This is a genomic window from Arthrobacter psychrolactophilus (assembly GCF_003219795.1).
Lineage (GTDB): Bacteria > Actinomycetota > Actinomycetes > Actinomycetales > Micrococcaceae > Specibacter > Specibacter psychrolactophilus.
This window is the reverse complement of the sequence record NZ_QJVC01000003.1, coordinates 287,643-402,985: the sequence shown is the minus strand read 5'-3', so window position 1 is coordinate 402,985 and position 115,343 is coordinate 287,643. Positions and strand designations below refer to the sequence as shown.

The window sequence follows — 115,343 nt, the reverse complement described above, 5'->3', positions numbered from 1 at the left end:
GGCGCCATGGCCGCTTACGCCTTCTCCCGCATGCGCTTCAAGGGCCGCCGCATGGGCCTGCTCTCGCTGCTCCTGCTGCAGATGTTCCCGCAACTGCTGGGCGTCGTCGCCATCTTCTTGCTGCTCAGCGGCATCTCCGATGTCATCCCGTCGCTGGGACTCGGCAGTCAGCTGGGCCTGATCATGGTCTACCTCGGCGGGGCGCTGGGCGTGAACACCTACCTCATGTACGGCTTCTTCAACACGATTCCGCAGTCTCTGGATGAGGCGGCCAAGATCGACGGCGCCTCCCACGTGCAGATCTTCTTCGGCATCATCTTGCGCCTCGTGACCCCCATCCTGGCCGTGGTGGCGTTGCTGTCCTTCATCAGTATCACGAGCGAGTTCGTGATCGCCTCCGTGGTGTTGACCGATCCTGACTCTCAGACGCTCGCCGTCGGCCTGTATTCCTTCGTGTCCGACACCCGCTCTAAGAACTGGGGGATCTTCTCTGCCGGAGCAGTCTTGGCCGCCGTGCCTGTCATGGCCCTGTTCCTGTTCCTGCAGCGGTACATTGTGAGTGGATTGGTTCAAGGCGGAGTAAAGGGATAACTATGGTTGCGCAACACCCCCATCACGACGGTTCGGCTCTTTATGTGGGAAGTTCGACGCCGGCACTTGGCGAACGCTGTTCCCTGCGGTTGCGAATCCCGCAAGCGTGGGGCACCGCCTCGCGTGTCTGGGTGCGTAGCGTGCAGGACGCCGAGCCGCGGTACGACGAGGCTGTGCTGATCGGGACGGGCAGTGGCTCGGCCTGGTGGGAAGCCTCCATGCTGCACGTCAATCCCGTGGCGTTGTACCGGTTTGTGATTGAGGTTTCGGGAGATCAGGGTGCCACATATTGGCACCTGAACAACGCCGGGCTGCACAACCGCGACACCTCCGACTACAACGACTTCCGGATCACCACCGCCATTGATGCGCCGGCCTGGTCACGCGAGGCCGTCATGTACCAGGTGTTCCCCGACCGCTTTGCGCGTTCGGCCGCCGCTGATGCGCACCCCACTCCGGAATGGGCCGTGGCGTGCGACTGGGATACCCCCGTGCAGGGACGTGGCCCGGATGTGGCCCGCCAGTTCTACGGCGGGGATCTCGACGGCGTGACGGAAAAGCTCGATGAGTTGGAAGCGCTCGGCGTCGACATCGTGTACCTGACACCGTTCTTCCCCGGCCGGTCCAACCACCGCTATGACGCATCGACGTTTATGTCCGTTGACCCGCTGCTGGGTGGCGACGAGGCGTTGATTCGCCTGGTCGAGGCGGCGCATGCTCGCGGGATGAAGGTCATGGGCGATCTGACCGCCAACCACACCGGCGATGCGCACGAGTGGTTCACTCGCGCGCAGGCCGATCCCGCCAGCGTTGAGGCCGGATTCTTTTATTTCAACGAGGATCACAGCGATTACGAGAGCTGGTGGGGCGTGAAGTCGCTCCCCAAGCTCAACTGGGCCTCTGCTGCCTTGCGCGAAGCGTTTGTCACGGGCGAGGATTCCGTCGTCGCCCACTGGCTCAAGGCGCCGTTCAACCTCGACGGTTGGCGGATCGACGTGGGCAATATGACCGGGCGTCTGGGTGCGCAGGACATCAATAAGGAAGTTGCGGCGCTGATCCAGGCCCGCATCCTGGAGATCAACCCCAACGCCTTGCTCCTCGGGGAGGAAACCTCCGACGCCGGGGCCGATGTGGATGGCTACGGATGGCAAGGCGCCATGACGTACTCCAACTTCACCCGCCCGCTGTGGCAGTGGCTGGTCAGCCCCGAGGCACGCGTTGACTTTTTCGGCACCCCGCTGGCGGCTCCGAATAGGGTGAGTGCCGACGTCGTGCTTGAGACGCATCGCGATCTGTCCAGCGCCTTCAGCTGGCCCGTACGCAATGCCAATATGAACGCGCTGAACACGCACGACACGGCGCGGGCGGCGAGCCTGATGATTCCCGGCGGGCAGGTGGTGGCCGCGGCGATGTCGATGCTGCTGCCCGGCATTCCGGTGATTTTTGCCGGCGACGAGTTTGGGCTCGAGGGTGATGTGGGGGAGGCCTCGCGCACGCCGATTCCGTGGGATGAGCCGGGGCGCGTGGTCACGGATCTGCGGACTGCTTATGCCTCGTTGACGGCGCTGCGGCACGAGAGCCTCGCGGTCTCCGAGGGCGGCATGCGCTGGTTGCTGGCCGACGGCGATGTGCTCGCCTTTGTGCGGGAGTCGGCGGAGGAGTCGATTCTGCTGATCGCAACGCGCGCCGCGGCGACGGTTGCGCTGGAGCGTTTGGGCCTGGATGCTGGCGGTGCCGACGCGCTGCGTGCGGCGCCGGCGTTCAGCGTGGGCGAGCTTGCGGCAACCGACGCGGAGTTGGAGCTGTCCGGCCCAGGTGTCTTTGTGTGGCGTCTGCCCGGTGTGGCAGTCCCCGCCTAGCCTCCTCCTCTCCTCTCGAAACGCGGCATCACTTTCCGGCCATTAACGACAAACCCTCCAGCACTCACATTGAGTGCTGGAGGGTTTCGTTCTGTCGCCGTAAAGTGGGGCGGCGATCGCCAAAATACGCCGTAAAGTGGTGCGGCGTCCGTGAAAAACGGCCGGAAAGTGATGCCGCGTTTATTCGTCGAAGGGGGCGTCGGCTAGGACGCCTCCCTCTAGCATCTTGATGGTGTCCGTATCCGTGCTGAGCATGATGGCGTCCTCGTCGCGACGGAAGCGCAGGATGTCGTCCACATAGGACTGCACGGCCTCGGCCAGGGGAACGTTGCGCTCCTCGTCCTTGGACTTGTACCAGCGGTGCTCGAGCACCTCGTGCACCACCTCGGCCGGTTCCAGCTTGCCGCCAAGCTCGCGCGGGATGGAACGGACGATGGGCTCGAAGATGGAGCTGACCCACTCGTGGGCGCTGATCTCCTCATCCTTCAGGGGAGCCACGTCATTGCGGAAGGAGTCCATGTCGTTGAGCAGGCGGCGGGCCTGGTTCTCCTGGGCGTCGATACCCGTCAGGCGCAGCAGACGGCGCTGGTGGTGGCCAGCGTCGACCACCTTGGGCTGGAGCTGGATCGTGGAGCCATCCGGGGTGGTCTTGATGGCGTACTCTTCCACATCGAAGCCCAGCTCGTTCAGGCGGCGGATGCGGGCGCCCACACGCCAGCGGTCCTCAAGCTCGAAGGATTCCTTCTCGGTCAGCTCTGCCCAGAGGCGGCGGTAGCTTTCCATGATGAGTTCGCTCGTGGCAACCGGGTCCACCTTCTCCTCGATGAGCCCGCCCTCGAGCAGGTCCATGAGTTCACCGGCAATGTTCACGCGCGCAATCTCGAGATCGTACTCGCGCTGGCCCGTGGACAGATCCGGGTAGAGCTCACCCGTTTCGGCATCCACAAGGTACGCGGCAAAGGCGCCGGCGTCGCGGCGGAACAAGGTGTTGGACAGCGAGACATCGCCCCAGTAGAAGCCCACGAGGTGCAGACGCACCAGCAGCAGCGCCTGGGCGTCGATGAGACGCGTCAGGGTGTCGCGGCGTAGCTTCTGGGAGAACAAGGCACGGTACGGCAGGGAGAACTTCAGGTGTCGGGTGACCAGCACGGGATCGAGCGGGCGGCCGTCGGGCGTGGTGCGGCCCGTGATGACGGCGACCGGCTCCACGCAGGGAACGTCGAGCCGGGCCAGCTTCCGGAGCATGTGATATTCGTGCCGTGCAACGTGCTCGGAGGTTTCCTTGATGGCGATGACGGAGCCGTCGAGGTGGGCGAAGCGGACCACGTGGCGGGAGATACCGCGGGGGAGGGCTGCGAGATTGTCGGCCGGCCATTCCTCGAGGCGGATGTGCCACGGGAGGTCCAACAGTCCGGGATCTGCGGCTGCGGCCGTGATGTTGAGCGAGCCCATCACGGAGGCTGGCGGCGCGCTCTGGCGTGGGAGCTTACCGATCTGGTCAAAGTCGGTGGGCTCGTGGTTCCACTTGGCGCCTGGTTGCTCAGTCATAATACAAATTCTCTCTTAAAAAGTGAGGCGCGGCTGTCTGCTGGAAAGCTCCAACAGGCAGCCGCGCCCTACATGATGCTGGTGATATCGACGAGCTCAATCACGCACATTTCGTGCGAGATCGGGCAGCGGGGACCAGCGTTAGTTCGTGACGATCGACTTGTCACCCAGGCGCAAGCCGGAGGTGGCATCGAAGAGGTGCACGTGGCCAACCTGCGGGCGAACGTGGATGGTGTCGCCCTTCATCGGTGGGCGGCGACCGTCGACACGGACAACCATGTCGCGCTCGTTGCCGTCGATCACTGCGTGGCCGTATACGTAAGCATCGGCACCGAGTTCTTCAACGACGTCGGCCTCGACTGCCAGGCCCTCGCCGGCGCCAACAATTTCGAGGTCTTCGGGACGAACACCAACGGTGACCGTGTTGCCTGCGGCTTCACCGAGAACGGCGGAAGGTACGGGGTAAATTGATCCACCGAACTTCACACCGCCATCGACGACGGGCAGTTCCAACAGGTTCATGGCGGGGGAGCCAATGAAGCCTGCAACGAAGACGTTCTGAGGAGCGTCGTAGAGGTTACGCGGGGTATCAACCTGCATCAGCAGGCCGTCCTTGAGCACTGCAACGCGGTCACCCATGGTCATAGCCTCGACCTGGTCGTGGGTCACGTAAACAGTGGTGACGCCGAGGCGACGGGTCAAGGACGCAATCTGCGTACGAGTCTGCACGCGGAGCTTGGCATCCAAGTTGGACAGCGGCTCATCCATGAGGAACACCTGCGGGTTACGCACGATGGCGCGACCCATGGCAACACGCTGACGCTGACCACCGGAGAGTGCCTTCGGCTTGCGGTCCAGGTACGCCTCGAGGTCCAGGAGCTTTGCGGCTTCCTTGACGCGGGTGGCGCGCTCTTCCTTGGAAACGCCGGCGATCTTCAGGGCGAAGCCCATGTTGTCGGCAACGCTCATGTGCGGGTAGAGAGCGTAGTTCTGGAAGACCATGGCGATGTCACGGTCCTTCGGCGGAACGTCAGTGACGTCGCGGTCGCCGATCAGGATGCGGCCGGCGTTAACATCTTCCAGGCCTGCGAGCATGCGCAAAGAGGTGGACTTACCGCAACCGGAGGGTCCAACAAGAACCAAGAATTCGCCATCGGCGATGTCGATGTTGAGCTTGTCAACAGCCGGCTTGGTGGTTCCCGGGTAGATTCGGGTTGCATTATCAAAAGTTACTGTAGCCACAGCAATAAATCCCTTCATCGGCAGGTACGTGCCGAACGATCCGTTGTGAATGGTTGAACATGCATCGGCCCGCGAACTGCTGACGCAGTCGCAAAGGCTGACGTATGAAGTATGGCACATTTTTACTATGAGCAATGTCACGTTACGTGCAAAAACTCCCGGCGTGCCGATACGAGAAGCTCCAGCAGCTGCGGCAGTGCGGCGGGGGCGGCGATACGAAAACCAGCTGCCGTCTCGCCCTGGCCCACCTTGACGCCCAGATCGCCGGGCAGCAGCGCCGCGAAGGCATGCTCATCGGTCACATCGTCCCCCGCGAAAAACGTCGCCGTGGCCTGCGTGCGTTCGCGCAGCGTGGTCAGGCTCTGCCCTTTGTTGGCGTTCAGCACGGACAGTTCCAGCACCATCTTCCCTGTCCCGAGATAGATGGCCGGATCCTGGGCCACCATTTTCCTGACATGGTCGACGGCGGCCCTCCCGTCAGCCTCGCTGGCTTGCCTGTAGTGAAGTGCGACGCCGGACGGCTTGTCCTCCTGCACCGTCCCCTCATACAGGGTGGTCGCCTGGGTGACGAGGGCGCGGGCACGTTCCAGCGCGGCGGCCTGGTCCGCGGTGAGTTCTAGCGCGGGTGAGTCTGGTCCCCACCAGCTTTCAGCCCCATGGCTGCCGACCAGAAGTGTCGGTGCGGGAGGGGTGGCGACCGCCCGCAAACTGGCCAGGGCCCGGCCCGAGACGAGGGCCGTCGTCGTACTTTGTAAAGAGGAGAGGGTCGCTAAGGCTGCGGCGGAGCGGGGGAGGGGGCGGGCATCCTCGGCGCGGGCCACAAGGGGCGCCATGGTCCCGTCGAAATCCAACGCCACCAAGAGATGGGGCGTGGCGGCGATGTGGCGGACGGCGGACACGAGCGCGGCTGGCAACGGTGCCAGGGGGCGGGTCATTGCAGTTCGGCCTCCTGTTGGAGTGTGTCAAGGAATTCTTCGCTCCAGCGCTGGACATCGTGGCTGAGGACCTGACGGCGCATGGCGCGCATGCGGCGGCTGGATTCGCCGGGGGAGAGGCGGACGGCGCGCATGATGGCGGATTTGAGGCCGTCGATGTCGTGCGGGTTGACCAGGAGCGCGGACTTGAGCTGATCGGCGGCGCCGGTAAATTCACTCAGGACCAGGGCGCCGGTGTTATTGCCGCGGGCGGCAACGTATTCCTTGGCGACGAGGTTCATGCCGTCGCGCAGGGAGGTCACGAGCATGACGTCGGAGGCGAGGTAGAGGGCCACCATCTCCTCGACGGGGTAGCTGTGGTGGAGGTAGCGGATGGCGGTGTTGGAGGTGGTGTCGAACTGGCCGTTGATGCGGCCCACCATGCCGTCCACCTCTTCGCGCAGGAGGCGGTAGGACTCGACGCGCTCGCGGCTGGGGCTCGCGACCTGGATGAGGGCGGCGTCCTCCACCGTGAGATCGCCGTCGCTGAGGAGTTCGCCATAGGCCTTGAGGCGGTGGGTGATGCCCTTGGTGTAATCGAGGCGGTCCACGCCGAGCAGGATGGTTTTCGGGTTGCCGAGGTCGGCGCGGATTTGCTTGGACCGGGCGATGACGTCGGGGCGGACGGCGAGTTCGGCAATCTTCGCGACGTCGATCGAGATGGGGAAGGGCGCGGCGCGGGAGATGTGGACGGTCTTGCCGTCGAGGTCCTTGATCTGCACCTGGGAGGCCTTGACACCGGCGCCCACGAAGCGGCGGGCCGAACGCAGGAAGTTCGCGGAGTCGCTGGGGCGCTGGAAGCCGATGAGATCGGCGTCGAGCAGTCCGGAGATGATGTCGCGGCGCCAGGGCAGCTGGGCAAAGATCTCCGGGGGCGGGAAGGGGATGTGATTGAAGAAGCCGATGCGCAGATCCGGGCGCAGCTGGCGCAGGTAGCGGGGTACGAGTTGGAGTTGGTAGTCCTGCACCCACACGGTCGCATTGGGAGCGGCGGAGCTGGCGGCCGCCTGGGCGAAGCGCCGGTTGACCTTCCTATAGCAATCCCACCAGGTGCGGTGGAACTCGGGAGGGGCAATGACGTCGTGATAGAGCGGCCAGAGGGTGGCGTTGGAGAAGCCTTCGTAATAAAGCTCAACCTCGTCGGCAGAGAGCGCCACGGGGATCAGATCCATATCGTCGTGCCGGAAGGGTTCGAGCTCCTCGTCCGGGGCGCCGTGCCAGCCTACCCAGGCACCTTCTCGCGCGGCCATAACTGGGGCCAAGGCGGTGACGAGGCCGCCCGGGGAACGCCGCCATCCGGCGTCGTCAATGTCTGCGGAGACCCTGTCAACGGGCAACCTGTTGGAGACAACGATGAAATCGGAACTGCCGGGATGGAGGGCCGGCTTGCCGGTCATTTCTTCTGGCACGTGCAACTCCCATGGTAGAACTCGGGTTTGTGCCAGCTTAGCGTGTGGTGTGACTTACCCGAGGAGTCGGTGTGAGCCCCGCGCGTTGCCTGAATGGTTGTAGCTTTGGGCGTTTTCCAAGGTTCCGCCCCTATGATGAGGAAGAACTAGCCGTTATGAACGGCCCTTTTCATGCCCAAAGACTTGAGGAACTATGAGCCCCAATAATGAACCACGGTTGTCCAAAGCCGAGCGGACGGCACAAGCCCGCGAAAAGGCACGGATTATTCGCGATGCCCAGCTGAAGAAGCAAAAGCGTAATGGCTGGCTAATACGCGGTGGCGTGCTGGTTGCGGCCGTGGCCATTGTTGTCATCATCGCCCTGATTGTTATCAACACCCAGAAGGCCAACGAGCCCGTTGCCGAGTCCGGCGCCGTGCCCACGAGCATGAACGCTTATGGTGGCATCACCTTGGGTAAGGACGGCGCGGTTATTCCGCCCACCACCACCGAGAAGACCGTAGACATCAACGCTGTCAGCGCGAACCCGTCACCGGGTGCCACGACTGCGTTTGCCCTGGACGAGATCGGCATCAAGGCCTCGGCCGCTGGCGAGCCCATCCAGCTCGTTGTGTACTTCGACTTCATGTGCCCGTTCTGCAACCAGTTCGAGACGAACTACGGTGCCAAGATGAAGCAGCTCGCCAACGAGGAGAAGATCACGGTTGAATACCGTGCGCTGGGCTTCCTTGACCGCTTCTCCGGTGGCACCAACTACTCCTCACGCGCTGGCGCAGCTGCCGCCTGTGTTGCCGAGACCTCACCGGATAAGTACCAGGCCTTCTTGGACAAGCTGTTTGAAAAGCAGCCTGCCGAAAACAGCAAGGGCCTGAACAACGCCACGCTGGCTAAGTACGCTACGGAGGTCGGCGCTGCTGACGTCACCTCGTGCATCGACAACAAGACGTTCCGCCCGTTCGTAGCCAACAGCACCGCACTGGCCTCGAACCACGGCGTCTCCGCAACACCCACCGTCTTCATGGATGGTCAGCAGTGGGGCTCCACGGAATCGTTCGACGACTTCTCCGCACGCATCCTGGCTGCCAAGAAGTAGCTAGCATTCTTACGCATCGGGCTCGCGCTCGCAGTCGCCGTTACTAGTACGACGGCGTGAAACCGGCTTCTCCGGGTAGCTCAGGCTACCGGGGAGGCCGGTTTTTTGTTTTCTGTGCTCCTGCGGTAACCTTGTGAAGCGCTTGATTGCGTTTGCCTCCTTAGCTCAGCTGGCCAGAGCACCGCTCTTGTAAAGCGGGGGTCGTCGGTTCGAATCCGACAGGGGGCCCAGAAAGCCCGGATTTACAGGGATTTTGGTTGTGGGAATGGCCCCGAAAGGGGCCATTTTCAACTTAACTCATACTTAACTCATACTTTTGGGTCATCCTTTTCGTTATTTTCCGTCGGGTTCTTCTCGGCTGGTTGAGCTTGTTCGTCCCCCGGTTGAGCGTGTTCCTCGGCCGGTCGAGACCCATCCTTTGGCTTGAATGCATCCACGACCGATCTCGTGTCGAGTGCCTCGCGAAGCTCCTCAATGTAGTGCTCCTGGGTCATCGACACCTTGGAGTGGCCGGCTTGGTATGCGGCGGCCTCGGGGCCCAAGGCTCTTGCGATGAGTGTGGCATTGGCCTTCCTGAAGGTTTTCAGTGTGACCCAGGTGTATCCCAGCGAGTCTGCAACCTTGCGCCACAGCTTGCCAACGTTGTTGGCGTCGCACACGGTCCCCGTTGACGACGGGAAAATGAGGTTCAGGGGATTTGGGACGCCGAGTTCCTCTTGGCGTTTCCTGCGCTCCTGAAGCTGCTCCACCAGGAAGTCTGGCAGGGTGAGGTGGCGGATGCCGTGCTGGGACTTGGGGTGGTCCTGGATTCGGACGCCGCCGGTGGTGGTACGGATAACCGTGGCGTTGATGAAGACTGTGGGTGGGTCAGCATCCAAGGCCACGTCATCCCACGTGAGCGCGAAGAGCTCGCCTGGCCGTGCCCCGGTCGCGATAAGGCAATCGGCAATTTCATGTAGTTCTTGGCTGCGTGGCCGTCCAAGGGCTGGCGCTGTTTCCCAACCGATGAGCTTTTCCCTCAGATCTTGGTATTGCGCCGCATCCAGGGCCTGTGGTTTGGCCGTCCTGTTCCTCGGAATTGAGACGCCGATGACTGGGTTCACGATGATCGCGTCATGACGAAGCGCAAGCTTGAACATCCATGACATGACGGCTCCGCAACTTCTGGCCGTTGAGGGCCCTGCGTCTTCCACAAGCTTGCGGATGAAATTGTCAATGACGCCTGAGGTGGCCTCAACGATGCGGACTTCCCCGATGGCCGGTGAAATGTACTTCTTGATGCAGTACGCGTATTTGTCTTTGGTACGGTCCGCCTTGTCCGATGCCTGCAGCTCCACGAGAAATACTTCGATGAGTTCGTTGATCTTGCTTCTCGGGTTCACCAATCCGTATCGCGGGGTCTTTCGATCGGCAAACTTTTGTAGCAGGTTCCGGCGTGCCGATGCGGTCGAGCCGCCGCGGGCTTCGACAATCCGTACTTTGCCGTCCATGTCGCGGTACTTGGAGCGCGCGGACCAAGTGCCAGCTGCGAGGCGGCTGACCTTGATGCTGCCCCACGTACCGAGCGGCAGTGGTTCCCGGGCCATGTCGAGTCCTTACCGTGGTGGTTAGGGATCGGACCGGAGCTCAAGCCAAGACTCAAAGTCAGCCCGACTGACCCGCAGGTGCTTGCCAATCCGGTAGGCATGCGGACCAACCCCGCGTGACCGCCACTGGTAAAAAGTCTGCAGCGGAATCTGAAGTTCGTGGCAGATCTCGGAGGGGGTGAGCCACTCGAGCACGGTTTCAGGTGAAGTAATTTTCGGCAGTTCCTGCTTGTACATGATGCCCTCCGTAGGTTCTGGATGCTTGTACCTACTTCATGGTGGTTGGACCGATTTACTACATGACCGAACAATTCCTGACGGGTTCGCCGAGACGTTTTGGATTGGTCTCCCGCCCAGTATTGGTGGGTATCGCCGTGTCTTTCGTCTTTGGTGGTGGTGGGCGGGGGGACTCTTGCTCGCTGAGGAACGAGAGATCATACTCGCCTCCGTCCGGTGGTGTTGGGTCAGTTTGCCGCTCTCCATGAATATAGATAAGCCCACTGCTTTGCGACGGTAGGTATCAAACCGCCCAATATGACGCATCCGTCATCTGCAGTCCACGAAGCACCTTGAGCCACGGGCTCCTTTGGCAAGTGGCGTCTGAGGCTGACATAAGGAGGCTGGGCATGCCGGATCGACTTCCATACGACCCGGTGGAGTACATATCCCGCAACAAGCGTGACTACAATGAGCCCTACGAAGTAAGAGCATATTATTCGCTTGGGCTGGCCGCTGGCGCCATCCAATATGGGTCGTTGGTGAGTGACATCATCGTCCACAACAAGACGTTTCAGACAAGCGGAAGTAAAGGGGCAGATACACGCGATGAGCCTCGGCCCCACCCACCACGGCTACTTCTACCAAGACTTGATCACCGCGATCGCCCTAGTCGACCTTCTCCTCGGCACCGCGGAGACCATCACGGTTGACACCAAAGGGTTCGATGGCGATCGGTTTGACGACGTCAACATCTCATACGTGAACAACACCCGGGTTCGTCTGCAAATTAAGCACACAACTACAGACCGTCCGCTCTCGAAAGAGACGTTCTCCCAAGATGGCAGAAACCTGAAGCTCAACAAGGTCTTCGACTCCCTTCTTAAAGACCTAACCGCGTCTCCATTGACTACGTACCGAATCGTCGTCCGAGATCAAGAACCCGACGACCTTCTCTCCGTCGTCTTGAAGCCTGTTGCCCCGTCCGATCGACTAGCCGACCCGCTCCCGGGGATCACAACGGCAATGCACCGCTTCGACCCGGCGGCGCTGCGCTCTAACCAGCCTTGGGCCGAGCTGGTTAGGCACCTCAGCGACGTCGACCTTGGTAGCGCTTGCAGCAGTCTCATCGTTGACACAGGTGCACCGTCCTCAACCATCAGCTTCGCTGATCCGGGACCTGCCGAACGTGCCCTCCTCCGACGTGTCCGAGAAGAGCTTGGAGCAGGTCGCACCCCAAACACTGACGTAACTCCCGAATTCGCGGCCTACGCCCTCATTCAAGCATCCACCTCTGCACGCGTAGTTGATACCGGAGTCGTCCGACGCGATCTTATCGAACCACGCCTCGGGCTGCGCATCGACTTCGGAGCCGTCGCTGCAGGACACCCAATCGAGACTGAAATAGCTGTTGATCGTTCTGGCGCAGCGGCGGAGGTCAGTAAGAATATCGACAGCACAGCAGTGGCTGGTGGTCGCGTCGTCGTCGTGGGCGAGCCCGGCGCAGGGAAGTCATGGCTATGCGAAGAGCTTTCGAATCGCTACCGAGACAATGCCTGGGTGGTCGCACGCCACCATTGTTGGCTCGGTTCGAGCGATGACCGCTTGCAGGAACGAGTTCTGACGGAAGTCGTCATCGGCAGCCTCCTCGACCAGCTCGGACAGGCGGTGCCTGAATCAATTAAAGACCTGCGCCCGAAGTTCGCGACGAGCACCGAAGCCCTCGAATTGGCACTCGAGAACTGTCGAGAAGCGCACCTCGATAAACCGGTCCTCCTCATCGTCGACGGCCTCGACCACGTAGACCGAGTCGCCGGACGCAGCACTAACCAGCAGAAAGACCCGTCACGCCTCTTGGTCGAGGAACTTGCCGCCCTCAATCTCCCGCCTGGAGTCTGTCTACTCATCGCAAGCCAGCCCGGAACCCACCTCGAACCAGCGGCCCCGGCATCCGAGCTTATCCAGATGCCACCGATGTCTCGAGACGAAATCAAGGCGCTCACCGCCAAACACGGTCTGCTCGAATCGCCTAACGGCAGCGGACCCGTAAACTCGTCTGATGAGAGCACCATCGTCAAGTTGGTCCACGAACGGTCCAGCGGAAACGCGCTCTACGCGACCTACCTGTGCCGGCTCGCACTTGGCTCGTCACCTCTCGACGACACTCCGGGGCCGCTCACAGTCAGTGAGCTCATCCATCGCCTGGAACTGGTTCCGGACACGGCCACGACCATCGATGAATACTATGACTATCTGCGCGACGCGATGACCCTTGACCAGCGATTCGCCACAGACACGCTCGCGCTGTGCGACTTCTCACTCACCCCCGGTGAACTAGCAGAACTTCTCGGGTCCCCTATCAAAGCCATCGTCATTCCCGCACTCCAGACGCTTGCCCCAGTTCTCAACACTCAGAAGGGCCTCGGTGGGCTGCGCCTTCACCATGAGAGCTTCTCGCGGCATATCGTCCGCAACATCGATCACGAGACCGCAACTTCCATTCGACGGAGTATCGTGAAGTGGCTCGACGGCCGCGGATTCCTTACTGACTCCCGTGCGTTCCGCCATCTGCCCGACCTTCTCGCAAACCTCGACGAGTACGGTCAGCTCACGGCACTGGTCGGCCCACACTTCGTGGCAGACGGAATTAGGCAGTTTCACTCCCCAGAAGCTCTTCAACGAGCCCTCTGCGTCGTCTCACGTGAAGCTGAAGCGCGCCTTGACTGGTCGACCCTCGTCAGGTGCATCGAAGTTCGCAAAGCCATCGACACGTATGAGAACGACGCACTCGCAGACGCCCTAACCGACTATGCCGATGTAATCGTGAACATCCTCGGTGCAGAGGCCGTCGCAGAACGCCTAGTTTACAACGGGCGCGCCACGTTCCCACCGAGATGGGGTCTCCGCATCAGCGACGCTGTTGATCGGGCTGGCGCTGCCGCCCCTTGGAAGGTTTACATCGAAGCCTGGGAGACACAGCGCAAGATCGAACGGAGCAGCTACTCCTCTGACAGCGACGGAACGCTCCTCGTAGCCGCCCAACGCGGCGCGCTTCGGCTCCGCACCCAACGACAAGACGTCGACGAATCTCTTATTCCAGCAATCGCCGAGCACCTAGAAAGCAAGCTCGACGCTTCCTTGGTCGACCTCGTAGAAACGTTCACGGCAGGACTGCCTGCGGATTACATGCCCCGAGTCGCAGCAGCGATGTCCGACCCGGCCAACGCAGCTAGGGCCTACCTGACTCTCGCCGACCTTTCCACCAACGGTGCCATCGGCCTCCCGGACCCACAAGACTTGGCTCGCCGAGCATGGGAACTGGACCCGACGCTCGACACCATAGGGTACCTCTCCCATGGCATGGCCGCACAAGACGTGCTTGCGGGACTCGGAGTCACGAATCTCGAATCTGAACTGATCGCCGCCACAGTAATCATCGTCGAAGAAAGGAGCGCCAACGAACCGGCAGTCAGTAAGTGGCACGCTCTCCTCACACTTGCACATGCCATCGACCCTTCCCTTGTGCTCAAGGTGGGCGCCAAGGTGTCTGGCATCGGTTTCTACAGGGCATGGCTCCGCTACACTGTTGCAACTATCGGAATCGCGGACGACGTTCGAGTCGGCAATTCAACACTTGAATCCGCGTCAACCGCAGTGGTCGTCGCACTCGCTGACCTCGTCGCCGAAGCCAAACCCTTCTCCGGAAAGCCGCGAGCGTGCGACCTATACTTTATTCATCCACTCATCCACCAGGTGATCGAGAACTCCCTAACAGTCGTTCAGGAAACAGATCTCGACACCGTCCTCGACCACCTCATCGCTATAGGAGATGGCACCACAACGACCACCAATTTGGGCCTCGGAGAGAACGGGCCGCTGACCACTAACGACCTACTCTCAGTCCTGACACGGGTGTCCCATCACGTCGGCGTCGGCGCCATCCATGCTCTGCTCGCCATAATCCGGGAACGTCGCAACGACGACCACACCGGATACAGCCAACAAGCTGCATTCGAACTTGAGACGGCACGCATCTGCATCGCAGCAGGAGCCATCGACGAGGCACGCGAGTGCTGGAACCGGGCAGCGGACCTACTCTCTAGCTACGGCGGACACAAGGACCCCACGCTCTCCGAGATCGTCGCTAGCATCGAAGACATCGAGGACGTGTCGGAAGCACGTATCCGCCTAGCCAAACTCGTCGATCTGGTCTACCTCGTACGGCAGCATACTGACGGCCGAGACACATCGCACTATGTCACCGAGTGGTGGGAGATTGCGGCATCCGTCGACCCAGCCGCTGCAGCTCGCGATGCCGCTGACCTTTATCTCGACACCATCGGATTCGAAGACGCCCGCGCAGACGCAGCGCAGACAAACCTGCTGCAGAATCACCGGGCGACAGCGGACCCCGCCGTCCTCGCCGCATTGCGGATCACTACAAGCATTACTTGGCGATCACCAACGGTCGACCTAGAAATCCTCAGCCGCCTCGCAACCGAGTATGGAACTAGCCAATCCGGTGACACGATGCTCACTGTCCTCGCCAACAACATCGCCGCGTCGTACGACAACCAACCGATGCAATACTCGAGCAACCAGTCCAAAGAAGCAGTAGACCAAGCGCTCGTCCAAGCAACGATGAACCTAGGCGGCCCCGAATTCGACCCCCGTGCCGCTCGCCCAGACGAAGAAAACCACAGCTCGTTCCTGCAGACGGAACAGACTGAACAGGCTCCAGACCCTCACGCACTCCTCAATCGCCTAACTGCAGCTCAACGTCCCGAGGCCCTCGAAGGACGCGCCGGCGCCATCAGCATCGCCCACGCAATCGACAATGGTCGCTATCAAGACGAGCCCGCCGCATGGGACATTGACGCGGCCACCAATTCAATTGGCTACCGCATTCTCGAAACGGCACTCGTCGAAGGGCGTGACGCTGGAATCGCAATCATCGACGATGTTGCCCGCGAGATCTCCACGTTCTCACGAGACGACATCTTCGCTGGCGTCGGACAGATTCTTGCCGCCTATGCAGACGGTGACTCAGCTGTCACCGAGGTCGCCAGCTACTGCCTCGTCACGGCATACCAGCGCATTCGTGGCGGCGGAGGCTGGCGACAGTTCGCCGGGCGGGAACGTCGAGCGCTATGGGAGCAAGCCCACAAGCTTGACCCGGTCACCGCCGAGCGCGCTCTCGCCGCAGCGGTCACCTACCGTGTCGCCGCCGCGTCCTACGGCTCATACGGAAGCAGCCAAGGCCTCATTGCAGCATTCGCCGCACAACCCACAACCAGTCCAGGGGGTACTGCCGGTGACTGCTGGGACGCAGCATTCGACATCATCAGCCACCGACTCCCCGGGGCTGCCATAACCGGAACACACACCTATACTCCGACGCAGATCCCCGAACAGGATGATGACCTCACCATCGCCATAGCGACATTGGCACTTTCAACAGTCTGTCAGGCCACACGAGAACAAATACGGCTCGCGCTTGTAGCTGCCGGGTTCCTCCTCACCGTCCGCCCGAGGATCGCACAAAGCGCACTCGCATACATACTTCGCAAAGACCTTGACGGAGGTCGCGCTGCCTGGTTACTCGAAACCGTGCGGCTGAACGTACCTGCGGGCGAGCTCGAAGACGACCTTGCCGCGGAACTCACCCGACTTGCGGCCAGCAACAGATTGTCTGTCCGAGCCCTAGCAGGCCAGATTCTCGACATCCACGGACACCCTGTGCCGGAGCCGTTGGCCACCACTCCGGCGACGTCCGTCAGTGCCGCATTTCACGCCCTCATTCACAATCACGAAGAAGAGTCAGAATGACCCGGAACAGCCCACGAGAGCAGGCCGAGGGACTTGTACGCCTGTTCCTACAGGAACGCCTCACCAACGCCAATGAGCCGCCCGGCGTGCGCGAAGCAGTAGTACAAAGCCTGGTAGGCCAAGTTGAGACCATCGAAAAACGGATCAGCGAACAGATCGGCCAGCTCCGGTCGCCATCATCGCAAAGCATTCCAGACGCCTACTTCATTGACGAAGAAGAAGCGGAGAATGCCCTCCAGTACGTAGCCGCCGGCATCAGGGCGGCGCGTGCTCGCGAAGGCTTTCTGACTGCAGACCCCCGAAGGTTCGAAGCCGGGTTCGCGTTCGCACTTGCCTCGTCAGCCCGTTGGGCTCTCCTCGAAGAATCATCTCGCGTTCCGCGACCGAAAACCCGCCACCACCTCCTCGCCCGCTCCCTGATGCCTATTCCGTGGCAAGACCACGACGACGAGTGGCCGCCACCGACCGCCGTCGATCTCCAGGACACACGCAACTTCACTGGAAACGATGCAGAGCCTGTCCGCGTCACGGAGAAGCCGTACAACGGCTGGGTCCAACTCGGCATGTTGGAACGCCAGGCTACCTTCGCCAGCACCTACCCCGAACAGCCAAGCCGCCAACTGCTCATCTCATCGGGCCTCGAGGTAACCGACGAGTCCATTCAGGTCGACTCGATGCCAGTCGGAACGAACCCGCCAAACATCTGGCTGACTACGTACGATCACCTACTCCCGGGCATCGACCAGTCCTCAGCCGCGGAGATATTGGCGGACTTGCAAGGACCATTGAGTGAGATGGCCAACTACCAAGGTCAGCGGAGCGCACCACACCCCCACCGTGGCGTCGGACTTCGCCCGTTTACTCTCCTGCCTCGACTCGAAATCGTGGCGTTTCTCGACCTGCGCCCGGAATCTCCGACAGTTCGCCACTGCCTCGTTGACGACCAAGGGCCAGCTCTGGTGGGACGCAACTGGCGCGGATTCCTTATCCACAATGGTAGCTACACCCCTCTCGCACCAGCGGTCCACGGCGCGGACCTCATAGTTCGTCCAGACTTATACCAGCGCCTCGAAGGTGCACTCGACAAGAACCGCATCCGGTCCGGCATCAATGTGCGTCACTTCGAAGGAGAAGACAACGATATGGAAGGCGACTGAGGCTCAACCAGCGGCAACGCGGTCGTACCTGGACACGTCAGTCGCAATCAACGGTGTCGCCTGAAACAGCGGAAAGCCGTCCAATTCGTCACATCTGAATGGGTACGAAGCACGAATTCGACCGCATGGCGTCTTTGTGGCTAGTGAAGCCACCACGAATGTCACCGTCTTCGCTGCATGTGGGAGTAATAGCGCCAAGGCAGCGACGCAGGGGCTAGCATTGGCTCGTGCGGTGCCGACTGACAAACTGGGCGAGAATGCCCCGTCATTCAATCGGGAATGCCTGACGCAGGTATCAATACCTTCGTGTGACCATCGAGCTATGCAGCTCGCGCGTCATCCCAGTAGGCAACGTCGGCGTCGGCGGGCGGTCAGCACTAAGATCAGAAGTCATGCCGAGCAGCCCCATTGCAAGGAAAAATCGCTCGGTCACGCCGTTGCCGAGCCATGCGCTTGTTTAAGGCAGCGGAGAGCATTAGCGGCCCGAAAAATGCTCTGCATGGTTCGATAACCACTCGTCAAATTCCGTGCGGTCGATTCTGAGTAGCTTGCCGAATCGGTAGGCGGGCGGTGCTACGTGCCGGGCTCGCCACTGGTAGAAGGTTTGCTTCGGGATCCGCAATTCATCGCAGACCTCTTGCGGTGACAGCCAACGGTGGGCTTCACGTGAAGGCGTGTATTCGGGAGTGCGGTCGATGGTCATGGCGGGTTCTCCTTTGTGGCAGCTGGCCCTGTGACGCGGGGGCGCGCCTTGAGGCCGTCTTTGCTGTTCATGGGAAATCGCCTGACCTACGACGTAGTTGTCACCCTCTACTCGTCCGCAGTTCCCATTTCCTGCGCTGCGACGGCCAGTGCGTCTTGCAACTGCCGAATGTCCACAGTGAAACGGTTGGGCCCAGGCAGCGTTGCGGGAAGAGAGCGGCAAACAAGGCGAAGTCGCTGCAACTCCCACAACTGGCGACGAACGAGACGGGGCTGCACCGCCAAGGTCCGGCTGATGCTCGGCACATCGAGCGGGCAGCCGCTATTCAAAAGGCGCAACAACCTGGTGTTCGCGGGTGTGAATAGCAGTCTTGACATGGCAGGAACCATCCTCAGCCACCTCCCTCGGCAAACGGGAACTGTTGTACATGTCCAAATGGTAATTTTACGCCCCGATGCATTCACGTCGGAAGAGGGCTGGCCAACCATTAACAAGGAAATGGATTCACGCACCACCACGGCGCGTGGCCATTGTCGAGCCAAGGGGTGCACAACATGTCCGAACATCCACAAATAGCAGCCATTCGCCAGGCAGCAGGCCTGCTCAGGGACCAACGGTATTGGGTGCGCAGCGAGAACGAAGAATTGGAGCTTCTGAGGACATTCATGACGTTACTGAGGGAGGTTTCATACCATCTGGATGCTATGCAGGCACTCGATCCGGAGGGTCTGGCGGCCTACGAACGTGCCACGGGGACGGATGCATGTTTTGGTCGCGGCAGCGCTGAATTGCTGCTGATGACGGCACTCGACAGCACGATTGAACGATTCCTTGCGACTGGCACTACCGCGCGAAATACTGGTGTCAGGCGTATTGTGCCTGACGGAAGGACAATTCCGCCCGAGAGCTGACGAGTAGGAGCAAGACTTGACTGATGATCGTGGTGATTCGGACGTCGAGCCATCGGCCCAGTTCATTCTTGCTCGCCGGCTGAACCTCTTGCTGGACGTTGTCGTTGCCGAGCGGGGAACACCCCTGACTTTTCTGGAGCTGCAACAGAAATTGGCTGATCGAGGTGTGAAACTCTCTAGGGCCCGCTGGTCGTATATGAAGGATGGAACTGACCGTCTGGTTTCGGACCCAATCCTTCTGACCGCCATCAGCGAAGTCTTTGGAGTCGACCCTGCCTACCTGCTCGGCGATGAAGAATCTGGCCTACCCGAGCAGATTGACTCGCGGCTTGAATTCCTAAAAGCGTTGAGAGCTGCCAAAGTGAAGTCGTTCGCCGCGCGAGCACTGGGGGAGGTTTCTCCTGAAACCCTGCGCGCCATCACCGAATTCCTGAACAACGACATCCGTCTGCACCAAGGCAAATCAGTCGCTACTGGTCAAGAAGATAGCGGCGATGGGCCGCCATCAGCTCCCTGATTCGGGCCTTGTTCGTTGAATATCGAGGGGCGCGTCCATGCCTTTGGCCAGGTTCACGGTCGGCAGTAATGACGCCGGTTTCCTCCAAGATGATGAGGTGCTTGGCAACGCTTGGAGCCTCCGAGCTGACTGCCGCAACTATGTCTCCACGGGTGGCCGGTGAATGGTGGGCTAAATAGCGCAAGATCTCATTGCGAGCCCTGTTACCGAATGTGGCGACGGCAGCCTCGATCTCGGGGGACCAATCGGCGTCGTCCGGTTGCGTAATATGCGGCATGACACCATTCTGCCCCAAAGTTGCCCACAGCTGAATACAGAGGGCATTGACAATAACTAAGTTAGCTCTAACACTGGAAAGATAACAATACGCCGAAGCAGCTATCTGGAATCTATTGTGCTGCTTCTGATCTGGGAGACCAGGTCGCTTTCGCAACCGCCTCAGTGTGAGCTGCTGAAGGTACCACCAACGGCGCCAGTCTCGACGCCGCTCGTCGACAATCATCACCCGCTCAAGAATGGTGAAGATGATGGACATCAAGTCCAGAGAATCACAGTCACAAATTCGAAATATCAGCATTGATGTCGCACTGGAACGGCCGTCGGTTCCAGATATCCCCATTGACCAACTCATGCTGGCGGTTGAAAACGTCCGGCCCTTTGTTCGCGCTCGTCTGCTGCGCATCGGACACGTCGACGACGTCGATGACGTCATGCAGGATGTCCGCGTCGCCGCCTGGGAAGGGCTGGTCAAGCAGCGATACCGCCAGCTTCCAGGCATCACCTTCGGCGCGTGGGTCCAGGGGATCGCCGTGCATCTGTGCGCCGACCACATTCGTCGCACTCTCGCCCATCCGTGGATGTCCCTGAATGCAGATCCCGAGGTTTCGCCCGTAGCTCCAGTTGATTTTGCGGCGACGGAGAGCGGCGAACGCGTTGCCGAACATGAGTGGGCGATCGAGGTGCTGGCCACAGTACGTGAACACGTGACGGCTGAGACGTGGGAATTGGCGGTGCAGTGCCTGACTGCGCCCCGCGAACGCCATCCCGGGCACAAGCCTGGATGGGATGAACGGAAGGGCTGGCAGGCTGTCACCGCCCTCCGCCAGACAGCGACTACCGTCCGCGCAGCCATGGACGTGGAGCCAGCGACGCTCTGCGATACGGCCACAGTGATCGCCACAGCAGTGTGCTGCCTGCCAACAGTCCTCCTTCAGGTTGTTGCAGAACGGTTGGTACTGACCGGAGTTCGCGGCGCCGACAGGGCGGCCAAGATCGCCGAGCTGTCAGCGGAGACAGGACTCAGAGCAAATTACCTCGAGGGCCGGATCAGCTACGCACGCAAGCTGTATGCCGCCGCCCTGGAAGTGTTGGAACACGCTGCGGCCAAACAGCCAGCATCTCAACCAGCAACCTCCAGCAGTTTGACGTCGGCTGCCCTTCAGCACATGTCGTAGTTTCGCAGCTCAACCATGAACACCGTGAGAGGGGTGTCTCATGTCCCAAATTGCCAGAACTGTTCGACGGTTGGCCCGTCGCCGCAAGTTGGTTGTACTCGTCGCCGTCGTGTCTATGCTGGTCGCCGCTATTGCCATCGTCTTCGGAACCCGGCCGGCAGCGCCGGAGGCTTCGCCACTGCCGCGGCCGCCAGGCACAACAGTGGCGACGGCGTCAGCAGCCGTCAGTCCCGCCGTCGTCCGTCCAAAACGGGAGCCGGATCCAGCGCTGGCTCCGAATGAGCCCAAAACCGCGGACTACAAGGTGCTGGCCAAGGCTGCTGCAGAAATGATCTACACATGGGACGCCAGGAAATCCACGTTCTCGGCAGTCTATGAGCGGGTGCGGTCGTGGTGGGATGTGTTGCCAGACGGTTCCAACCCATTGACGGTCCTGGCCCAGGAATTTCAAGCCACAGGGGTGACAGCGGCGTCGTTCGCCTCCTTGTCGGGCATGCAGGCCTACCGCACGGCCGCCGTCGCCAGTTCGGCTTGCGATGACCAGCTGGCGCAGGTCAAGGCTCAACCTGCCCCGTGGGTGGGGCTGCACGTCTGCACGTTCACGCTGAAGGTGACCGAACACCAAGCTGGCGGCGATAATTCCTACAGTGCGCCCGTGAGCGTCATGGTCAATTGCCCGCCCGCCGCCAATGCGCCGGCCGACCGGTGCGTGATGGTGGGGTTCTATGCCTCGCCCGATCGAATCGTGTACTGATGGCTGTCCCGGCGGTGCTGCTAGCAGTGGCTAAGCGCCGCGCGCTGCTGCGGATCGTTTCATCCGTGGTTGGCGTATTGGTTCCGGTGCTGATCATGGCCATGTGCGGGGGACTGGCGCTGGTCGCCTCGGCCACTCAGGAAAGTACGACGGCGTGCCTCACCAATGCGTCGACCTTCGCGAACACTGGATCTCCGCCTGAAGCGGGTGCCGGATTGTCGATTCCTTCTGCCGCAGGGACTCCCATTGTGCTTACTGCTGCACAAGTGAAAGTTGCGCAGGCTTTCATTGGGGTGGGCAAGCAGCTTTCCGTTTCGGACGCCGGGTTGCAGATTGCGATCATGGTGGGGCTCCAGGAATCTGGCCTTCGTATGCTTGCCAGCGGCTCAGTTCCGGAGTCGATGGCGTTTGCTCACGATGGTGTCGGCTCGGATCACGATTCCCTGGGCTCCGCCCAGCAGCGGCCGTCTGTCGGCTGGGGAAGTGTGGCAGAGCTGATGAATCCTGTTTACGATGCGCAGGCATTCTTTGGTGGCACAAGCGGGCCAAATCACGGTTCGCCGCGTGGGCTGCTGGACGTTCCCGGTTGGCAATCGATGGCCAAGGGTGATGCGGCGCAGGCTGTCCAAATCTCGGCGTTCCCGGAGCTCTATGCCCAGTGGGAAGGCGAAGCTTCATCGATCGTGGCAGCGCTCAAGTCAGGTACAACCATGGCGGAATGCTCTTCAGATCCCGGAGCTATAGGCGCTCCGGACTTGCCAGCGAACCTGGACCAGTTGAGGCTCGACATCATCCACTACGCACAGGAAGGCGTTGGCGGCACCTATGTTTGGGGCGGGACCGCGTTCAAGGCGTGGGATTGTTCAGGCTACGTCCAGTGGATCTACGCCCAAGCCGGGATTCGCCTGCCGCGGACTGAACAGTGGCTTGCCGGCACACCGACGTCCAGGCCACAGCCTGGTGACCTGGTCGTGCAAAACCCCGACGGCCCCAATCATTGGGGACACGTCGGAATCTATGCAGGAAACGGCATGATGTATAGCGCGCTAAATCCAACGGTTGGGACGCTGCTGCATCCGGTGGTGTGGAATGAAGATGCAGAATACTTTTCCATGGCCGCGAATGGATAACGCAAGAATAGAGCTGACTGAATTCAAGCGAGTTACTCATATCAACCATACAGGCCGTCGTGAACTATGGCGACGAAGGCATTGGATGGCAATTTCCGCGCTGCTCGCCGAGTATAGATTTTTTAGAAGCCCAATTGACGAAGGTATTTCTTTTCGAGGCGATTGGCTACCCAGGATCGGACAAATTTAGCAGAGCCTTTGATGCTCCCGCCGAAATACAGGGTCGCTAGACCGCCGGCAGTTGAAACGGCGAGGCATAGCGGTCCACTCGCTATGAGCCAATTCGGGAAGAACGGATGAACTATTGGAAATAGTGTCAATACTGACGTCAGTATGAAAGCGCCAAATGTGACTAGTGCGCTGTAGTAAATTCTAGATGCCTGCCGATCCGCTCTTTTCTTGGCTAATGATTTTCGTTTCTTTTCCGAATTTTCCAAGTCATTGATACGTTGATTCAGCGTGACCGATTTGTCCTTCATCTCGGTCCGTGATATTAACTCTTGGGCAATTCTTCGTTCCTTGTCACGCAGTATCTCCCGAGTGCCTAGGAGTTCTTCCCGTGCCTCTAGTTCAGAAGCCATGGCATTATCGCGCGCCTCAAGCGAAGGTTTTGCAAGTTCCGCTTTCGCTTTTTCCAGAATTTCAGTCACAGACTCGGAATTCACATTCGCTGGATTGCCGAGAGTGCGTTCCATAAGCCCTCGTTCAGCTTCTGTCGAGTAGCGTAAAATCATCAAGTCTGATTCAGACGCTTTGCCCGCGATGCCCAATCGATCAATCTCAACCAGGTATCGCTCCCAGAGCCTCTTTCCCGGCTCAAGGGCGGCAAAACAATCTGCTAGTATCTGTCGGCGAGGGAGATCAGGGGCCGCGTGTGGTTTCTTGAGCCAGACTAAGGTGGTCAGGTGGTGATCTGTGATCGCAACTGGCCATTGATGGTCCCCTCCGCGGACGAAGAAAGCTTGTCCGATCCGAGCGAGCCGTCCATTACTTGTTACGAGTATGGCCCTGCAAGTCTCAAGGTGAGCATTGCTGCGTCCATTTCTTAGCCGATGGATGGCAGTAAGGCTGTCGAGGTCGTTTAGTAGTGCATCGCGACTGCTGTAGCCCATCTCTTCGTCCATTTGCCGTTCAAGTTCCAGCTCGTCAATGGTAAGTGACGATGAAACAACGGGTTTTTCTGCGATCCTTATGTCCAGCTTTGCTATATTATCTTCCAAAGATTGAGTTAATAGCAGAATGTCGCTGGAAGTAGTTCCAACACTTTCAAAATGAATATCCGTTTGTCGCCGTTGACTCCTAACTCCAGCTAGGCCGCCCAAGTTTCGAGATGCGCGGTTGAGAATGCCCTTTACTTCATCGACATTGTGTTCAAAACAAGAGATCTCAGCTCCAGTCGAACGGCAAAGGGTCAACAGGTCGTCAATTACAGATTTTGCCTGAGTTCCTTCGAATCCGAGTGCCCTAACAATCAGGGGGGTGTCTAGATAGAGGGTGGTTCGGTCGAAACCGCGACCGATTTCGCTGGCGTCAGGTAGATACAGTGATACTGCGAGCATGCTGCCCTTTACCACTGCTTCGAGGTGAGCGAAGGACTCGGGGAGGCTTTTCACAACATGAGAAATGAATGAATTTACAATATAGTCAATATCAGGATTCTCTGTGTGGTCACTCTTTGCCGGATACTGATCACCTCGAACAAATGACCCCAGAATGGATGTGGAGTATTCCTCTACGTGAGCGAGGAGTGCGTCTTCAGCCTCAGTCTCGGTGAAGATTGTTTTGAATTTATCGAGAGTGAAAGCCATAAGTTCATTTACGAGAGCAGATTGCTTTCTGAGGTAGTCAGATTTTTGAAGGTCAAGCGATGGCAGCGTGTCGATTTTCTTGGGATCTCTTATGAACAGGCCGTTTTCGCGACGGCCATAATTCTGTCGTGCTGCACGCTTACTTAGGGTGGTTAGGACCCCAAGGGGAATTTGCATTCCAAATCGATCATGGATCGAATCGTGCAGACTTTGCATTTCGATATCGTCAGACACTGAGGTTCGTACAGCATCGAGAAAGAAGGGTAGGAAGTTGTCAATGTATGTACCCTGAGATTCGTCCCAATTTGCCTTTATGATCGCGAGACTGGCCAAGAGCGCGTTGCTGGTAGTCACTGTGTTATTCACTTCTCCAATTCACCGCGTCGGGAAGTAGGTTCTGACACTGAAATTTCGAGCATATGACCTTCTAATGATTATGTTGGAATAGAGATAATTATGTCGACCACAGGCCAGATTTCCAGTCTATTTGTGCTTACTTACCCCATTTTGAGTCTCAGACTACAGTCAGTGTCGGTGAAGTGCATCGTCAGACTCAGCTTTAGGGATCCAGACGTACCGACTTGACCTTCGGCTACTCCCGCAGTAGGGCCGTCGGGTGATTCCTCGGGATATGGTCGATGGCCGTCATCCGAAGAGCAATTCGGTGCGTTGTGCCGGCTGGTGACCTTAAGATAATCCGTCCGTCCCTATCCGAAACGGTACGATCAGTCCGAGTGGACAGGGGTCTTACCCAGGAACTCATGAATGGATTTCATGAATGGGCTTTTAGGTCAGCCATATCGTAGCGTGCTGGTCGACGGACAAGGCCGACGCCCTGGCCGGATTTTTCAGGACTTCGTTAATCTCGCCCACGCTGTCCGGACGAGGTAATCGGACAATCTTTACGATGCTTGCCAATCGCGTCACGTCGTTTAGCTCTCCACCCACCATGAACTCGTGAACCCTTCCTTCAGACGATGGGAGGTATCGATAGGAGTTCACGATGTTCCTGGCAGCGCCGGTGGATCCCGGCATCACACCCAACACAGCCTTCCCGTTCCTTGAATCTCTGAAAGAGATCGGCGGCGGCATCCTGGTCGGGGCCTTCATCATCATTGCGATCGTTGCCATTCTTGGCGCAGCAATGTTGCTGGCCGGCAAGTTGAGCCAGTCGTCCCGGCTGGCCTCAGGCGGCGGCATGATCTTGCTCTGGACGGGCCCCGTCGCCGCCATCCTCGGCGGCATCAACGGCTATATCCTCTGGTCCCAGACCGCGTTTCATCTCGGCTTTTAGGTATGCGCCATGCTGCCCATGGTCGAGTGCCAAGCTAACGGTTGGTGGCCCCCGGGCTGCGGAATCATCTCGCAAACCCAGGACGCCGCGACTCAAACCATCACGAACATGTTCGCGGGCATTCTCGAGAGCATGGCGTCATGGATGTGGTCGTTCATTTCCGGGGCATTTGGCGTCTCAGACCTCGGACCTTCTGACTGGACAGCCGTCAGTGGCCTGACCAATTGGTGGATTGTCGTGATGATGACGCCGCTCGTTGTGGCTATGATCCTGCAGCTACTCGGTGGACTGATCAGCCAACAGCCGCGGCGCATTGGACGGGCAGTCATCGCGGGAGGGATCGCCATCCCCGTCGTCATTGGCGCCGTGGGTCTGATGCAGAAGCTCACTCAATTCACTGACTCGGCATCCACCGCAATTCTGCAGACACTCGGATCAGACCCGTATGTCGTGTTCATGCGACTCTTCGGTTTCACCCGGGCACCGACAGGCAGTGGACACGAATGGGACCTCATTTCCTTGGCCAGCCCCGGCACATCAGGCCCCGCCGGGCCACTAATCGTCACAGTTGTCGCTGTCGCCCTTGTCTGGGTGCTTGCGTTCATCCTCATGTGCTCAATGATCTTCCGGTCCTTTGCCCTCCTTGTCCTCGCGGCGACGGCGCCAGTTGCCATCATGCTCCTGCCGTGGGAACACACAAAAACATGGACGCGGCGGTGGTGCGAAACGGTCGTGGCGCTCCTGATCGCCAAACCACTTGCTGCCACCATCCTGGCTTTGGCAGTCAAGCTCTTTTCTGATTCAACGTCGTTCGCCGGTCTGGCCTCAGGCGCAGTAGGGATGTTGCTGGCTTGCGCCGCGCCCCTGATGGCGCTGAAACTTGTCAGTTTTGCCGGCGGGGAGTTGGCAGCAGCCGCGCAGGTCGCAGGCGGTGGACACGTCTTGTCTCGCGGCGGTGGTTTCGCAGCCCGGCAAGTCAGCCGGCAGATGGGCGGCAAGCTTTCCCTGGCGAGCATGGGGTCCCACAAGCCGGCGCTCGTTCAATCCAGTGCCGAACCCACCATTAAGGACCTCCAAAATGGCGGCAAATTGAGCGGCCAGCAGATTATGAAGAACGACGGCGGCCAGCCGGTTCCCAGCGGCGGTAGCCAACCGCCGGGGTCGGAAACCAAGACTTATGGGCAGCCGTACGTCAAGCGCGGCGGCACGCCCCATCGTGATCCCAGCGCCCCGACTTCAGGCAGACAGCCCACCTCAAATGCCGGGCCACAGAAAACGCCTGGCAGCTCCGGGTCGGCCCCCGCACCGCAGCAACAGCATGGCGCTGCAGCGCGCTCACAACGAGCCTCTGCCCCAGCCCCAAACCCTGCAGCACCGGCACCGACTCCCAAACCTCAAACCCCAGCGGCACCGCGGCCAGCTCCACAATCGCCGCAGCGACCCGTCCCGCGGCCACCAAGAATCATCCCGGAAAGGGAGAAAGATGTCTGAGAATACGCGCACATTGCAACCGGTGAAGTTCCCCCGGTACGAACGCCACGGCCTGTTCATGGGGCTCCAGTGGTACCAGCTGGGGCTCGTCGGTGTTGGCGTGTTGACAGGAACCATTGCCTCGGCAACGGGTGGACCTCCGGCACTGGTTTTCACGATGCCCGTGTGGCTGGGCGCCATCCTCTTCGGCGTGTTGCAGTACCAAAGGATTCCTTATCCCGTTTGGGCCTACGCAGCGACGGTCTTCCTCTGGCGCCAGCAGCTCGGCCAGACCAAGTTCCTTGCCAAGCCTGAGCAGCCGAGGCCTGCAGGCCAGTTGGCGCTACCCGGCGGGCTGGGCAGTCTTGAACTGCGGCAGACCAAGGAAGATGCCGCGTTCGTCGTCGACCGCCAGAGCCATGAAGCGATGGCTGTCCTACGCTGCACCACAACGTCTTTTGCCTTGCTGGACGATGACGACAAGGCCTATGCAGTGCAGGCATGGTCCCGGGTGCAGACGGCAATGGCGCAGCGGCCCGCCGTCGCGCGACAGGCGATCCAGGACTACACCGTTCCGTACCCGTCCACAGCGCTGCGTGAATTCTATGACCGGGCCAAGGCCCCGACACGGATCGAAGACGTGCGTTGGGGCGACAGATCCTATCTTGACCTGATCGCCGAGGCGGGGTCGGTCATGGTCCACGAGCTCCTCGTTTGCCTGGTCGTCGACACGGCCAAGGCCCGGCGGCGCATCCGAGACGCCGGCGGTGACATGGCCGGAATGGAACACGTGGTCACTTCTGAAGTTGAAGCACTGACCACGGGCCTCAAAACGCATGGCGTCAACGTGGATGAGTGGTTGCCCGGCAACAAGCTCACCGCCGTCATACGCGGCGCTTTTGATCCGGATGCCGTCACCAGGCTCGCCGCAACGAAGCAGGGGACCGACACTGCTCCACTGAGTGGAGGCCCGATGGCGGTGGAGGAACACTGGTCGTACCTGCGGACGGACTCCGGGTTCCACCAGACGTTCTGGATCGCCGAGTGGCCGCGCCAGCAGGTGTTCCCCGGATTCCTTCACCCCGTGGTCTATGTGGGCAACTTCCGGCACACGGTCACGGAGGTCATCCGGGCTATCCCCACTGAGCAGGCCCTGCGAGACATCCGTTCGGCACACGAGGCCCACGAGACCCGCCGGCGCGTTAACGCCCGCTTTGACCGGCCCCTCACGCGCGAACAACGAGCCGAGGAGGAAGAGGTTGCCCAGCGCGAGGACGAGATCGTTGCCGGTCATGGTGACGTCCGCCCCGCCGCCTACGTCACCATCACCGCGGACACTCTCGATGCCCTGGCCCGCCATCGGCAGGAACTCGAATCGGCGGCCGCCGGTGCCTTCGTCGAGTTACGGTTGCTGGCCGGACAGCAATGGCCAGCGTTCGTCGCTGGGGCGCTGCCACTGGGAAGGGGTTTGAAATGAGCAAGCACGCACAACATGTCAGCTTTGTTCCGGCAGGGGAGTCCCGCTTTGAAAGGGAAGCACGACGGCGGAACGAACGTTCGCTGGCCAGCCCTGCTCAGCCTTCCCTGTGGGAACGGATCGCCCATCCTGTGGGGGACGATTCACCGTCGCGCTCGCAGGGTGACTGGGGGAAGCGAGAGCCGTCGTCGTTGCGGGGGCCGCACCGGCTGCGCCCCGCACCGCACAGGGCATCAACCATGACCTTTGCCGCGGCCTACCCCTTCCTGACGGAATCAGGTCTCGGACATGAAGGAACTTACATCGGTACCGACGTGTTTGGTTCCGGCGCGTTCTCCTATGATCCTTGGATTCTTTACGAGAAGGGTGTGATCAGTGGGCCCTCCATCGTGGTGATAGGAACTGTTGGTACGGGGAAGTCCATGTGTGGAAAGTCCCTGGTCGCCCGGTCAGTGACGCTTGGCCGAAAGGCTGCCGTGGCTTCCGATCCCAAGGGGGAGTGGGTTCCCGTTGCCGAAGCCTTGGGCGGGAAAGTCATCTCAGTGGGACCAGGCAAACCGGCAAGGGTCAACCCGCTTGATGCCGGACCACGGTCCCTGCTTCTCTCGGACGAACAGTGGCTGGCGGTTGTCCGGCAGAGACGCCGCCACCTGCTGGTTGCCCTGGTCTCATTGATGCGGCAAGGTCAGCCCATGAGCCCGGTGGAACACACCGCGCTGGACATGGCACTGACCGACGCGGTCGCGGCCAACAGCACACCGACACTTCCCATGGTCCTGCAGTACCTACTCAACCCGACCCCAGCAACAGTGGCACTGGTCGGGCGTGACGGCGGGACCGGCGTCGGACATTCACTGCGACGTACCGTGGCGGGCGACCTCGAAGGCATGTTCGATGCACCCTCTACGGTCGCCTTCGACGCGGACGCACCCATCATGGTCATGGACACCTCCGCGCTGATCGGCGCCTCTGAACAGGCACTGTCCTTGGCAGCTGCGTGTGGAGCAACATGGCTGGAAGCAGCCGTGACGAACCCCGACGGCGCCAAGCGGATCGTTGTTTACGACGAGGGCTGGCGGATGCTCGCCGACCCGTACATGCTCGCCAAGATGAGTGAGCAATGGCGCCTGGCGCGCACCTATGGGATCGCCAACTTGCTGATCATGCACAAGGTCGCCGACCTCAATGAGATTGGGGACGGCAGCAGCGGACTGAGGCAAAAGGCGCTGGGCCTGCTGACCGAGGCGGACACCCGCATCATCTACCGGCAAAAACACGACGCCATGCGGCTGACCAAGGAAGCCCTAGGACTTACCGAAGCCGAGTGCGAGCACGTCGAAAACCTGCCCAAGGGCATGGGGCTGTGGAAGGTCGGCAACCGCTCGTTCATTGTCGCCAACCGCATCACCACCGATGAAATGGCCGTTTTCGGCACCGACGAGGGGATGCGATGATGCCGCGCAGATTCGACGACGGAAACCCCCTCCTGAACGCCGCCCTGATTGCTACAGCCGCCTACCTGGGATTCTGTTTCTTCGTCCAAAGCGCGGCAGCCGCCGTGATCGGCTGGAGCTGCCACGCTGCCGCGTCCTGGACATTCAGCCCCTCCGCTGGCATCGGGCTCTTCGCAGGACAGATGAAGTGGATAGTGGATCCGCCCGGCGAATGCTCTGTCAGCACCGGATCCGTATGGTTGCTCGTCGGTCCCGCGCTCGCAGTCCTGGTGATTCTTGTGGTGGCCGGGTATTTCCTGTGGCGCGTGTGGCGGCAGTCTGGGTCCTGGCTGCGGAGAGACATTCTTAGCCGTGACGGTGTTGCACGCCGGGCGGAGGTGGTGCGTGACTTTGGTGCGCGGGCCGTCGTGAAGAGAGGGAAGTTCACACGACCTGGGCTGGCAAAGCCTCGGATTGAGGAAGTCTCGTGGACCGTTGGCCGGTCCCGGGGCGTAACGGTCCATGTGTCCACGGAAGAATCAATGGTCATTCAGGGCGCGCCCCGATCCGGCAAGGGCTTGTACGTGATCATCAATGCCATTCTGGATGCGCCCGGGGCGGTCGTCACGACCTCTACCAGGGCAGACAACTTGGTGGTGACCATGAAGGCGCGAGCCTCTGGCGGCCGGCCCGTAACTGTGTTTGACCCGCAGGGCATGTCGGGGCTGCCAACATCGCTGAGATGGTCTCCGGTGCGAGGCTGCGAGGACCCCGACATTGCAACCCGCCGGGCCCTCGTCATCACGGCCGACACTGAATTCAAGGGTGAGAACGCCGCGTGGCAGAAACGCGCCGTCATCGTTCTCCAGTGCTTGCTGCACGCGGCGGCTCTGTCCGGCGATGGTGTGAGGGCCTTCCGCCGGTGGTCTTCCAGCCCAGTTCTGGCCAAGGAAGCACTTGAATATCTGGGGCGACCGGAGGCGGCGCTTGGCTGGCAGGCTGACCTCCTAGGGATCATCGATGATGATCCCCGCAACACCTCCAACTCGTGGATCGGCGTCAGCGCCGCCGTTGCGCCCCTGTCGTCACCGAAGGTCCTGGCGGCACTTGACCCGCACGGTGATGCGGAGCAGTTCGACCCGAAGGACTTCATCCGTCAACGGGGAACGCTGTACTTGATCGGCACCAAGTCAGGCGCTGCGGCTGCCGGCCCCTACCTTTCCGCGTTGATTGACGACATCGACTACGCAGCAAGGGAGATGGCCTTTGTCGCGGCTGGAGGCCGGCTGGATCCGCCGCTGTCCCTGATCCTGGATGAGATTGCGAACCTTTCGCCATGGCCGGGACTGCCGGTGGTGCTCTCTGACGGCGGCGGGATCGGCATTTCCACCATCGTGGTCCTCCAGTCCCTATCCCAAGCCCGTTCCGGATGGTCAATTGACGAGGCAGCGACCATTTGGGACGCGGCCATCATCAAGGTCATCTTCGGCGGAGGGTCCGACGAGCGTGACCTGCGCGCTCTGGAGGGGCTTATCGGTGAACGGAGCACTACGGTCAACACCCGGTCGTGGTCTTCCCAGGGACGGCAGGACGGCGAACAAATCAGGGAATCGCCGGTCATCCCGCTGCACGAGATCAGACGGCTTCCGGCGGGAACGGCGATCATGCTGGGCCGGCGCACCCGCCCCATCCTGTTGGATCTGACGGAATGGCACAAGCGCAAGGACGCCGCTCAGCTGGGCGTCTCCAAGGAAGAAACCGAGCGCGAGCTCGCAGCCGGTCACCGGCTGCGGCAGGCAGCCAGCCTGAAGACCGATGTGGAAAGTTGAGAGGAGACAACGATGGACGAGGAAGAGTCCTTTGAATACACGGTAGGCGGGGGAGCAGAGGATGAGTTTGCTGCCATGCTGTTCGGTTCCACCGAGGGGCGGCGGTCCAACAGGATTCCCGTGACTTACAGGTGGCGGGACATGGATCCCCGGACTGCTGCAGCGGTTTGGAAGCATCTTGGGCAGTGGGTCCAGTGGCTCGTGGACACCTACCATCTGCCCACCTCCGTGATTCCAGATTGCTGGTGGAAGCACAGTGACATGGTTGCCGAGCTCTATGGGCTGCAGCGTGCCGAGCAGGCTTCCTACACCGAGGACGACGGCGGCTTCGGTCCCATCACGTTCCACGAACGGCTGACGTCCAGCATTGAGCGCATGCGCGAACACACAAGAACGGCAGGATGTGTGGGGCTGCAGGCCCACAGGGTGCCCGGTCGCCGGACATTGCCGCCGGACGGGCCTGGGCATAGCAACTGGAGCCCGGATTCGAATGGCTGAGGTATCAGCACGTAGTTCAGGGTTCCGGGCACCATGAACTTGTATCCGCTGTGAAGGCACCAAGCGGATGTGATGTGGAGGTAGTGGCAATGAGCGCAGAATCGTTGGATTCCGATCTTGACCTTGGCAGTGGCGTTGTGGAGCCGCATATAGCGCCACCATCAAGTCATCCGGCACCGGCAGAACGAGTCGAAACACTGACCCAGGGGCTCGTCGACCTCCTGGACCAAGCGGTCAGTGAGCCATGGCGATGGCAAAAGCTCCTCGATAACTCAGCTACTCTATGGCGTTACTCTGGAGGAAACGCCGCCATGCTCATGGCCCAGATGCAGGAACGCGGCAAGGAACCACCCACCTTGGTTGCCGGCTACAAGGAGTGGCAGCGGCATGGACGCTATGTCCTCAAAGGCGAACACGCCCTCTGGGTCATTGCGCCGCTTACCGCCAGAGCCGATGCAGACGAAGATGCTCAGGCGGCGAAGCCACAAACCCCCAGCACGCCAGGAGACCTTGCGGACCGTAGCCGGACTCGCGTCATTGGCTGGCGGGGCCAGGCTGTCTTCGACGTGTCCCAGACTGAGGGGGAGCCACTGCTGGTTCCACGCGGCAACGCCGAACATGCGGTGGAGCCGAGCGTCGGTCACGAAGAATTATGGACATCGTTGGTCGGGATCGCAGGAAGCCGCGGATTCGCCGTGGAATTATCTGACAGCCAACATTCTCTGGCCAGCGGCTACACGAACTTCACTTCACACCAGATCAGCATCGGGGGATGGCTCGAAGTAGATGACAGCCTTGCCGTTCTCGCTCACGAACTAGGCCATGTCATGCTCCACGGACCTGACGATGTTCTCGGCCAGCTCTACGGGAGCAGCGCTGAACACCGAGGACTGGCAGAAGTCGAAGCTGAGTCAGTTGCCTACACCGTGATGAAGGCCCACAGCATCGACCGCGGGCCCCAATCGTCCAGCTACTTGGCAGGGTGGGCTGACGCCGTTATCGTCGCGGAGGCGGACTCAATCATTTCGACAACCGCAGGATGCAAGCTGCTGTCACGCACCGATATCGCTCGGTCCGTTCTCGCTCGGGTGACCTCGGCTTCAAGGAGTATCTTGGACTTGACCTCGCCTATGGAGACTGGCGGGCACCTTAGCGGTTCTCGAACCCAACGAAACCCGTGCATTGATTTATCAAAATCGTGTGGGCCCCTACTTTGCCAGAAAACACCGCGATCGAACATGGATTCTTGCGCGGAAATTAAGTAAAGTACTCCTTTTTTGAACATGCAGGTCGTCTTCAAAAAAGCCTGTTTTGGGGGGTGGCTTCGAGGTACGTGAGATGATGCGGAATTCACGTAGGTAAATTATCGCCGCATGAGCGGCGCCCGAATCGAACCTGACCGCGCCTCAGGAAGGGATTAGATAAAGGCTGCAGACTTCAGCCGCCAAATACTCGGATTGCGCTACTTCACCAACTGAATCGCCTGATCAGGGAAAGAATTCGGTAGATACAGGTCTAAATTACTCCCATTATGATGAACACTACTTTCTATAGCGATGCATTGGTCATTGTGAATGACGACGACGATGTCATTCTTCTTGATCCGTTGACGGCATCATCATGAGAACGAGAGCAGCAGTTCCGACCGGCGCGCTGTGATGTCCGATGCGGTGTCGTCGGGTTGACGTTGTTTGTACAGCCGGCCGCTGGCAGCTTGTCCGTTCCAGAACCGGACGGGTTCCACACGTAATGGCCTTTTCCGGCGGCGGTCACAGCAGAGTAAGAGACATTGGCATGAGAGTTAGGGTGAGGGGCAGGAGCCGGAGCAGGCACGATGACGGGTGTGAACAGCCTGCAACGGGACGAAGCGACCTTACGGTTAGGGGAAAAACCTGCTCGGGATATTCGGACCGACTACGCCCCACGGGCACACCCGTATCCGCACTGTGCGGCCGCGGCTCACTCGCTGTGCTGGCTGCGGCCGCAGCCAGCTCCTGCTGCCAGTACGTGCAGCCGTCATCGTTGAACAACACGACGGCAACCTCTTTGGAGAGCCCATGAACAACTTGGAGGCGCCGGGTCGTGGAGATGTTAAGCTGACCCAAGGGGCGAACCAGCAGACCGTATTGGTCACTCCCACAATGAGTTAAAAGCGTCAACAAATACTGGATTGATTAGATGCGAAAATCGAACGACAGGAATCTGCTGCAGTGACAATTGACTCAAAAGGTTCATCGCAACCTACGCCCAAAGACGATGACACGATACATGTTATCAACTCATATACGCACGTCGGCTTGAATGTACTGGCTGATAGCTTTAGTTTGAATGCACATGAAATGAGTGGCGTAATTCGAACAATGCATCGGCAGGTTATAGCTCAATTGTCTGGAGTGGGTGTACAGTATAGGGATTTAAGAGGCGCGTTGACCCCGCAGCCGAAAAAATCAGAAATTGCTTTTATTTTTAATTCATTGAAAACGGGCAGTAATTCATATGGCCATCATATATCTCATGCTTGGCTTCCTGCGCTTCGAGATCATGGGCCAGAGAAGACTGCCATTAGTGTGGGTGACATTCTGGGAATGCCATCAGAATTTGTTTGGGAGCAGTTTGAAAAGTATCTCTTTGGATCAAAGGACTTTGATAGAATTTCCGCAGAACTTTATTTTGCCGTCTATTTAAGTAACGTAAGTAAAAATCAACTCAAGGAGATGGACGTCGCAATTCGCTCGCACACGGCTTCCTATCTCGGCTACATCGACTGCACAACCTGGAAACCGATCAAATCGGGAATGCTGTTGCCGCAGGTTGGACTGAGGGTTGCCAAGAAGATGGTGACTTCCATGGACGACGCTGGGTACTCAAATCAGGTGGGATATCCACTGGAGCAATATGGGTTTGAACCGGTCGGCATTGAAGAAGATCTATATCATATTATGCTTGATCATAAATTGGATAATGGTGTTCCTGAGTGGGCTGACGCGGATAGCTCAATGGCGCTAAATGCACTGGGTGGCTCAGGTCGGTCAGCCTCAGACGTGGAAATAATTCTTTCGGACACCAGGTTCGATTACCTTATGTCTTCGCATAGCAAAGCTCTCGAAATCTTAGGGCTATTGGGGCTCGATAAATCGTATCTTATCGATGCGGTTAAGAGTAAAATGAATAATCAGCTAATATTCAATTTGAGGTTCAAGGAAGGAACGAAGAATGGTCTGCCGGCGCCAGAAAATGATGCCGTTTTATTCTCTACGCAACTTGAATTTACCGATTCTGATGGTGCGGTGAAATGCTTTCAAGTTGGCATAAAATTTAGTCCTGCACTTCATCAGGGTGAGATTGTGACCTTCTTCTGAGGGGTGATGAGCGTGAACGATGTTCCAAAGAAGATTTCGCGCCATTATTTAATTGCTGCGTCAGATTACATTTCTAACAATCATCATAAAGGGGCAGGTTATATACGTAGCAGTCTGGAGAGAACAGACTAAAGATCCGGCAATTACCAGCGCACTTAACATAATCTGACATGTGGCCAGCTAATGGCCTATCCTGGGTAGTGGTGAATACTGGTTTCGCGTCATTGATCAAGGGTGGTTCCTAGCCCGTATTCGCCTCCGCTATTGTCCAAGGGCCGGCGCTATGGCGCGACAGTCCGACTCGGCGATTCTGTATGTAGGTGGCCAGGGCTGACCGATGTGAACTTGGTCCGGGTCGGGGGCAATAAGGATTACCGACCCGGGCCAGTAGGTTCCTCCCTTGCCCTCAATCCAAGCTGGCTGCGTATAGCCGAATTGGTCCCAATTGATGGTCACCCAGGCACCTGTCGGTTGGACCTCCTGGACGCTGAGGACCGTGACTTCGGTTGTCGTTCCGCCATCGAGGCGAGCTTCCTCAAACTGCTGCCACATGCGTTGAGTATTTGCGTCCCAGATACGGGCATGGCGTACTTTCACTACCCATCGCAGGACCAGCGCTGCCAAGAGGGCGACGAGTAACCCGGTGATGGACACTAGCCAAACTTGCGCTGGCCAGTTCGCGAGGGTTGCCGGAACCAAATAGAGCGTGCACAGGCCAACAAAGATGCTCCACAACATGAGTGGCATCGAGGTAACTGATGGTCTGATCATTGGGTTCATGACCGCACGACTTCCTTTCGACTTCCAGCTTAGAGCGTGGGTCCGACATGGATAAGGGGTTGGCGCATAATTGGTGCAGGCAGGGCAGACGCACCCTGTTCCAACGAATTGGATGGGCCTTCCACCAACGACTGAATGAGCCGCTGCAGGGACGCTCGCTGCTGGGACTGCTCCCACTCATAGCTGGCAGGAACTGGACCAAGCAGATCTGTAGAAGTGGTGATTTCCCAGCGGTCACGGAAGATTGCGACTTCGCCGACAGCGGTGGCCCATTGCTCGGGCTTGACCGTAGACCCGAGAATTCTTTCCAACTCGTGGACCCACGTAGATCCAACGCTCAGTGATTCCCTGGTCACGCGGTCGCGGCGATTGATCGTGCGGGCGCGTACCTGGCTGATCATGTCCGCAAGGTCCGCACGCTCGGTGAAAAGTACCTCGTCGAGGACGTCTGGGGAAGCCTCCAAGAGGCCGTTGCTGACCGCCTGTCGAAGTCGTGCATGAACGACTGCCATGTGGTCCTGGGCGTCGCCAGGATGCTTCAGAGCGCCTTCCAGAACCCGCTGCGCAGCTGCTGGACTACTTGCCGTTGCTCGTCGCCAGACGGCTACACCCGCGCCCCAGGAGGGCGACTCTTGAAGGTGAGTCACGACGTCGGGCAAAACCTTTGAGATGGCCGTGGTCAGGCCGTCGGCGGCGGCCAGCTGGGCGAGATAGTCGTACTCGGCGGCAAGTCGTTGGAGGGTGTCGCCCTTGGCAACTTCTGCCGCTCGCACTTCGTGGGCGGTACGTTCGGCTCCTTCCGCGGCCAGGACTTCGCCGAGGATCTGTCGCCAGCTGGCGGTTGGTCCGCCTGCTTGCGGTTCGCCGAGGGCGGGGTTGGACTCGCAAACATAGGCAGTGTTGGAATTGCGGCCGCGGGTCATGCCGACGTAGAACAGCTCGCGGGTGAGGCAGCCTTGCGTCAGGACGATGTGGCTGGTGTCCACGGTGATGCCTTGGGAACGGTGGGCGGTGGTTGCGTAGCCGAGCTCGGCGGAGGTGCCGAGATATACCTGGCTGAGTCTGATGGCGGCTCCGGTGTCCACCCGACGGGCGGTGACGCTGCCGTCCCTATGTGGCCGCTTTGTGATGCGCAGGAGGGTGCCGTTGCGGAGGTATTCGCCGTTCGTGTCGATCAACCTGCGGTTGTTCTTGCGGGCGATGATGGTGTCGCCGCGGCCCACGGTCAGGCCGTCGGCGAGGGTGACGGTGTGCTCGGCATCGATAAGACCCGATTCAACCAGCTCGGCGTGGGCGCGCTCGTTCAGGGTGGTGACGGATTCGTTGTCAGGGGCGATCAGGATGGATAATTTGCCGGAACGGAGGTCGGCTGACCATCCGCGGTAGGCATTCTCAATCATGTCCGTGTAGTCACCGTGCTGTATGCGCCCTTGTACGGTGTAAAGGTCGACGCCGTCGATGTTGCCTTCTCGCAGTTGGAGCGAGGCCGGCCCTTCCCAACTGTTGGTGAAGCGGTGGATGCTGGTCAATTCGACAGCTTTGCCGTCACGGTGCAGCCACCCGAGCATGCCGCCAGCATCGATGGCGTCGAGCTGGGCGGGGTCGCCGACCAGCAGGATTTTGGCGGCTGCGTCTCGGGCTTGGTGGACCAGACCAGCGAGTTGAATGGTGGAGATCATGGACGCTTCGTCGATGATGACTAGCTGGTCCTTCCTGAACTGCCAGAGGGACTGCTGGACGGACAGTGCTGTCAGTTGTGCCGCAGCGGCTGTGTGGCTGGTTCGTGGCATTGATTCCAACGTGTGGAACCGGTCGGCACGGTTGCTTGCTCTTCGTCCTACGCTTTCATAGAGCCATTTGGCGACATTCTCCGCAGTGATGCCGAGTTCCTTTGCCAGGACTTCCGCGCTGGCCGCGGCCGGGGCAAGTCCGACGACGCTGCCCTCACCATGGGCGTATTCCCACACGGCCTTGATGGCAGCCATGGTTGTGGTCTTCCCGGATCCGGCGGGGCCAACAATGGCGTCTAGCCTGTTGCCGCTGGACAGCACGCTTTCCGCTGCGGCGAGCTGATCTGGGGCGAGCTGGTAGCCGGCGCGGTGGCGGTAGCTGACGAGTCGATCGCTTGCTGCTGCAACTTGGATGGCAGGTCCGTTGGCGTCGTTCCTTGCCTCCATGACGAATCGTTCGTTGGCCAGGGTATTGGTATCGGTGTAGAGGCGGGCGCCGGGGAAGTCAAAGACTGATTGGCCAGCGTATGCCAGATCGTGTGCAGCATTCGCGGGGAGTCTGTATCGAGTGTCGTTGAGCGACACAGATTGGGATTCAGCTGCTGCGGTGACCGAGTCGATGAGTCGGCGGCGATCCTCGGGGGATTGGCAGCGGATGCCGGCGCAGATGCGTTCGGCCTCGGCAAGGAGGTTCCAGCGGTTCCACGTTGCCCTGCGCTGTGCGACTCCATCCCTGACCATGGCGGCGACCGCATCATTCCATTCCAAGGAGACGTCGGAAGATCTGACAGGGCGTTGCCTGGATCGCCGGATCGTATTCTCAACGACCGTTGTTGGGTTTTGCCCCATGGCGAGGGCTCGCTGTCGCCAGCCTGCACGCAGTTCGGTCAGTGGCCTTGGCGATTCGTCCTTGGGCTGTCGGGTCGACAATGTGGCAATCTGGCGGAGCTTGATGATGGTGGTGGGACTGGGTCGTCTGCCGTTCTCACTGGTCGAGAGCTGGACAAGCCTGTCCGTTTCAGCGGTGATGAGCCTGCTCCGATTGGAAAATTCCTGGATAAGATCCTGGTCGATTCCGGTCAATTCGAGACCTGAATTGCGCCCCACGGCTATGGTGGGCCGGAAGTCTGCCTCCGTTCCGAGGACCCGTTGGAGTTCGTCCAGTAGCAGCCCGTTGAAATGTTCGCTTGCGGCAACGACAGCTTTGTAGATCGTTCGGGAGTCGATGGTCGTCCACGCATCGTCACTACGGCGTTGAACCCGGTTAGCGATGACCAGATGAGTGTGAAGTTGCGGGTCGCCAGCGCGGGATTCCCAATGGTCGAATGCTGCCGCAATGGCACCTTTTGCGCCAACATGGGCAACTCCGTTGCGCCCTGTCCGTGTATGGACGACCTGATCCTCGAGCCAGGCAAGCACGGATTCCACGGCACGATGGTGGGCGGCAAGGACTTGTTGCTGGATGTCTTTGTCAGAGAGAGCCCACAGGACAGAAACGGATTTGGGCACGCTGAGCGTTAGGTCAAATCCGGCCACAGCATGGCGCTGTTGTTCTTCACCGTTCCGGTGGGCAACGGTTGTTTGGCCGTGAGGTCGGCCAAGGACGGTCTGCGTGTCGGGGTGCTGGGCGAGTGAGAATACGGCTTTGGCGTCTGGTGCGGTGACTGGTTGAAGTAGCCTCCGGTCGATGCCGTTGAGGCCCCGGCCCAGCCACCGGCCTTGGGGTGTTCCAGCCTTGACGTAGTAACTGGTGGAATCCCCCAGTGGTTTGATGAGGTCATCCCGCATGGTGGTCTTGAGCAGGTATTTCAACCCGGCGGTGGCCGTCAGCCGGGACAATGAGACAGTCATTGTTCGGGTACCAGAGTGCTGGTTCGCCAGCCACGGCGCTGAAAGATCTCCTTCGTCGCCTTGTCAAGCGGGAGCCCAAGCCGCGAGCAAAGCTCAAACAGCCGACCAGCGATCTGCGTGAAATCCTGGAAGTCAGCACGCTGACTGTGGATGAGCCTGGCGTTCTCCAACTGCAACTCAGTAATTTGAGCCTTCAGTTCTGGGACTTCACAGGCGATGTCGACATTGATTGACGCAAGGTCGCGCAATCGGGTGCGTAGAACATCGGTCTCACGCTCATTCCGGTTGGCCTGAAATGTGAGTCGGTCCCGAGCCTTCCGTTCTGCTGCATCCAGCTGCATCTGAAACTTGGCCGTCGTTGCTTCTAGGATGACGCGGTTCTCGATGACTGCAGATTCAAGCTGCGCTCGCAGTGTCTGGGTAGTGTCGTCGTGGTGCCGGTTTCGCCACTCCCGATCTCGGTGCCGGCGTGAGCAAGTGGGTGAACAGTATTTCTGAGTTGTGCGTCGTGGTTCAAAGACGGTTCCGCACAGCCTGCAAGTTGTCGTTTCCATGCCAGTTCATGGGGCGAAAGGGGATCAACGACGTGCTTGGCCGTCGTGCCAAAAGCCGACGGTCACGTCCTTGGATGCCAGACGTGTGACGGTCTAGATTTATTTACGGTGATGGGTCCGGCTGACTTCGGGCATTGGGCTTTATGAGCTGTTCCAACACCTTTTAGGCTCGGCTTGTCTATGGACTAAGTTTGACAGTGGAGTGCCATATTCCGTTGGCTCGAATGACATGGGGAGTGTAAGTGGTTGCGGTTTCTGTTCTTACTGCTGGTGAACTGAATATTGCGTCGGAATCGGTTGTAGAGGAGCCGACCCGATGACTGCCCAGCTGACTGAGATGCCGCGTCTTCCGAAGCCGGGGGACATCGTCGAGGTCCGCGGTGCGAACTGGGCCGTCGCGGACGTCCGAGAGCAGGGCCTCCCGCGTAGCTCGGCCGACGACGGAGTCCCTCAGCTCAATCACGTAATCTCTCTTCAGTCTCTGGCCGAGGACCGAATGGGTGAGGAACTCAACGTCATCTGGGAGCTGGAGGTTGGTCACTCGGTTGCCCCAGACCAGGGTCTGCCAGAGATTATCACCGCGGAGGGGTTCGATGACCCGAACCGTCTGGCGGCGTTTGTTGATGCTGTCCGGTGGGGTGCGGTGACCTCTGCGAACGAGGGTGCATTCCAGGCTCCATTCCGCTCAGGAGCGAACGTCGAGGCGTACCAGCTCGAACCGTTGCGTCGAGCTCTGCAAGCCCCCCGAGCCAATCTGCTTCTGGCGGACGACGTTGGTTTGGGCAAGACGATCGAGGCCGGCCTGGTCATCCAGGAACTTTTGCTGCGGCATCGTGCCCGCTCGGTCGTGATCGTGTGCCCGCCGAGCCTGTCGCTGAAGTGGCAAGACGAGATGCGTGAGAAATTTGGTTTGGACTTCGTCATCGTCAACTCTGACGTAATGGGCGAGGTGCGTCGAACGCATGGCCTGAATGCAAATCCCCTCCGCCTCTTCCCGCGGGTGATCGTGTCGATGGCTTGGTTGCCGGGGCTCCGTGCTCAGCGGCTATTGCGGGATGTCTATTCCGAGGCCGGCAAGGTCAACAGCGCTCGACGTTATGCATTTGACCTCCTCGTGGTCGACGAAGCCCACCACGTTGCTCCATCGAGCCCGACATCTGTAGGTGGCGCTCGGGGATACGCCGTGGATTCTCAGCGCACGATCGCGGTGCGTGACCTAGCGAAGGTCTGTGAACACCGGCTGTTCCTCTCGGCGACACCTCACAACGGACACTCGGAATCCTTCACAGCGCTGCTGGAGATGATCGACAACCGCCGTTTCTCTCGGGGAGCGACGGTCGACCCCGCAGCACTTAAAGAAGTGACGGTGAGGCGGCTCAAGCGTGACATCAAGGAGAAAGGCTTCAAAGCGCGCCAGCTCGAGACAATTCACTTTGCACCGAGCAAGGACGAACAAGAATCGTTTGAGGCGCTCGATGGCATTTTGGAAGCGAGCGCCCGGGCCAATGGACAGAAGCGCTCGGGCGACATTGTTTCGATGCTTCTGAAGAAGCGCTTCCTATCTAGTCCGTACGCATTCGGGTCCACGCTGGCTGGCTACCGAGAAACTGCCACGGCGGCTCGGACGGAATGGGAGGACGAGGACGGGTATTACGCCGAGGTCCTAGGTTCCGACCAGTCAGACGAAGAGGAGGGCGGAGCCGAACATCCAGAGTTCGATGCGTTGCGCCGGTCCAAGACAACTGACCCACTTGTAACGGCCACTCCGGAGCAGATCACACGGCTTGTGGATTGGGGCCTTAGCTTCCAATCCAAGCCTGACTCCCGGTTGAAGACACTGATCGGCTGGCTAAATGCAATCTGCAGGCCCGACGGCAAGACGTGGTCCAATGAGCGCGTGGTCATCTTCACCGAGTACTCCGACACCTTGAACTGGATCGTGGAAAATCTGCGACAGCGCGGATACGACCAGACACGTTTGGCCACGATTGAGGGCTCGATCGGAACCGAAGACCGCGAACTGACCCGCGCCCGCTTCAACGCTGAACCGAGCCGCGAACCCATCCGTGTCTTGGTCGCCACCGACGCCGCAGGCGAGGGCATTGATCTACAGTCTTACTGCCACCGTCTGGTAAATTTCGACGTCCCGTTCAATCCGTCTCGGCTGGAACAACGCATCGGCCGCATCGACAGATACGGACAGACCGAGACTCCCAAGGTCTACCAGTTCCTGCCCGAAGAGACAGCCGGCACCTACGGGGCGGACATGGACTTTATGCGGCGCATCGCTGAGAAGATTGCAACGGTCGCCGATGACTTGGGCTCGGTGAACCCGGTAATCGACGCCGAAATCCAAAACCATTTCGGCAGGATCAAGGTCGTCAAGCGCACTCAGGAGCTCAACGATGAAGGTAACGCCATTATCAACAAGGCGCTGGCAGGCGACCAGGAGATCAACCGGGCGCTGACTGAGTTGGCTAATACGTACCATGTGCAAAAAGGGCGGATGCACCTCACACCGTTCAATTCCCGCCGTGTCATTGACACCGCGCTAACCCTGACCAACCAGCCCACGCTTCTCTCGGAAGGCTCGGAGGACTACGACTCCGAGGTGTTCCGGGTGCCGGTCCTCGGCAGGTCCTGGCAAGACGCGGTCAAGGGTCTGGACACCCGCCTTTACCCGGGTGTGTATCGGCCCATCACCTTTGATGATTCCGTACTTCAAGGCGGGTTCGAGGACGTTGTACATGTGCACTTGGGACACGGACTGATGCAGAAGGCCTCTCGGATCCTGCGCGCCTCGCTGTTCAGCGCCGAGTCCTCTATCAACCGAGTGACGGCGGTGGTCGTACCCGGCATAGAGCAGTCCTGTGTCGCGGCGATCTCCCGTCTTGTGCTCGTGGGACGGGGTGGATTGCGGTTGCATGAGGAAATCTTCGTGACCGGCATCCGTGTAAAGGGTCAGCGACTGGCCGAGTCAAAGGCCGAAGCCCTGCTCGAACAGACTCTCGACACCAAGGACATGACTCTGGCTGACGAACATGTCCGCGCAGGTCTGGCTCAAGAATGGAATGCAGACGATGGTCGACTGCGCTCACGCTTGGAGACAGAGATGCGCAAACGCGCCACCAAACAGCAGGAATCGGTGACCGCGGATCTAGAGAAGCGCAGAGGCGCAGATACAGAGCGTGCCCGACAGATCTTTGCCAACTTCCGCCGTAACCTGCAGGAGTCCCTGCGTGATCGGCGGGAGAATCAGCAGGAGCTCGAGGGAATGCTGTTCGATCTTGACCCGCGGCAGGCTGAACAGTACCGTCTGGACATCCGATCGATGGAGAATCGACTGGCCAATCTCGCCGAGGAAGAATCTCGCGAGATTGCGGCTATCGCCGAACGCTACACCGACATTCGTCCCTTCGTGTCAGCCGCGGCCGTAGTGTTCGCGCTGACTGAGAAGGACGCCAAGCAGGGAGAACTGTCATGAAGTCACACGGCACCCAGCGGCGGGCCCGGGAACACCGAGACTGGCTCGAATTGGTCGACCGTGATGGCCCATTTGTTGCGATCCCTGCGATCAAGCGGGTCTGGCCCCAGGGAATGCCTCAGCTAGGGGCGGACACGAAGGCTGCCCTCAGGGACGCCAAGCCCAACTTCGACCGCGCTTGGGACGAGTGGAGCAAGAATGCTTCTAACGACGAGGGTGCAACTGGGTCGTACCGCGGCGCCCGGAACAAGTGGGTCGATGTCGTTCTGCGTGACGTTGCCCGGTGGGACGCCCACCTAGTTTGGGACGACGAAGAGCTCGGCGGCGTGCGGCCTCAAAAGGCATCCGTAAACTATGCGGCGGGCACAAGGGCGTCCGGCAAATTCGTTCGCGAAGGTGCTGCAGTCGCTTTGGTCATGGTTTTTGACCCTGTCGACTCGCTCCGCGATCCACTTAGTGACGCCTGGACTGCAAGTCCCATCGACCGGATGGACGCGCTTCTGCGCAAGTCCGAGCAAAAGGTTGGCGTGGTCACGGACGGGCGATGGTGGGCAATCGTGTGCGCCCAGGACGGAGTCATGACCGCCTCTGGAATTGTCGATGCACAAACGTGGATCGAAGAGTCCGACGTCCGAGATGCCTTCCTTGAGCTCATTTCGCCCCAGCGTTTGGCTGGTGGCAGTGAAGGCGACAGGCTGGCCGAGTTGTTTCGCGAGTCGATCACCGCGGCGGAGGACATCACTGTCGCCTTGGGCACACAGGTGCGCCGTGCAGTCGAGCTTTTGGTCACGGCCTTCTCCGAAGAAGCATTCGACGCGCGGGACACCGGTTGGCCTGACCCTCTGCCAGTTGATCGTGAGCTCGTTTACGAGGGAGCGGTCACAGCGATGATGCGTGTGGTGTTCCTGCTCTTTGCCGAGGAACGCTCCATGATGCCACAGTCGCCTCTGTTCACGGAGGCTTACGGCGTGAGTGGCCTGCTGGATGACTTGGACAAACGCATTCGCGATGAGGGAGCTGAAGCCCTTGACGCCACTCACTACACATGGCATCGGCTGCTCGCGACGTCCAAGGCACTGTATGGGGGAGTGACATCTGAGGAAATCCGTCTCCCCGCCTACGGCGGTTCACTCTTTGACCCGGAACGCTTTCCGTTCCTCACTAGTGTCGACGACCGTGGTGCCTTGGCTGTTGCCGTCAGTGATCGTGTGATGCTCGAAGTACTGCGTGCCCTGCAGTACGCCGTTATCGGCACGGGTAAATCGGCTGAGCGTCGCAGGGTGTCCTTTCGCGAGGTCGATGTCGAACAGATCGGCTATATCTACGAGGGTTTGCTGGGGTATACCGCGGAAGACGTCGATGAGATCGTAGTGGGGCTGGTTGGCAAGGAAGGCGAAGAGCCAGAGATGCCGCTACGAGTCCTCGAAGGGCTCGCCGATGCGAACCCCACTTCCGCGAATTTTGGTGCCGCGGTCATCGCGTGGGTCAAGAAAAACCAGCCGGCAGCCACGACGAAATCAGCCGCCGCGCTGTCGAAGCTGCTGGGACAAAGCGCTGAGGACGGCGAGCGTGCTTTGTTGTCAGTGACACGCGAAGAAGAGCTGCTGGCAAGGCTGCGCCCTTTCTTGGGCATTATCCGCCGTGACTTGCGTGAACGACCTGTTGTCATCCAGCCTGGCGGGCTCGCCGTCGTCGAGACTCCGTCACGTGCAACTTCCGGCGCTCACTACACGCCCAAGTCGCTCGCCCAAGAAGTCGTGCGCTACGCACTGGAGCCGCTCGTTTTTCAACCAGGACCACACCAGACCGCCGACGAGTCGCAGTGGAAGCTGCTGGACTCCAACGAGATCCTCGATCTCAAGGTCGCAGACATCGCTTGCGGGTCAGGAGCGTTCCTCGTAGCCGCAGCCGAGTATCTGGCCGAAATGGTACTCAAAGCTTGGCACGCGGAAGGGGTAACCGGTTCTCCTCATGAGCTAGAGACCAAGGCCAGGCGGCAGGTAGTCGCCCAATGTCTCTATGGGGCCGATATTAACGGCATGGCCGTGGAAATGTGCAAAATCTCCCTCTGGCTTGTTTCGCTCGATCCTAAGCTCCCTTTCTCCTTCGTCGACGACAAGGTACTTCACGGTAACTCCCTGCTTGGCATCACCGATCTTCGTCAACTCGAGGCTGCACATATCGATCCGTCCCGGGTGAAGACCCTCAATGGGGGCGTTCAGTATTCTACGAGCACACTCTTTGGCGAGGGCTCAGAAGCTCATGGCCTTCACTTAATTGACGTCAAAACGGTGGTCCAAAAAGCAGTCAGGCTACGGCAAGGCTTAGCCAACGTCGTCGATGAGAATGACCCGGCACGATCAACCAAAACCAAAAGAAGGATTTGGCATGAGTATCAGGAATTGGTCTGGCAGCTGAGCGATGTGGCGGACGGCATCATCGCTGCTGGTCTTATCGAGGGTGGAAAGCCGGGGAAGAAGCTCGACGAACAGTACGAAAACCTGAGGATCGCCGTGGACCTGGCGTTCGCGTCGAACGGGGCTGGTGACCGTACGATGCTCGACGGCATTATCGACCGCGGGCTTACGCCGACCGTCGAGACCGACTACGAACGGTGGAAGCCGCTGCACTGGGCGCTGGCCGTGCCTGATGTCATGGAACGGGGCGGGTTCGATGCGATCATCGGAAATCCACCGTTCTTAGGTGGACAGAAACTCACAGGAGCTATGGGCACGAACGTGAGGGACTGGTTCGTGCACGTGCTAGCCGAAGGCGCCCGCGGGTCGGCAGATTTCGTTGCATACTTCTTTCTTCGCGCCCTTTCTCTCTTGGCAAGCAGAGGCACACTGGGCCTGATTGCTACTAATACGATTGCACAGGGGGACACCCGGCAAGTCGGACTGGACCGGATGATCGAGTCAGGGTTCACGATTACGAGGGCTATTCAGTCACGACCGTGGCCAGCGCAGTCAGCCAATCTGGAGTACGCCGCAGTATGGGGAAGCATCGCGCCGATTGATCCATCTGTGGGGCGAGTGTCGGAGGGTAAGATTGTGTCCCGGCTGACCACAATGTTGGAACCAGGCGGGCGCGCGGCAGGTAGCCCTGTGCGGCTAGCTGAGAATAAGGACAGCGCGTTCCAAGGGTGCATTTTGCTGGGGCCTGGGTTTGTACTCGACCCGGTCGAAGCTGCCACGTGGATTGGCGCTGATGCGAAAAACGCGGAGGTTCTGTTTCCATATCTCGGCGGAAAGGATCTCAATGGACGCGCAGACGGGAGCGGTTCGCGTTGGGTAATCGACTTCACCGGGCGTTCTGAGGACGAAGCGGCCACGTTCAGTATTCCATTCAAGAGGGTTGTGGAACGAGTGAAACCTGAACGAATGGTCAAGCCGAAGGCTGTTCGCGATTTGCCGTGGTGGCGGTTCCTTCGGGTGCGAGGTGAAATGCGCCGTGCCATCGCGGAACTTCCTGCGGTCTTGGTAATCGCGCAAACGAGTCGAACACGGACGCCGATGTTACTTCCGAGCGACCAAGTTTTTGATCAGAAGGTCATAGTCATCGCCTCCGACTCCTATGCCGATCTCGCGGTGCTCTCGTCAGATGTCCACCAACTTTGGGCTCTCGTATATGGATCAACGATCCGAACCGATCCCGTCTATACGCCGTCGGACGTATTTGAGACCTTCCCACGCCCTGCTCCCACCGCCGGTCTCACCGCGATCGGCAAGGTCCTCGACGTCGAGCGTCGCGAAATCATGATCCGACGTGAACTTGGACTTACCAAGTTATACAACCTGATCAACGACCCGGGGATAGTTGACACCGCTGACGCCGACATTGCGCGCCTGCGTGAGATCCATGATGAACTAGATAATTCCGTCATGGCGGCCTACGAATGGGACGACGTCGCTCTCGATCATGGGTTCCACACATTCCGTCAGATGGAGCGCTGGACCGTTTGCCCGGCAGCCCGTGTGGAGATTCTTGACCGCCTGCTCGAAGAGAATCACCGTCGTGCTGCCAGCCAAGGTGGGGAAGCTTCGTTGGACAATTCAGTGAGGGCTGACGCCAAATGACAGTTGAGACCGGGGCCACCGGCCCGCAGCGTATGCCTTTCCCTGATTACGAGCTGACAAGCGAACCGGATGGTACCTCGTGGACCGATCGTGAAAACCTCACCGACATCCTGGAACGAGAGCTCCTTGGCCCCGCCCACGGGGACGACGAACTCTTGGACGCCGTGCCGGATGCTTTGTACCTCGTGGGCCGCATCGCTCCCGCAAAATTGATGGGCAAGGGCGGAGTGACACTCGCTGAAGATGCTGAGGGCGCTGCTGATGAGGATGTCGTGGCTGCGAGTGATTCTGATCTTGGACGCGGTGTTCCAGCGGTGCAAGAGAACGAGATGGCCGGTTCGGATGACGAAGGCGCTGAAGACGTACCTCTTCGCCGGGGGATGATGATTCCGGCCTCAATGGGGCTGCGCTTTCAGGTGGGTCTTGACGTAGAAAATGTCGTGATCCGTTCTGAATGGGGAACTTACCGATCGGAAGAAACCGACGAGGTCACGGTTTCGGGCCGGCCAAAGCGCAAGTTTCGTCGAACCCAGCATACCCACCCGGTGGTCGTACCAGTCGGTTCCTTGCAAGCGGGGGAGACTGCGGACTTCACCTTGGAGGATTCAATCCTCATCCGGGTGGACGTCATGGACTACGAGGGCAAGCGGATCGTTGAAGCCGCGCTCTGTAATGATCGTGAGACTCCCCGTCAGATCCCTGTAGATGCCTGGCTCTATCAAACTAAGCTCTACGTCGAGGCCGTTGCAAACGCGCCGCAGAAAGACATCTTTCTCCCGGTGGCGGACGCACTGGAGGAGCCGCATTTGGACAGCGAGCCGGAGCTTGCCCGACTCCAACTGCAGTACAGAGACAGGCTGGAGTTCGGCATCGGTCGAACCTGTTCGGTTGACTGGACCGTAGCCGAAGGAGCTCGACGAGCTATCCAGGTACGCACCACTTGGTTGCCCGTGTCCGAGACGCCGCAGACCAATGCCCGCGACATCGAGGGCGTTCTTCTGGACATGACCAAACTCGCCACTGAGAGTGTCGAGAACTTGGGGACTGGGCTGCGCCCAATTGTGGACGGCTATCAGGAGTGGTTGGAGGGGCAGAAGTCGCGTGCCGCAATGTTGCCCGACCACCTCCAGGACGTCGCAGCAGAAGCTATCCAGGACGCCGCGGTGGTGGCCAAACAACTTGAACGCGGCCTGGACTTCCTGCTCGGCGACGACGAAGCGCTGCGCTGTTTCCGATTCATGAACCAGGTCATGGCCGATCAACGCGTACAGACGCAGGTTGCCGAACTACGTGCAGCAAACCGGAAACTCAGCCTGAATGCTGCCCGTTCCCAGATTCTCGCTCTCGGCCCGCGTGCGCATTCTTGGCGTACGTTCCAGCTCGCGTTCGTGTTGATGCAGCTCGAAGCGTTGGCACGCCCGGAGCTCAAGCGTCGTTCCTCTCCAATGGCCAAAGCCGAGCTGTTGTTCTTCCCTACTGGTGGTGGCAAGACCGAGGCTTACCTCGGCCTCGCCGCATTCACATTTGGGATCCGGCGTCGGCAGGGAGTCATCGACGGTGTAGACGGGCGAATCGACGGCAACACAGGCGTTGCGGTTCTGATGCGTTACACGTTGCGCCTGCTGACCGCCCAGCAGTTCCAGCGCGCGACTGCACTGGTGTGCGCAGCTGAGGTTGCCAGGCGTGAGGACGAGGCGACCTGGGGGACCGAGCCGTTCCGCATTGGCCTTTGGGTCGGTACCGCAGTCTCGCCCAAGCGGTACGATGAGGCGGCTGAACAGCTTGCTGAAGCCAACGAGGGACGCAAATACGGTCTGACCGTCCTGCAGCTGCAGCGCTGTCCATGGTGCGGAACACCGATTGAGCCGAAGAACGTCAAGGGCGATGACTTACAGCGGAGAATTCGTGTCTATTGTGGCGACGACTTCGGCGACTGCCCCTTCTCCGAAGGTGCGCAGGGTAGCAGCGAGGGTCTTCCGGTCTTGACGGTCGACGAGGAAATCTATCGGCTGGCTCCGGCGTTTGTCATTGCGACGGTAGATAAGTTCGCCCGGTTGGCACGTGAAGGTGAGGCCGCGTCACTTTTCGGGTACGTGCGCAAGCGGTGTGAGCGGCACGGGTATGTCCATGACGACCAACATAAGTTCTGCAAGATCGATATCGGGGGAAAGCATCCCGCGAAAAATGGCGTGCCATCCGCTTCGGTAGGAGCGGTGGACAGGTTGCGGCCACCGGATCTGATTATCCAGGATGAGCTGCACCTGATCACGGGTGCCCTTGGCACAGCCGTCGGGGCATTCGAACTGGCGGTCGACGTCCTAACTACGTGGAAGGACGATGCAGGGAACTCAATCCGCCCGCTGGTGGTGGCCTCGACGGCGACGGTGCGCAACGCGGCCGAACAGATCAAAGCGTTATACGGGCGTCGCGTGACGATCTTCCCACCCCAAGTTTTGGACGTATCTGACACCTACTTCTCCACAGAGGTTCCGGTAACACCAAAAACACCCGGACGCCGTTACATCGGCATCAGCACCACGGGTGTCAGGCTGACTTCCGCTGAGATCGTGGTCGCCAGCACATTGCTGTCGGCCGGCCAAGTGCTCATGGATCAGGCCAGAGCGCCGGAAGCGGACGAGCCGGTTTCGGCGGATCCATATATGACCTTGGTGGGTTACTTTAACGCCACTAGGGAGTTGGCAGGTATGGCCCGCTACATCGCGGATGACGTACAGACCACGATCAAGAAGCGGAGGCCGGGAAAGAATTTCCCGCCACGGTACGGTACCCAGCCGACGGGCCTAAACGTCGCGGAGCTGACCTCGCGAGTTTCATCATCGGACATCACCGGAACTCTGGATCAGATGGGCGCCGCCTTTGACCCGCGCTGGGACTCCAATGAGGGTAAAAAGGTACGAGCTGTCGAGTCTCGGACCGCGCGCGAGGCTGGCAAACGCTACGCCTACCGCAAGCCTGATCCGTACGACGTCGTCCTTGCGACCTCGATGCTCCAGGTGGGCGTGGACGTTACCAGACTGGGGCTGATGTTGATGATCGGTCAGCCAAAGAACACTGCCGAATACATTCAGGCATCTTCTCGGGTGGGTCGTGACGCCTCCCGGCCAGGATTGGTAGTCACGTTGGGCAACTGGGCGCGACCCAGAGACCTGGCCCATTTCGAACAATTCCGCCACTACCATGAGACCTTTTACTCCCAGGTGGAGCCGCTGTCGGTCACGCCGTACTCCTACACCTCAATTGACAGATCCCTAGACGGCGTACTGGTCAGTGCTGCACGGGTATCGGATGCGACACGGGCCGATGGCCTTTCAACAGAGCGAAGTGCTTGGCGGATCGACGACGCCATGGGCCGTCTCGACCAGTTGATCCAGCAGATCGTGGATCGGGCCAAGATTGCTGGCGGTGAGGAAGCCGCCCATGTGGTTGAGGAACGTCTTAAGAATCGGCGTGACCAGTGGTCCAAACGTCGGGCCTTCGTTCAGAAGAAACACCATCAATTGGTGTATGAGAAAATTCCGGACGGCAAGGACGGTGAGTTCAGCGCTCTGCTGCTTTCTCCGGAGAACCAGCGTGCCGACTTCGGAATGGTGGACATCCCGCCGTTCACGGTGGCCAACTCGATGCGCGAGGTGCAGCCGGAGATCAATCTGCTCGTCACCCCTAAAAAGGAGAACCTCATGTCGTGGGAACTTCAAGAAGAACCGGAGTGGGTACCTGCTCCTCCTCTGGACGGAGAATCTGATGACTGAAATTCTTGAAACTGGCGGGATCCTTGACCCAGTTGGAGACTTGGAAGCTGGGGACTCTCAAACGGCGACCAAGAATCGAGCAAAGGTCGGCTCCGCGCGGCCGTCGTCCTTGTTGTACACCTATGGCCCCGGTGCCACGATGGACCTTCCATCCTTTACGATTATGCCCGCCGGCCTTGACGATTGGGAACGGGTATGGGCTCGTAGAGGCTCGGTGCCAACGGTTCATGCGCCGCGGCTGTTGGACGCCGTCAAGGTTCATCTTGGACCGCAGGTATCCGAGCTCCGGCCGTTCCCGTGGGCGCCGAAGCCGTCGTCAAATAGCAGAGAAGGCGACGACCTTGGCGTGCCCGCGCGCGTGTTCCCGCAGTGGCTGCGCTGCACACACTGTGACATGCTCGCCCCGCTCACCCGGTTCGCCTACCGCAACACCAACCCCTATCGACCTGACCAAGCCCGGTTCGAGCATGAGAAGTGTCCCGGCCGCAAAGGCCGTATCTCCAAAAGGCCAATGCCGGCTGTCCCGGCCCGATATTTGCTCGCTTGCCCCGACGGCCACCTTGACGAATTCCCCTACAATTGGTGGGTCCATGAGGGTGCCAAATGCGCGGTTGCGGAAGTCCCCCGTCTTGCGATGCATGACCGCTCCGTGGGGAAGGGGGCCTCGGCCACGATCGAGTGCGGGGCCTGCGGCCTAAAACGCCCAATGAACCAGGCCCAGGGTGAAGCCGGAGCCTCGAAACTCCCGCGGTGCCGTGGTCGGCACCCGCACCTCGGTCTCTTCGACAAGAACGGCTGCCCTAACGCGACTAAGCTCATGCTGCTTGGTGCCTCAAACCTCTGGTTCCCTGCCAGCCTCTCGATCGTTGTCATGCCGGAGGCCACTACCGAGACACAAGAGACAGTTGCGTCAGCGATATTGAATGTAGCCGGACCCAAACGTGTTGAAAAGTATGGCAATGATGTCGATAAGTGGCGTGAATATCTGGATGATGAAGATTCTGCACTTGCCGACCTTTCGGACGACGACCTAGCTGCCGCGATCGCCCATCTGATGGAGCCGCCACCGTCAGAGGAGGAATTGGCCGAGCAACGACGCAATTTCGATCCAATTTCACTTCTCGTTCCGGAATGGAACTTCTTGTTGCGGGATCCGCTTGGCAAGCTGCACAAGGCAGACGAAAAAAGTGGCCTGGTGTTGTCTCCACCCGTGGGAGGAGTTCATCCCGATCTAGCTTCTAAGCACGTAACCCGTGTCATGGCCATTGACAAGCTTCGTAAGGTCAATGCTGTCCTTGGTTTCACCCGCATCGATGAGATGGAACGGGCCAACGACATCGGCCAGCGCCTAGTCCATCTGAGCCGTAGCGGCCGCCCGAAATGGACGGTCGCCACAGAAGACCGAGGCGAGGGGATCTATCTGCAGCTTGATGAGAAGGCCGTCGCTGCCTGGGAAGCGAAGGTGGAGAGCCCGGATCTAGCCAGTTTGTGGTCGGCTCATACGGCCGCTCACAAAAGGAACTTTGACGCACGATTCTCTGACACGGCGAAAGACATTGACCATCTGAGCCGATTCCGCCCTGCCCGCTATTGGCTGGTGCATACCCTCGCCCACGTGCTCATCCGCGAGATGGCCATGTACGCCGGATACTCAGCGGCCTCGCTATCCGAGCGTATTTACGCTTGGAAGCCCGAGGCGGAACGACCTGCTGCTGCTGGCCTGCTGATCGTGACGACGGCGTCCGACTCCGACGGAACGCTCGGTGGGCTGGTCCAGTTGAGTGCCCGCGACAACCTTGAACGGGTAATGACGAGGGCGCTTGAACGGGCTCTCCGTTGCTCGTCTGACCCAGTGTGCGCGCATCGGACACCCAAGGATCCCGAAGAGTTTCTGCACGGTGCCGCATGCCACACGTGTGCCATGGCTTCCGAAACCTCGTGTGAGCGGGCTAACCGCTTCCTCGACCGCAGGTTTCTAGTAGACCTGCCCGGGTCGGTGGGACTTGGATTCTTCAGTTGAGGGATTTGAGGCCAAAGCGGAGGCGTTCCGGCAGCTCGGTGTCCTGCTCACAGGAACCGAAGCGGGACTTGTTGCCGAGGCTTTGGAAGATGGAGAAAGTCTGACTTCGGCGGTCGGAGCAATTGACGTTGCCAAGCGGTCGGAAATCTCCCGGATTCTAGGAACAGCTGGCCTGCGCTTCGACAGCGAGCTCGTTGCGGCGGTGCTCCGTGGTGTTGAGGGCGCCCGGTCCACGACACGGGCTGTGGATACGCTCTGGACGTCGCCCGGGCACGTCTTCGGGACAGGTGCATTGACGACGTCGTTGGTATCGATGGTCGAGGGCGCACGACAGTCGGTGGTCTGCTCGACCTTCAATTTCCAGAAGACCTCCGGCATGTGGACTGCGCTCCACGATGCTGCAAGGCGACCTGGAGTCTCGGTCAGAGCCTATATCGATGCCGAAGCTAGCACCGGTGGACGAGGTCCGAGCGCCGATCACGTGGCAGAGTGGCTCACTCCGGGAGTGGTGCTCCAAACGAAACCGTTTGGTGGAAAACCAGTCCGTAATCACGCGAAGTTTGTATCCATTGACCACCGCTTCCTCGTGGTCACAAGTGCAAACTTTAGCTGGATCGCCGAGTATGGCAACGTCGAGCTGGGAGTTGTCATCGACGACGGACATCTGGCCGAGCGCGTTGAAGGTGAGCTTCGCTCAGCCGAGCCGCACCTCTACGAACCCCTGAATGGGGCCAGCAACGGAAGAACAAGCGCGTAGCCCGAGGTGAGCTGGAATCTAGCCATACTCCTGGTCTGGAACTACGACGCCTGTTTGCGGGAAAGACTTTAGGATCTAGCCGATTCGAAAGCGGATTCTTGGATCTCCATCGACGGACCTGGCCAGACTGCCGTGATTGCTTCGGCCACGTGCATTGAGCGTTCCTTGATGTCGGATTCTGTCCAGATATTGTCATGGCCTTGAACGATTTCCTTGTTGAGCACAAGAAGGCTGAATGCATCTAGCAGTGTTCGTTTGCCCTTACCAGACTCGCCGCCGTCTGTAAGCCCTGTTGCTTCGCTGTCTGTCCAAGGCCGGTTGGATAGCGAACCATTCAGCGATTTGGTTATGAGTGTTAGATTGCCGATGGTGTTCACATACCGGTCACGTTGAGCTGCCTCCTCGGGTGTGAGTTTTGGTGTTGAATCCCAAAAAGTTCGCCAGCCTTGCGGCATTATGTGCTCGATCTCGAGCCTATTGGGAAGCTCGACCACTTCGTACCTTTGGCTTTGGTCGCGAAGTTGTTGTTCCACGGCGCCTAAGACAACCCGGAGACGCCACTGACGGATATTGCCATACAGCTTGAGATCCGGCAGCGTCGATAGCATCTCTTGATCGGAAGGCCAGTAGCGAGTCTCGGCAGTCTGCTCCGAGAGGAAGTTCCTAATTGCGGATCCAGCCTCGCGAGATTCAATGCCTCGAAGCGACTTCAGAGTGGCGACCATGAAGCGGTTTACATCCTTGGAAGTCTTCCGCAGGAGGGTTCGGCGAATAACCCAACTCTCGATAGCGTCGAGAGCGATCCGGAGCTGATCACGAGGGACTGAGTGATTCTCGGAGAGGAGCCAGAGAAAGACAGGAGTGGTGGCGGCCAGCTCCATCGTCTCGATTACGCGAGAGCGAAATCGTCCTTCCGGTGTCGACTCGTCTAGTTCACTGAGCCCTCGGTAGGTATCGGCGTCCTTCCGAAGCTCTGTCAACAATGCTTCCGCACCGTTCAGAGTCGTGAGCCGGGACCCTGCATAATCGGCGAAAACCCTGAACACCAACTCCGCTTTGACTTCGTCGTGTAGGCGCATCGTGAGCCAATATTGCAAGAAAATGTCCACGCGAGATCGACTTTGTCGACCCTGAGATATTTCGTCTCGCCACCACTCCGTATCGAAGTCTGCCCAATGCGTTCTTGACCACTTGTCCACGTCCGCGCCGACCTGTTCGCCCTTGCGAAAAACCCAGTTCTTGATGAGGTCCGCCTTCAGCAGCGGTGTGCCACGATCATTCAGAGTCTCGAAAATCAACTGTGAATCTTCATGGCCTGACAAGTCGATGGCGACGACGACAAGTCGGTGTTCAAGTGTTGAACACAATTCGTCGGCACGAAGCTCTTCAGTGCCGGGTGGGAAGATTCCATCGTCATCCGGCACTCCCGTCAGCCATCGTTCTGTTTCACGCCGAAAAAATTCGTGAGCCTCGATAACCCGATGCTCTCCGTCCCACGGTTCCCCTGGATCCATGGCATGGGCGAAGGCTGCACGGTCTGCTTGGGACGGCCAGAGCTTGAATCGTTCGACTTGTCCTTTGAAGGTTGAGGCCTTGTTTAGGATTAGTTCTTCAAGTTTCTCGGCTTCTGTCTCGTGTCCATGCTCGGAGATGACTTGGTGCGCGGCATCAAGCAGGAGCTGAAGGGTCGTCATTCGTTGTTGGCCGTCGATGACGTCGTGTCGTGTCACGTCTCCGGAAGAGGCCTTCTTTGACTCGTAAACGACTGCGCCTAGGAAGTGATTCGGAATTGGCGGCCTGTCGCTGTTCAGAAGATAACTCTCAGTGACTCGGACTACATCGCTCCACAAGGGTGCCCACTGGCTTTCTTCATCCCATACATAGGGACGTTGGAACGCGGGAATCTCATAGTGGCGGCGGCCCTCGAAAAGATCTCGCGGGCTTCGGGGATGAGCTTCCACTGGAGGCACCTTTCGAATTCATGGCTGTCTTTGTCACACGATATCGGTGAAAGCCGACATTGACATCATCGAGAATTTCTTCACGGTCGTCCATTTCGGGGCGCATGAAAATCATCGGCATATTAGACACCCTCGAGCCCGGTAGCATCATCGAGCAGACAGAGTCTGATGGCGCTGAGTCGGAATTGGGTTTGATGCCACGCGCCAGCAGTTGCTTTACGGCGTGCGATTGCACAGCGTCGGCGCGCAGCTGTACTGCCGCTACGGTCGAGCCAACATGGGACGCATCGAATAGACGGCATTTAATCGGCCCGCCAGTCTAAAGCGCGTCACTCCGTCGAGAGCACTGTCATTGCTTGTCGCGGGTCGGTGAAACCTGTCGTGGCTGAAAAGATGAGTAACCGATGACTTGGGCCGCTTTTGGCCCTAAACGGCTCGGTTTCGCAGAAGATAACCGCAGGTCGTCCGATTGGGGTGCCTTGGGCGGTGTCCCCAAAGTGGAACTTGAACCGACGACAAATATTCTTCGGGGCGCCCGTTGGGGTTACCCGCTTGTGCGGATTCCTGCCTAAGCCATGCCCATTCCTTCGATCCGTGGCCCTCGGCTCATAGGTGGCTGATATGCCGAGCTCTTGTCCATTGCCCAGGGTGCGAGAATACCAGCGGCGACCATTTGGTCGCTGAGTTGGGCGAGCTTGTAGTTGGGATCGGATTCAAGGGCGTGTTGGAAGCACTGGTGCGCGCGGGATCCTTTACCTTCCCACCATTGGATGATGCCAAGACTGGTAAGGACCGGCGCCGCATCGGGACCGTCAGCACGGGTATATAGATGAAGGAGAAGCTCCTGGGCGCGGTCAACTCGTTGCCATTCTGGAGGGCGCTTTGTTTGGCCCAGTAGCAAGTTGCCCATGCTGTCGTCCAGCCCAGGAATATCAGCTAGGAGCCGGTCGCGCACGGAGATGAACTTGAAGTCGGCCAGCAACTCAGCGGACTGCGCATCAGTGGGCAGCGCTACATCGTTGAGCAAGGTGCCCCACAAAGTCCGTGCTTTGGCAGTGGCAACAGGGGGAGTCATGGCCTCGATTCGAAGGCAGTTTTTGAACACCTCCTCGCTCAGATCTCGCCTCGCCAGAATGGGGATTCTAAATCCGGGGCCAGGCTCAATACTGGAACCCCGAAATACCAGTTCTGCGTTAAGCTCGCTCGCATTGATTTCATCGAGCGGTGTGCGGGCTAACGGATCGGGGATCAACTGGAAATAGCTGGTGTACGACGTTTCCCCGATAATCCAGCCGTCGCGCACCTTGATGTTGTGCTGCGAGAGTTCTCCAGCCAGGGTTTCCATTACATCCTCGTAGGGCCGGCCATCCATAGGTTCCCACGGGGCAGGTGTGAAGATGCCGAAGACGACGCCAGTTGCCTCACGGTCAGTGGTGATGAACTTGACCACATCCTGCACGTAACGGACGAGATCTGCTTCTGCTGGGGGAAGGCCGACCCTCAGGGTGGAACCAATACGCCGGTCATCCAAGATGACGCAGACTAGGCTTTCCTTCGGCCAATACCCCAAGGTATGCCCCATCAGGCTAATGAAATCGTCCGGGGTCTTGATGCTGAGCCGTTCCACAATTCCTCCGACCACGCGCGGATCATGAGCCGAAGCTCCTGTCACCAGTTCATGGGGAGGAGGAGGTAAAACGACGTATACTCGACCGGGTTCAACGGCCGATCAGCGCAGCTTCAATACGGCCGACCAACGCCAACGATTTGGGTCCGAGAGGGCGCTCTGGCCGCTTGAATTCACAGTCCCGTACCTCGATCACTCTGCGGTGCAGCCTCCTCACGGGCTGGACTCTCAGAAAGTCCAGAAGTGAAATCTCGCGGGGTTTGAGGACGACATCGTGGGTCCCCTTGGTTGCTTGCCTCCACGTCGCATGAATCTCCAACAAGAGCCGCCGGGCTTGTAAATCTCGCCGAAGAAGCTTGATTGGACCGCCCAATCGTGGGAGGACAACTCCTATCCCAATAAGCACGACGGCGGTTGTCTCCGCCACCCCACTGAACGTGTCCAAGAAGTCTATGAGACTGCTGCTGCGGTCGTGCTCGGCCACGACCACCCCAGAAACCAACCTGTCTGTGAGCATCAGACAGAATGCTGCGCTCCCAAGACCGATCAGGCGGAATCCCAGACGAAAAGTCACCGCGTGAAGGGAGGGGATCTGGTGTCGGCAGATGGATATGATGTTCACGCAGACCCAAAGGACGAACAGGGACCCGGTCCAGAGAAAAATCTGCATACCGAACTGGTCTCCGTAAGTGAACGGCAAGTTCTGGTCGGTGCGGTCCGTATGGCTTACGAGGAAGCCGGCGGTGACTGCTATCCCGGCTGCCGTCATTGCCGCGTTTCCCAGCGCAAGGCGGTGCCGCCGTCGTACATTATCGGCAAAGACGGCCAACAGAATGGCCGCACGGAACTGCCAAAACCCGGTCAACAGAAACAGCAGCAGAACGAGGCCGACGGTATTGTGCCCGCCCAGCACAGGGTCCGCCGCGTAGTAGACGGGGGCTATGTGAAGGGTGCAGGCCGCTGCCGCAAAGATTGTGGCGCGGAACAGGTGGGCGCGGCGGGGGTCAACGACGGCCGTGAGCCTGACGATGGTCATGACCCACAGCGTGAGCGCTGGCACAAGGAGCATCAGCCGAAGGCTTCCTGGAGTCCGCCGGGTTCGTCAGGGCTTTGGCGGCCGTTGCTACTGATGCGGTCGGCGAGGAGATCGGCCAGAATTTCGGCGGTTTGCTCTGCGTCGTCGGTGAAGCCCTTCCGAGCCAGGAGTTTCCGCGGCTCGGTGGGGAAGGATCTGCTGAATTCGCCGATAGTGATGCCCGCCGCAGTGTGCTCGTGTCCCAGAAGAAGGTGGCTGAATTCGTGGAGGATGCTGTGCTGTCGGTGCCATAAGGACAGTTGCGGCGCGTAGTAGATCAACTTCAAGTCGTCGTCGCAGTCGGCAGTCAGAGCGGACAGATCGTGCTGCTCGAGGTCCATTGCCGAGACGATGATGGTGATGCTTCGCAGCTCCTCGACGGCCTTCTGGATCGATTTCAAGGAGGCTTCGCCATCGAGAATTAGGGCCTTGTTGGCGCGGGCTGCGGCGCGGCGGGCGTCACGATAGCTCATGATTCGGCTGGCTTGCTGGGGTCATGATGTTTTCCGGGCCGATGTCATCGAGTCGGTAGCCGTTGGGGTAGAGGCTGGAGCCTTCCTCGCCGGGGACAAAATGTGGCTTGGTGTTGAGCGGGCGGCGGCGGTGGATTGTGTTGCGTGCTTCCAACACTGCGTTGAGGGTCGCTTTGCTCAGCTGTGTGGCGAGGGGTAGGCCGAGGGCATCCGTGAGGCGATCGTCGTCGAACATTGCCGTGAGCATGGTCTTGGCAAGTGGCCGGGCGGGCACAGGCAGTCTAGATTTGAGGATTTGGACGGTGCTGGCCATCAGCTCGGCGCCACCGGGGGAGTGAGCGACGTTCTTGCGCTCGTACTCGTCGAAGAACTTTCCCGCGTCTTCAAATGTTCCCGGGATGCCGGCGATGTTCATGCGGGCGCCGAGTTCTCGGTAGAAACGTGTCGCTGCCGATTCCTCCGTAGGCGTTGGGGCTCGCCAACCGTGTGCCCGAGCCCAGCGGATGGGGACGACAAGAAGTGTGAGGAGGACATAGAGGAAATCGTCGTTGGTGCCGGGGACGTGGCGGTGGACGTGGTTGAGCAGGCGGATCATGTGGCGGCCGCGGTCGCTGTCCAGCCCGTTGCAGACAAGCTCATAGGTCACGATGGCCGTGTCGTATGAACGCTTAACGGGGCGTTGGGTGATTTCGCCGTTGCGTTGCAATGTTGCTGCGATGCTGGGGATGGCGAAGTTGCGGTAGTAAGCGAGGAAAAAGCCAAGTTCGACGTCAGCGGCGAGGTCAAAGAGGACCATCTGGCGGTAGGTCGCTTCCCAATTTTCGGGGGCCGCTTCTGTTTGGCGGCGGGCGGACGAAACAAGGCTGGGGTGTATTCGCATCACGAGTCCTCCCATCACTGCGCGGCGGATTAAGACAGCGCGGCCGACAGTACCTGAATGGCTTATAGGTTCCATCGTAGAACGGTTCTTGGCATGCAGCCAGATGTACATGTCTATATCTGGGATTCGTCAATGCTCAAGGCGTAGATTGCACTGGTACCGCTTTGGCATATTTTGCAGGATCCATCGATGTGGCATGACGGAATAGTGAGCGCTTCGAGGACGATTTACGAGTCAATCCAGAGTTCCCAGAAACCTTGGATTCCACACCTGCAGTCCATACTGCGAGCTGGGATGACGAGGTTGGAGCGGCCTATTCTGTTAGCATATTTACAGCGAATTAATTGGAAATTTCATAACCATGGTAAAAATTGGGGAGTTGAAGGAAATGTATTTATCGCAAATTCAAATACAGAATTTTCGTCAGTTTGGGGCGTCAGGTCTCCTGGTTGAATTCCAGCCAGGAGTCGTTGCGCTAGCTGGTCCGAACGACAGCGGAAAGACAGCCATCGTCGATGCTATCCGCTATGTCCTGACGACTAAAGACCAAGAATATATTTCCATCCAACCGGAGGACTTTCATGTGTCAAGAGGTGGTGGAGTGTCCAAAGACATCACCTTGACTTGCCGGTTTTCCGGACTTTCGACAGTCGATCGATCTACTTTTCTGGAGTATTTGACTCCGGCTGAGGATGGGGAGCTGGTTTTCTATCTTCAGTGGAAATGCGTGAAGAAAACTTCGTCGTCATCTCGACGCTGGAACGAAATAACTCTGAAGTCAGGACGTGAAGGTCAAGGGCCAGCCATTGACTCGGCGACAAAACAACTCTTGGCCTGCGCCTATCTACGTCCCCTCCGTGATGCCGAACGTGAAATGTCCTCTGGCAGAAATTCTCGACTATCGCAAGTCTTGAACAAATTTCCTGACATATCAAGCGGAGCGACCCTCAACGCAGACAATTTACCGGGCGACATCGAAGCCGTAGAGTCGCTGAGTTTGGCTGGTCTCTCAGGTTATATCCGGCATTTAGTAAACCGCCACGACGGAGTCAAAGCGGCCACGACCAGTATCAATAATGACTACCTTTCAAAGTTGAGTCTTGTAGGCGACGGCCTGACGGCAGAAATCAACTTCGTAAGCGGGCCGGATGATATTACGCGACTAAAGCAAATACTAGAACGACTGGAGCTGAATCTCTTAGACGGTGCTTCACAATCCAGCTATGGGCGGTATGGCTTGGGGTCAAACAACTTGCTCTACATGGCCTGCGAACTCCTTCTCATCGCTAAAGAACGCGAGGGGCTACCGCTGCTACTCATTGAGGAACCAGAAGCCCACCTTCACCCGCAGCGTCAACTGCAACTGATGAGCTTTCTGGAAAGCCGGGTAACCGGCCAAGACGAACAACCGCCCGTTCAGGTAATCATTTCGACCCACAGCCCTGTTCTCGCTTCGAAGGTCAAAGTCGAAAACGTCGTGCTAGTCAATGATGGCCAAGCTTTTTCCCTTGCTCAAGATCGAACCATGTTGTCCAAATCAGATTATGGATTCCTAGCACGATTCCTAGACGCGACAAAGTCTAACCTTTTCTTCGCACAAGGAGTTCTCGTTGTCGAAGGTGATGCCGAGAAATTGCTATTGCCGACAATCGCGCGACTCATTGGGCGTGACCTGACAGAGTTTGGCGTATCTATCGTAAACGTTGGATCTACAGGACTGCGCCGATACACACGAATTTTTCAGCGGAAACTCAACGTCGTTCCTGAAGGTGCTCCCGAGCAAACTGCAATCAGAATTCCAATTGCATCAATAGGTGATCGAGATATCATGCCGAATAGGGCTCCGGAAATCCTAAATTATGTGAAGGATCTCAACGACGAAAAATGGAGCAGCAGCAGAAGGAAGTGGCGCATCGAAGACGACCAGAATTTCCTCAGTGACCCAAGTCGACCAAATAAGGGAGAATACGAAATGGGTCGTATTTCAATCATTGAAAAATTAACCGCCGATGACGGACAGCATGTTCGAACCTTCTACGCTGATCATTGGACGTTTGAATACGACCTGGCACGCGCCGGGTTGGCGAAGCAGGTATTTGTAGCTGCAAAACTCGCACAGGCGGATGACGGAATTCACGAAGCGTTAGATTCAGCCGTCGAGCTCGTCCGAGTGAAGGCAGCTTCCATTGCAGCATTTGAGCTACTGCAAGCAAAACACCCCGATAAAGAAATACTATCAATATATGTTTATCGCGAGTTCGTAGTTGGGAAAGCATCGAAGGCGATCGCAGCTCAGTACATGGCTCAACTTCTCGAGGATGAATTCACCGACCAATCGGAAAAGTTGAACGAGGTTCTGCCAGATTATTTGAAGGCCGCGCTGACGTATGTAACGACCGCTCATAATGGCTGAACGTTCGGAGTGGAACTCAGATGTGCTGGATTCGCCGACATTTAGTGCGGATGAAATTGGCCGCGTCGTTGCATCCATGAGAATCAAGAATCTTGACATTGAACGTTACCGATTTGTATCGGATCTTGCGTCGTTTGATGTATGCGCGTGCCCTGGTAGCGGTAAGACTACGTTGGTAGTCGCTAAGGTACTTCTTCTATCTCGCAAGTGGGTATCAAGAACTCGAGGGATGCTTCTTCTTTCTCATACAAATGTGGCCAAGGACGAAATTTCAAGACGCTTCCTGGCTCTCGGGGAGGAACTTTCATCCAACGGACGGCCACACTACGTCGGAACTATTCATTCGTTCGTCAACAAATTTCTGACAATTCCATACCTTTTGTCGATTGGGATCGAGCAAAAGGCAGTTGATGACGCTATCGCCATCAGAGTAAGAAATCAGCTATTGGGTGGGAAGCTATACGGTCTGCGGGGTTTTCTAGAGCGAAAGCATTCGTCTCTAGAAGCGATCAAAATCACCGAATCTGATTTGGATAAACCTTTTGGTGTGAACCTTCTTGGTGTTGCATCTCTGGGGACTGATTCTTACTCCTCGGCGGCGGCAGCCGTTCGAGGTTCCGTCGAACTTGGGTACCTCCGACATGACGAAATATTCGTCTTTGCCAACAGATATCTTGAGCTATACCCAGAGATCGCTCCTGCGCTTAGGCATCGCTTTCCATACATCAGCATTGATGAGATGCAGGACACTACATCAGAGCAAGCGAAGCTACTGAATCAGATATTTCCCTACGATCATGAGGACATATGTGTCCAGCGAATCGGTGATCCGAACCAAGCCATCTTTGGAACAGACCACGAGAACGGGTATCCGCAATCCAATCACTTTTCGATCGCCGATAGTTTTCGCTTTGATGCTTCGATCGCTAGTCTGGCTTCACCGTTGGCCGTATACCCGGTTGAACCTTCTGGACTTCGGGGGACAAGTCTAGGGCACAGCACATCGACTACGCGGCACGCCTTCATTGTTTTTCACCCTGAAAGAATCGACAGGGTACTTCCATGCTTCGCTCAAATTGTGGCGGACTCGGTTCCTGAGAATGTCTTGTTAAGTAAAAAGATCTCTGCTCTAGGCGCCAGACACTTCTTGCCGGACAATGAAGTGGAGAATCCCGACCATTTTCCAAAAATAGTGAAACACTACCTACCCTCGTACACACCAGGGTCATCTGTCACGAAGAAATCACACCAAACTTTCATCGAGTACGTGGTTCACGCACGAGCGCGCGTTGCAGAGTCCGGTCAGCTATCTGAAGGCCTGGAGCATATAGCCGGTGGCCTCCTGAGCGCGATCAACAGTGGCCTCACATATGGTGACCGAATCGCTATCAAGCAAAGAAAATACAGACAGTTTCTAGATCTATTGGCAGCAGGAAACAGTGAGCTATTCGATTTTCAGGCGGAACTTTGCGCGATCCTGAGCGCTGATACACAGCCAACTTTTGCCGAACTTGAAGCCCTAAGTCAACTGGCACTGACACTGCTGACTCTAACCATCAGCGAGCTCGGTTCGACACCTAACTTGGCGGTCTTCTTCGAACCAGTAGGGACCGAATTGCTGACGACTCGTCCAGAGATGGCATCCAATAGGCCCACAAATACCTTCGTGTATAGGCGTGAAGATTTAACGGATATTTGTGTGGAAGTTAGCTCGATCCATGCAGCTAAAGGCGAGACCCACGGAGCGACGCTCATACTTGATACATTCAATAGGGCGCGATTCGTAGGAAAGCTGCTTCCATGGCTATCTGGGAAGAAATCTAATACCACTGCCAGTACTCTAATCGGCGATAAGAAGCGACTACACGAATGCTACGTTGCGATGACACGCCCCTCTGACCTACTTGCTGTAGCGGCGGTGGAGAAATCGCTGGGTAAGACCACGAATGAGATTGAGAAGTCAATCCAAGCTCTTGAAGCTCACGGATGGGAAGTTTTCCGGATCACCGCGTAATTCATTGACTTTGATTCTACGGCGTGACGTCAACTTTTGACTCTCAGCGCCGTCATTCGGCCACTAAAGGAGTTCTCTACGCGCGGTACATGAGAATCCTTGAACCTGACAGTCTTCGCTGTGTCGAGGAACTGCTGGATCTGGCCGAGGTTCATGAGCTTCTCGCCGCGTATCTTCACCTCCGGCAGCGGGCAGGTAACGCCCATGGCTGTTGCGTCGGGTGCAGGATCTGCGCGCTGGCCGGTGAAGGTGAAGGGGTTGGGAATGAGCCCCAAACCGATTCCCCAGTCGAAGGTACAGCGTCGCCCACCTACCCACGGGAAGCGCCGCGAGGCCGTGTTCGAACGGGATAATTCATCTGTCGGATCTGCGCTTTGCCAATGGACCCCGGTGCTGGAACAACGGCGGACTTATATCCGACACTGGATCACATTATTCGCGTTGTCGATTCATTCGTGCGCCATGAAAATTCAGGGCGGCTAAGACTTAGGAGTAGGAATTGTCTTGTGAAATCGGCATAGCCGTAGAGGCAGCCAAAGATGGTATCTATCTGAAGCCATCTCCGAGTGTTCAGTTGGCTGATTTCCAAAGGACTATTCGACTTGGGAGATAGTGCTCTCTCGGTTTTCCAGCATGCGCTGAACATTGTTGAGGTGCTCGATGGGGACCTTGAAGCAATGAAGGCCGCTAGGCCAGGCAAGCTGCCGCCGGTTGATCGTATTCACGACTAGACAGGGCATAGTGTTCGAAATTGGCGAGCTTCAGCAATTCACTAGTCATAGGATGGCAACCTTTGATCGCAACCCGCCTGGCGTGCAGGTCAGCGTTGATATTGATGAGTAACGAAGCCTTTGTAATCAGTACTCGCTTCAAGCTGACAAGGCGTTCATCAAGGACACTTTCAATTTTGGACCGAAGCGTAGAGGGCGTCAGCGTGCCTTCTACGATGCGTTCAGAGACCTCTCTCTTCCTGACGCCGGCCAGCCGCCGATTGTGCGGAGTGCTGTTCCCGATAGGGGCTGCGATGCAGCCTGGCAGCGAGCCAAGGGGCGCGTAATCAACGTCATTGAAGCGGCACAAGCGAGTTGAACTAGCGGGGGTGAATCTGCTCCCATGACTTGGAGTGACCCCAGATTGAGTTGATGTGCACGAGACTTCGAATTTGTTCCATGCGATTGTCTTCTGCTGTTCCGTTGAGGGCCGCTTCTGCGACCTGACGGGTGAAGCCAGCCGTGATGTCTGCGAGTTGGATTCGTGGATCTGACTTTGAATCGACGTGCTCGAAACCCACGAGCGGGAATCGGGCCTCGGGAAGATTGTAGCTTTCGGGGTACCCGTCTTTCGCAACAGCCAGAAGCGTATCTACTAGGGATTTAGTCAGCGCCGTTTGTTCGTCGTGCATGATCATGATGGGTTGTTGAAGACGTTCGTTCCAGCTGCTAGCAAGTGCATAGAGTGACATTTGTAGCGGGTCAAGAGCCTTGGTTGCGACTCCTTCAGCTAAAGCAGCCTGGAAGTCATCCGCATGCTGACGCGTTATCCAGAGCATTTCGAGGATATTTGTAACATTCTTTCGACGGGACTTGTAGCGGTAATTGTCGACCTTCTCGAAGAAGCCGTCTACTGTTTCTTTGTCTCCGCCTTTGCGTTGTTTAGCTCGCATCAATGACGTGAACGAGGATAGAAGGTCGTTCCACCCTTCTTTGGTCAAGGCACGGGAACCATATTGATACAGGTCGTCTGCTAGCTGCCACGCTATTCCACTGCCGTAGATGTTGTAGCCGCGCCTGTGTGCTTCCTCTTCAATCAGCATGTCGATGATCTTGCCGACAGCAAAGTTTGCCTTCTCAACGAGATAGACCTGGGCATGACCAACAAGTTTTCCTTCGGCTCCGAAAAGGTCTTCCTTGAGGGCTTCGTTTGAGCGCATGAGGTCTGACGCTTTGAGCTCGGGACCTTGTGCCTGTGTCAGCTTCCTGATGTAGCCGACCAGATCCGTGGCCTCCTCCAGATCCATGTGGATACTCGCGTGAGCAAAGACCAGTGTCTTGCCAGCCATCAAGTTCTCACCGTCATGGCCAGACTCATCAAAGTAGATCTCGGCTACGGCGGCCTGTTGCGTCATTTGCTTGTTCGTCCTTGCTTCGGTGAATCCCTAGGGTAAGGATGCCAGAGATAGTTGGAGCATCTAAAATGGCACAGTTTTTACAGAGAGGCTCACACATGGGAACGCTGTCTCGTTCGCCCGATGGCGAAGGATTATTCAGTGGCAGCCGATAAATTGGCCACGTCCTGGGGCATGGTTGAACAGCCATCGGCCTCACTCTGCACAGCCGCATGGTCAGAGGCCGCATAATCGATTTCAATTGTGACTACAGCTTTGTCCCAGTCGCCCATACCTGCAAGCAGCCACGGGACTCTCTCATTGGCTTCCTTGAGAATGTCTTCAGTTGGTTGAATGCCGCCGTTTACATCACGCACGGCAGTGTTAGGTGCAGGCAATAGGGCCACGATTTGAGCAGACCCAGGAGTCCTGCGCGAAAACCAGAATTTGCAGTGGGCTAAATTAGGCGCGGTATTGGCCGGTACAGCCGCGCTGATCGTGGGCACGGGAGGGCTTGCACTAGCAGCAGCCCCCGGTCTTGCAGGCGCAGCTATTGTTACCAGCGCGCTAGCCAGCTTTGGCCCCGGCGGCATGATTGGTGGCCTCACTACTGCAGGGGCTTTGGTAGGCGGAGGAGGCCTACTGGTCGGTTCTGGGGAGGAACCATAGCGACAGGACTTTCCGGCGCCGAGACAAGTGCCGCAGAATTTGAAGGAGTCATTTCCCTACAGCTAGAAGCAGAAATGCTGCGGAAAGCCCAAAATATCGGCAACGATCCAGCGGTATGGCACTTTCTAGTAGACGTCGAGATGAGGGTCAACCGACTCCATAAACGCCTAGATGAAATCTCCGACCCGAAAGCCTTGACCGTAAGGCAACTCGCAAAGAAGCGCATAATAGTTAAACGTGCGCTTCAGTACATGAGCGAGAACGGACTGGAGCCTAGAAGACCAGCGGAAGCCAGCGCTGAAGACCAGCCCGGTGAAAAGCGTGGAGCTCGGTTTCTCCCACAATTCCCGCGCGGCAAGTGAGAGTAGAATGATAGTGCGCAGTATTCGGGCTGACAGGCTTTGCTTCCGGTCGAGTAGCCGTCGGGTGAGAGTTCCCACCACGTCATACAAAACTCATACTTTTGAAGATAGAACAGCCACTATTTAGTATCTTGCATTGTTGCAGTCACACCATGCAGAAACAGGTCAAAAGAGCCTATCGGCAGCCAGAAACCGACCCTTGGCATGACAGCGGGGGTCATCGGTTCGAATCCGATAGGGGGCCCAGAAAGCCCGGATTTACAGGGATTTTGGTTGTAGGAATGGCCCCGAAAGGGGCCATTTTCAACCTAACTACCGGAAACTTGCCGCAAACCTACCGGATTGAATCCCAGTTTCTCTTTTTCTGGACGGGGGTTGCCCCTGATATCACCCTATTTTGGCTGACGCCTGGGGCGTGGCGGATCCCGATAAGGCCGGGAAAATCCAGTCTTGTTGGCGAGGAAGAATCAGCCAGCATCTTCTCGTTCGTTGTCATTGCGTCGCCTTGCGGCTCAATAGCTGTCGTTGATGAGGCGCCTTCTGGTGTCAGAAGCTGCAGGTGAATCAGCTGGATGAGGATCGAGTTCCCTCTGGTGGTGCGGATACCCGCGGCAAGGAATTGCCGGGAATTACGACCTCAATACCCTGTGTCTCATCGGTTAGATTTCCTCTAGGTGAGGAATAGGGATGTTTCGTTTTGGAGATTAGCGGACCGTAGCGCTGGCATGTAGTCGTGTTTACTATGGGACCACCGTGGTTCCGTTCAGTCTGTTCTGCTGCGGTATTGGCTGGCGCCTCGGCCGGACACTGGATGTACACAAGCGCTAATTTTCTGAAGAAATAGCGGCAACAAACCCGAGACGGTTCACATTGACTCCGGCCTGAGGAGAGATCTAAGAGTATTGTGTGGCATCCGTGCCCCTAATATGACATTGAGAACATCCGTCTCTTGACGCGCCTCGAAACATAGTTATAAACTTTATTTAGTTCTAAACAAAGGAGTTTGTATGTTGCGGCCAAGCGGTAATGGTGACGTGAACCGATCGGCGATTCTAGCTTTTCTGGGCAGTGCTGGTGCGGCATCTAGGGCGGATCTTGCCCGGGCACTGGGAGTTTCGCCGGCATTGATGACTCAGCTAGTAAAAGACCTGATTTCGGATGGTCTTATAAAGGAGCTTGCTATGTCTCCCTCGAGTGGAGGGAGGCCCGCAAGGATGCTCGGGTTGGTTGCCTCGGCTGGCAAGGTCATTGGAATGAAGATTTCCAAGGATCATGTGGCTTTGGTTGAAACTGAGCTGGACGGAAAAGTTACACGGTCCGAGAGCCTCATATTTGATGCTTCGTCCGTTACCTTCCTTACCGATTTGGTTGATTTGGTGCGTTCTTTCAAAGATGCCAACGGACAAGCAACGATTTTGGGGGTCGGTGTCGGAGTTCCCGGTTCCGTAGATACGCAAGGCAGCGGAGTCGTGGAATCGGCACTTCTGGGCTGGCATCAGATTCCATTGGGTGCTTCGCTGAGCCGTGAGCTAGGAACTCCTGTTCTGGTTGAAAACAATGTGAACGCTTTGGCTGTGGCTGAGCGACTCTACGGTCCTGGGCACGACCATGCAGATTTTCTTGTGGTCACTATTGGTGAAGGTGTAGGCGCTGGCTTTGTCACTGGTGGTGGTGTTGTCCGTGGTGGGCGAGGCGGTGCCGGTGAAATTGGGCATATCGTCGCGGTGGTAGATGGTCCGGCCTGTACCTGTGGGAATTACGGCTGCATTGAGGCGGTCATCGGCGAGAAGTCACTCGTTGCTGACGCGCGTCGGCTAGGAATCATCACCGCGGTGGAATCCATCGCAGAATTGCAGACACAAGCAGACAACGACGATGTCCAAGCGCAAACCCTCTTTCTTGGCGCTGGTCAGCCTTTGGGGCGGACTGTTGCAGGACTGGTGCAAGTACTTGATCCTGAGATTGTCATTATCAGCGGTGAAGGAACCAAAGCATGGAAGCATTGGAAATCAGGGTTTGAGCAATCGTTCCGGGCTTCGCTGACTTCCGATCGCAGAAGTATTCCGGTAGTTGTGAATTCGTGGGACGACGAGGATTGGGCCAGAGGCGCAGCCGCGCTAGTAGCTTCGGCTCCGTTCTATAGCGATGAAAGCTCAGGGGAGCAGGGACGTCGAGTTCGTGCTCGGCTCACCTCACCCACTGTAAAAAAGGTGAGCTCATGACGACGCTCCAAGATTCCAAATCTAACCCTCCCAGAGTGCTGCCTCGAGTCTCTAAGGCTGGGGCTTCGAAGAAATTCTCGCCACGTCTGCGGTATTCGTTGATTGTGGCGCTATTTCTTCTCCCGAGCGCTCTTCCACTGTTGTGCTTCACTATCATTCCGATGTTTTCCGCTTTTTGGGTCAGTCTCCATCAATGGAATTTGGTGGGCTCCATGAAATGGGTCGGCCTGGATAACTATGCCAAGCTTATTTCAGATCCCATGACTCAGAGCGCGTTCCTTCACACCATTTACTACATCGTTGGATATTTGCCTTTGGTGTACATCGGTGGTCTGAGTATCGCATTGGCTCTAAACAGCCGCATCAAAGCCCGTAACCTCCTGCGAGGTCTCTATTTTCTACCAGTAGTGTCGAGCTGGATTGTTGTTGCCTTGGTATGGCGCTGGCTACTCAACCCCAGCACAGGAGTCGTGAATTGGCTGCTGGGGCTGATCGGAATCGCAGGGCCCGGCTGGTGGACAGATCCGTCATGGTCCATGCCGGCTATTATTCTCGCCTCAGCGTGGAAAGACATCGGCTTTATCATGGTGATTCTGCTGGCAGGCCTTCAAGCTGTTCCCGAGGAACTCCACGAAGCGGCCACCGTCGACGGCGCTGGCTGGTGGAGGCGGCTGTTCAACATAACTCTCCCGATGCTCTCACCCTCCACGTTCTTTGTAATCGTTCTATCACTGATCAACGGATTCCAAGTTTTCGATCAGGTATATGCCATGACTGGGGGAGGGCCGAACAATTCCTCTCAAGTCGTTGTCCAGCAAATCTACGATTTGACCTTCCGCTACGGGAAAGCAGGAGAAGCCTCAGCGCTCTCTTGGCTCTTGTTCCTCTTCATCTTGGTCATCACCCTGATCCAGGTACGCGGTCAAAAGAAATGGGTGAACTATGCGTAAAAACCGCAATTTGATCGTACTCAATATCATCGTCATTCTTGGAGCGCTGGTGATGGTTTTCCCCTTCCTATGGGCGTTCATCACCTCCATCAGTCCCGGAGCTGGGTTGTCGTCAACACCCCAACTCATACCTGACAACCCATCCTTGTCCGCCTATGTGCAGCTCTTTGACCGGCTTCCTTTCGGGAAGATTGTCCTGAACAGTTTGGGACTAGCTGTCCTGACCACAGGGTTCCAACTAATCACTAGTTCCTTGGCGGCATACGTTTTCTCCCGGATGCCCTTCCGTGGCCGCAATGTCGTCTTCGCGGTCTATCTGGCCACAATGATGCTGCCTATGCAGGTACTCGTCGTGCCTCTATTCGTGGAGATGAAGACCTTGGGACTTATCGACAGCTACCTTGGTGTTCTGCTCCCTAGTATTGCCAGCGCATTTGGAGTCTTCCTTTTGCGACAAGCGATGAATTCTGTGCCAACGGAACTAGACCAAGCTGCCACATTGGACGGTGCGGGTCACTTCAGAATCTTCGGACTCATCGTTTTGCCTTTGGTCCGACCAGCGTTGGCGACACTAACAGTTTTCTCGTTCCTGAACAGCTGGAATAGCTTCCTTTGGCCGCTTATCATCTTGCGCACACCAGAAATGAAAACATTGCCCGTTGCTCTAGCTGGACTCCAGGGACAGTTCACAACTCAGTGGGACGTTGTCATGGCCGGTTCGGTTATCAGTATTTTGCCCATGTTGGCGCTGTACATCTTTACCCAGAAATACATCATTCAAGGCGTCGCAGGTACCGGACTGAAGTAGCCATACCCCGGCAAGACCGCCCCGATTCACATATATCAATGGAGATACTCATGAAGAAGAAATCCCTCGCAGTATTGGGCGTTGCACTGGCAGCAGTCCTAGCTATGACCGGTTGTGGCTCGACAACGCCGACTGACTCCTCAGGAAATGAGAAAGTTACAGTGAAATACTCAAACTTCATTTCAAACGGTGGTAACGAAAAGAACCTAGACGCCATTGTTCAGTCCTTCGAAAAGGCGAACCCAAACATTACGGTAGAGGTAAGCACGCTTCCCTACTCCGATTACGCCACGGCTCTCCAGACAGATCTGGCCGCAGGTACGCAGGCCGATACTTTCGATATTGAGTACGCAAACCTGAGTGCCTTCGTCGCTGACGGAGTCCTCGCACCGTTAGACGGAGTGGAAGGCTCCAAATATAAGCAGTCACTGCTCGAGTCCTACCAGTCAGACGGTAAGCAGTATGCACTGCCGAGTTCCTTCTCCGACGTCGTCCTGTACTACAACAAGGACCTATTCGACGCCGCAGGAGTTGATTATCCGTCCTCGGACTGGACTTGGGCAGATGAAACGGCTGCTGCCAAAAAGATCACAAATGCCTCGTCCGGTGTTTTTGGAGACTTCCAAAATATGTCGTTCTACGAGTTTTACAAAGTTCTTGCCCAGACGGGCGGGAAGTTCCTTAACGATGACGGCAAGTCTGTAGCGTTCAATTCCCCTGCTGGGATTCGTGCAGCTCAATGGTTGGCAGACAAGAGCGGGACGACAATGCCTACGACTGCGCAAGGCGCAGGAACTGCTGACTTCGATACTCAGCTGTTCAAAGATGGAAAGCTTGGCATGCTCCACAGCGGCACCTGGATTGTCAGCAGCTTTGCCGAGACCACTGCCAACTGGGACATTGCCGTTGAACCCGGGGATACCCAAAAGGCCAGCGCCGTATTCTCCAATGCCATCGGTGTTTCCTCCAGCTCCAAGAACAAAGAAGCTGCCCAAAAGTGGGCCGAATACATGACCTCCTCTGAAATCATGGCCCAGACACGTATTACTAGTGGGTGGGAGCTGCCCCCTACATCAGATGAAACCGTACTGCAGCAGTACCTTACTCAAGGCAAACCTGACAACCGCCAAGCAGTATTTGATGCTCTTATAGACGTTGTTAATCCCCCGGTCATCGGTGCTAACCAGCAGCAAATGGCAGACATTATCACTAACGCACTTGGAGAAATCGAAGCTAAACGCTCTAGCGCCGCAGATGCTTTGAAAGACGCTGAAAGTCAGATCAACACCCTCTTGAACTAACCAGCAACCGTCCTGACTAACAGGCGCACCGTGGGCGATGCCGATCCGGCAAGCCCACTTCATGAAAGTGAAATAAATGACTCAAAAGTCTGCCCTTCATTCGGCAACAAATCGCAGAGATGGTTACTCCATAGACAAGCTCTCCGCAGCCAGCGTGGCCTTCATCAAAGATCAGCAAAAGGTCAATGGGGCCTACCCTGCATCACCTGATTTTTCTGCTTACACAGGCTACTGCTGGTTCAGAGATGGTGCGTACATCGCTGACGCAATGTCTGCAGCCGGGGAAATTGCCTCTGCTGAACTGTTCTTTGACTGGTGCGCTGAGGTATTGACCACCCGACGTGAGCAAATCCTTCATATCGTCACCGAAACGTTGGATGGCCGACCACCAGCAGGCGAGAACATGTTGCCGGCCCGCTTTACCTTTGACGGCAAGGATGGAGACGCCGACTGGTGGGACTTCCAGCTCGACGGATATGGAACCTGGCTTTGGGCTTTGGGAGAACACAACGCCCGCCATGGACGCTCACTTGAGCGCTGGCGTGAAGCAATCACATTGACCGTCGACTATCTGACCTGCTCGTGGGAACGTCCTTGCTATGACTGGTGGGAGGAACACGCCGAGTACGTGCACGTGAGTACTTTGGGGTGCGTCGGTTCCGGCCTGACCAGCATCATCGGCAAGGAACTTCTGGATCCATCCGATGAATCACATGCCATCGGAGTTGTCGAGGCCATTCGCCATAGGATCGATACTGACGGCGTGCAAAATGGTCACCTAACCAAATGGCTGGGGACAAATGCGGTCGACGCAAGCCTTCTTGCGCTAGTGGCTCCGATGGATTTTATTGATCCGCTAGCGAGCACCGGAAAGACAACCATTTATGTTATCGATGAACAACTCACCGTCAATAACGGCGTCCACCGGTATCTCGATGACACCTACTACGGTGGAGGGCAATGGCCCCTGCTAAGTTGCTTCATGGGCTTGGCCCAAGCAGCAGCTGGGAATCGATCAAGGGCGGAAGAGCTCTTGTTCTGGGCAGCCTCTACAGTCCGTGGCGAGCAAGAATTACCCGAGCAAGTCGAGGACCATCTACTCGACCCTCAACATTTACAGCCCTGGATCGACCGCTGGGGTCATTCGGCCAGCCCGCTCCTTTGGAGCCACGCCATGTTTATCCGGCTGGCCGTAACACTTGGCCATTCAACGACCCACAACAACGGTGTTTCCCTCCCGCAGACCATTGAAAGAGATAACTAGATGATTCGTCACAAGCCATTCGGCTCTGGCCACCCTTATTCCGCCGATACCGATCAACGTAGCCCAACACGCCCGCAGTCAGGTGATTGCGTCACGCTAGGCGTACGAACCTCTCCTGGACTAACGAACGTGGTTTGCGAGTATGAAACAACCGTGAACGGGGAAATCAATCGCAAGACCGTATCGCTTCAGCCAGTTCCTACAGCGTCCCGAGGACAAATCGTCGATGGAGGGCACCTCGCGTCAGCACAGGCAAAACTCGCCCGGGCAACCAGTGGATGGCAAACAACGCTAGAGCCAGCTACGGCTGGCGCTACGTACAAATACCGCTTTACTGGCCAGAGTGCGGAAGGTTCCCCCGAGCAGACTCGCTGGTTTGAATACCGTACAGCGGCTTGGGAACCTGCCCCGAGCGCCCTGAAAATTACCGGCAATGACCGCCTAATCCAGGATTCAGTTAAAGTTCTACATGACGGAATCCGGCCGCTACGAATCCAGTTTGCCTTGGAACTTGGCGAGGCCGAACGGGTCACTGGTTTTGGCGAGCGTTTCGATGCGCTCGACCACCGGGGAAGCACATTAGATGCAGTAGTGTTCGAGCAATATAAGAGTCAAGGAGCCAACAGGAAGACCTACATGCCGATGCCCTTCGCACATGTAGTCGGCGGGGAAGGGTGGGGTTTCCACGTAAATACCTCACGGAGAACCTGGTATGACATTGGCGCTTCGGACGAAAAACGATTGATTGTCGAGGCTGAGATTGGTCCTGAAACTGTGGAGGCCGCAGCCCATCTCGAGGTGCAGATATTCGACGGCACACCGACAGACGTACTTCGATCATTCCTCGCCGTGGCCGGTGAACCTAAGGAACTACCTGACTGGGTATTCAAACTCTGGGCCAGTGGCAATGAATGGAACACCCAGGCCGAAGTCATGCGGCAGATGGAACTACATAAGCAGACTGGAATTCCGGTCGGCTCTGTAGTCATTGAGGCCTGGAGCGATGAATCAACATTCACTGCTTTCCGCGATGCAAAGTACCAGCCAAGCCGAGATGGAAGCCCCCTACAATTAGGTGACTTCACGTTCCCTGATGACGGTGCATGGCCAGACCCTAAAGCCATGGTCGATGAGCTCCATTCCCGTGACATCCGTGTAGTGCTGTGGCAGATTCCGCTCATGAAGATGCGCCCGCACCCGCAAGGCCAAGCTCGCAATGATGCCGATGCTGCGATCCGAGACGGCCATCTTATTCAAGAAGAAGCTCCTGATGGGTCCCTGCGTCCGTATCGGAATCGCGGGTGGTGGTTCCCGCTCGGGCTGATGCCGGACTTGACTGATCCTGAAGCAGCACGCTGGTGGACTGATAAACGACGCTATCTCGTTGAAGAACTCGGCATTGACGGTTTTAAGACCGACGGTGGCGAACACGCCTGGGGTGAAGATCTACGGTACTTCAACGGGATGCGAGGGGATGAGGGGAACAACACGTTCCCTGTTGCGTACGCCAAAGCATATGGTGATCTGCTTGAATCGGCCGGTAAAGCCCCCGTCACCTTCAGTCGAGCGGGATTTACAGGATCTCAAGCGCACGGAGCCTTTTGGGCGGGAGATGAGGACTCCACGTGGGATGCCTTCCGCTGGTCCATGTTCGCCGGCCTGTCAGCGGCAGCTAGTGGCATCGTCTACTGGGGCTGGGACTTTGCTGGCTTCTCTGGAGACGTACCTACAGCTGAACTCTATCTGCGTTCAGCAGCCGCAGCTGTATTCGTTCCGATCATGCAATACCACTCTGAGTTCAACCATCACCGTCAACCATCCCGTGATCGAACACCGTGGAACATCCAAGAACGCAGTGGAGAAAACACGGTGGTTCCGGTATTCAAGGAACTCATCGAGCTCCGAGAGCGCCTCATCCCATACTTAACCGAACAGGCGCGAAAGACCATCGCGACTGGGGCTCCACTCATGCGCCCCTTGTACTTCGAGCATGCTGATGACCAGGAAGTCTGGAATCACCCACTTCAATGGATGCTCGGTGATGACTTGCTCGTTTCCCCAGTCACCGAAGAAGGAGCGCAGTCATGGCCAACGTACTTGCCCGATGGGGCTTGGATAGACGGTTGGACCGGAGAAACGCACCCAGGGAAGCAAACTGTTAATGTGCCAGTCCCACTCAACCGTATTCCTGTATTTGTCAGGGCCGACGCATGGGATCGAATGAGTAGCATCTTCGCAGATCGCTCCTAAGTCCCGCCGTCGAAGAGACTCACACCTTTCAAAATGAGGCTAGCGATTTAGCCAGTTTTCTGCCTTATTTTGGAAGGTGCGAGGTAGAGGTGAAGGCCGGGTTTGGTGTGCCGGTTTGATTTTTCGGACTTTTGACCTGATCGGCTCACCAACTCGAAGGTCTGAATGGCTGATTTACAAGGCCAGACGGCAGTTCTGACCGAATGACCTGAAACCTACCGGATTGAACAAAAAGCAACGACAATATAGTAGCTATCGTTGTTGCGCTCCTATCGCTAGAACAAAGAGCAAAAGCCATTAACGGCAAGATTGAAACGGCCCTCGAGCCTAAAGCGGGGGTCATCAGTTCGAATCTGATAGGGGGCCCAGAAAGCCCGGAATGACGGGGATTTTGGAAGTGAGAATGGCCCCGAAATGAACTGGGTCCCGAAAGTTGGACTCGGTAAATAAGAGTCTACGCAGCCAGTGCCTGAGCCCGATATTCCATCGGGCTCAGGCACTGCAGCGTTAACGAGATACGGTCATAGTTGTACCAGTGGATATAGTCGTCCAGCTCGGTGATGAAGCCGTCGATGTCAGTGAATTCTTGGCGGTGGAACATCTCTTCCTTCAGATGACCGAAGAAGTTTTCCATTACTGAGTTGTCCAGGCAGTTGCCCTTGCGTGACATGGATTGAGCCATGTTGGCGTTGCGGAGGAGTTTCTGCCAGCTGGCGTGCTGATACTGAAATCCTTGATCCGAGTGCATCATCGGTGTCTCGCCCGCGGCAAGGGTTCCGATCGCCTCCGTAAGTGACTTGTTGGTGAAGGCAACGTTTGGGGAATCGGAAACCGAGTAGGAAACGATCGAGCGGTCGAAGAGATCTAACACCGGTGAGAGGTAAAGCTTTTGCTCGGCGATCTTAAACTCGGTCACGTCGGTCACCCATTTGGCGTTCGGCGCATCGGTATCGAATTCTCGTTTGAGCAGGTTCTCGGCGATCTTACCGACCTGACCCTTGTAAGAGGAATACTTCCGCCGAGTACGAACCTTACAGACTAGATTCTCCTGACGCATCAGCTTCAACACGGTCTTACGAGCTACCCGCCAGCCTTGGCGCCTCAGGACCGCATGGATGCGCCGGTGGCCGTAGCGGCCCTTAGCATCGGTGAAAGCCTTATGGATCTGGGCTCGAAGATCAGCGTGACGGTCAGGGATCTTGAGGGTTGCTTGGCGGTTGAAGAACGTAGAACGAGCCAACCCCGCTGCCTGTAGCAACAGGGGTAGGGGATGGGTTGCCTTGAGGGCAATCACGGCACTGACTTTCAGCGCGGTGGTTGGTTCCTCAAGGCCCGTACTTTTTTTAGATAGGCGTTCTCCGCCGCCAAACGCTGATTCTCGCGGCGTAGCTTCTCCAGCTCGCTGACTTCGACTGGCGGGGTCTCAGGCACAGATTTGGGCCGGCCTTTGGGCTTGAGCTGCAGACCGGCTTCTCCCTGTTCCCGGTAGAGCTGGACCCATCTGCGTACCAGAGTAGGTGAACTGATCATGTGAAGGTGGGCTAGGTCCGGAATCGTGGATTCGCCCTCAAGAAACTGTCGGACAACCGCCATCTTGAATTCGAAGGAATATACCTGTTTGGTTGGTTTGCTTTCCAACGCCGTCCTACCCCAAATCTTGAATCGCTCCTCCAATGCCTTAACAGCACGGACCTTAACGCCAAGTCTTGAGGATACCGCGCGGTACCCGAAACCTCTCTCAAAGAGATCGACGGCCAACACCCGCTGCTCGGCCGACATAGAACTACATGGATGCATGAAAAACTCCCCGAAAGTATGGAACTGAATTATTCAGTCCAACTTTCGGGGAGCAGTTCATTTCGGGGCCATTTTTGCTTAACTCTCCACTTTGGTTATTTGCGGCTAGGTTCCGCTGTTTTTGGGAGGGTCTTCATAAGGCTCATGATCCTCCGAAAGCGGAGACTTGTCAGCCTCCGGCGGTGAGACTGGCGCAGTCAGGTCTGGTGCGGGTACGTCCCCTTGGTGAGCCTGACCCTCAACTGTTTGGACTTGCTCATGCTTTGGTCCAGACTTGCGTTGCGGCTTGAAGGCGTCAACGACGGACCTGGTGTCCGAAGCCCCACGCCGTTCTTCAATGTAGTACGCATGGGTCATGGACACCTTCGAATGACCAGCCTGATAGGTGGCGGCCTCAGCTCCCATGGTCTTGGCAATCATTGTTGCATTGGTTTTCCTGAAGGTTTTCAGTGTCACCCAGTCGTATCCGATGGCGTCCGATGCCACCCGCCAGATTTTGCCTACGTTGTTTGCATCCATTACGGTACCGCTGGATGAGGGATAGATCAGTCCTAGCGGCATGGAAAGTGGCGTGTCCTCTGACCTGACTGTCTCATATCAATGCTTGGCCGGCATCTGGTTCATGACATGGCTGAACGCCGCGGCCGGCACATGATGGCATTCATCGGCGATCACGAAGCCGTAGCCGGCGGTCAGCTCGGCAACGTTGTCGCGCCGGGCCAACGTGGAGAGCAACGCAACGTCGATTCTTCCTGTGGTCTTGGATCTGCCGCCGCCGATCTGGCCGGGCTTTTCGCCCATGAGTTCATGGATGCGCTTGCGCCACTGATCTGCCAGAGCCTTCCGGTCGACCAAGATCAGCGTGGAAACTCCGTGGTGGGCCATGGCCGCGCAGGCAATGACCGTCTTGCCGGCGCCCGGGGAGCGACGAGGATGCCCTGCTCGATGCTGTCGATGGCCTGCAGCGCCTGCTTTTGCTCGGGACGCAGCTCGCCCAGGAATTCAAGGTCATGTGGGGTACCTGCCGTGCGACGGTCGTCGATCCCGGTCATGGGAGGCCGGTAGTTCATCCTTGAGGGGATCCTGGAACACCAGAAAACCGCAAAGGACTCTACCCGCCTCCCTGCGCCAGAACCCATCCATCCAGCGACCATTCTCGCGCCCGGATGGGGACCTAGGTCCCTAGGCGGGCGGCCGTTGATGCTGTTGAGTGGTGCCAGAGAATTGCCATCGACCATTGGGGACCCATGCACACCACCGACATCACTGCACCCTCAAAATCTCGCAGGACCGTGGTGAAGACTGCTGCTTGGTCCGTCCCTGTGATTGTTGCTGCTGTAGCTTCTCCGGCGGCTTCGGCTTCACTGGGTGAAGTGGATCTGGGCGCCTTCCGTCTCGATGCGTCATGTGCCCTCACCGGGCTGGATTCGCATGCTTTCACGCTCAGCGCCGAGCCAGGCCGGCCTCTACCCGTGGGGACGGTCGGCATCTTGGAGACTGCGGAGTGGTGGCCAGCTTACGGCGGCTACTACGGCGCGTATGTGCACGCAGCCTGGAGCTCCGGCGAAGATCAACTGATATTCACACTCATTGCAGAACTTCCCGAAGGGACGCCATTTTTCTTTGCGCGTGGCGATATGACGGGCAAGACCTTCATCGCGACGATCACTCTTCCTCCTGGGTACATCGGCACAGGCGCGAAAACTTCGGCTGTGCTGGACTTTGCGTCGGGCGTATGCAGCGCTGGGTAGCTGATCACTGATGTGCTGCGCATGGGGAACTCAAAGGATGACGACCTGGTGAACAGGGGAGGCGGAGCCGACTACGGGCGTTTGCCGGAACCTGGAGGACCTGCGAGTCTGACCGAGCGCACCTTGCCTGAGAACTTCGCCGGGTGAAGAACTCCGGAGTCTGAGAGGTGAAAACCGAGCTCGTGAATGTAGGCAAGTTTCCCTAGTGAGGGGCGAAAGCTCTCTGAAAGATCTTCCCGGAGCTGGTCATCGCGGACGCTCTTGACGGCTTCTCGCAGATCGTTGGCGGCAGCTGCGAATACTTTCTCGGCGCCGTCGTCCCCATACCGCCGCCGATCCCATGCGAGATCGGTCTGGTGGCGCACCTTCAATATTTTCGAGTACAGCTGACTCCGGGTTGGGTGCGGCGTTTCTACGTCGGAGTCTTCGCTCATGCACCAAGCATCCCAGAAGCCGCGAGGTCGCGCGCTGACTTCTCCTCAATCTAGCTTCTGATCTCTGCACACATCCACACCTCCGTCCGCACACATGAACCCTGTGCATCTGGGGTATGGCTCAACGTGTATTTGTTGATGCAAATGTCCTCTATAGGCGCACGCTTCGTGATTGGCTATTTATGCTGCGCCTTGAGGCAGAGCCCTGTGTGCTCCAGCTGCACACCACTTGGGGTGTCATCGACGAAACTGGTGCCAGGCTGCGGGACCAGCATCCAAGAGCGCCGGGAGGTCTGATTGCTGAGCTCATGCAGAAGTGTCAAGAACATTTTGACGAGATACTTGAAGACCTTCCTGGCGGTCCAGTGGCTGGAATTGCCGATGAGGGCGACTGGCATGTTCATCACGCGGTCGAGGCTAGCAGAGCAGACATTCTCCTCACTGAAGACTCAGGGTTCGATTCCGATGAAAGTTACTACGAGGCCTACAACGGCGATGATTTTTTCGTGGAGATCAACGTTTCCGCACCTGACGCAGTCAAGCGGGTCGTTGAGAGTCAAGCCAGTTATGGGGCAGCAAGAGACGGCGACAGAATCCCGAGGCCTTAAGGGCTGCGGCCTGTCCAAAGTTCGCTGATGTTGTTCTCGAGCATATAAAGCGGATGGCCTTGACAAGGTGGCGGCTCAGGCCATGAGGGGAATCGCTGACCATTTCCTTGACGCCGGGGCGGAGAGTACCCTGAGATCGAAAAGCCCGTTGTGAAGACCTATTCCCGCGCATACAGGCACCGCGTGTATCCGCAGGCAAGCGTCGGGCCCATTCGGGAAAGCGCGGCAGTTGTTTTCCCAGAGAATGGCATTTCTGGGAAAAAAGCCATAGAGATCCGCCAGTGGGTTAGTCCCGCAACAACCGCGCAGCCTTGTTCGGTTGTAGCCGACCGTCATCCAATAGCGGTTGAGCGCTGAGCGGGACGGCTCCAGTCGGCAGTCGCATAGCCTCGTCACCCATGGCGATGGCGACGAGGAACTTGTCGCTTCTCTCGCAGATGAGAAGGTTCCCGTCCTCCACTGGTCAGGGTCCGGCGTCGTCCGTGCCGAGGACACCCGAGGCGAGAAGCTCGCCGCGCGCCTCCAAGGCCCCGGGTGGTCAGCGCCAGCGTTGAGTCAGCGATCTGCTGCTGGAGATCGATGGCGTGTCCGCCCCAACCCTCGGGGATGGGTAGCAACAGTAGAGGAAATTTTTTGCTCCCAGAACTCACCGCGGCATGATCAAAGCACTGACCCGCACGGTGTTGAGGCAAACTCCACCACCCGCGGGACGCAACCCGCCAGACCGCCTGGGCGCAGGTCGGGGAAGCTGTGATTGATTCCCCAATCGTCCGGGCTCCGTGGCGCGGTGTCGCCGGTGGGATGTGCCGCATCAATGCCAGCGACGACTCCCCAGAACCGTCACAACGGCGGTGATGGCGACGCCGAGGCTGATCGGGACACTGAAATGGATCTGGAGCAGGAGGACTCCGATGGCGGCCCCGGCGAACATAGCGAGGACGGCGCCCAGCCGTCGGTTGAGTAGCCGGGGCCGTTCCTTGCCCACAAGTGACTCTCCGGCGAGGGACGTCATGGTGGAGGTAATGACCACTGTGGTCATGTCTCGTACGCCCAAATGCCGCGCCATCAGGGCCTGGGAGCCCATGTGCATGGATATAACTGCGGCAACAATGACACCAATGGACTGCCGGCCGATGTCGTCCACGGTAAGAGAGATGGCGGCGGCTCCCGTCAACGCGATACAACCCCCTGTGAGAAGGAGCGTGACCCTGCGGTTCCAGCCTTTCGGGCTTGACTGGAGCGTAAATCCAGCGACCGCCGCGCCGAGGAGAAAGGCGCCAAGCGCAACCAGTGGGCCCAAAACTGGCAGGTTCTCCGCCCCGGCCAACGCCATCGCAAGAATCACCACGTTGCCGGTCATGTTTCCGGTGAAGACATGATCAAGTCCAAGGTAGCCGACCGCGTCAACCACACCTGTTACGAGCGTGAGGGCCATCATGAGCATCAGCCGGAACTTTTCCGGAGACGCATTTTCTTGCGGGGTAGAGGCGGGTTTGTTAGCTGCGCTGACTACGGCTGATGTCATGGTTTAAGGGATCCTTCATCGTGAGGGGTGATCGCTATGACCACCCCTCAGGCATGCTTGTGGTGGGTTGTTGGCGCGGCGCTCAGCCTTCAAGCTTGGAATGCTCGCCCAGCCGATGCCATGAACGGTTGTGATAGACCAGAGCGTCGCCGGGTTCGCCCGCTTGGACGTCACGCAATACACGCGACGACAGGGCCTGAACGGCGATGATGGTGGAGGTCCCCACCTCCATGCGATCGATGACGGCGCAGCGAACCCAGGCGCGGACATCGTCATACACCGCTTCTCCCGTTTCAAGGGTCGACCAGTGGTGCGTCTGGTCAAAGCGGTCGGCGCCGGGGGTCGATCCAAACTTAGCCAGGTCGACGTCGTGCGCGTCCAGCAGGTGCACGACGACGGTTTCGGCGCGAGAAAGCACCGTGGACGCAGAGGACTGTGCCGAGACCGAGAAAATCAGCAACGGAGGTTCGGCACTCACCGACACGACCGACGATACCGTCAGCGCCACCGGCCCTTGGCCGGCATCCGCAGTGATAACCGCGACACCTCCCGGGTGGCCACGGAACAGTGCCTTGAATTCGTCGGCCGACAGGGAAGACGGGAACTTTTGCTGCGGAGCATTAAGCCACGTGTCTGTAGGGTAGGCGTGAAACATCGTTACGACGCCTGAGGGGTGGAGGCAGCGAGTTCCTCGCGAATGATGCTCGTCCCTGCACTGAGAGCACTCAGCTTGGCCAGCGAGACGTCGCGGGGGAACGGTGCCATGCCGCAGTTCGAGCTGGGGATGAGCTTGTCCGCATCGACGAACTGCAGGGCCTTGCGGAGGGTGTTGGCGACCTCCTCCGGGGTCTCGACGGTCTCGCTTGCGACGTCGATTGCCCCGAGCATGACTTTCTTGCCGCGGAGGAGCTCGAGGAGGTCCATGGGCACGTGGGAGTTATGGCTTTCCAGCGAGATGATGTCGATGCTGGAGCTCTGCAGCAGGGGGAACGTTTCCTCGTACTGCCGCCACTGCGAGCCAAGCGTCGACTTCCAATCGTTGTTCGCCTTGATCCCGTAGCCGTAGCAGATATGCACGGCGGTCTCCGCACGCAATCCTTCTGCCGCTTTCTCAAGCGCAGCCATGCCCCAGTCCTTGACCTCATCGAGGAAGACATTGAACGCGGGCTCATCGAACTGGATGATGTCTACGCCGGCCGCCTCCAGTTCCTTCGCCTCCTGGTTCAGGATTGTGGCGAACTCCCAGGCCAGCTTCTCGCGGCTCTTGTAGTGGTCATCGAAGAGCGTGTCCACCATCGTCATGGGGCCTGGAAGCGTCCATTTGATCGGCCGATCGGTGGTTGCGCGGAGGAACTTTGCGTCTTCGACGAATACCGGCCGTTCGCGGCGCACCGGTCCGACGACGGTCGGCACGCTCGCGTCGTAGCGATCGCGGATGCGCACGGTCTTGCGCTGTTCAAAGTCGACACCGCTGAGATTCTCAATGAAGGTCGTGACGAAGTGCTGGCGGGTTTGCTCGCCGTCGCTGACGATGTCGATGCCGCGTCGACTCTGCTCGTGAATGGCGATGCGCATCGCATCCTGCTTGCCTTCGAGCAGCTCATCTCCCTCCAGCTTCCACGGGGACCAAAGAGTCTCCGGCTGCGCGAGCCAGGATGGTTTCGGCAGGCTACCGACAACGGTGATGGGCAAAAGTGTGTTCATGATTGACGATTCTCCGTGGGTCAGTTGACGAGAGCGGGGTAGTTGGCGGTCCACTGATCCAAAAGATCCTCGTGGGGCGTGATGAAATGCTCCGCCGTGTACTTCGCCTGTGTGGCCGCGAGCTGATCGCGCTCGACGCGGTCGTAGGCGATCTGGGTCCGTGAGTAATCCTGCTCACCCAAGGACGGCTGGTAGACGGCGGCGGCGGCGGAGTTCGCGTTGTAGACCTCGGGGCGGTAGATCTTCTGGAACGTCTCCATGGTGCTGATCGTGCCGATGAGCTGCAGGTTGGAGTAGTCGTTGAGCAAGTCGCCGCGGAAATAGAAGGCGAGCGGCGCAACACTGCCGCGTGGCATGAAGTAGCGGACCTGCAGTCCCATCTTTGCGAAGTACGCGTCTGTCAGCGAGAAATCGTCCTGCTGGTACTCGACGCCCAGGACCGGGTGACGGTTCTCGGTTCGCTGGTACGTCTTGCTTGTGGAGACGCTGATGCAGACCACTGGCGGTTGCGGGAATCGTTCCTGGCCAACCGGGGAATCGAGGAAGTGCTGGAACAGCTTGCCGTGAAGATCACCGAAGTCCTCGGGAATGACGGGTTTGCCTGCGGCCGCTGCTGCCGCTGGCAGAACGACGCTGAAGTCGAAGTCACGGACGTAGGAGGAAAAGTTGTTCCCGACGATCCCTTGGTGGCGGATCCCGTTCCGCTGGTCGACGATCTGGATGTCGAGAACCTCGAACAGCGGGAACTGCTGATCCGTGCCTTCCGCGGTGAACTGCATCTGCACGGACACGATCTCAAGCTCCGGCCTGTAGCGGTCCCGGTCCGGGTTGTCCCAGTCTGCGAGATCGTTGAAACGGCGCCGAATCATCGTCAGGGCATTGCGGAGGTTCTCCTGACGGTGCTCGCCCCGTGCAAGGTTGGCGAAGTTCGTCGTAATCCGGGAGCCTTCCGACGGGGAGTAGTCCTCGTCGAATCGGGTCGTGGTAATGCTGAAGGTGAAGTCGTCGGCCATGCTCTGCCAATCGTTGAAGATAGGCCGGAAAGGCCTTCCAGAAGGGGACATGTCCATGGTGCAGCATTTCCGGTGGTATCAAGTAACTAGGCTTTACTATGCGTTCATATAGAATTTTCCTATGGCACAGATTTCGAGCGGACTGACCCTGCAGCAGCTCCGCTATTTCATAGAAGTTGCAGCTGAGGGGTCGATCTCCGCGGCTGCCGATCTTCTCTACGTCTCCCAGCCGACTATGTCCGCGGCGATGAAGGACCTTGAGGGACGGGTGGGCCGTGCACTTCTGGTTCGCTCCGCCCGCGGGGTCACCCTCACCGACGACGGCGCAGAGTTCCTCGGCTACGCAAGGCAGGTCGTCGAGCAGTTCGCCCTCCTCGAGCAGCGCTACCTTGGCAGGCCACCGACGCGACGTCTGCTCGGGGTCTCAACGCAGCACTACTCCTTCGCGGTGGACGCCTTCGTCCGGATGGTCAAGGGCGCCGACGTGGCCGAATACGAGTTCTCGCTCCGCGAGACCCGCACCTGGGACATCATCGAGGATGTCCGGACACTCCGCAGCGAGATAGGCATCCTCTATCGGAACGATTTCAACAGGAAGGTCATTGACAAGCTGCTCCGGGATTCCGGGCTCGCGTTCAGACCGCTTTTCCTCGCCGATCCGCACATTTTCATTTCAAGGCAAAACCCGCTCGCCTCAAAAGAGCGTGCGACTCTCGACGATCTTGCCGGCATGCCGCGGCTAACCTTCGATCAAGGTGCGAACAACTCCTTTTACTTCGCCGAGGAGATACTCTCCACCTTGTCCAGTAAGCAGGAGATCCGGGTCTCTGACCGTGCGACGATCTTCAACCTCATGATCGGGCTCCACGGCTACACGATCTCGACGGGCATCATCAGCGGGCAGCTCGATCCGGAGATTGTCGCCATCCCGCTCGACGTTGACGAACGCATCGAGATCGGATGGATCGGCCACGCCGCGATTCCGCTCACCGACCAGGCGCAGCGCTACCTCGGGGAACTGCGGGCCGTCGTCGCTGAGTTCGGTGTAGCGATACTCGACTGACTGCAGTTCAGCGGCTTGCTGCAACGCCCAACGAGACATCCTGGCGAGCAATACCCTGAGTCGGGCCTTGATGAGGCCAGCAATCCCCGTGGAGTGATGAGGTCACCCTCGAGGGTCTCGTCGTAGAAGCGCAAGTGGCGGGGAATGTTCCACGTGGATCGTCGCTGCCGTTGGCGGTCATAGAATTCGGGGTTGGCCATGGACGCGGCATGCTTGATGGTCGAGATCATGGCCGGACGGGGCACAATCTTGGATGAACGCGGCAATCCAAGCCGGCGCACCTCCTTGCCCAGTCGCACGGCGGGTAGGTTGTGGAGGTGGCTCTTCGCTGCCGATGGCGTGAGCCTGTCCAGGCTGGAGAGGTATGCCCATTGGTCCGCGTAAGGCTCCAAAGTGGTGGTGTCCAAAAACAATGTGGTGCCGTCGTTGTTGCGCCGCTTGCCGTTCAACGGGGCCGAGATCAGATTCCCTATGCCCTGGCCGGTGTGTGCGTCCTGCGAGGGGAACAGCCGGTCGTAGCTGGACAGGGTCATGCTGCCGCGCAATCCCATCGCCTCGTGGATGAGTCCCGTACCAAGTTGCCGCGCCAATGCTGCGGGAATGGATTCCGTGAAGAAAATCCACACGTGCGCGCCACGGCCAGACTGGGAAATTTCGAGCGCAGCCGGAATGCCGCGGAACCGGGCGGCCTTGACGTAGGCCAGGGCGTCCAGCATAGCCACGCTGCCGTCAAAATCCGCCGCGATCCACCAACAGCTGTCCTTCTCGGTGAGCGGGTACAGACCAATGTGCTTCGCGCCGGTCAGATGCCCCGCGACCACGGCGGGTGTCAGCTTGAGGAGGGTGGCACTGTCGCGAGACTTTCCCTTGTGCCAGCCACCGACGACGGCGGGCACCCCACCCAGCGCGCCCTTCCTTCGGGTTCTCCCAGCGCAAGGCGTACACATCATGCCGACGACGGAACAAGCTCTCGAAGAAAAGGACCTTGGTTTCCGGGGAAGAATGCATCGTCACCGGGCCAACCGGCATGATCGCGGCGAACACCGGCTGGTCCGCTTGAGCGGCTGCGGTTTGTTCTTCGCTCAGCTCCAGCAGCTTACGAAGCCGGGGAATATCGAGCCGCAGCTCCGCCAGCTCACGCTCTAGCGCAGGGTCCCGGCTCGGGGCGAGGCCCGGCAACGATTCCTGCTCCGGGGACTCAGAAGTGTCCTCACTCACAACACCATTCTGTCGTGAGAAGCGGCCAATGCCTTAATCTGCACTGCCGGCCAGTGGCGATCTCCACAGAGGACGGTTTCACTTGTATGTGAAAGTGGCCTATTGAGCCTATTGACAGTCGTGAACCAGTCCCTGAAATGACGGCTGTGTTGCCGACCGGTTAGGGCGGGCTGTTTCGGTTTGAATGTCCAAGATCTACCGATGACTGACTCGCCGCTTTCCCGCACCGGTTTTGCGGCTCTGTGATCGGATGTCCATGACTGACGCTTTGGCCGCGACCTATGCCGGTCTCAATTGCCTCAGTGGGAAGTCGCCGTATCAACGCTGCCGACTTCGTTCAGTACCGCCTTCAGTGCCGCACTTGAATCGTTGCGGCGCCAGGCTGCCCGCAGATGGACGTCCGGGGTGGAGTTTTCGAGCGGAATGAACACCACGTGTGGATCGGTCGCCTGGGCCGCTACGGAATTCAGGGTTAGATGGCACCCGACCTCGGCGCTCACCAAGGCAAGTGCGGTCTGCGTGTCCGGCGCCACCTGGACAATGTCGGCGAGGAATCCGGCGTCGTGCGCCATTCGCCGAAGCCGATCTGGCAGTACCGCGCCCTCGAAAGGGATGAGCGAGATGAAACTGTCACCGGCGAGTTGGTCAATCGTCACCCGTTCGGCACCTGCAAGCGGGTGGGTGTCCGGCATGGCAATGACCAACGAGTCCTGCATGACCACCCTGCTGGCCACCTCGGCGGGCATGACATCCCACCGCCCCAGCGCGATGTCAGTTTCCCCCTGCAGCAACTTCTTCAAGGCAGGTAATGCGAAGTTCTGGCTCGACAGCTCCAGCTGGATCCCGGGACGGTTCGATTTCACCTGCCGGGCGAGCTGGGCAACCAACTGATGGGTGGACACGCCCGCAAAAGCGATCCGCACCAGTCCCGCCTCACCATTCTCGACGGAGCGGACGGCCTCCTCCGCCCGGCGGAGGGCTTCGACGACCTCCGTGGCGGGAGCAATCAAGGCCTGCCCGCTGGGCGTGAGCTTCACCGAACGGGTGTTGCGATCCAGCAGGCGTGTCCCAAGCTCTGTCTCAAGTTGTTTGATGATGCGGCTCAAGGGAGGCTGGGCAATATGCAACCGAAGCGCGGCGCGGCCGAAGTGAAGCTCCTGTGCCACGGCCAGGAAGGCCTTCAGCTGGCCGATGTCCATGTGTCTCCTCATCCCGAAAATTATTGATTTAACGGTATCACCGGGCTACATCATATTCAGTGGAGGGCAATAATCGCGGCTCCTAGATGAGGATTGGCCGGTTGTTCAGTTCCAGTCGTAGAAGCCCCGTCCGGTCTTGCGCCCCAGTTCAGCAGCGGCAACTTTGTCACGGAGGATCTGGGGTGGCGCAAATCGATCGCCAAGGGTCGCCTCAAGGTATTCGGCGATATTGAGACGCACGTCGAGCCCGACAATATCCGTTGTGCGAAGCGGGCCGACCGGGTGTTTGTATCCGAGCACCATGGCGTTGTCGATGTCTTCCGCGCTGGCCACGCCTTCCTCCAGCATTCTCATGGCCTCCAGCGCAATAGCCACACCAAGGCGTGAGGATGCGAAACCTGGCACGTCCCGCACAACGATGGCGGTCTTGCCGAGTCCCGAGACCCAGTGCCGGGCGGCGGTGAGCGTTTCTTCGGAGGTCTTCTCAGCAACAACCACCTCGATGAGGGTTGATGCCGGCACTGGGTTGAAGAAGTGCAGGCCAAGGAACTTCTCCGGTCTCGCCAGCGACGTGGCCAGCCCACTGACCGACAGGGATGAGGTGTTGGTCGCCAAGTAGGCGTGCGGCGAAAGGTGTTTGGCCACGGCGGTGAGTGCTGCGGTCTTGAGCTTCTGATCCTCGGGCACGGCCTCAACCACAAGATCGCACTGTGCAAAATCTGCGTAGTCGAGGCTTACACCAAACCTTGCCATGACCTCTTGTTCCGTTCCTTCTACGATGCCGCGGGCGAACGACGCCGCAACGGACGCAGTGACCCGTTCGCCGGCCGCTTTGGCGGCCTCGTCATTGCGCTCGACGACGATGACTCTCGAGCCCTTGAGGAGAAAAGCATGGGCGATGCCGGCCCCCATACGGCCGCCGCCGAGCACGCCGACCGTTGCCGGGAAGCTCGGGGATGGGCTGTGGGGTGTTGTTTCTACTGTATTGGTCACGGGTTGTTCTTCCTGTCGAGGAACTGTTGCATGCGCTCAAACTTCGCGGGGGATTCGAAGAGGATGCCTTGGGCGAGCGTGTCGATGAGCGGATGGGCTTCCCGCGGAGCATGGAACACGGCCTTCGTCAGGCGCACTGCCAGAGGGTCTTGCCGGACGATGCGGTCGGCCAGCGCGTGCGCCGCATCCAGGAGGCCCTCGGATTCAACGAGCTCAGTAATGAGCCCGGCCGCCAGGCATTCGGAGCCGGTCAGGGTCCGCCCGGCAAGGAGCATCTCCTTGGCCAGGGGCTCCCCGACCAGCTCGCGAAGACGCCACGTGGCACCAGCCGCGGCGAGAATGCCGAGCCCGGTTTCGGGGTTGCCCATGCGGAGGTTCGCCGTGCCGATGCGGAAATCGGCCGCGTAGGCAAGCTCGCCACCGCCGCCCAACGCGAAGCCGTCGAGTGCGGCGATGACGGGCATGGGAAGTTTGGCAATCCTCTCGAACAGCGAGGAGTTGATCCCCGCCAACGCATCATCACGACGGCGTTCCAAGAGTTGGGCGATATCGGCACCGGAGGCGAAAAATGCCTTGGTACCCGTCTCCGGGTCCGCCGGGGTGCCCGTGAGAATCAGGATTCTGGGCGTTGCCTCCAGATCCGCACACACGGCATGCAACTCTTGCAGCATGGTGGCATCGATGGCGTTGCGCGTCTCCGGCCGGTCCAAGCGAACTAGCACGCGGTCCTCAAGTTCGGTGATGATGAGCGTGGTGAAGTCTTGGGCGCCGAGGTTACTTTGAGTGGTCATTACACTCCTTCCAGTAGGAGGGCGGTTCCCTGGCCCACGCCCACGCACATGGTCGCTAGGCCGAGTTTGCGGCCGCCGGTGGCCAGCTCGCGCTCCATCCGCCCCAGCAGCGTCACGACCAGCCGGGATCCCGAGGAGCCGAGCGGGTGACCGAGAGCGATAGCGCCGCCGTCAGCATTCACCATCTCCTCATTCAGCTTCAGTTCCCGCATGACGGCCAGCGACTGTGAGGCGAAGGCCTCGTTAAGTTCGACGGCGCCCAGGTCACCGACAGTCAGCCCGGCGCGCTCCAAGACCTTCCGGGTTGCAGGCACCGGGCCGATACCCATGAGTTCCGGGGCTACTCCGGCCGAGCCGCCCTCCAGAATCCGGGCACGCGGCGTCAATCCGTACCTTTTAATAGCAGCTTCGGAGGCGACGATGATTGCCGAGGCTCCATCATTAAGGGTGGAGGCATTTCCGGCCGTCACCACGGAGCCACCCTTCACAACGGGACGCAGTCCGGCGAGAACATCCAGGGTAGTCCCGGGCCGGGGACTCTCATCGGTATCCACCACGGTTACGGCTCCCTTGCGTCCGTGGACAGTGACGGGCACGATTTCCTCGGTGAATCTTCCGGCCGCAATCGCAGCCAACGCGCGTTCGTGCGACCGGGCGGCAAAGGCGTCGCAGTCAGTCCGCGAGGTGCCGAACACCCGGGCCACTTCCTCCGCCGTCTCTGGCATCGAAAACGCTGTCTTGCCGCCGCGGCTGAGTTCGCCGTCGAGGAAGGTAGGATTCGTAAATCGCCAGCCGATCGAGGTCTCGAAAACGGCGCCGGGCTTGGCAAAGGCGTGGTCAGGCTTCTCCATGACCCAGGGCGCTCGGCTCATTGATTCCACCCCGCCGGCAACCACAATGTCCGCGGCGCCGGACTTGATCATGTGGCTTGCCGTGATGATGGCCGACAACCCCGAGGCGCACAGCCGGTTGACGGTAATTCCAGGAACGCTGTCCGGATAGCCATTCAATAGCCACGCCATGCGGGCAACATTGCGGTTCTCCTCACCGGCACCGTTGGCGTTGCCGAGGATCACCTCATCCACCGCTGCCGGATCAATACCTGCACGTTCGACGGCGGCACGTACGGTGAGTGCCGCGAGGTCATCGGGGCGCACAGAAGCAAGGGAACCGCCGTAGCGTCCCACGGGCGTCCGTGCGCCGCCAATGAGGAAGGCCTCAGTCATGACATTTCCTTGTCTCTAGTTCTTGCTGACTGGTCAGGGTTCGGGAAGTGGGCCCATGGTTCACTTGAAGGCCGAGATTCCGGTGATGTCACGGCCTACGATGAGTGCCTGCATGGAATCGGTGCCTTCATACGTGGAGACCACTTCCATGTCGGTCATGTGCCGTATGACGTGATTTTCCAGCAGCAGCCCGTTTCCGCCTAGCAGCTCGCGGGCCTCGTTGCAGATCCACTTGCCCTTTTGTGCGGTCGCCATCTTGACCATTGACGCCTGTGCGTTGGTGAGCTGGCCACGGTCCGCCAGTTCTGCCATCCTGGTGCACAACAGCTGCATGACCGTGAGTTCGCTGAGCATGTTCGCCAGCCGTGATTGAACCAACTGGAAGGAGCCGATGGGTTTGCCAAACTGGTGCCGGGTGCGGGCGTAATCGGAGGCGATTTCGAAGGCTGCCATGCCGTGGCCCACGGCCTCCCAAGCGGCCCCGCCCCGCGTGGCCTGAAGGACCCGGGACACATCGCGGAAGTCCTGGCAGCCATCGAGCCTGTTGGCCGCCGGCAACCGCATCTCATCGATGGTGATGTCCGCCTGAAGAATGGCGCGCTTGCCCACCTTGCCGGTGATGACGGTGGGGGAGTACCCGCCGGGGTACCGGCCCTTGGCATCCTTTTCGACCACGAAGGCGTTGACGTTGCCGTCCTCCGTGTTCCGGGCAAAAAGTACCGTGACATCCGCTGCGTGGCCGTTGCCGATCCAGCGCTTATGACCGCTGATGACCCAGTGGTCACCGTCGCGCCGAGCCTGTGTTTCCAGGGCGACAGAATCCGAGCCGTGGTCAGGTTCGGTCAGGGCGAACGCCCCGGTTTTTTCAATCCGGGCCAAGGCCGGAAGCCAGCGTTGCCGCTGTTCTTCGCTGCCGAGAATATTGAGGGCTCCCATGCACAGGTTGGAGTGGACGCCGAGGAAGGTGTTGAGGCTGCCGTCAGCCCGGGCCATTTCGCGGGCCACCATACCGGCGGCCTTACGGCTCATTCCCGGGCATCCGTAGCCTTGGATAGTAGTGCCGATGATGCCCAAATCAGCCAGCGGCCCCAGAAGTTCCGTGGGGAATTCGGCCTTCTCCCAATAGTCGTTGATGATGGGCAGCACCTGCTGCTCGGCAAATTCCCGGACCTTGTCCCTGATGGCGATTTCCTCGGCGGTGAGGTCATCATCGAGACGGAAGTAGTCCGCCGTCGCTCTTGTTTGCTCGGTTGTGGCGGTCACGGTGGGCCAACCCTTTCTAGAACTTGATGGAACTGGTGCGCTGGGTGGAATTGGAGGTGCCGGTGGAAGCTTCTGCGCCGGTGGACGTGGCGCGGAGCCAGGCGAGGATCGGCTCACGGTGTCCGTCATGAGCTGGCGGCACCAGATCGTAGCTGACAGGTGTCTGGGAGAACGTGATGGGGTTGCGGATCCCGGGCAGCGCATCGGCGCCCTGGCCTACCTCGACGACGGGATCCAAGCCAATGCCCTTGGCGAATTCAAGCCCCTGACGCACATCGTTGATCGGGGCACACGGGATCCGTGCCTGCGTCAGTACCTGGAACCATTCGGCGGAACTGCGTTTGCTTAGCGCCTCCAGTAACAGCGGCCTGAGGAGATGGCGGTTCAGGCTGCGCTGGGGAGCTGCGACGAAGCGGTCATCTGCGCTCAAGGCCGGTGTGCCGATGGCTTCGCAGAGCCTGCGAAATTGCGAGTCGTTGCCAATGGCGATGACAATGTCACCATCTCCGGTGGCCATCGGCTCATAGGGGTAGATGCTGGGGTGTTCGTTGCCGAGCCGTGTGGGTACGGTGCCGCTGAGTAAATAGCCGGCCGTCTGGTTCACCATGCCCGAAAGGGCGGACGACATCAGGTTGACTTCGACCCGTTGGCCTTTCCCGCTGCGATTGCGCTCCTGAAGAGCGGCCAGAATTCCAATGGCTGTGTGGAGGCCGGTCATCACATCAAACACGGCTACGCCGGACCGGTAAGCAGGGCTTTCTGGTGAGCCGGTCACGCTCATGAGCCCGGAGAGGGCCTGGACCAGGAGATCGTATCCGGGAAGGGCAGCTCCGCCGGCCGTTCCGAAACCTGTGATGGAGGCATAAATTACCGCGGGATTCACGGCGGCGACGGATTCGTAGTCGAGGCCGAAACGGTTCAATCCGTTCGGTTTGAAATTTTCAACCACAATATCCGCCCGCCGGGCAATGCCATGGGCGATATCGCGATCATCGGAGTCCTGAAGGTCAAGGGCTATTGCTCCCTTGTTCCGGTTGATCGAGAGGTAGTACGTTGACTCGCCATTCCGTACTGGTGGCTTCCAGTCCCGTGTTTCATCGCCATCGGGGCTTTCAATTTTCACCACTGTTGCTCCCATGTCCGCCAGCAGCATGGTGCAGTAGGGGCCAGCCAGGACACGTCCAAAATCGGCAACGAGCAGTCCGGATAGGGGTCCGGTGCCTGTGCGGCCGAACAGGTCAGATCCCAAGGGTGCTCCGGGAAACGTGAACCCGGAGTTCGGCGTCCCCTCATGTAGGGGGGTTGAATCAAGAGTCACGGTACTCCTTGGCAGCGTCGTTGGTTGGGTTAACGATCGCAGCAGGATTACTTCCAGTCCAATACTTATTGGGATGCTTATTGATGCCAATAATGGAATAATCGAAAGGTCCGTTAACGCACATCGTCGCCCGGGAAGTCTCCCGGGCGACGATGTGGCAGGGTATTTCAGCAGCGAACGGACGTTACGCTGCGGGAATCCGAATGAGTTTCTTATTGGCGAATTCGTTGATCCCGAAATGTGCCAGTTCACGTCCAAAGCCGGAACGCTTCACGCCTCCAAAGGGCAGGTCGGCGGTACTGCGACTGGTGCTGTTGACCCAGACCATGCCGGTTTCCAGGCGCTCTGCAATCAGCTTTGCGGACTCGATATCCGTGGTGAAAATGGAGCTGGACAACCCATAGGGGGAATCGTTGGCAAGGTCAACTGCGGCGTCGATGGACTCAACCCGGTAGACCACGGCAGCTGGGCCGAAGATCTCTTCTGAGTAGGCGCGCATCTGGGGTGTAACGCCGGTCAGGACCGTTGCGGGGTAGTAGGCCCCTGGCCCTTCGGGACCTTGTCCGCCAGTGACGGCGGTTGCACCCTTGGATGTGGCGTCGTGGACAATCTCCGCGATTTCGTCGGCGGCGGCCTGGGACGACAACGGGCCGTAGGACGTTGCCGGGTCCAAGGGGTCCCCGGGCGTGATGCGCGACATTGCTTCGGTGTAGCGTCGCAGGAACTCGTCGTAGATGTCCCCGACGATGATGAAGCGCTTGGAGGCTGTGCAGGCCTGGCCCCCGTTGTACATTCGGCCGGAAACGGCGCCGGCCACAGCCTCATCCAGATCGGCATCCGGCAGCACGATGAACGGATCGGAGCCACCCAGTTCCAGGACGACCTTTTTCAGGTGCCGTCCGGCCACCTCGGCGACGGCGGATCCGGCCTTTTCGGAGCCGGTGAGCGAGACGCCCTGTACCCGTGGATCGGCGATCATGGCAGAAATCTGCCCCGAGGTGGCGAATGCGTTGATGTAAACATCGGCGGGAAGCCCTGCGTCACGGAAGATGGCTTCGATGGCCAGGGCCGATTGAGGGCAATTGCTCGAGTGTTTCAAGATAATGGTGTTGCCCAAAACAATATTGGGTCCGGCAAACCGAGCAACTTGGTAATAAGGGAAATTCCACGGCATGATCCCAATGAGGGGCCCGATGGCTTCGGTACGAACCACCGCCGTACCCGGCCCCTTGATCTCCAAGGGTTCCTCGCGAAGGAAGCGTTCGGCGTTGTCCGCATAGTAGTCATAAATCGAAGCCACGAGGGCCACCTCGCCCTTGGCCTCCGCCGTCGGCTTCCCGATTTCAAGGGTCAGCAGCGCCGCAAGCTCGTCGGCGCGTTCACGGTGCAGTTTTGCCACCTGATGCAAGACCGCGGCTCGTTCGCTCAGCGGACGATCGCGCCATTCCGTGTACCGAGCGAAGGAGCGAGTCAGCACGTGCTCCACATCTGAGTCGCTGAGGGTTGGAAACTCGGCAACACGTTCGCCAGTTGCCGGGTTGATGGTTGCATACTTGCTCATCGTTGAGGATTCCTTCTGCAGGCAGATACTTGGGTCTAGCCACTCACGATCCCAGCTGAGCGGCTATACAGTCCAATACTAATTAATGGTGGAATTTATGATGATTTTGTCCTAATGGGTGCGGCGCCGACCACCGAGAGCGTATAGCTTGGCTAGCATGTCGGGACATACTTGATGCCGCCCGCACGCCAGTGCACGAAATTGTAGCGGACTAATGACGGAAGGTTACGCATGGAACTCCGCAGTCTCAAAGGGTTCGTGATGGTCGCTGAGGAGTTGCATTTTGGCCGGGCGGCCGAGCGGCTTCACATGGCCCAGCCCCAGCTCAGCCAACAGATTAAACAACTCGAAAAGGAACTTCGCGTCAAGCTCTTTGAGCGGAATACGCGATCGGTCATGCTCACCGAGGCGGGGCAAGCGTTCCTGGAGCCCGCCCGAAAGGTGCTGGTCGACGTCGAACTTGCCAAGCGGGCGGCGATCATGGGCAGTGCCGGAATTGTTGGCCGAGTGAAGGTTGGCTATGCCGGGGCAAGCAGCCGGGAAGCGCTGCCGACCTTGACGCGCGCGGTTCGGGCAGAGCAACCCGGTATTGAACTGGTCTTATTGGGGCAAATCTACGGCGGGGCTGCCGTGAGGATGGTGGCCAGCGGTGAGCTCGGCATCGGATTTGCCCGGTTGCCCATCACCAAACAAGGCTTGTCAACCCATATCTACGAGTACGAACGCTTGGTCGTGGCGCTCCCGACGGACCATCCGCTGGCCAATGAAGAATCGATTGATCTGCGTGACTTGGCGGAGGATCGATTCGTCTCCTTTCCTGGCACTCTGGGATCAACCATTAGGGACGCAACGGTGCATTTGGCTCTTCAAGCGGGTTTTGTGCCGAGGATCCTGCAAGAAGCGCCTGATTCCTACACAATCCTTGGTTTGGTTGCCGCCGGCGTGGGCGTGACAATCACCGTCTCTTCCGTTCAGCACGTCAATTTCCCTGGCCTGATCTACAAGGAGTTGAAGGGCGACGTGCCGCACCTCGCGGCCGTTTTGGTCTGGCGGGAAGCGGACGCTGGCTGCGACCTCCTGGCGGTCCTCGACATCATCCGCCGAGCGATGCCGGAGCCGACGATCGTACCGAAATATCTCATCAACTAAGTATTAATCGTTATAACTGAAATAAGAACTAAGTATTGGACTTGACTAGATGACTTCTGTCATCGTGGTGTTTCGGTAGGTCAAGTGTCCCAAGTCACGACGATGTGCCGTGGGATGTCCATGAAAGTTTTCAGAACGAGGATTCAATGATGAATAAAACAGGATTAGCCACCATGCCCTCTCGTCGGGCCATTCTTGGCGCCGGTGTCCTAGCCGCCGCCATGTTGGCAACCGCTGCATGCAGCGGCCCCGCCAAGGAGTCCGGTGGCGTTGGCACGGTCGAGAAGCCGGTGGAAATCAGGATCCTTGCCAACGACGGTTACGCCAAGCAGTGGCAAGAGCAGATGGTCCCGGAATTCAACAAGAAGTTCCCGAACATCAAAGTGACCATTGATGGTGTCCCCTACGGTGACCAGTTGGCCAAGACCATGCTTGAACTCACAGCCGCTGATCCCACCTACGACATTGTCATGGCCGATGATCCGTGGATCCCCCAGATGGCTTCCACAGGTGCCCTGTTAGATCTGAAAAAAGATGCGGCCGACTGGACCGACGCCGGCTACGACTGGAACGATTTCAACGCAGCCCCTCTGGCCGCAGGCGAATGGGAAGGCGTGCAGTACGGTGTCCCGCTGCGCTCCAACATGCTGATGATGTTCTACAACAAGTCCCTCTACAAGGATGCCGGCGTTCCGGAACCGACCCCGGGTCTCACCTGGGACGACTACATGTCCCAAGCCCCCAAGCTGGTGCGGGATACCAATGGCGATGGCAAGGACGACACATGGGCGGTAGGCACCTACTTCACCCGTGATCCGTTGACTCCCACCGTGTGGCAAACCATCTTCAACGCCAATGGTGGCGAACTCCTGGACGGGGACAACAAGCCGGCCTTCAACAACGCCACCGGCGTTGCCGCACTGCAGACGCACGTTGAGATGCTCAAATACGCCCCTCCCGGTGCCTCAACTTGGCAGTTCACCGAACCGTTGGAGGCTTTCCGCCAGGGCAAGACCGCCACCATGTTCAACTGGGGGAGCGTCTACAAGGGCACAGCCATTGATCCGAAAACGACTACCTTGACGGCCGACCAGGTTGGCATTCAGGTCATGCCTGCCGGAACTAAGAGTTCTGGTGCACACCGCGGTATCTGGAGCGGTGCCATCGCCAGCCGCAGCCAGAACACGGAAGCTGCGTGGAAGCTCATTGAATGGCTCAGCTCCAGCGAAGGTGAAGTCTGGCAGTCCAACACCCTCGGAGTATTTCCTGCGCGAACCTCCACCCTTGACTCGACTCCCGAGCACGAATGGCTCAGCCCCGTCTTTGCCGCGCTGAAGGATGCCTACGCCGATGCCGAAACCGGAAAAATGTGGCGCCCCCGCCTGACCAACTCCGACGAAGTACAGCGAATTTTGGCTGATGAGACGGCCGTGGCCATGGCGAATCCCAACGACACTGCCAAGGCCCTCGATGACGCCGCAGCTGAAATTGACAAGGCGCTGAGCAAGTAATGTCCAACTCTCCTCTTCTCACAAAAACCAAGGACGCGAGCGGATCTCCGCCGAGTTCAAGGAGATCGGTGAAAGGCGGCTATTCTCAGCCATCGCGGGCCAGGCTGAAGGCCAACGATCTGTTCAGCAAGTGGACCTTTCTTGGGCCAACAACCCTGCTGTTGCTGGCACTGCTGGCTTACCCCATCTTCTACACGATTCAGATCAGCTTTTCCGAGCTGAATCTGGCGACGTTCGCACCCAAGGGGTGGGTCGGTTGGGATAACTACAAAGACGCCATTACGGATCCGGGGTTCCTGAACTCCTTGAAGGTCACCGGCATCTACCTGGTTCTAGCTCTTCCCTTGCAGATGGTGCTCGGCTTTGGCATCGCCTATCTGCTCAATGTGGAATGGAAATGGCGTGGACTGGTTCGCGCACTCTTCCTCATCCCCATGGTGGTGGCCCCGGTTGTCGCCGGTGGAGTATGGAAAATGCTGCTCGATCCACTCTGGGGAATCGTCAACTATGTGTTGGGCTTCGCTGGCATTGGCCCGCTGAACTGGCTGGGGGATCCGAACCTTGCCATGATCAGCATCGTCTTGATCGACACGTGGCGCTGGACCCCGTTCATCGTCCTCATTGCCTCGGCCGCCATGCTGGCACTCCCGAAGGATGTTTTCGAGGCCGCAGCCGTGGACGGTGCACGCTGGTGGCACACCCTCATCCACGTCAGCCTGCCCATGCTGGCCAGTGCCATCGGCGCAGTCTTCGTCGTTCGCTGGCTTGGCGCCGTAAAGATGTTCGACATTGCGCTCGCCGCCACTAGGGGAGGGCCGGGCCAATCGACAAATGTGGTCAACCTGTACATCTATGAGGAGGCGTTTCGTTCACTTAAATTCGCCGAATCATCCGCAATGGCGGTGATCGTTCTTGTTCTCACCATGATCATGACGATGATCTTCCTCCGCACAACCAAGAAACTGGAGGACAGGTTTTGAGCACCTCGACCTTGACACTTCGCAAAAGAAAAATAGACGCGGGCCGGTGGTTTCGCATCATTGCCGGTGTGGCCATCTGCCTGGGTTTCCTGCTTCCAGTGCTCTGGATGATTTCGACGTCGTTCAAGTTGCCGACGGATATCTTTACCACTCCGCCGAAGATCTTCTCCACGTTTACCATGGACAACTACACCAGCTACATGCAGCAAGCCGACATTGGTCGACGAATGCTCAACACGGTGATCGTTGCTATCGGTGCCGGCGTGCTGTCCCTGACCCTGGGGACCATGGCTGGCTACGCACTCTCCCGACTTAACATCAAAGGTGGAGCGACCATCGGTGTGCTGATTCTGGCATCGCGTGGAGTACCGCCCATCGCCTTGGCCGTGCCGATGTTCCTTGTGGCTCGAAACCTGGGCATCACGGATATGCACATAACGCTTATTCTCGCCTACTGTACCTTCCTGATTCCCTACGTCATGTGGCTGATGCGGTCCTTCTTCGCTGCCCTGCCGAAGGAGCTGGAGGAATCGGCGATGCTGGATGGCGCGTCAAGGCTCGCAACGTTCTTCCGGATTATCGTCCCGATTTCCATGCCCGGAATTGTTTCGACGTTGATCTTTAGCATCATCCTTGCATGGGAAGAGCTGCTGTTTGCGCTCATCCTGACCAACCGAAATGCGGCAACTATTCCAGTAGCGATCGCCGGCATGGCGGCGGATACGGAAAATGGTGCCATGTGGGGAGCCTTGACTGCCGTGGGTACATTGACCGTCATTCCCGTGGTTATCTTTGCCCTGATGGTCCAAAAGCACCTGATTAACGGCCTGGCCGAAGGTGCAACCAAGGGCTGACCCCGCCCACCTAGACTGCGTCACCGTTTGATCATCCGGCCACATGGCCCCAAGAGGAGAACCCGTATCCATGGAACGTGAAATTACCAGCCAGGTTCAGATGTGCCTGCCCAATGGTCGCCTGAATCCAGAAGCAGTTGGTTGGAGCCGGACACCCATGCACCAGGCCAACCTGCGTGGTTGGGGCCGTAACAAGCGCTTTGAATACTGGTGCATTTCAACACCCACCCACGTGGTGGCGCTGAACGTTTCCGACACAGATTACAAGGTGACCAACGCCGGGTTCTTCTTGGACAAGAAGACACTGAAGGCCATACCGCTGGCGGAAATTCAGTGGCTCAAAAACGGCTCAAAGACGCTCAAGGGGATGGCGAACGAACCCATCATCGGGACCGGGAAAGAAATCCAGATCAGCATGACCCCCTACGACGGTGGCGTGAAATTGCGCATGGATTCAGAGCGGTTGACGGTCGACCTGGATGTGGTGGTTCCGCCGAATCACCAGTCCATGGGCGTTTTGGTGCCGTGGAGCGACAAAGTCTTTCAATACACGCGCAAGGACAACTGCCTGCCCGTGTCCGGGACGACAATTGCCGACGGCGTTGAATACCCGGTTGACGCCGCCGATTCATATGCCACCTTGGATCATGGGCGGGGCCGTTGGCCCTACTCGATTGTGTGGAATTGGGCCTCTGGAAGCGGCCGGACCGATGGGCGTGAGATCGGTCTGCAATTTGGTGGGAAGTGGACCGAAGGGACACCGTCCACAGAAAATTCGCTCCGCATCGATGGTGAAATTCAAAAGATCAGCGAGGAATTGACGTGGATCTATGACATCAACGACTGGATGAAGCCGTGGCGCATCACGGGCAGCCGGGTGGACCTGACGTTCACACCGATCTACGACAGGTATTCAAATTTCAACAAGGTAATCGTGCTGAGCGAGGAACACCAATGCTTTGGCTATTTTGACGGTGAAATCACCTCGGAAGCAGGAGAGAAAATCAGGGTGGCTTCCATCTTTGGTTGGGCCGAGGAAGTCAAACGCAAGTGGTAACGGCGTCGTTCGCCTAGTTCCAAGAGAAACCTGACCATCACCTCGAAAGGACCCAAAGTGTCTGACCCCAGCGACCTCATTGATTTTGATTCCCTGCTCTCCTCGGAAGAGCGTAGACTGCGCGATTCTGTCCGGTCATTCGTGGACAGTGAGATCAAGCCAAATATTGCCGGATGGTATGAAAGGGCCGTTTTTCCGTTGGAAATCATCCCGGAAATGGCCAAGCTCGGCCTGCTCGGCATGCACCTGAAAGGTTACGGTTGCGCCGGCCGTTCCGCCGTGGAATATGGTCTGGCCGCCGCGGAGTTGGAAGCGGGGGACTCCGGGCTGCGGACGTTCGTCTCGGTGCAAGGATCCCTGGCCATGAGCGCCATCTACAAGCACGGATCACAGGAACAGAAGCAGGAATGGCTGCCGGCCATGGCTGCCGGTGACGCGATTGGGTGCTTCGGATTGACCGAACCGAGCGCGGGCTCGGACCCGGGCAGCATGACGACTTTCGCCCGCCGAGACAAAGGAGACTGGGTACTCAACGGCAGCAAACGGTGGATTGGCCTGGCCTCGGTGGCCCACGTGGCCATTATCTGGGCCCAGACCGATGAGGGTGTGCGCGGTTTTGTGGTGCCGACCGCGACTCCGGGATTTACGGCCACACCCATAGAGCCGAAGCTGTCCATGCGTGCCTCCATTCAGTGCGACGTGGAACTTGTTGACGTTCGCCTGCCGTCAACGGCAGCGCTGCCCAACGTTTCCGGACTCAAGGGCCCCTTTTCCTGCTTGAATGAGGCACGGTACGGCATCATCTGGGGAGCCATGGGGGCGGCCCGGGACGCTTTCGAGGCTGCCCTGGACTACTCGGGCACCCGATTGCAGTTCGACAAGCCACTGGCCGGATACCAACTCACCCAGCAGAAACTCGTCAACATGGCCTTGGAAATCAACAAAGGCTTCCTGCTCGCCCTCCATCTGGGGCGCATGAAGGACGCCGGCAAACTGCGGCCAGAGCAGATTTCTGTTGGAAAATTGAACAACTGCCGCGAGGCCATCGAGATTTGCCGGGAATCCCGCACCATCCTTGGCGGCAACGGCATCACCCTGGACTACTCGCCGCTGCGCCACGCGAACAACCTAGAATCCGTGCGCACCTATGAGGGCACTGATGAGGTGCACACCCTCATTCTCGGCAGCAAGCTCACCGGAATCCCAGCCTTCCGGTAGTACACGAATGTGACGACGGACCGGAGCGTTTGGTTGTTGGATGGGGTGGTTCGGCGTCTCCGCCGGCGCTCTACACCACCCCGGTGGGGGACAGCTGCCTCCACATGGTCCACCTGGACGGCAAGCACGTCGAACACTAAGTGATCAGTGAAAGCCCCTGCCTGACATCGGCGAACATGAATGGTTTGCCGTCGAGATCGTAAGAATAATGTCCTGGGAAGTCCGCTCCGGATGCCAGACGGCTCTCCGAGGCAGCAGATGTCACCGGTCAACCTGCTGACCGCGCAGCCCGCAATCCCACGGCGCCCCGCACGCTGTTGAACAAGCCACCCACATGGCGCGATGATTTGCGCCCACAATCAAACAAGTAGGAGTAGTTATGAACAGCACCTTGAACCACCAGAACCGTGCCCGCCTATCCACCAACGACGAGGTAGGCGGCGAGGAATTGATGGAGATCCACGATGCTCTCGGCGGATCATATGTGACCACGAGTGAGCCCCGCATCGGCCTCCCGGGGAGTTATGTGACTACCGCAACACCTCGCGTGATTCTCCCCGGGAGCTACGTAACCACTGATGCGCCCCGGCCCGGGCATCCCGGCAGCTACGTGTCTAGTTTGCAGAGCACCTGATCAGAGCGTTGAATATGAGGTCGAAGATGAACAGCTCAACCCTCGCCTCACCTGGGTAGACTTCCCGAGTCAATCACAGGACAAGTCAGCGACTGTGTTCCTCTTCGTATTTCCCTGTCCTGTAACGACCAACCGGCTCCCCTCGACACGCGGTACATCACCACCCGAATTTGACCTGACATTGAAGCCTCATGGGAGTCATGCCGCCGTCTTTTTCGTGGTGACATCGTACATCCAGCAGATCCGATCGAGGACCACAACACGACCGGGATCAACGCGGGGTGTGCCAACAGACGCGTCAGGGCCTCAATGTCGGTTCCGTGATGAGACGGCGAGCAGGCTGTCCGTGATGAATCAAGAGTAAATGACAGGGCAATGTGAAGTTTGTGTGATGGTGATCGAGGTCGTGCGCCAGTCTGACGGGAGTTCCCACGGCGTCATACGGAACTCATGCTTTTGAAGGCAGAACCGTCACAACTTAGTATCTTGCATTGTTGCAATCAGGCCAAGGAGAAACAAGTAGAGTCGGCCTATTGGCAGACTTGTATTGCCCCTAGTCAGCAAACCTAGTGAGTAAAGTTGAAGATTCATAGGGCATATCGGGCGTCGAGCGTAGCTCTGACCTGCGGCGCCAGTTTTTCATGTTCATGGAACCGAACAATTTAGTCAGGTTATCCCATGAAGCAATATCGGTTCGAATGCGATGAGGCGAGACTTGTGCATGTCATGAGTGATGAGAACCTGCCCGCGCTTTTATTCGACCTAAATGCTCAATTCCGCTCTTCGCCGGTCATATCCAGAGTCGCCAATTCAATTCCCTAGAGGAGCCGAGAATGGGTGGTTATCCGAGCTAGTTCACTTAAAGGTCATCTGATTTTGAACGAGTGGCGATTACTGAGTGTTCGTAATCGCCAATTAGCAGCGGGGACTCAAGGGCAAGTATTACCGTTCTGCTACCGGAGTGTTTGTTCGGTTGTGGGATGTCCGCCGGCTGAATCAGTATTGCCAGTTAGTTTCTCGACTTGCCCACGAAGTGGCTCATACCGATCGAGGATAGCTGCTTGATATCGGCGACCGCGAGAATGTAGTGCCATGACGTACATAGTCCGGTGAATCTTGGCCGTCGCCAGCAGTTCTTCCTGGCTGGGCGTGCGAATCGTGTTGGCCACCGTTGTGTGAACCTGCCAGAGAGCAGTGCCCAACTGCGTGGCCAGCTTATTGCCGGCATGACCGAGGAGTTGTTCGTGGAAACGTTTTTCCGCGGACTCAACTCCTGCTGCATTGTTGGCTGCGGCATGCAAATCCATGTCTGCCAAGGTCTCTTCGATATCAGGGTCGGGAGTCTGGGCTAGTCCCGCCATGACGTGATCCGTCAGCGCGATGTCAAAGGCTTCCCGGAGATCGATGAGATCATCAATGACTTCCAAGTCACCCTGACTGCTCAGGAGACCCTTGAAGATCAGGCTTTCAATGGTTCCAGCGAAAGACATCTGGCCTACAAAGGTCCCGTGGCCGTGGCGGATCTCGATGATGTCCAGCGCCGCCAAAGTGCGCAGAGCTTCCCTGACGCTGGAGCGGCTGGCACTGAGGATCTCTGCCAAGTCCGTCTCGCTGGGTAGAGGATCGCCCGAAAGCATTCGCTTGTCAAGAATATAGCGCTTGAGGCGATCCGTCAGCGACTCGCGATCCCCCGCGGGGGCAGCCCAACCACCGGCATCTGGATGAGTGCTCATATGTGTCTTTCGCTCAAAATGTACGCAATCACCACATGGTGAAGCGCTTCCACCATACAACGAAGTGCGTCTGTCTGACATCTCATTATTACTCCTCAGACGTACGAGGTCCAATAATTGCCTCGAGAATGCCTGAAAATCAATGATTTTCTGAAATCACTTGACTTGGATCACAAAATTAATCAATGATAGGTCCTACGTCATGAAGTTTCTGGCGAGAATCACCTCAGACAACCTGTTCCTCTATTCGAAGGAAAAGTATGCGTGACAACAACGAACTCCGTGGACTCGACCGCCGTGCTTTCTTGAAATACACCGGTGTTGTGAGCGCTTCTGCAGCACTCACGGCCGGATTGGCTGCCTGTGGCGGTCCCAAGTCCAGCGGCTCAGTTGCAGGCGGCGCGGCCGGCCTTGACCACATCGATGTGGCTATCGGCTACAACAACAACAGCAGCTGGGACCCGCTGAACACCGGTTCGGCATTCGCCATGGCCGCCCACAACCACATCTACGAAGGTCTCTGGGATGCTGAGGCCGTCACGCGAACTCCTTATGCTGCTTTGGCGGCAGAGCTGCCAACGGATCTGAAGTCGACCGAGTGGACAGTCAAACTCCGAGAAGGGGCAACTTTTCACGATGGGCAGCCGGTGACAGCCGATGACGTTGTGTACTCGTTCTCTAGGGTGCTGAACACAGAGAAGAAAGTTCTCACCAATGCATTCTTTGCGTCGTGGCTCAAAGAAGTCAGCAAGGTGGACGAGTCCACAGTAAAGATCACTATGAAGTTCCCCTTCAGTGCCGCCGTGCAGCGCTTCTCCATCGTCAAGATCCTGCCCAAACACGTCTTTGAAGCTCAGGACGCAGATTTCTTCAAGCAGGGTAAGAATGCAGTCGGGTCTGGGCCCTTCAAGGTCAAGGCCCACCAGGACACCTCGTTCACCTCATTTGAAAAGCATGATGGCTACAACGGGTCTCTGAAGCCGAGCTTCAGCTCCATGCAGTGGAACGTCTCCGTTGATGCGTCCGCTCGGGTGGGCCTGCTGACCTCAGGGGTGTCCGGCGTACAGATCTCCGATAACATCCCTCAGGACAATATTGACCAGCTCAAAGGGAAGGATTTGAGCGTTGAGGGCGTCGACAGCATGAATCTGTTGGGCCTAGCCTTCAACACCAGCAAGGCTCCGTTCGATGACAAGCGAGTCCGTCAGGCGCTACGCATGGCCATCGACTCCCAAAAGCTCGTAGACGTATCCATTGCTGGGAAAGGCACAACCGCCACGTCGTACCTGCACACCGGAAGTCCGGAGTACAACAAAGCAGCCACGCAATACGATTACAACCCAGAAAAGGCCAAGGCACTTCTGGCCGAGGCTGGAGTGAGCGGATTGTCAGTGACCCTGCTTTCGACCAACATCTCCTGGACCAAGGTGGCTGTCAACACCATCAAGGAGGGCTGGGAAGCTGTGGGCGTAGCCACCACCTTGGACATTCAGGAAGCTGCGGCATTCAACTCGAAGGTGGCTGCTGGCGATCCAGTCGACGCCCTGACGTTCTCAGGGAACCCGAACCAGTTTGGCGCCGACGCCGACCTGAACATCCGCTGGTTTTACTCCAACTCCAACACGTTCCTCCCCTGGAACAAGTGGGACCAGTCAGCCGAATTCAAGGCACTGGAGGCTCAGCTCAATGCTGCCATTGAAGCTGAAAGTCCGGAGGACCACAAAGCCAAGACAAATGCCGCACTCGACACCATCGCTGACGAAGCAGTGATCTATCCGATCATGCACATGCAGCTATTCACCGCCTGGGACCCGAAGAAGCTCACGGGCGTCGCAGCCCTGGATATTCCTGGCGTGAATGTTCTCAAAGCCACCCGCACGGCGTAGTTGCTCGCGCCATCGTTCACCCGCCGGGGCCTCGTAGGACAGGCCCCGGCACGCGACCCCATACTTTTCATTTCCCTAAGGAGCCCGTAGTGGTAATGGCTTTACGACTGCTCGGACAACGTGTCATCTCACTGGTGCCGCTGGTTCTGGGCATCATCCTGTTCGTCTTCACGGTCATGCAGTTTTCAAAGACCGATCCGGCTGTGGCAGTTTTTGCTGATGCTCCCGTCTCCGCCGACCAACTCGACCAATTCCGCGAGGAAAACGGACTGAATAAGCCGTTTTTGGTTAAATACTTTGTCTTCGTGGGAATGGTCCTGCAGGGACAGCTGGGTAAGAGCCTAGCCACTGGTGAAAGTGTCGTTGACATGATTGCCACGGCCCTGCCGCTCACGCTCCAATTGACGTTCTTAGGCCTGCTCATCGCCTTAACAGTGGCCCTTGTTCTGGGTACCGTCTCGGCAATTTACAGGGACCGATGGGTAGATCAGCTTATTCGTTTCATCACGCTGCTCGGCGTCGCCGCGCCTTCCTTTTGGATCGCACTCCTACTGGTCCAATGGCTGGCCATCGAGAACCCCATCTTTCCCTCAGGCCGGTACATCAATCCCGGGGATTCCTTTTCTGGTTGGTTGCAGAGCATGACTCTGCCGGCACTGGCACTGGCATTTCCCATCGCCGCCCAGATGACCCGCATCATTCGCACCTCAATGGTGGAAGAGCTTGATCGGGACTACGTTCGGACCGCTCGCGGCGGTGGACTGCACCCTGTCGTTGTCGTCGGACGTAACGTCCTGCGCAACGCTCTCATTAACCCTCTTAATGTGCTCGGCCTGCGGGTGGGGTATCTGATGGGAGGCGCCGTCGTGATTGAACAGATGTTTAATTTGCCGGGTATGGGCCAAATCATGATCGAAGGCGTCAAGAACAACGAACCGGCCATCGTCCAAGGTGCCGTCCTTACCATCGCTTTAGGATTCGTGATCATCAACCTGATCGTCGACATTCTCTCCATGATCGCCAACCCCAAGCTGAGGAGCCACACAGCATGAGGAAACAATTGACTAAACGGCTTTCAAAGCCGGGCATGAAACTTGGCAGGCTGACAGTATCCGGCCGGATCGCCGTCGTCCTTCTTGCCCTCGTCATCTTGAGCGCAATTTTCGGGCCCATGCTGATTACCGCTGATCCCAATCTGCAAACCATTGCCAGTAACAAGGCGCCCAGTTGGGAACATCCGCTGGGGCTTGACGGCCAGGGACGTGACCTAATGGCCCGGCTGGCAGTCGGTGCCCGATGGTCCTTGGCCATCGGACTGGGGGCGACGCTTCTTGCCTTGGTGGCCGGAGCCGTGATCGGTTCCATCGCAGCTACTAGCCGCAAGGCCATCGACGAAGTAATTATGCGCGTGTTGGACATCATCATGGCGTTCCCAGGTATTGCCCTTGCCGCAGTCCTCGTGGCTGTCTTCGGCCGGGACCTGCATGTGCTGATTGCAGCCATCGGGTTCCTCTATACCCCTATGGTGGCCCGGATCGTCCGCGCCAACGTCCTTGACCAATACGGTGAAGACTACGTGGCAGCCGAAAAGATCATAGGTGCCAAAAAATTCTTCATCATTACCCGTCATGTGGCTGTAAATTGTGCAGCACCAATCCTGGTCTTCTGCACCGTCTTAGTGGCCGACGCCATCGTCTTTGAGGCATCTCTATCCTTCATCGGTGCTGGCGTACAGCAGCCCTACGCTTCATGGGGCAGTGTCATCGCCGAAGGCAAAGAACTTCTCATGCTCGGCGGCTGGTGGGCTACCACCTTCCCTGGCCTGTTGATCTTCGTGACAGTCGTGTCCTTGAACGTCCTCTCGGAAGGCATCTCGGATGCGCTCGCTGCCCCGACAGCGAAAGCAGCGAAGGCTGCAACGACGGCACTGAAGGCCGAACAAGCAGAAGTCGAAGAGGATCGGGCAGCCCCGGCCACTGTTGAACTGCCCGGCTTGGAAATAGCCGCTGCACGTATCAAAGCGCGGTTGAAAGACTTTTCATCTGTAGAACCTGTCCTGCAAGTGCAGGATCTGACTATTTCCTTCCCTGACAGGCACAACGGCGTCAATGTTGTTAATGGCATCAGTTTCGATGTCCGACCCGGCGAGGTGTTGGGCCTGATTGGCGAATCTGGTTGTGGGAAGTCCCTGACGTCCCTGGCCATCATGGGCCTGGAACCGCGAGGTGCCACCATTGGCGGATCTATTCTTTTCCAGGGGCAAAACTTGCTGACGATGCCGAACGGTAGACGCCGCGCCCACATGGGGCATGGAATCTCGATGATTTACCAAGACGCGCTCTCCTCCCTTAACCCTGCTATGACCATCCGGGCTCAGCTAAATCAGTTTGTTCGCCGCGGCGGCAAGCGCAGTTGCGAAGAGCTTTTGGAATTGGTCAATTTGGACCCGCAACGGACCCTGAAGGCGTTCCCGCATGAGCTCTCCGGCGGACAACGCCAGCGTGTGCTCATCGCGATGGCTCTCTCCCGCGAACCAAAGCTGATCGTCGCTGATGAACCCACTACGGCACTAGACGTCACGGTTCAGGCGCAGGTCATGAAGCTGCTATTACGACTCAAAGACGAACTTGGCTTCGCCCTGGTGCTGGTCTCTCACGACCTGGCACTGGTATCCGACATTGCCGACAAAGTGGTTGTCATGTATGGCGGGCAGGTGGCCGAGGCAGGGTCTATCGATGCCGTCGTCGGACAACCGGCTCACCACTACACTCGTGGGCTCCTCTCGGCGGTGCTCTCGCTGGAAGCAGGAGAGGAGAACCTGACGCAGATCAAGGGAGTTGTCCCATCCCCGGCAAACTTCCCGGCGGGGTGCCGCTTTGCCGATCGTTGTCCTATGGCGACAGCTGTGTGCAGGGCCGTCGAGCCGCCTATCAGCCAAACACCGGAAGACCACATGGTGGCCTGCCATCATCCAGCAATCGGACTATCTGAATCATTGAAAGCGGAGGCACTGGTATGAGTGAGGCACAAGCTGGGACAGCCTTGCCGGGATCGATGACGACGGCCATGCAACGGCCCGTCCTGGAATTGAAGGACGTCCATGTCAGGCATGCGATCAAGGGGCAAAGCCTCTTGGGCAAGGAAACAGTCTTCGCCCTGACAGGGGCGAGCCTCAGCGTTTCTGCTGGCGAGACTGTTGGCATCGTCGGCGAATCCGGCTGTGGCAAATCGACCTTGGCCAAAACTATCGTCGGGCTGCAAAAGCCGTCCGAGGGAGAGATCTTCTTTAACGGATCTTCCTTGTGGGAGATGTCTGCGGCGAACCGTCGCACAGAATTCGGCCGCAATGTTGGCATGATTTTTCAGGACCCTTCCACTGCACTCAATCGACGTATGCCCATCCGGAGGATCCTGCGGGATCCCTTGGATGTTCATGGGATTGGCGACGGCGGCTCGCGCGTCCAGCGTGTGCGCGAACTCATGGAGTTGGTGGGCCTGCCAGAAAGTGCCGCCGATGCCCTGCCGACCCAGTTATCCGGTGGCCAGCGTCAACGTGTGGCCATCGGCCGGGCGCTGGCGCTGGGCCCCTCGTTGCTGGTGGCCGATGAACCCACGTCGGCCTTGGACGTGTCAGTCCGGGCCCAAATCCTCAATCTCCTCCTTCGATTGCAGAAGGAGATGAATCTGGCCATGATCTTTATTTCCCATGACATCCAGACGGTGCGACGCATGAGCGACCGCATCGCCACCATGTACCTGGGCCGGATTGTGGAGCAGGTACCATCGGCGCTGACCCCGGAGGGAGTGGCCCACCCTTACACGACGGCACTGTTCTCAGCAACGCCCAGCATCCTAGATGAGATTAACCCGATTAGCCTCGACGGTCCTGTTCCCTCGGCCGTTCGGCCACCCTCGGGCTGCCCTTTCCGTACTAGGTGCTGGAAGGCGAGCTCCGCGTGTGCCGAAGCGATGCCGCCGCTGCGCGTCCTGAGCCAGGAGCCCCTGCATACCCTGCGATGCTTCCACCCAATGGACAGCGACGGAGCCACTGGGGCACCCCTATCCAGCTAGGTTCCAACTCGCTTCGTCATTTTCCCCAACTTTTCCAAAGAGGTTATCCATGAGTTTCACCCCCATCCGTGTTGCTGTGCTTGGCTCCGGATTTTTCGGCAACACCCTGGCCATGGCGTGCAAGGACAATAATGCCTTCGACGTTGTCGCCATCTGTGACCTGGACAGTGCTTCGGCGCAAGAGCTGGCCACCCGTGCAGGGGCCCGCGCCGTCGTTGACCCCGCAGAGCTGGCCGTCGCCACCGACATTGATCTGGTCATGATTGCCACGCCTAACCACACTCATGCCAGCGCCTCCATCGGTTTCCTGCAAGCCGGCAAGAGCGTCTTTGTGGAAAAGCCACTAGCCATCACGGCAGAAGATGCGCTCGCTGTCACAGCTGCCGCCGCTCTCAGCGAGGGTCAGCTTCTTGTGGGTCATGTGGAACGAACCATGCCCGGCATTAAACGCCTCTTCCATCAAGCCCGATCCGGGAAACTTGGCACCTTGCTGGAAGGTTATGGCAGCCGTTCAAGGCTGGTGCACGTCCCTGAGGGTTCGGAGGACTGGTGGAAGCTTGACCGCACCCGCAGCGGAGGCGAATTGCTCCATGAAATTCACGAACTTGACCTGCTCACGTGGGTCTTCGGGGAGCCCGTGGAGATCCGTACCATTGCCGGGGCTCCGCGTCCGGCGGGTTCCCGCATAGAGGATAGTGTGCATAAGACCACGCTGAAATTCGGTTCAGGGGCGGTGGGCTACCACGAGCTGTCCACTTCAGCGCATGTCCCAGACTGGAAATTCCGTGTTTCCGGTACTGAGGCTGCCCTCGAAGCGGACTTCAGGACGGGCAAGGTTAGCCGCTACGTCGACGCCGTGGTGACAGAACAGTGGGGCATCTTTGATTCTGAGCGAGCCAACGATTCACTTCGGGCCTCCGCAGAAAAGAAACAGGCCTACAACGCGGCCGGGGCCGCCGGCCCGTATTGGATGCAGGCGGCTGTGGAATGTGAGTTGGCGGAAGTCATCGCCGCAATGCGTGGACAAGAGAGTGTCTTGATCGACTCCCCGGCGACAGCTGTCATCGCTGGAGTAGAAGCGATGGCGCAAGCTTCCCAAACACAATCCAGTAAGGGAACGCCAGCTTCCACTGGTGCGTTAGTGGGTGCATAACCGTGGGCAGCAAAGTAGCCATCATTGGCAGCGGCAACATTGCCCGTGACCACCTCGTGGCACTGCGCTCGATCCCTGATGTAGAGGTTGCCTATGTGTACGGATCAAATCTGGAACGAGCCGCGTCCCTGGCGGCCCTGTACCCGGGAGCCATCGCCACCACCGACATTGACAAGGTTCTCAGAGACCCTGCCATCTCAGCTGTGGACATCACTAACGCCACGCCCGACCACGCACGCTTCACGATTGCCGCCGGGCAGGCCCGGAAACATGTTCACGTTGAAAAGCCCGCAGCATTGAACCTGCCGGACCTGGATGCGATGATCGCCGCCACGGAAGGGCGTGAGCTGAGCCTAATGGTTGGTCAGACCGTCCGCTTTCAACCCTCCATTGCCACGATCGCCGCTTCCTTGCAGGGCGGCGAGATCGGGACTCCCCGGCTCACCCACGTCAGCTGGTACACCGGCTATGTGTGGCCCGGAGGATGGCGTGGCTGGCAATTGGACGCTGCCAAGTCTGGAGGGCATCCTGTCCACAATGGCAGCCATTGCATCGACCTGGCCATCTGGTTGCTGCAACGCACCCCCGTTCGGGTTTTCGCTCGATCCTTTCCCAGCTATGCTGCGCAGATGCCTGTGCATGACAGCTTCCAATTAACAGTGAAGTTCGACGACGGTTCGCTGGCTCTGCTGGAGATCTCCTATTCGTTGCGCAAGCACGCTGATATGTTGCGGCGGATTGTGGTCGCCGGCTCGGAGGGCACCTTGGCGCACACCACCGAGGATGATCCGGGACTGACCAGCGACGGCGCCCGGCCGGCACCAAGCTCCATTGAAGGTGCCATGACGGCTCAATTGAGTCATTGGGTTGACCTGATTCAAGGCCGCGCCGCACCCATCGTTAAGACGGCCGAAGTCAGAGCCACCCTGGCCACCGGACTGGCTGCTCAGCAATCTTTGGAGACCGGGCGGGCCATTGAACTCTCTCTTCCTTCTATCCACGCGAAAGGGGCCATGCTGTGAACGCAGAATCTGCCACTGTCCGGAAACCCAAACTCAGGATTGGCTTCCTCTCGGGGATCCGCCACGCGGTGCCGTACGCTGAAATCCTGGCTGAGATGGCCGACGTCGAACTTGTCGGGGTAGCCGAGGACAGCGTTTCGCCCGCATGGATGAAGGGCGACAGTGCCAAGGCTGCAGCGGCTGTCGGGATCGCCTATTTTGATTCCTTGGTGCCTCTGCTTGATGCGAACACTGTAGACGCAGTCGTCGTTTGCAGTGAGCCTACGAGGCATGCTGAGCTGGCAGCCCGTGCCTTGGCGGCAGGACTGCATGTTCTGGTTGACAAGCCCATTGGTGTCAACAGAGCTGACATTGCCCAACTGGCCAAAGCTGAGGCTACGGCAGTAGGCACCCTTAGTGTGATCAACAGGCTGCAATCTCCTGCCGTGCAACGCCTGCGGCGCTGGGTCGACGCCGGCACCATGGGGCTTCCCCTGCATGTAGATGTCGAATGGTTTGCCAGCGGCGCACATTTTGCTACCTCCGTGGAGCGGCCCGAGCTGGTAGTCGATCCATCTCTGTCCGGGGGAGGGGAGCTGTTGAATTTCCTGCTGTATCCCGTGGACTACATCCGCTTCCTGACGGGACTGGAAGTAGTGGAGGTCCACTGCGAAGCGTCTACCTTGTTCAGTCAGCTGCACGAAGAAAATGGGGTGGAGGATTGCGCCATAGTCTCTCTTCTCCTAGAGAATGCCGTCACAGCCACCGTTACGGTGGGCAGGGTTCCGGCAGCTCCGGGGCTAGGCCCGGTCTCGTCGAGCATCAGGATACTCGGCTCGCACGGCAATGCCAGTTCTGACGATGACAAACCCCAAGTCAGCCGGTATGACACTGCGGGTGGAATTTCGGCATTGCCCGTTGGCGGTCCCAGCTCGGTAGCTATTCTGCGCATCATGCTTAAGCAATACGTGCAGGAGCTGCAGTCAGGAAGGACCCCCACCTATGGTCTGCACGATGCGGCGGCGAGCTTTGCCGTTATCGAGGCAGCCTATGACTCTGTGAAAAGTGGACAACCGGTCAGAGTTTCCACCGC

88 protein-coding genes, 1 tRNA gene and 2 pseudogenes (2 of these 91 cut by a window edge) are annotated in these 115,343 nt (G+C 58.4%); 52 read left to right on the top strand and 39 right to left on the bottom strand.

Features of this window, described 5'->3' with window-relative positions; genetic code table 11:
* Both CVS30_RS06145 and CVS30_RS06140 read left to right on the top strand, forming a co-directional pair.
* On the top strand, window positions 1–591 hold the 3' portion of the coding sequence (locus CVS30_RS06145; RefSeq protein WP_110484426.1) for a sugar ABC transporter permease. 324 nt of this gene lie to the left of the window's left edge; the window shows 591 of its 915 coding nt (coding positions 325–915); the start codon falls outside the window, past its left edge; it ends in the stop codon at window positions 589–591.
* A 2-nt stretch (window positions 592–593) separates the two neighbouring features.
* Window positions 594–2,450, top strand: a complete 1,857-nt coding sequence (locus tag CVS30_RS06140) for a glycoside hydrolase family 13 protein (RefSeq protein ID WP_110484425.1) — start codon at window positions 594–596, stop codon at window positions 2,448–2,450.
* Window positions 2,451–2,630: 180 nt separating this feature from the next.
* Here CVS30_RS06140 and CVS30_RS06135 read toward each other — a convergent pair whose 3' ends face one another.
* The 4 genes from CVS30_RS06135 to CVS30_RS06120 form a co-directional block, all read right to left on the bottom strand.
* Window positions 2,631–3,998: a DUF4032 domain-containing protein gene (locus CVS30_RS06135; RefSeq protein ID WP_110484424.1), complete on the bottom strand. Its 1,368-nt coding sequence runs from the start codon at window positions 3,996–3,998 to the stop codon at window positions 2,631–2,633.
* Window positions 3,999–4,139: 141 nt separating this feature from the next.
* On the bottom strand, window positions 4,140–5,240 hold the full coding sequence (locus tag CVS30_RS06130) for an ABC transporter ATP-binding protein (RefSeq protein ID WP_110484468.1): 1,101 nt from the start codon (window positions 5,238–5,240) through the stop codon (window positions 4,140–4,142).
* Window positions 5,241–5,377: 137 nt separating this feature from the next.
* Complete coding sequence (gene otsB / locus CVS30_RS06125) at window positions 5,378–6,175, bottom strand: trehalose-phosphatase (protein ID WP_110484423.1); 798 nt, start codon at window positions 6,173–6,175, stop codon at window positions 5,378–5,380.
* On the bottom strand, window positions 6,172–7,611 hold the full coding sequence (locus CVS30_RS06120; protein WP_110484422.1) for an alpha,alpha-trehalose-phosphate synthase (UDP-forming): 1,440 nt from the start codon (window positions 7,609–7,611) through the stop codon (window positions 6,172–6,174). The genes otsB and CVS30_RS06120 overlap by 4 nt, the downstream gene beginning before the upstream one ends.
* A 205-nt stretch (window positions 7,612–7,816) precedes the next feature.
* Here CVS30_RS06120 and CVS30_RS06115 point away from each other — a divergent pair, with 205 nt between their 5' ends.
* Window positions 7,817–8,716 carry a DsbA family protein gene (locus CVS30_RS06115; RefSeq protein WP_110484421.1) on the top strand — a complete coding sequence of 300 codons (900 nt, stop codon included), beginning with the start codon at window positions 7,817–7,819 and terminating at the stop codon, window positions 8,714–8,716.
* A 154-nt stretch (window positions 8,717–8,870) separates the two neighbouring features.
* Window positions 8,871–8,944: transfer RNA gene (locus CVS30_RS06110), tRNA-Thr, on the top strand.
* A gap of 80 nt (window positions 8,945–9,024) precedes the next feature.
* On the opposite strand, the gene CVS30_RS06105 is transcribed toward CVS30_RS06110, so the two are convergent.
* On the bottom strand, window positions 9,025–10,302 hold the full coding sequence (locus tag CVS30_RS06105) for a site-specific integrase (RefSeq protein ID WP_110484420.1): 1,278 nt from the start codon (window positions 10,300–10,302) through the stop codon (window positions 9,025–9,027).
* Window positions 10,303–10,323: 21 nt separating this feature from the next.
* Complete coding sequence (locus CVS30_RS06100; protein WP_110484419.1) at window positions 10,324–10,539, bottom strand: helix-turn-helix domain-containing protein; 216 nt, start codon at window positions 10,537–10,539, stop codon at window positions 10,324–10,326.
* A gap of 588 nt (window positions 10,540–11,127) precedes the next feature.
* On the opposite strand from CVS30_RS06100, the gene CVS30_RS06095 reads away from it, so the two are divergent.
* On the top strand, window positions 11,128–16,347 hold the full coding sequence (locus CVS30_RS06095; protein WP_110484418.1) for an NACHT domain-containing protein: 5,220 nt from the start codon (window positions 11,128–11,130) through the stop codon (window positions 16,345–16,347).
* The gene (locus CVS30_RS06090) at window positions 16,344–17,504 is read left to right on the top strand and encodes a hypothetical protein (RefSeq protein WP_110484417.1); all 1,161 of its coding nucleotides are present in this window, start codon (window positions 16,344–16,346) and stop codon (window positions 17,502–17,504) included. The genes CVS30_RS06095 and CVS30_RS06090 overlap by 4 nt, the downstream gene beginning before the upstream one ends.
* 475 nt (window positions 17,505–17,979) lie before the next feature.
* Here CVS30_RS06090 and CVS30_RS06085 read toward each other — a convergent pair whose 3' ends face one another.
* Together CVS30_RS06085 and CVS30_RS06080 are read right to left on the bottom strand one after the other, a co-directional pair.
* Window positions 17,980–18,207, bottom strand: coding sequence for a helix-turn-helix domain-containing protein (locus CVS30_RS06085; RefSeq protein WP_110484416.1), 228 nt, complete (start codon window positions 18,205–18,207; stop codon window positions 17,980–17,982).
* Window positions 18,208–18,314: 107 nt separating this feature from the next.
* Entirely contained in the window at window positions 18,315–18,584 is a 270-nt protein-coding gene (locus tag CVS30_RS06080) for a hypothetical protein (RefSeq protein ID WP_110484415.1), read from the bottom strand.
* Between the two features lie 177 nt (window positions 18,585–18,761).
* Here CVS30_RS06080 and CVS30_RS06075 point away from each other — a divergent pair, with 177 nt between their 5' ends.
* Together CVS30_RS06075 and CVS30_RS06070 are read left to right on the top strand one after the other, a co-directional pair.
* Entirely contained in the window at window positions 18,762–19,118 is a 357-nt protein-coding gene (locus CVS30_RS06075) for a hypothetical protein (RefSeq protein ID WP_146233356.1), read from the top strand.
* Window positions 19,119–19,134: 16 nt separating this feature from the next.
* Window positions 19,135–19,635 carry a hypothetical protein gene (locus CVS30_RS06070; RefSeq protein ID WP_245934462.1) on the top strand — a complete coding sequence of 167 codons (501 nt, stop codon included), beginning with the start codon at window positions 19,135–19,137 and terminating at the stop codon, window positions 19,633–19,635.
* On the opposite strand, the gene CVS30_RS17775 is transcribed toward CVS30_RS06070, so the two are convergent.
* Window positions 19,589–19,912 (bottom strand): ArsR/SmtB family transcription factor, encoded by a 324-nt coding sequence (locus tag CVS30_RS17775; protein ID WP_146233355.1) that lies wholly within the window; start codon window positions 19,910–19,912, stop codon window positions 19,589–19,591. The two genes, CVS30_RS06070 and CVS30_RS17775, sit on opposite strands and share 47 nt — an antisense overlap.
* Before the next feature lie 247 nt (window positions 19,913–20,159).
* Here CVS30_RS17775 and CVS30_RS06060 point away from each other — a divergent pair, with 247 nt between their 5' ends.
* Genes CVS30_RS06060 through CVS30_RS18275 form a run of 3 tightly spaced genes read left to right on the top strand, consistent with a single transcriptional unit; the run spans window position 20,160 to window position 22,973 of the window.
* On the top strand, window positions 20,160–21,089 hold the full coding sequence (locus CVS30_RS06060; protein WP_181419702.1) for a sigma factor: 930 nt from the start codon (window positions 20,160–20,162) through the stop codon (window positions 21,087–21,089).
* 40 nt (window positions 21,090–21,129) lie between these two features.
* Entirely contained in the window at window positions 21,130–21,843 is a 714-nt protein-coding gene (locus CVS30_RS06055) for a hypothetical protein (protein WP_110484411.1), read from the top strand.
* Window positions 21,843–22,973: a C40 family peptidase gene (locus CVS30_RS18275; protein ID WP_110484410.1), complete on the top strand. Its 1,131-nt coding sequence runs from the start codon at window positions 21,843–21,845 to the stop codon at window positions 22,971–22,973. Before CVS30_RS06055 ends, CVS30_RS18275 begins: the two co-directional genes overlap by 1 nt.
* Before the next feature lie 122 nt (window positions 22,974–23,095).
* On the opposite strand, the gene CVS30_RS06045 is transcribed toward CVS30_RS18275, so the two are convergent.
* A complete protein-coding gene (locus tag CVS30_RS06045; RefSeq protein WP_146233354.1) occupies window positions 23,096–25,135 on the bottom strand; it encodes a hypothetical protein in 2,040 nt (679 codons plus the stop codon).
* 649 nt (window positions 25,136–25,784) lie between these two features.
* Between CVS30_RS06045 and CVS30_RS06040 the strand changes: the two genes are divergently transcribed.
* From CVS30_RS06040 to CVS30_RS17770, 8 genes are all read left to right on the top strand, one after another.
* Window positions 25,785–26,075: a hypothetical protein gene (locus CVS30_RS06040; RefSeq protein WP_110484408.1), complete on the top strand. Its 291-nt coding sequence runs from the start codon at window positions 25,785–25,787 to the stop codon at window positions 26,073–26,075.
* A 9-nt stretch (window positions 26,076–26,084) separates the two neighbouring features.
* Window positions 26,085–27,566: a type IV secretion system protein gene (locus CVS30_RS06035; protein ID WP_110484407.1), complete on the top strand. Its 1,482-nt coding sequence runs from the start codon at window positions 26,085–26,087 to the stop codon at window positions 27,564–27,566.
* Entirely contained in the window at window positions 27,559–29,022 is a 1,464-nt protein-coding gene (locus CVS30_RS06030; protein WP_110484406.1) for an SCO6880 family protein, read from the top strand. Before CVS30_RS06035 ends, CVS30_RS06030 begins: the two co-directional genes overlap by 8 nt.
* On the top strand, window positions 29,019–30,476 hold the full coding sequence (locus CVS30_RS06025; protein ID WP_146233353.1) for a putative type IV secretion/conjugal transfer ATPase: 1,458 nt from the start codon (window positions 29,019–29,021) through the stop codon (window positions 30,474–30,476). Before CVS30_RS06030 ends, CVS30_RS06025 begins: the two co-directional genes overlap by 4 nt.
* A complete protein-coding gene (locus CVS30_RS06020; protein WP_110484405.1) occupies window positions 30,473–32,284 on the top strand; it encodes a type IV secretory system conjugative DNA transfer family protein in 1,812 nt (603 codons plus the stop codon). The genes CVS30_RS06025 and CVS30_RS06020 overlap by 4 nt, the downstream gene beginning before the upstream one ends.
* Before the next feature lie 12 nt (window positions 32,285–32,296).
* Window positions 32,297–32,782, top strand: coding sequence for a hypothetical protein (locus tag CVS30_RS06015; RefSeq protein ID WP_110484404.1), 486 nt, complete (start codon window positions 32,297–32,299; stop codon window positions 32,780–32,782).
* 89 nt (window positions 32,783–32,871) lie between these two features.
* Complete coding sequence (locus CVS30_RS06010) at window positions 32,872–34,047, top strand: ArdC family protein (protein ID WP_110484403.1); 1,176 nt, start codon at window positions 32,872–32,874, stop codon at window positions 34,045–34,047.
* Window positions 34,048–34,992: 945 nt separating this feature from the next.
* Window positions 34,993–36,141 (top strand): hypothetical protein, encoded by a 1,149-nt coding sequence (locus CVS30_RS17770; protein ID WP_146233352.1) that lies wholly within the window; start codon window positions 34,993–34,995, stop codon window positions 36,139–36,141.
* Window positions 36,142–36,402: 261 nt separating this feature from the next.
* On the opposite strand, the gene CVS30_RS05995 is transcribed toward CVS30_RS17770, so the two are convergent.
* The 3 genes from CVS30_RS05995 to CVS30_RS17765 are packed head-to-tail and all read right to left on the bottom strand — an operon-like array spanning window position 36,403 to window position 41,056.
* Window positions 36,403–36,921 (bottom strand): hypothetical protein, encoded by a 519-nt coding sequence (locus tag CVS30_RS05995; RefSeq protein WP_110484400.1) that lies wholly within the window; start codon window positions 36,919–36,921, stop codon window positions 36,403–36,405.
* A 29-nt stretch (window positions 36,922–36,950) separates the two neighbouring features.
* Window positions 36,951–40,502, bottom strand: coding sequence for a MobF family relaxase (mobF, locus tag CVS30_RS05990; RefSeq protein WP_110484399.1), 3,552 nt, complete (start codon window positions 40,500–40,502; stop codon window positions 36,951–36,953).
* The gene (locus tag CVS30_RS17765; RefSeq protein ID WP_146233351.1) at window positions 40,499–41,056 is read right to left on the bottom strand and encodes a hypothetical protein; all 558 of its coding nucleotides are present in this window, start codon (window positions 41,054–41,056) and stop codon (window positions 40,499–40,501) included. Before CVS30_RS17765 ends, mobF begins: the two co-directional genes overlap by 4 nt.
* Window positions 41,057–41,372: 316 nt before the next feature.
* Here CVS30_RS17765 and drmD point away from each other — a divergent pair, with 316 nt between their 5' ends.
* The 5 genes from drmD to drmC all read left to right on the top strand — a co-directional run bounded on the left by drmD (window position 41,373) and on the right by drmC (window position 55,166).
* Entirely contained in the window at window positions 41,373–44,540 is a 3,168-nt protein-coding gene (drmD, locus tag CVS30_RS05980; protein ID WP_110484397.1) for a DISARM system SNF2-like helicase DrmD, read from the top strand.
* Between the two features lie 578 nt (window positions 44,541–45,118).
* Complete coding sequence (locus CVS30_RS05975) at window positions 45,119–48,619, top strand: Eco57I restriction-modification methylase domain-containing protein (RefSeq protein ID WP_245934461.1); 3,501 nt, start codon at window positions 45,119–45,121, stop codon at window positions 48,617–48,619.
* Entirely contained in the window at window positions 48,616–52,389 is a 3,774-nt protein-coding gene (gene drmA, locus CVS30_RS05970; RefSeq protein ID WP_110484395.1) for a DISARM system helicase DrmA, read from the top strand. Before CVS30_RS05975 ends, drmA begins: the two co-directional genes overlap by 4 nt.
* Complete coding sequence (gene drmB, locus CVS30_RS05965; protein WP_110484394.1) at window positions 52,382–54,409, top strand: MrfA Zn-binding domain-containing protein; 2,028 nt, start codon at window positions 52,382–52,384, stop codon at window positions 54,407–54,409. The genes drmA and drmB overlap by 8 nt, the downstream gene beginning before the upstream one ends.
* A complete protein-coding gene (gene drmC / locus CVS30_RS05960; RefSeq protein WP_110484393.1) occupies window positions 54,393–55,166 on the top strand; it encodes a DISARM system phospholipase D-like protein DrmC in 774 nt (257 codons plus the stop codon). The genes drmB and drmC overlap by 17 nt, the downstream gene beginning before the upstream one ends.
* Before the next feature lie 68 nt (window positions 55,167–55,234).
* Here drmC and CVS30_RS05955 read toward each other — a convergent pair whose 3' ends face one another.
* From CVS30_RS05955 to CVS30_RS05935, 5 genes are all read right to left on the bottom strand, one after another.
* On the bottom strand, window positions 55,235–57,127 hold the full coding sequence (locus CVS30_RS05955; RefSeq protein WP_181419701.1) for a DUF262 domain-containing protein: 1,893 nt from the start codon (window positions 57,125–57,127) through the stop codon (window positions 55,235–55,237).
* A gap of 568 nt (window positions 57,128–57,695) precedes the next feature.
* Window positions 57,696–58,769 carry a DUF4192 domain-containing protein gene (locus CVS30_RS05950; protein WP_146233349.1) on the bottom strand — a complete coding sequence of 358 codons (1,074 nt, stop codon included), beginning with the start codon at window positions 58,767–58,769 and terminating at the stop codon, window positions 57,696–57,698.
* Between the two features lie 76 nt (window positions 58,770–58,845).
* Window positions 58,846–59,790: a hypothetical protein gene (locus tag CVS30_RS05945; RefSeq protein ID WP_181419699.1), complete on the bottom strand. Its 945-nt coding sequence runs from the start codon at window positions 59,788–59,790 to the stop codon at window positions 58,846–58,848.
* Window positions 59,791–59,822: 32 nt separating this feature from the next.
* Entirely contained in the window at window positions 59,823–60,302 is a 480-nt protein-coding gene (locus tag CVS30_RS05940; RefSeq protein WP_110484389.1) for an ImmA/IrrE family metallo-endopeptidase, read from the bottom strand.
* A complete protein-coding gene (locus tag CVS30_RS05935; protein WP_110484388.1) occupies window positions 60,289–61,182 on the bottom strand; it encodes an oxygenase MpaB family protein in 894 nt (297 codons plus the stop codon). Before CVS30_RS05935 ends, CVS30_RS05940 begins: the two co-directional genes overlap by 14 nt.
* Window positions 61,183–61,570: 388 nt before the next feature.
* On the opposite strand from CVS30_RS05935, the gene CVS30_RS05930 reads away from it, so the two are divergent.
* Both CVS30_RS05930 and CVS30_RS05925 read left to right on the top strand, forming a co-directional pair.
* Window positions 61,571–63,595 (top strand): ATP-dependent nuclease, encoded by a 2,025-nt coding sequence (locus CVS30_RS05930; RefSeq protein WP_110484466.1) that lies wholly within the window; start codon window positions 61,571–61,573, stop codon window positions 63,593–63,595.
* A complete protein-coding gene (locus CVS30_RS05925; RefSeq protein ID WP_110484387.1) occupies window positions 63,588–65,609 on the top strand; it encodes a UvrD-helicase domain-containing protein in 2,022 nt (673 codons plus the stop codon). The genes CVS30_RS05930 and CVS30_RS05925 overlap by 8 nt, the downstream gene beginning before the upstream one ends.
* A 29-nt stretch (window positions 65,610–65,638) precedes the next feature.
* On the opposite strand, the gene CVS30_RS05920 is transcribed toward CVS30_RS05925, so the two are convergent.
* A complete protein-coding gene (locus CVS30_RS05920; RefSeq protein ID WP_110484386.1) occupies window positions 65,639–65,884 on the bottom strand; it encodes a hypothetical protein in 246 nt (81 codons plus the stop codon).
* 327 nt (window positions 65,885–66,211) lie between these two features.
* Here CVS30_RS05920 and CVS30_RS18380 point away from each other — a divergent pair, with 327 nt between their 5' ends.
* Window positions 66,212–66,340, top strand: coding sequence for a hypothetical protein (locus CVS30_RS18380; RefSeq protein ID WP_281268066.1), 129 nt, complete (start codon window positions 66,212–66,214; stop codon window positions 66,338–66,340).
* A 359-nt stretch (window positions 66,341–66,699) separates the two neighbouring features.
* Here CVS30_RS18380 and CVS30_RS05915 read toward each other — a convergent pair whose 3' ends face one another.
* Window positions 66,700–67,734, bottom strand: a complete 1,035-nt coding sequence (locus tag CVS30_RS05915; protein WP_110484385.1) for a DUF3800 domain-containing protein — start codon at window positions 67,732–67,734, stop codon at window positions 66,700–66,702.
* A gap of 134 nt (window positions 67,735–67,868) precedes the next feature.
* Window positions 67,869–68,090 carry a hypothetical protein gene (locus tag CVS30_RS17760; protein WP_146233348.1) on the bottom strand — a complete coding sequence of 74 codons (222 nt, stop codon included), beginning with the start codon at window positions 68,088–68,090 and terminating at the stop codon, window positions 67,869–67,871.
* 1,661 nt (window positions 68,091–69,751) lie between these two features.
* Between CVS30_RS17760 and CVS30_RS18540 the strand changes: the two are divergent.
* From CVS30_RS18540 to CVS30_RS05880, 7 genes and pseudogenes are all read left to right on the top strand, one after another.
* Window positions 69,752–69,904, top strand: a pseudogene (locus tag CVS30_RS18540) (MarR family transcriptional regulator); the annotation flags it as partial.
* A 93-nt stretch (window positions 69,905–69,997) separates the two neighbouring features.
* Complete coding sequence (locus CVS30_RS05905; RefSeq protein WP_245934460.1) at window positions 69,998–70,966, top strand: ROK family protein; 969 nt, start codon at window positions 69,998–70,000, stop codon at window positions 70,964–70,966.
* Complete coding sequence (locus tag CVS30_RS05900; protein WP_110484382.1) at window positions 70,963–71,916, top strand: carbohydrate ABC transporter permease; 954 nt, start codon at window positions 70,963–70,965, stop codon at window positions 71,914–71,916. Before CVS30_RS05905 ends, CVS30_RS05900 begins: the two co-directional genes overlap by 4 nt.
* On the top strand, window positions 71,909–72,724 hold the full coding sequence (locus CVS30_RS05895; protein ID WP_110484381.1) for a carbohydrate ABC transporter permease: 816 nt from the start codon (window positions 71,909–71,911) through the stop codon (window positions 72,722–72,724). The genes CVS30_RS05900 and CVS30_RS05895 overlap by 8 nt, the downstream gene beginning before the upstream one ends.
* 50 nt (window positions 72,725–72,774) lie before the next feature.
* A complete protein-coding gene (locus CVS30_RS05890; protein ID WP_110484380.1) occupies window positions 72,775–74,025 on the top strand; it encodes an ABC transporter substrate-binding protein in 1,251 nt (416 codons plus the stop codon).
* 76 nt (window positions 74,026–74,101) lie between these two features.
* Entirely contained in the window at window positions 74,102–75,289 is a 1,188-nt protein-coding gene (locus tag CVS30_RS05885; protein WP_110484379.1) for a glycoside hydrolase family 15 protein, read from the top strand.
* Window positions 75,290–77,539, top strand: a complete 2,250-nt coding sequence (locus CVS30_RS05880; RefSeq protein ID WP_110484378.1) for a glycoside hydrolase family 31 protein — start codon at window positions 75,290–75,292, stop codon at window positions 77,537–77,539.
* A gap of 454 nt (window positions 77,540–77,993) precedes the next feature.
* Here the strand turns inward: CVS30_RS05880 and CVS30_RS18535 are convergent.
* From CVS30_RS18535 to CVS30_RS18085, 4 genes and pseudogenes are all read right to left on the bottom strand, one after another.
* A pseudogene (locus CVS30_RS18535) lies at window positions 77,994–79,287 on the bottom strand (IS3 family transposase).
* A gap of 154 nt (window positions 79,288–79,441) precedes the next feature.
* On the bottom strand, window positions 79,442–79,855 hold the full coding sequence (locus CVS30_RS05870) for a hypothetical protein (RefSeq protein ID WP_110484377.1): 414 nt from the start codon (window positions 79,853–79,855) through the stop codon (window positions 79,442–79,444).
* A gap of 78 nt (window positions 79,856–79,933) precedes the next feature.
* Complete coding sequence (locus CVS30_RS18090; protein WP_220033880.1) at window positions 79,934–80,221, bottom strand: DEAD/DEAH box helicase; 288 nt, start codon at window positions 80,219–80,221, stop codon at window positions 79,934–79,936.
* The gene (locus CVS30_RS18085) at window positions 80,194–80,388 is read right to left on the bottom strand and encodes a hypothetical protein (protein WP_220033879.1); all 195 of its coding nucleotides are present in this window, start codon (window positions 80,386–80,388) and stop codon (window positions 80,194–80,196) included. The genes CVS30_RS18090 and CVS30_RS18085 overlap by 28 nt, the downstream gene beginning before the upstream one ends.
* Window positions 80,389–80,583: 195 nt before the next feature.
* Between CVS30_RS18085 and CVS30_RS05860 the strand changes: the two genes are divergently transcribed.
* Window positions 80,584–81,087, top strand: coding sequence for a hypothetical protein (locus tag CVS30_RS05860; protein ID WP_110484376.1), 504 nt, complete (start codon window positions 80,584–80,586; stop codon window positions 81,085–81,087).
* Between the two features lie 71 nt (window positions 81,088–81,158).
* Here the strand turns inward: CVS30_RS05860 and CVS30_RS05855 are convergent, their stop codons facing one another.
* Window positions 81,159–81,521 carry a hypothetical protein gene (locus CVS30_RS05855; RefSeq protein WP_110484375.1) on the bottom strand — a complete coding sequence of 121 codons (363 nt, stop codon included), beginning with the start codon at window positions 81,519–81,521 and terminating at the stop codon, window positions 81,159–81,161.
* 116 nt (window positions 81,522–81,637) lie between these two features.
* Between CVS30_RS05855 and CVS30_RS05850 the strand changes: the two genes are divergently transcribed.
* Window positions 81,638–82,129, top strand: coding sequence for a PIN domain-containing protein (locus CVS30_RS05850; RefSeq protein ID WP_110484374.1), 492 nt, complete (start codon window positions 81,638–81,640; stop codon window positions 82,127–82,129).
* Between the two features lie 811 nt (window positions 82,130–82,940).
* On the opposite strand, the gene CVS30_RS05845 is transcribed toward CVS30_RS05850, so the two are convergent.
* The 4 genes from CVS30_RS05845 to CVS30_RS05830 form a co-directional block, all read right to left on the bottom strand.
* Entirely contained in the window at window positions 82,941–83,654 is a 714-nt protein-coding gene (locus CVS30_RS05845) for a YoaK family protein (RefSeq protein WP_245934458.1), read from the bottom strand.
* An 82-nt stretch (window positions 83,655–83,736) separates the two neighbouring features.
* Complete coding sequence (locus CVS30_RS05840) at window positions 83,737–84,309, bottom strand: flavin reductase family protein (protein WP_110484373.1); 573 nt, start codon at window positions 84,307–84,309, stop codon at window positions 83,737–83,739.
* A 2-nt stretch (window positions 84,310–84,311) separates the two neighbouring features.
* The gene (locus tag CVS30_RS05835) at window positions 84,312–85,358 is read right to left on the bottom strand and encodes a methionine synthase (RefSeq protein WP_110484372.1); all 1,047 of its coding nucleotides are present in this window, start codon (window positions 85,356–85,358) and stop codon (window positions 84,312–84,314) included.
* Between the two features lie 20 nt (window positions 85,359–85,378).
* Window positions 85,379–86,371: a putative oxygenase MesX gene (locus CVS30_RS05830; protein WP_110484371.1), complete on the bottom strand. Its 993-nt coding sequence runs from the start codon at window positions 86,369–86,371 to the stop codon at window positions 85,379–85,381.
* Window positions 86,372–86,492: 121 nt separating this feature from the next.
* On the opposite strand from CVS30_RS05830, the gene CVS30_RS05825 reads away from it, so the two are divergent.
* Window positions 86,493–87,434, top strand: a complete 942-nt coding sequence (locus CVS30_RS05825) for a LysR family transcriptional regulator (RefSeq protein ID WP_110484370.1) — start codon at window positions 86,493–86,495, stop codon at window positions 87,432–87,434.
* Here CVS30_RS05825 and CVS30_RS05820 read toward each other — a convergent pair.
* Window positions 87,377–88,330 (bottom strand): TOTE conflict system archaeo-eukaryotic primase domain-containing protein, encoded by a 954-nt coding sequence (locus CVS30_RS05820; protein WP_181419698.1) that lies wholly within the window; start codon window positions 88,328–88,330, stop codon window positions 87,377–87,379. The two genes, CVS30_RS05825 and CVS30_RS05820, sit on opposite strands and share 58 nt — an antisense overlap.
* A 52-nt stretch (window positions 88,331–88,382) precedes the next feature.
* On the opposite strand from CVS30_RS05820, the gene CVS30_RS17930 reads away from it, so the two are divergent.
* Entirely contained in the window at window positions 88,383–88,580 is a 198-nt protein-coding gene (locus CVS30_RS17930) for a hypothetical protein (RefSeq protein WP_181419697.1), read from the top strand.
* A gap of 371 nt (window positions 88,581–88,951) precedes the next feature.
* On the opposite strand, the gene CVS30_RS05815 is transcribed toward CVS30_RS17930, so the two are convergent.
* The 7 genes from CVS30_RS05815 to CVS30_RS05785 all read right to left on the bottom strand — a co-directional run bounded on the left by CVS30_RS05815 (window position 88,952) and on the right by CVS30_RS05785 (window position 97,003).
* Complete coding sequence (locus tag CVS30_RS05815; RefSeq protein WP_110484369.1) at window positions 88,952–89,851, bottom strand: LysR family transcriptional regulator; 900 nt, start codon at window positions 89,849–89,851, stop codon at window positions 88,952–88,954.
* Between the two features lie 105 nt (window positions 89,852–89,956).
* A complete protein-coding gene (locus tag CVS30_RS05810) occupies window positions 89,957–90,844 on the bottom strand; it encodes a 3-hydroxyacyl-CoA dehydrogenase family protein (RefSeq protein ID WP_281268065.1) in 888 nt (295 codons plus the stop codon).
* The gene (locus tag CVS30_RS05805; protein ID WP_110484368.1) at window positions 90,841–91,635 is read right to left on the bottom strand and encodes an enoyl-CoA hydratase/isomerase family protein; all 795 of its coding nucleotides are present in this window, start codon (window positions 91,633–91,635) and stop codon (window positions 90,841–90,843) included. The genes CVS30_RS05810 and CVS30_RS05805 overlap by 4 nt, the downstream gene beginning before the upstream one ends.
* Window positions 91,635–92,861, bottom strand: a complete 1,227-nt coding sequence (locus tag CVS30_RS05800; RefSeq protein WP_110484367.1) for an acetyl-CoA C-acyltransferase — start codon at window positions 92,859–92,861, stop codon at window positions 91,635–91,637. Before CVS30_RS05800 ends, CVS30_RS05805 begins: the two co-directional genes overlap by 1 nt.
* Before the next feature lie 60 nt (window positions 92,862–92,921).
* Window positions 92,922–94,124, bottom strand: coding sequence for an acyl-CoA dehydrogenase family protein (locus tag CVS30_RS05795; protein ID WP_245934457.1), 1,203 nt, complete (start codon window positions 94,122–94,124; stop codon window positions 92,922–92,924).
* A 16-nt stretch (window positions 94,125–94,140) separates the two neighbouring features.
* Window positions 94,141–95,442, bottom strand: coding sequence for a CaiB/BaiF CoA transferase family protein (locus tag CVS30_RS05790; protein WP_245934456.1), 1,302 nt, complete (start codon window positions 95,440–95,442; stop codon window positions 94,141–94,143).
* A 184-nt stretch (window positions 95,443–95,626) separates the two neighbouring features.
* The gene (locus CVS30_RS05785) at window positions 95,627–97,003 is read right to left on the bottom strand and encodes an NAD-dependent succinate-semialdehyde dehydrogenase (RefSeq protein WP_110484365.1); all 1,377 of its coding nucleotides are present in this window, start codon (window positions 97,001–97,003) and stop codon (window positions 95,627–95,629) included.
* A 231-nt stretch (window positions 97,004–97,234) separates the two neighbouring features.
* Here CVS30_RS05785 and CVS30_RS05780 point away from each other — a divergent pair, with 231 nt between their 5' ends.
* The 7 genes from CVS30_RS05780 (at window position 97,235) to CVS30_RS05750 (ending at window position 104,406) form a co-directional block, all read left to right on the top strand.
* On the top strand, window positions 97,235–98,152 hold the full coding sequence (locus CVS30_RS05780; RefSeq protein ID WP_110484364.1) for a LysR family transcriptional regulator: 918 nt from the start codon (window positions 97,235–97,237) through the stop codon (window positions 98,150–98,152).
* 173 nt (window positions 98,153–98,325) lie between these two features.
* On the top strand, window positions 98,326–99,663 hold the full coding sequence (locus CVS30_RS05775; protein WP_220033878.1) for an ABC transporter substrate-binding protein: 1,338 nt from the start codon (window positions 98,326–98,328) through the stop codon (window positions 99,661–99,663).
* 68 nt (window positions 99,664–99,731) lie between these two features.
* Window positions 99,732–100,643 carry a carbohydrate ABC transporter permease gene (locus CVS30_RS05770; protein WP_220033877.1) on the top strand — a complete coding sequence of 304 codons (912 nt, stop codon included), beginning with the start codon at window positions 99,732–99,734 and terminating at the stop codon, window positions 100,641–100,643.
* The gene (locus CVS30_RS05765; RefSeq protein ID WP_220033876.1) at window positions 100,640–101,497 is read left to right on the top strand and encodes a carbohydrate ABC transporter permease; all 858 of its coding nucleotides are present in this window, start codon (window positions 100,640–100,642) and stop codon (window positions 101,495–101,497) included. Before CVS30_RS05770 ends, CVS30_RS05765 begins: the two co-directional genes overlap by 4 nt.
* A 70-nt stretch (window positions 101,498–101,567) precedes the next feature.
* A complete protein-coding gene (locus CVS30_RS05760; protein WP_220033875.1) occupies window positions 101,568–102,554 on the top strand; it encodes a DUF2804 domain-containing protein in 987 nt (328 codons plus the stop codon).
* 57 nt (window positions 102,555–102,611) lie between these two features.
* On the top strand, window positions 102,612–103,772 hold the full coding sequence (locus CVS30_RS05755) for an acyl-CoA dehydrogenase family protein (protein WP_110484361.1): 1,161 nt from the start codon (window positions 102,612–102,614) through the stop codon (window positions 103,770–103,772).
* Window positions 103,773–104,151: 379 nt separating this feature from the next.
* Window positions 104,152–104,406 (top strand): hypothetical protein, encoded by a 255-nt coding sequence (locus tag CVS30_RS05750; protein WP_110484360.1) that lies wholly within the window; start codon window positions 104,152–104,154, stop codon window positions 104,404–104,406.
* 953 nt (window positions 104,407–105,359) lie between these two features.
* Here CVS30_RS05750 and CVS30_RS05745 read toward each other — a convergent pair.
* Complete coding sequence (locus CVS30_RS05745; protein WP_181419696.1) at window positions 105,360–106,139, bottom strand: FadR/GntR family transcriptional regulator; 780 nt, start codon at window positions 106,137–106,139, stop codon at window positions 105,360–105,362.
* Between the two features lie 260 nt (window positions 106,140–106,399).
* Between CVS30_RS05745 and CVS30_RS05740 the strand changes: the two genes are divergently transcribed.
* The 7 genes from CVS30_RS05740 to CVS30_RS05710 all read left to right on the top strand — a co-directional run.
* A complete protein-coding gene (locus CVS30_RS05740; protein ID WP_110484358.1) occupies window positions 106,400–108,025 on the top strand; it encodes an ABC transporter substrate-binding protein in 1,626 nt (541 codons plus the stop codon).
* 95 nt (window positions 108,026–108,120) lie between these two features.
* Window positions 108,121–109,077, top strand: a complete 957-nt coding sequence (locus tag CVS30_RS05735) for an ABC transporter permease (protein WP_220033874.1) — start codon at window positions 108,121–108,123, stop codon at window positions 109,075–109,077.
* Window positions 109,078–109,112: 35 nt separating this feature from the next.
* Window positions 109,113–111,044, top strand: coding sequence for a dipeptide/oligopeptide/nickel ABC transporter permease/ATP-binding protein (locus tag CVS30_RS05730; RefSeq protein WP_245934455.1), 1,932 nt, complete (start codon window positions 109,113–109,115; stop codon window positions 111,042–111,044).
* Window positions 111,041–112,096 (top strand): oligopeptide/dipeptide ABC transporter ATP-binding protein, encoded by a 1,056-nt coding sequence (locus tag CVS30_RS05725; protein WP_245934454.1) that lies wholly within the window; start codon window positions 111,041–111,043, stop codon window positions 112,094–112,096. The genes CVS30_RS05730 and CVS30_RS05725 overlap by 4 nt, the downstream gene beginning before the upstream one ends.
* Window positions 112,097–112,145: 49 nt before the next feature.
* Entirely contained in the window at window positions 112,146–113,249 is a 1,104-nt protein-coding gene (locus CVS30_RS05720; RefSeq protein WP_110484355.1) for a Gfo/Idh/MocA family protein, read from the top strand.
* Between the two features lie 2 nt (window positions 113,250–113,251).
* Window positions 113,252–114,271, top strand: coding sequence for a Gfo/Idh/MocA family protein (locus CVS30_RS05715; protein ID WP_220033873.1), 1,020 nt, complete (start codon window positions 113,252–113,254; stop codon window positions 114,269–114,271).
* A protein-coding gene (locus CVS30_RS05710) for a Gfo/Idh/MocA family protein (RefSeq protein ID WP_220033872.1) crosses the window boundary here: on the top strand, window positions 114,268–115,343 show its 5' portion. The gene runs 7 nt beyond the window's last position; the window shows 1,076 of its 1,083 coding nt (coding positions 1–1,076); its start codon is at window positions 114,268–114,270; its stop codon lies off the right edge, out of view. Before CVS30_RS05715 ends, CVS30_RS05710 begins: the two co-directional genes overlap by 4 nt.

Excerpts from the sequence above, each read along its gene's own strand:
- CVS30_RS18275 (WP_110484410.1), top strand. The coding sequence starts at position 21,843 with ATGGCTGTCCCGGCGGTGCTGCTAGCAGTGGCTAAGCGCCGCGCGCTG.
- CVS30_RS05725 (WP_245934454.1), top strand. The coding sequence starts at position 111,041 with ATGAGTGAGGCACAAGCTGGGACAGCCTTGCCGGGATCGATGACGACG.
- CVS30_RS05885 (WP_110484379.1), top strand. The coding sequence starts at position 74,102 with ATGACTCAAAAGTCTGCCCTTCATTCGGCAACAAATCGCAGAGATGGT.
- CVS30_RS17775 (WP_146233355.1), bottom strand. The coding sequence starts at position 19,912 with ATGCCGCATATTACGCAACCGGACGACGCCGATTGGTCCCCCGAGATC.
- drmB (WP_110484394.1), top strand. The coding sequence starts at position 52,382 with ATGACTGAAATTCTTGAAACTGGCGGGATCCTTGACCCAGTTGGAGAC.
- CVS30_RS05890 (WP_110484380.1), top strand. The coding sequence starts at position 72,775 with ATGAAGAAGAAATCCCTCGCAGTATTGGGCGTTGCACTGGCAGCAGTC.
- CVS30_RS05800 (WP_110484367.1), bottom strand. The coding sequence starts at position 92,861 with ATGACTGAGGCCTTCCTCATTGGCGGCGCACGGACGCCCGTGGGACGC.
- CVS30_RS17765 (WP_146233351.1), bottom strand. The coding sequence starts at position 41,056 with ATGGAAACGACAACTTGCAGGCTGTGCGGAACCGTCTTTGAACCACGA.
- CVS30_RS05730 (WP_245934455.1), top strand. The coding sequence starts at position 109,113 with ATGAAACTTGGCAGGCTGACAGTATCCGGCCGGATCGCCGTCGTCCTT.
- CVS30_RS06095 (WP_110484418.1), top strand. The coding sequence starts at position 11,128 with ATGAGCCTCGGCCCCACCCACCACGGCTACTTCTACCAAGACTTGATC.
- CVS30_RS05745 (WP_181419696.1), bottom strand. The coding sequence starts at position 106,139 with ATGAGCACTCATCCAGATGCCGGTGGTTGGGCTGCCCCCGCGGGGGAT.
- CVS30_RS05735 (WP_220033874.1), top strand. The coding sequence starts at position 108,121 with ATGGCTTTACGACTGCTCGGACAACGTGTCATCTCACTGGTGCCGCTG.
- CVS30_RS06080 (WP_110484415.1), bottom strand. The coding sequence starts at position 18,584 with ATGTCAAGACTGCTATTCACACCCGCGAACACCAGGTTGTTGCGCCTT.
- CVS30_RS06085 (WP_110484416.1), bottom strand. The coding sequence starts at position 18,207 with ATGACCATCGACCGCACTCCCGAATACACGCCTTCACGTGAAGCCCAC.
- CVS30_RS06020 (WP_110484405.1), top strand. The coding sequence starts at position 30,473 with ATGATGCCGCGCAGATTCGACGACGGAAACCCCCTCCTGAACGCCGCC.
- CVS30_RS06010 (WP_110484403.1), top strand. The coding sequence starts at position 32,872 with ATGAGCGCAGAATCGTTGGATTCCGATCTTGACCTTGGCAGTGGCGTT.
- CVS30_RS05775 (WP_220033878.1), top strand. The coding sequence starts at position 98,326 with ATGCCCTCTCGTCGGGCCATTCTTGGCGCCGGTGTCCTAGCCGCCGCC.
- CVS30_RS05900 (WP_110484382.1), top strand. The coding sequence starts at position 70,963 with ATGACGACGCTCCAAGATTCCAAATCTAACCCTCCCAGAGTGCTGCCT.
- CVS30_RS05855 (WP_110484375.1), bottom strand. The coding sequence starts at position 81,521 with ATGAGCGAAGACTCCGACGTAGAAACGCCGCACCCAACCCGGAGTCAG.
- CVS30_RS05845 (WP_245934458.1), bottom strand. The coding sequence starts at position 83,654 with ATGACATCAGCCGTAGTCAGCGCAGCTAACAAACCCGCCTCTACCCCG.
- CVS30_RS06090 (WP_110484417.1), top strand. The coding sequence starts at position 16,344 with ATGACCCGGAACAGCCCACGAGAGCAGGCCGAGGGACTTGTACGCCTG.
- CVS30_RS06060 (WP_181419702.1), top strand. The coding sequence starts at position 20,160 with ATGATGGACATCAAGTCCAGAGAATCACAGTCACAAATTCGAAATATC.
- CVS30_RS18085 (WP_220033879.1), bottom strand. The coding sequence starts at position 80,388 with ATGACCGGGATCGACGACCGTCGCACGGCAGGTACCCCACATGACCTT.
- CVS30_RS05940 (WP_110484389.1), bottom strand. The coding sequence starts at position 60,302 with ATGAGCTATCGTGACGCCCGCCGCGCCGCAGCCCGCGCCAACAAGGCC.
- CVS30_RS05945 (WP_181419699.1), bottom strand. The coding sequence starts at position 59,790 with ATGACCATCGTCAGGCTCACGGCCGTCGTTGACCCCCGCCGCGCCCAC.
- drmA (WP_110484395.1), top strand. The coding sequence starts at position 48,616 with ATGACAGTTGAGACCGGGGCCACCGGCCCGCAGCGTATGCCTTTCCCT.
- CVS30_RS17930 (WP_181419697.1), top strand. The coding sequence starts at position 88,383 with ATGCCGACGACGGAACAAGCTCTCGAAGAAAAGGACCTTGGTTTCCGG.
- CVS30_RS05850 (WP_110484374.1), top strand. The coding sequence starts at position 81,638 with ATGGCTCAACGTGTATTTGTTGATGCAAATGTCCTCTATAGGCGCACG.
- CVS30_RS05750 (WP_110484360.1), top strand. The coding sequence starts at position 104,152 with ATGAACAGCACCTTGAACCACCAGAACCGTGCCCGCCTATCCACCAAC.
- CVS30_RS05780 (WP_110484364.1), top strand. The coding sequence starts at position 97,235 with ATGGAACTCCGCAGTCTCAAAGGGTTCGTGATGGTCGCTGAGGAGTTG.
- CVS30_RS18090 (WP_220033880.1), bottom strand. The coding sequence starts at position 80,221 with ATGGCCCACCACGGAGTTTCCACGCTGATCTTGGTCGACCGGAAGGCT.
- CVS30_RS06115 (WP_110484421.1), top strand. The coding sequence starts at position 7,817 with ATGAGCCCCAATAATGAACCACGGTTGTCCAAAGCCGAGCGGACGGCA.
- CVS30_RS05835 (WP_110484372.1), bottom strand. The coding sequence starts at position 85,358 with ATGAACACACTTTTGCCCATCACCGTTGTCGGTAGCCTGCCGAAACCA.
- CVS30_RS06040 (WP_110484408.1), top strand. The coding sequence starts at position 25,785 with ATGTTCCTGGCAGCGCCGGTGGATCCCGGCATCACACCCAACACAGCC.
- CVS30_RS05975 (WP_245934461.1), top strand. The coding sequence starts at position 45,119 with ATGACCGCCTCTGGAATTGTCGATGCACAAACGTGGATCGAAGAGTCC.
- CVS30_RS05935 (WP_110484388.1), bottom strand. The coding sequence starts at position 61,182 with ATGCGAATACACCCCAGCCTTGTTTCGTCCGCCCGCCGCCAAACAGAA.
- CVS30_RS05870 (WP_110484377.1), bottom strand. The coding sequence starts at position 79,855 with ATGGATGCAAACAACGTAGGCAAAATCTGGCGGGTGGCATCGGACGCC.
- CVS30_RS05930 (WP_110484466.1), top strand. The coding sequence starts at position 61,571 with ATGTATTTATCGCAAATTCAAATACAGAATTTTCGTCAGTTTGGGGCG.
- CVS30_RS06105 (WP_110484420.1), bottom strand. The coding sequence starts at position 10,302 with ATGGCCCGGGAACCACTGCCGCTCGGTACGTGGGGCAGCATCAAGGTC.
- CVS30_RS05815 (WP_110484369.1), bottom strand. The coding sequence starts at position 89,851 with ATGGACATCGGCCAGCTGAAGGCCTTCCTGGCCGTGGCACAGGAGCTT.
- CVS30_RS05740 (WP_110484358.1), top strand. The coding sequence starts at position 106,400 with ATGCGTGACAACAACGAACTCCGTGGACTCGACCGCCGTGCTTTCTTG.
- otsB (WP_110484423.1), bottom strand. The coding sequence starts at position 6,175 with ATGACCCGCCCCCTGGCACCGTTGCCAGCCGCGCTCGTGTCCGCCGTC.
- drmD (WP_110484397.1), top strand. The coding sequence starts at position 41,373 with ATGACTGCCCAGCTGACTGAGATGCCGCGTCTTCCGAAGCCGGGGGAC.
- CVS30_RS06140 (WP_110484425.1), top strand. The coding sequence starts at position 594 with ATGGTTGCGCAACACCCCCATCACGACGGTTCGGCTCTTTATGTGGGA.
- CVS30_RS05995 (WP_110484400.1), bottom strand. The coding sequence starts at position 36,921 with ATGAACCCAATGATCAGACCATCAGTTACCTCGATGCCACTCATGTTG.
- CVS30_RS05895 (WP_110484381.1), top strand. The coding sequence starts at position 71,909 with ATGCGTAAAAACCGCAATTTGATCGTACTCAATATCATCGTCATTCTT.
- CVS30_RS06135 (WP_110484424.1), bottom strand. The coding sequence starts at position 3,998 with ATGACTGAGCAACCAGGCGCCAAGTGGAACCACGAGCCCACCGACTTT.
- CVS30_RS05830 (WP_110484371.1), bottom strand. The coding sequence starts at position 86,371 with ATGGCCGACGACTTCACCTTCAGCATTACCACGACCCGATTCGACGAG.
- CVS30_RS05805 (WP_110484368.1), bottom strand. The coding sequence starts at position 91,635 with ATGACCACTCAAAGTAACCTCGGCGCCCAAGACTTCACCACGCTCATC.
- CVS30_RS06030 (WP_110484406.1), top strand. The coding sequence starts at position 27,559 with ATGTCTGAGAATACGCGCACATTGCAACCGGTGAAGTTCCCCCGGTAC.
- CVS30_RS05760 (WP_220033875.1), top strand. The coding sequence starts at position 101,568 with ATGGAACGTGAAATTACCAGCCAGGTTCAGATGTGCCTGCCCAATGGT.
- CVS30_RS05785 (WP_110484365.1), bottom strand. The coding sequence starts at position 97,003 with ATGAGCAAGTATGCAACCATCAACCCGGCAACTGGCGAACGTGTTGCC.
- CVS30_RS05915 (WP_110484385.1), bottom strand. The coding sequence starts at position 67,734 with ATGACGCAACAGGCCGCCGTAGCCGAGATCTACTTTGATGAGTCTGGC.
- CVS30_RS05925 (WP_110484387.1), top strand. The coding sequence starts at position 63,588 with ATGGCTGAACGTTCGGAGTGGAACTCAGATGTGCTGGATTCGCCGACA.
- CVS30_RS06075 (WP_146233356.1), top strand. The coding sequence starts at position 18,762 with ATGTCCGAACATCCACAAATAGCAGCCATTCGCCAGGCAGCAGGCCTG.
- CVS30_RS05860 (WP_110484376.1), top strand. The coding sequence starts at position 80,584 with ATGCACACCACCGACATCACTGCACCCTCAAAATCTCGCAGGACCGTG.
- CVS30_RS06025 (WP_146233353.1), top strand. The coding sequence starts at position 29,019 with ATGAGCAAGCACGCACAACATGTCAGCTTTGTTCCGGCAGGGGAGTCC.
- CVS30_RS05880 (WP_110484378.1), top strand. The coding sequence starts at position 75,290 with ATGATTCGTCACAAGCCATTCGGCTCTGGCCACCCTTATTCCGCCGAT.
- CVS30_RS06120 (WP_110484422.1), bottom strand. The coding sequence starts at position 7,611 with ATGACCGGCAAGCCGGCCCTCCATCCCGGCAGTTCCGATTTCATCGTT.
- mobF (WP_110484399.1), bottom strand. The coding sequence starts at position 40,502 with ATGACTGTCTCATTGTCCCGGCTGACGGCCACCGCCGGGTTGAAATAC.
- CVS30_RS06100 (WP_110484419.1), bottom strand. The coding sequence starts at position 10,539 with ATGTACAAGCAGGAACTGCCGAAAATTACTTCACCTGAAACCGTGCTC.
- CVS30_RS06035 (WP_110484407.1), top strand. The coding sequence starts at position 26,085 with ATGCTGCCCATGGTCGAGTGCCAAGCTAACGGTTGGTGGCCCCCGGGC.
- CVS30_RS05840 (WP_110484373.1), bottom strand. The coding sequence starts at position 84,309 with ATGTTTCACGCCTACCCTACAGACACGTGGCTTAATGCTCCGCAGCAA.
- CVS30_RS05905 (WP_245934460.1), top strand. The coding sequence starts at position 69,998 with ATGAAGATTTCCAAGGATCATGTGGCTTTGGTTGAAACTGAGCTGGAC.
- CVS30_RS06015 (WP_110484404.1), top strand. The coding sequence starts at position 32,297 with ATGGACGAGGAAGAGTCCTTTGAATACACGGTAGGCGGGGGAGCAGAG.
- CVS30_RS05720 (WP_110484355.1), top strand. The coding sequence starts at position 112,146 with ATGAGTTTCACCCCCATCCGTGTTGCTGTGCTTGGCTCCGGATTTTTC.
- CVS30_RS05825 (WP_110484370.1), top strand. The coding sequence starts at position 86,493 with ATGGCACAGATTTCGAGCGGACTGACCCTGCAGCAGCTCCGCTATTTC.
- CVS30_RS06055 (WP_110484411.1), top strand. The coding sequence starts at position 21,130 with ATGTCCCAAATTGCCAGAACTGTTCGACGGTTGGCCCGTCGCCGCAAG.